Here is a 112,474-nt window from a genome sequence, read left to right as displayed (position 1 = left end):
GGATCTGACAATCGGTGGAATTTACCGTTCCGGTTAGCTTCCGGTGGGCACAATTACTCTCGCAGACCCCGTGCGAGCACGGGGAAGGATGGTTTCGGCAGAGACCGGCGACGGTCACTGATGCAGAAGGGCGCCCGTAGTGTTCACCAGCGTTTTGATGATCGAGAAGCCCCTCACTTCCGAGGACGTCGAGTTCGTCACCACCCTGCACGGGGAGGAGCAGATCTCCTTCGTCGTGCTCATGCAGCCGCGCGGTGACCAGGCCGATGTGCTGTTGCGGGCCATCGACGACCTGGCAATGGGTGAACTGAAGGAAGCCGCCCGGGAGGGTGATGAGCCGGAGGGCAAGAACGCCAGGCAGTCCGCCGAACTGGCGCTCGAAGTGTCACTTGAGGCCCTGCGGCAGGCAGGCTCCGAAGCGGTCGGACAGGTGATCGAGGAGCACCCGCTGGACAAGCTGAAGTCCGTGGTCGACGACGCGGAGGCGGATGAGGTCATCGTGCTGACCGCGCCGCACTACGTGGAGGAGTTCTTCCACCGGGACTGGGCGTCCAGGGCCCGGCACAAGGTCGGCGTACCGGTGCTCAAGCTCTTCGCGCACAGCGAATAGGCTGTGCGGGACTCGTTTCAACTTTTGGGGAGACACACGCATGGCACCCGGTATTCCTGCCGCCATGGAACGGCCGCACTTCATCGGCATCGGCGGCGCCGGGATGTCGGGCATCGCGAAGATCCTCACCCAGCGCGGCGCGAAAGTTGCGGGCAGTGACTCCAAGGAGTCGGGAACGGTCGAGGCGCTGCGGGCGCTGGGGGCGACCGTCCACATCGGGCACGCCGCCGGACACCTGGCGGACGACGCCTCGTGCGTGGTCGTCTCCAGCGCCATCCGCCCCGACAACCCGGAGCTGGTGCGCGCCGCCGAGCTGTCGATCCCCGTCGTGCACCGCTCCGACGCGCTCGCCTCCCTGATGGGGGGCCTGCGTGCGATCGCGGTGGCCGGTACGCATGGCAAGACGACCACCACATCGATGCTGGCCGTCGCCCTGTCCGAGCTGAACCTCGACCCCTCGTACGCCATCGGCGGCGACCTCGCGGGCCCCGGCACCAACGCCGCGCACGGCGAGGGCCAGATCTTCGTCGCCGAGGCGGACGAGAGCGACCGCAGCTTCCAGAAGTACGACCCCGAGGTCGCGATCGTCCTCAATGTCGAGCTGGACCACCACGCGAACTACGCCTCGATGGACGAGATCTACGAATCCTTCGAGAGGTTCGCCGGCAAGATCGTCCCGGACGGCACCCTGGTGATCGCCGCCGACCAGCCCGGCGCCGTCGAGCTGACCAAGCGGGTGCGCGCCCTCTCGTCGGTGAAGGTCGTCACCTACGGCGAGTCCGAGACCGCCGACGTACGTGTCCACAAGGTCACCCCGCGCGGCCTGACCAGCGAGGTCACGGTCATCCTGAACGGGAAGTACCTCACGTTCACGGTCTCCGTGCCCGGCCGCCACTACGCCCACAATGCGGTCGCGGCCCTCGCCGCCGGCGTCGCCCTCGGTATCCCGGCCCACAACCTGGCCTCGGCCCTCGGCAAGTACACCGGGGTCAAGCGCCGCCTCCAGCTCAAGGGCGAGGCGGCAGGGGTGCAGGTCATCGACTCGTACGCACACCACCCCACCGAGATGGCCGCGGACCTCGAAGCGATGCGCGGCGCCGCGTCCGACGCCCGCCTCCTGGTCGTCTTCCAGCCCCACCTCTTCTCCCGCACCCAGGAGCTCGGCGCCGAGATGGGCCAGGCCCTCGTGCTGGCCGACGCCTCCGTGGTCCTGGACATCTACCCGGCCCGTGAGGACCCGATCCCCGGCATCACCAGCGACCTGATCATCGGCGCCGCGAGGTCCGCGGGCGCCGATGTCACCGCCGTCCACGACAAGGCGGCGGTACCCGAGGTCATCGCGGGAATGGCGAAGCCCGGCGACCTCGTTCTCACCATGGGGGCGGGCGACGTCACGGACCTCGGCCCGCAGATCCTGGACCACCTGTCGAGCTGAGGGAGCGACGTGTCGTACGACATCGAGAAGCCGGACGAGCAGTGGCGGGCGGAGCTGAGCCCCGCCGAGTACACGGTCCTGCGCCAGGCCGGCACCGAACCCGCCTTCGTCGGCGAGTACACCGACACCAAGACCACGGGCGTCTACTCCTGCCGCGCCTGTGACGCAGAGCTGTTCCGCTCCGACACCAAGTTCGAGTCGCACTGCGGCTGGCCGTCCTTCTACGACCCGAAGGACACGGACGCGGTCGAACTGATCCAGGACCGCACCCACGGCATGGTCCGCACCGAAGTCCGCTGCGCCCGGTGCGGATCGCACCTCGGCCATGTCTTCGAGGGCGAGGGCTACCCGACCCCGACGGACCAGCGGTACTGCATCAATTCGATCTCACTGCGCCTGACGCCCGACAAGGGCTGACGGGCAGGCCCGGGGACGAGGGCTGACGCCGGACGTCAGCCCTCGTCCCCGTTCTCGTTCTCGGGGCTCTCCGGCCGCAGCAGCGGGTGGGCGACACCGGGGAAGACCCGGGCCCGCACGACCGGCTCCGCGGACCCGCCCTGGACCACCGTCTCGGCGACACCCCACGGCCGGCCGGGCAGCATCACGGTCAGGATGTACGAGGACGCGCAGCCCATGCAGTCGTAACGGTCCGCCCAGGTTTCCACGTCCGTGACGCTGCCGGGGTAGCGCGCCACGTGCCGGTGCAGCGCGTGGCAGCGCTCGCACCTCTCGCCGGGCTCGCACGTACCACCGCAGGGGCACGGAACGTCGAGCGAGTCGGCGGGACGCCAGCGCTGGGTGAGGACGGCCTCACGCGTGGCGCCCATGTCCTTCATCGCCTTCAGATTGCGGGCGGCGACGTTGTACGACTCGCCGGTCGCGGCCATCCGGTCCCGGATGACGTCCTTGCGTCCGCGGTTCGTCGTCATGGCTTCCTCATCTGTTCCTCCGGCGGTTCACGCAGCCCGTCAGGAGGCCCACGAGATCGTACGGTCTACGGTACCGGTCGCTCCGAGGAAGCCGTGACGTATGTCCGGCCGGGTCCGGAAGCTCAGGACGGGCCGCAACCTCACCGCCACCCTTCAGTGCGCCCGGGTGTGCCTCAGCTCGTGCTGGAATTGCTGGAACGGCACGCTGTCCGGGAAAGCCCATTCATCGCCCTGCTGCACACGAGCGATTGGAATTCTTTCCGGTCACGCCACTATGAACTGATGCGCCCTCTCGCTACCCTCCGCGCATGATTTCCACGGTTGTCTGGGGTACTGGAAACGTCGGCCGCGCGGCGATCCGTGCCGTCGATGCCCATCCGGCGCTGACGCTCACTGCCGTGCTCGTCCACAACCCCGACAAGGTCGGCCGCGACGCGGGCGACCTCGGAGGGCTCGACCGCGGTCTGGGGGTTGCCGCGACCGACGACATCGACAGTGTGCTGGCCTCCGGTCCCCAGGCGGTGGTGTACGCGGCGTCCGGCGACATCCGCCCCGACGAGGCCCTCACCGACATCATCAGGGCCATCCGAGGCGGAGCCGTAGTCGTCACCCCTGCGGTGTACGCGCTCTACGACCAGCTGGGCGCCCCGCCGGTGTTGCGGGATCCGGTGCTGGCCGCCATCGCTGAGGGTGGCGGCTCGCTGTTCGTCTCCGGTGTCGACCCCGGCTGGGGTAACGACGTGCTGCCGCTGCTGATCAGCGGACTCGGAACCACCGTGGACGTGATCCGCTGTCAGGAGATCTTCGACTACTCCACCTACGACCAGGAGGACTCGGTCCGGTATTTGGTCGGCATGGGACAGCCGATGGACTATGAGCCGCTGATGCTCGCGCCGACGGTCCCCACGATGGTCTGGGGCGGCCAAGTGCGGCTGATGGCCAGAGCCCTCGGTGTCGAACTCGACGACATCTGCGAGACGTTGGACCGGCGCCCTCTTGAGACCATGGTGAGTACCAGGACGATGGGCGAGTTCGAGGCGGGCACCCAGGGCGCTGTCCGGTTCGAGGTGCAAGGCATCGTCGAGGGCGAACCCCGCATCATCATCGAGCACATCACGCGCATCCATCCGTCCTGCGCACCGGACTGGCCGACGCCGCCCGACGGCGACGGCGCACATCGGGTGGTCATCGAGGGCCGCCCGCGCATCGAGGTCACGGTCGAGGCCACCGACGAGGGCGAGAACCGGTCCGCGGGCGGGAATGCCACCGCAGTCGGCAGGCTCGTGAGCGCCATCGACTGGCTTGTGGGCGCGGAACCCGGACTTTACGACGCGCTCGACGTCCCACTGCGCCCCGCGGTCGGCAGACTCGGAAGGAGACAACGATGAACATCGATATCCCCGAAGGCAAGGATGCGATCGAGTACGTGTGGGGGGAGATGATCCCCGGGATCGGGATCGCCGCCGCGAATTTCTCGATGTCGGTGTATGCCCACACGACCCTCGGACTACGTGAGTTCGAGGCCGCGCGGTTGCGGATCGCACAGATCAACGGGTGCATCTTCTGCCTTGACTGGCGGACCGAACGGGACGGAGCGAAGGTCGAGGAGGAGTTCGCCGACGCGGTGGCCCGGTGGCGCACCACTGACGCCTTCGACGACCGGACCCGGTTGGCCGCCGAGTACGCCGAGCGGTACGCCCTGGACCACCACGGCCTCGATGACGAGTTCTGGACTCGGATGACCGCGCACTACAGCCAGCCCGAGATCGTGGAGCTGAGCATGAGCATCGGCTCGTGGCTGGCGTTCGGCCGGCTCAACCATGTGCTGGGCCTCGACACCGTGTGCGCGCTGCCCGGGCACTGAAGTGGTCCGGGGCCGCTCGGTGAGCCCGCCCGGCCCCGGGCTTCGATCTCACCATTACAGGTCGGCGGCGATGATCTCTTCGATGTTCCGTTCGGCGAGCGCGGTGATGGTGACGAACGGGTTGACACTGGTGTTGCCGGGGATCAGCGAGCCGTCGATGACGTACAGGCCGGAGTAGCCGTGGAGGCGGCCGTAGTTGTCGGTGGCCTTGTTCAGCACCGCGCCTCCGAGCGGGTGGTACGTGAGGTGATCGCCCCAGATCTTGTAGGTGCCGAAGAGGTCGGTGCGGTAGATCGTCCCCTCCGCCTTGTTGATCTTGTCGAAGATCGTCTTGGCCGCGTCGATGGACGGCTGCTTCCAGGAGGTCTGCCAGCTCAGATCGACCTTGCTCGTCGCGGCGTTCCAGGAGAACTCGGCTCGGTTCGGGTTCTTGGTGATCGACAGATAGAACGAGGCGTACGTCTCGATCCCGGTGGGCAGCGGCGCGACCTCGGCGAACGCACCACCAGCAGCCCAGTTGTCGATGCCGCCCGTGGGTATGGACGCCTGGACCTTGCCGGTCGGGTCCCACAGGTGGTTGGCGCGGCCGCACATGACGTTGCCGTTGTCGCCCCAGCCCTTGCCGATCTCGTCGTTCAGGCGGGGCAGCGCTCCGGTGGCCTTCAGCGTGACCAGCAGCTTGCTGGTGCCGACGCTGCCTGCCGCGAAGAACACCTTGTCTGCGGTCACGGACTTGGTGGCCGTGGTGTCCCCGTTGGTGTCGATCTGGTCGATGACGACGGTGTAGCCGCCACCGGCCGCCGGGGCGACCGAGGTGACTTTGTGCAGTGGAGAGATGGTGACCTTGCCGGTGGCCCTGATCTGGGCGATGTAGGTCTTCGGCAGCGACTTCTTACCGTAGTTGTTGCCGTAGAGGATCTCGCCGTCCAGCGCCGATCTGGGGACGGTACCGGCCGCCTCCTGCTTCATGTAGTCCCAGTCGTACACGGTGGGAACGAAAACGAACGGGAAGCCGGAACGCTGGGCTTGCTTACGGCCGACCCGGGCGTACTGGTAGCACTCGGCGGTCTCGAACCAGGCCGGGTCGATGGTGTTGACCCCGAGCCCGGCGTTGGCACGCGGGTAGTAGATGCCGTACATGTCGTCGGCGTTCACCGACGGGAGGATGGCGCCGAAGTTCTCGCGCTTGGGAGTGACCGCCATGCCGCCGTTGACCAACGAACCGCCTCCGACACCGCGCCCCTGATAGACCGTGATGCCGCCGAATTCCTCGGCGTCCAGGATCCCGGTGTAGCGGGAGATGTCCTTGTCGATGGGGAAGCCGAGGAAGTTGCTGAGGGGCTGTTTGGTTTTGGTGCGGAGCCAGTAGGACCGGTTGTCCGGCTGGGTCGTGTTGGCGAAGATCTTGCCGTCCGGGCCGGGCGTGTCCCAGGCCATGCCCATCTCGATCATGTGTACGTCGACGCCGGCCTGGGCGAGACGCAGGGCGGCGACGGAGCCCCCGTATCCGGTGCCGATCACCAGGGCCGGGACATGGGTCCCGGAGTCGATCGGAGCCGCAGTGGAGACAGCTTTCGCCTGAGCCGGGGCGGCGTGGCCGATGAGAGCCACGGCTCCCAGAATAGAACTGGTTCCTGCGATGAACCTTCGACGCGAGACACTCTTGGATCCAGCATCATGCATGGTGGTGTCGCTCATGTGGCGTCCTTCACTCTCGACAGAGTGAAGCAGGTTCTACTGTCGATTGCGCGCAAAGTCACTAGATACTTATAGGTAACTTCTGCCTGATCACGGACTCCGGGCAGCACGGTCCGGCACAGCTGACGCCCGCGGGTTGCCCGAGGACTCGCGACCTCTTGATGTCCTGAGCTCGGCTACGACCGCCGCACCCGTGCCGTCAGCCTGCTGCCGAGCCGTCTGCCGAAGCCGCCCGGCCGGTTCCATGCCCGGAACGCCTCCGCCGTGCGGCTGCTGCCCGTACGCTCGGCGGCCTCCTCCACCGCCGCCACCTCGGCGGCGGACAGGCCGCGCACCACAGGCCGCAGCACCTCCTCCAGCAGCGCCGCCCGCGTCTCGCTCCAGGCGCGGCCCGCGTGCGGGTGGGAGCTCCAGACGGTGAAGCAGTCGGCCACATAAGCGGGTTCGGAGCGCAGCCGGGCCAGGACCATGTCATGGCGGGCGGCCCTGCCGTAAGTCGCGATGAGGTCCGCGTCGTCGCTGTGGACGAACGCGTACAGCTCCGCCTCGGGCCGGTCCGGAGCGAGCAGCTGCCCGGCCAGGGCGCCGAACGCCTGGTCGCGTACGCCCGGCTCCACCGGTTCGGCCCCGGCGCACAGCTTCCGGGCCCGCTCCGTCCAGCCGGGTTCCGCCGCCCCCGACCGCACGTCCCGCGCGAACTCCAGGAGCAGCAGGGCACCGCGCACCCGCGCGCCGATCTCCTGCGGGAAGCCGCGCAACAGGTCATGGGCGAGTTCGGGGGCCTCCTCGTCGTCGGCGGGGGCACCGAGCGCCGCCGCGACGAGAGCGGACCACGTACCGGCCGTACGGTGCGCGTCGGAGGTGGTCCCGCCCAGCAGCTGCCGGGCCTCGCCCGCCGTGGGTGTGTCCTCGCCCCACACAAGGCCCACCGCGGTCCGCAGCACCAGCGGTTCGGTGAAAGGTGACATTCCACCGGCGCGGAGCACCGTGTGCAGCACCTTCACCCGGTCGCCGCCGCCCGCCCCGGCGTCCGGCGCCGCCGCGCACATCCGCAGATGCGGCAGCGCCTGTGCCCCGGTGAACGGCAGGGCGACACCGGTCAGCAGCCGCTCCGTCCCCGCCGGATCGTGCGGGGCGATCCGGTCCAGCTCGCCCAGCAGCGCCGTACGGACATCGAACTGTTCGTCCAGGAGGTCGAGCAGCACCGGCGCGCAGTCGGCCGCCCCTTCGTCCAGCAGGGACCGGGCCATCCGGTGTACGACATCGGGGAGCAGGTCCGTACAGTCCACGTCGAGCAGCCGCGCGATCCGCAGCAGCTGCACGGTGCGCGCCACACTGCGGCCGGGCGCGGTGGACGCACCGGTTGCGAGTTCGGTACGGAGGTCGTCGCCCAGGGCCACGACGAGTGCGGCGGCGGCACGCTCCCCGGCCGGTTCGGCGAAGGCCGAGCGCGCGGGCGGTTCGAGTGTGACATTGCCACCGCGTACCGCCTCCGTCACCAGCAGTGCGGCGAGCGATGCGGCCGTGGCGGCGGGGGACCGACCGTCGAGAGCGGTCAACAGCCGAGCCACACAGGACAGTTCGTGGCTCGTACGGTCGATGCCGGGAGCGGTCAGCGCCTCGGTCAGGCGCTGCGTCCGCTCCTCGTCCAGCGCGTACGGCCGCTCGGCGGCCCAGTCGGCTGCCGCGGCACGCTCGACGGGGCCGAGCGCGACGCCCGCGCAGAGTGCCGTGACGGCGAGCGGTCCGGCGGCGAAGGGCTCGCCGGGCAGCTCCGCCGCCGCCCGGAACAGCTCCGGAGACCGACTCCGCCAGATCCGGGCGCAGGTCTCGGCCCAGGCGTCGTCCACCGGACGCTCAGGGCGCGCCCCGGTGCAGGCGTGCACCCGGAGCCCGAGCCCGTTGCCGGAGCCGTTCGGTTCCGGTGCGTCCTGCGGCAGCACTCCGACGACCTGATGCGGGGACTGCGCCGGACGGCGGGTGTACGTCGTGAAGGTCAGGCGCTGCGCGCTCTCCGGCGGGAGCACGGCCCCGGCCAGAGCGATCCACCGGGCCACATCGGCGCTCTGCCGCTCCACGAGAACCACTCGCGCCGACGACGGTTCCTCGCTCGCCCGGCGCAGATCGGCGAAGACCGCCGCCAGCCAGGGGCTCCGGGACACCGCGAAGTCTTTCAGCGCCTCCGGCCCGAAGGCGGCGGAGGCGGGCAGGGAGGCTATTCGGCCGGGCGTGCCGCCGTCCGGTGCGGTGGAGGCCCAGTTCGGCGACCGCCAGGCCGTGACCGGCAGCGCGTCGCCCGGCAGTCGGGTACCGGCCGGGAGATGCACCGCGTGCGCGTGGAAGCGACCCGCGCCGGGGCCGCCGAGCGCCACCGTACGGCTCAGCAGATGGCTGCCGTCGGACAGCGCGCTGAAGCTGAACGCCTCGGGAAAGGACCGGAGTTCAGCGGTCGTGGGGTGGTACGGGGCCCCGGCCGGCGGCTCGTAGCCGAGGAGTTGCTCGGCCTCGGCCAGCACCGGCGTGGGTACACCGGCGCTGACCGCTGTGAACCGTGCGCCGCCCCCGTCGTCCCCCGCAGAGGCAGAGGTGTAGTGCAACTGCGCGAGGCTCATGCGTCGGTCCTCTTCGTCCTTGCCGCGAACGTCCCCGTACCGTCAGCACGCCCGCTCCGTCGGCCGTCCGTCGAGGGCAGGGCTGTCCGGGCGCAGCGACGACCCCGGCGGGGAACGGTCCGCAATCGCGGGAGCGACGCTATCAAGGCACGCCGCTCCCGCATGCACCCTGCCGGAAGGTCACCCGGGCAACCCTCGTTGAGGCGTTCAGCCCAGCGGGACGGTTCGCAGCGCCCGTACGCCCGGCGCGGTCGGGGTTCCGACGTTCAGCTGGCCCTTGTCGGCGGAGGATGCCGCCGAGTCCGCACCCACCGGTGTGCTGGTCATCGGCCGGGATGCGGCACAACGCTGCTTCTCCGCCTCGGACATGGGGCCGGTGCGCTGGAGGATGCGGTCCGGTACGGCACGCGAGGGGCCGTCGATGACCGCGTGCAGCCGGTAGTCGTCCTTGCCGCTGAGGAACCAGCCCTCGACCCGCTCCCGGCTCGGCTGCATCTCGACCCAGCTCACTTCACCGGGCTGGATCTTCTCCACGATCTCCCGCCGGTCGCTGCTGAACCACTGCCAGGGCCGCTGCCAGCCCTTCTCGTAGGCGAGGGCGAACTGCGTCGCCATCGGGCGCTCCTTGATCCGCTTCTCGTCCTCCGTGCGGTCGCCGGTGGTGGGCAGCCTGGCGACCTCCGAGAGCGCGAGGTTCGCGTCCACATACGTCTGCGAGATGCTGTCGTGGCTGCGCTCGGCGTAGGTGAGGACCCGGGTGTGCTCCAGCGGATTCCGGGTGCAGTTGATGAAAGCCTCGCCGACCACCCGTGCCTGGTCGTAGTAGCGGAAGGACATACGGGTGTCGGGCCGGAAGGTGCAGGCGTTCTCGCCGTTGCAGGCGGCGGCCGCGTTGTGCAGCGTCTTCTCGCGCTCGTTGCCCTTGTACGCCTCCGAGCGCTCCAGGTTGGTCTTGGGAACGGTCTTGTCGAGCGCGAGCGGCACCTCGACGGCGCGCACCTTGGTGACCATCGGCGAACATGTCACATGGGTACGGGTGTCGGTGACCTTCGAGGTGAAGGTGAGCAGCGGCTCGTTCTCCGTGGCGGTGAACTCGTACGTCCGCTGCGCCCAACGGCCGGGCCCCGCCTTGCCCTTGGTGCGGCCCGGGTCGCCCGCCGTGGTGACCGGCGTGACCGGTCCGCCGGAGCCTTCCACGGTGTACGGCTGCCCGTCCGCCACCTGCTCGGGGGTGCACTCCTTGGAGACCGCCGGACTGTCCTCGTAGCTGACGGTGACCCTGGCCCCGGAACGGACCCCGCGCAGCCGCTGCCGCAGCGTGTTGCCGTCCTTCTGGAGCGCGACCCCGTGAGCATGGTCGGTGCGGCCCGAAGCGGCCGGTGAATAGCGCTGGTTGGAGCCGGTCCAGAAGTCGATGCCGACGGTGGTGGGGCCGTCGTTCGTCATGGCGGGGTCGGCGAAGTCGCCGTTCAGGACCGGAACGGTCTGGGAACCGGCCGCGGCTGCGGCACCCGCCGGAGCGGCTCCCAGCGCGGGGGACAGCACGATCCCGGCGACGCCGACGGCGGCCAGGGTGCGAAGAGGGAGAGTCATGACTTTTTCTGCTCCTGTCGGCGGGGGTCAGTGCTGGGCGGGCGGCAGGGCGTCCTCACGCTCGGGCAGGGCACCCCGCGGTACCAGACCCTCGGCCGGAACCTCCCGCAACTCACCCTGTGCGGAACGGGTGTTGTCGTCGTCGCCCGCCGTGTTCTGGGCGGGCCGCTTACGCCCGCAGATGCTGTCCGGGACGGGGTAGGTCTGGGCCACGAACGTGCTGCTGTTGACCATGGACGGGCTGTCCACCGCGATGCCGATGATCTTCTTGCCCCGGTCGGTGACCAGGCTGCCGACCACTCGCCGCATGGCCGCACTCGCGCCGAACACCAGCATGTCGTAGGGCTTGACGGTGGTCTTGTACGTCGTGGTCTCGGTGTTGTCGACCGTCCAGGACTTGGAGTACGTCGCCTTGAAGGCGGCCTGGAACGCGAGCGAGGCGGTCAGGGTGCCGGAGGCCGTCGCGAGACCGGAGACGGTGGTCTTGTTGGTGTTCGTCGAGGTGGGCCCCTCCTTCATGTTGGGCGTCGTGTTGGCCATGGTCGTCTCGTTGGCGGCGGAGGTGGTGACCAGGCCGGTGGCGGCGACCGTACCCGTGGCGGTGACACTGCCGGAGATCTCGCCGCCGATGTTGTCGGTGCTGGTGGTGCGCAATGTCACCGTACGGTCCACGTTGATCTCGTCCACCGTGCAGTTGACGACCGCGTTGCCCAGCGACTTGACCGCGGTGGCGAACTCCCGGTCCTTCGCCGGGTCGATCTTGAACCTGCAGGAGCTCCGCCTGGCCTTGTTCTTCTCGCAGTACTTCAGTACCTCACTGACCTTCGCCGCCCGGTTGCCAGCGGTGAACGCACGGGCGGTGGGCACCTGTTCCATGCTCCTTGGACCCTCGTCGGCCATTGCGGGGGCGAGCGGGGCGATCAGGCCGAGGGTGATCAGGGGCAGGACCAGCGTGGAGCGGCACAGGGCGCGCTTGGGCATGACGGAGTTCCTTCCGACTGTGACGAGAAGCCACGGGGAGCGGGGGAGCGGGGCCGTTCAGGACCCGAGCAGGGAGCAGAGCTGCGAGACGGGGAAGGCGGACTGGCTGTCGTCGGCCGCTCCCGCCGGCAGCGAAGCGGGGAAGTCCGCACACGTGGACTCGACGGCGGAGGCCGCGTTGTCGGACGGGTCGGGCTTGAACGAGTCGATGGTCCCGGTCATGTCCGAGATCCCGCCCTCCTCGCGCTCGCCCTTGCCGGTCAGCTTCTCCATGCACGAGGCGGAGCCGGGCGGGCACTCCTTGAGCTTCTCGCCGGCCTCCTTGATGTCCTTGTCGGCCTGGCCCGCCGCGGCCTGGTTCTTCTCCTGCGCCTTCTCGATCTCCGCCGCCTCCTTGGCGTTGGACTCGCGGTCCTTGCACGCCTGGTCGTCCGGCTTGCACTCCTCGGCGGGGGCGGCGCCCCGGACGGCGGTGACGGACTGCGCGTACGCGGGAGAGGCGAGCCCGAACACCGGCAGGGCGGTCGACAGGGCGAGGGCGGATGTGAGCACGGCGGCCCGCAGAACGGGGCGGCGACGGTGGGCAGGCAGCAGTGGACGCACGGGGGCTCCAGGGCATCTGTGGGGTGAGAGGGAATGGGCCCAGGGCGGGGCGCGAATCGCCACCAAGATCACTGAGCGCATGGCCGAAGCTACCCAAGTCCGGCCCGAAGACGCCGAGGACACACGGAAGTTACGGGTGCGGTGGCAACCTCACCGTATCGGCGTAGTGGCGCCCGGAGCCCGGGAACCCGACGAGGCGACGGCGACCCGTCCGCCCGCCCGGCCCCGTAACGCTGCCCGAACCCGCCTGCGTTCTGCCCCCTAACCCATACAGCGGCCCGTCGCTCGGGTGGACAGTGCCGTTTTGGCTCGCGTTAACGATCTTGGTCGGTCACTCTGCAGGAGAGCGCGGCGGCTGTGACCCGGTCCGCCGGGCATCGCCGCGGGCATCCCACGCCCGCCGGTCGGTCACGCCCCGGAACCCGCCCCGCGCCTCACCCCACCCCCCGAATCGAAGGACCTCCATGTCCCGTTCCACGCGCCGCTCGCTACGCCTGCGCACCCTGACCGCCATCGCCGTGACGGCCGCCGCGCTGACCGTCGTACCGGCCATCACCCCCGCCGCCGCCAACGAGGGCAACCCGACCGTGCTCGCCTGGGGCGCCGGCCGCACCGGACAGCTCGGCAACGGCACCACCACGGACAGCCTCAGCCCCGCCTCCGTCACCAGCCTCTTCCGGGGCGACGTCGACCAGATCTCGGCCGGCGGCACCTCCTCCGCGGACTCCTTCGCACTCGCCCGCACCGACAACACCGTCAAGTCCTGGGGCAACAACTCCTCGGGCCAGCTCGGCAACGGCGGCCGCACCGACCAGCCGGTCCCCACCACCGTGCCCCGCCTGAGCAACATCAAGGACATCGCGGCGGGCGGCGAGCACGCCCTCGCCCTCGACACCGCCGGCCAGGTCTTCTCCTGGGGCGACAACGCCTACGGTCAGCTCGGCAACAACCGCACCGGCGACAGCCGGGCCGTCCCCGACCGGGTCCAGGGCATGCCCAAGGTCAAACAGATCTCCGCTGGCTGCGACTTCTCCCTGGCGCTGCTGGAGAACGGCAAGGTGTACGCCTGGGGCCGAGGCGTCTACGGCCAGCTCGGCAACGGCAGCCGCGCCGTCAGCTCCGTACCGCGTCAGGTTCAGGGCCTGGAGAACATCACCAAGATCGACGCGGGCTGCCACCACGCACTGGCACTGACCGCCGACAACACCGTCAAGTCCTGGGGCTACAACCTCTACGGCCAGGTCGGCAACTCCTCCACCAAGTCCGCCGTGTCCCCGGTGGACGTCGACTGGCTGGAGGACGTCTCCGACATCGACGCGGGCGCCAACCACAACTACGCGATCACCAGCGACAGCAAGGTCTGGGGCTGGGGCAACAACCAGTACGGCCAGCTCCTGGAGACCGACGAGGCATTCGACAACAACATCTCGCGCGCCAATCACACCGCACCCATCGAGATCCCCCGGCTGGAGGGCGTCCAGCACATCGCGGCCGGCGCGCGCCACGGAGTCGCCGTCACCGCCGACGACGTCGTCACCTGGGGCCACAACGGCGAGGGCCAGCTCGGCAACGGAACCACCGTCTCGCGCTACGACTCCGTGAAGATCCTCAACGAGGGCTCCGCGATCAAGGGCGTGGCCGCGTCGCTGGGCGGCAACACGACGTACGCGTACTGAGCCCCGCTGTACCTCCCCGCATCCCGAACTCACCCCGGAAAGGCCCCGCATGACCAAGCGACGCACGGTGCGCACCACCGCCACCGCGACCCTCACCCTGGCCGCGCTCGCCACGGCCGCCCTGTCCGCGTACGCCGCGCCCAGCGATCCATGGGTACGCGGCTGGGGAACCAACAACCTCGGCCAGCTCGGCAACGGCAGCACCGTCAACCAGCAGACCCCTGCCGACGTCCAGGGCATCGCCCGCGACGACGTACGCGAGCTCTCCGGTGGCGGAGACGCGGACAAGAACGCGTTCGCCGTCGCCCTCCTCAAGGACGGCACGGTGAAGTCCTGGGGTGCCAACCTCACCGGCCAGCTCGGCAACGGCACGACAACCAACCAGAGCTTCCCCGCCACCGTCGCCGGACTCTCGGGCATCAGCGAGGTCGACGCGGGCCTCAACCACGCCCTTGCCGTACGCGGCGGCCGCGTTCTCGCCTGGGGCAGCAACGCCAGTGGCCAGCTCGGCAACGGTGTGACCACCCCCGACGCGAACGGCGTGCAGAAGACCCCGGTCGAGGTGCAGAGCCTCAAGCAGGTCAAGGACGTCGGAGCGGGCTGCGACTTCAGCGCCGCCCTGCGCCAGGACGGCACCGTCTGGACCTGGGGCGCGGGCGCCAACGGCCGCCTCGGCACCGGCGACAACAACAACCGCAACACCCCGCAGAAGGTCAAGGACCTCACCGACGTCGTCTCCATCTCCGTCGGTTGCTACCACGTCCTGGCCCTCACGGCGGACGGCGCCGTCAAGTCCTGGGGGTACAACGGCTTCGGTCAGCTCGGCAACGACTCCCTGACCGACAGCAACGTCCCGGTCGACGTCCTGCAGCTCGAAGGCGTCGCGAAGCTCTCCGCCAACACTTACAACAGCTTCGCCATCCTGGACGACGGCAGCGTCAGCGCCTGGGGCTACAACGTCTCCGGCCAGCTCGGCGACGACACCACCATCAACCGCACCACTCCGGTCCCGATCGACGTCCTGCAAGGCGTCACGGACATCGCGAGCGGGCTGGACTACACCGTCGCCGCCCGCGACGACGGTTCGGTGATCGCCTGGGGCGCCAATGCCAACGCGCAGCTCGGCGACGGCACCGTCAATCCCACCCGAAAGCCGGTGACCGTCCTTCCGGCGGGCAGCGCAATCCTGCGCGTCGCGACGACGGAGCTGGGCAAGTCCAGCTTCGCGTACTGATCCGAGCCGGCGGCTACGTCCTTGCCGCCCGCGCCCGGCGCGCGGCAAGGACCTGCTCAGTGCGCCCCCATCACTCCAATGGCCTATGCGCTGTCGGCTCTTGCAGTCGTTGATCGTCTTCGGATTGTTCAATCCCCCATGGGCTCCGCTCTCTGGGCCCAAGGGTTGCTCTGCGTACAGGAGTTACACGGATGAATCCCAAGACGCTCTCCGCGGTCGCCGCCGTTCTGGCCCTGGCCGGCCTCACTGGTGCGTCCACGGCCAACGCGGTGCCCGGCACGGTCTCCGGCGACGGCGGCAACCGCATCGGCACCCTGCGTGACAACGCCGATGCCCACGTGAAGGAGGGCGGCCTCAGTGCGGCCTGGGTCAAGGAAGCCGAGGAGATCAAGCAGATCGCCCTGTCCGGCAACCGCATCGGTGTTCTCACGGGTGACGGCGTCGCCTGGGTGAAGGAGGGCGGCCTCAGCGCGACCTGGGTCCGGGAGGCCGACGACGTCAAGCAGATCGCCCTGTCCGGCGACCGCATCGGCGTCGTGAAGGACAACGGCGACGCCTACGTCACGGATGGCGGCCTCAGCGCCACGTGGGTCCTGGAGTCCCACAAGGTCAAGGAACTGGAACTGTCCGGCAACCGCATCGGCGTCGTGAAGGGCAACGGCGACGCGTACGTGAAGGAGGGCGGTCTCAGCGCCACGTGGGTCAAGGAGTCCGACAACGTCATCGGTATCGACCTTGCCGGCAACCGCATCGGTGTGCTCACGAGTGACGGCGTCGCCTGGGTGAAGGCGGGCGGTCTCCACGCCACGTGGGTCAAGGAGTCCCACGACGTCATCCAGCTCGAACTGTCGGGCGACCGCATCGGCGTCCTGAAGGACACCGGCGACGCGTACGTGAAGGATGGCGGCCTCAGCGCCACGTGGGTCCACGAGTACACCCACGCCATTCAGATCGCTCTGTCGGGCAACCGTATCGGCGTCCTCAAGGGCGACGGCGACGCACGGGTCAAGGAAGGCGGCCTGAGCGCGACGTGGGTCCTGGAGGCCAACAACGTCATCGAGCTGGCGCTGTCCTGACCGCTGACGCCTGATACCCGCCGCGCCGCGCAACGGAGTTGATCCGTTGCGCGGTGTCGTGCCGGTCAGCGTCCGGTCAGCCGTTCACGGCGTAAGCGACGAAGCCGGTCCAGGCGGCGGGGGAGAGGGCGAGCTGGGGGCCCTGCTCGACCTTGGAGTCCCGGACGTGGACGGTGGTGGGGCAGGTGGCTACCTCTACGCAGGAGTCGCCGTCGCCGCCGCTGTAGGTGGACTTGTACCAGGAGAGGGCGACTTCTACGCAGGAGTCGCCTGAGGGGCTGCTGTAGCTGCTCTTGAACCAGGCCAGGTCTGTGGTGCTCATGCCGCTCCTCGCATCCGCTGCAACAGGCTCACGGAGTATTCGAGAGAGTGAGCCTGTGAACGCATCCTGGCATACCGCATCTGGAGCGTGCTGACGAGCTTTGGGTCGGGCATGAAGTGGCCGCTCTTCTGCCCCTCGGAATAGCCGTACCACTTGTGCTCCGGGGTTTCGAGCAGTTGCATGGGGCCGTCCAATCCCGCGTGGCTGTGCCGCACCACTGGCATTACCTGGATCTCGATGTTCCTTAGCTTCGCCAGGTCGAGCACATGGTCGATGAGTCCCAGGGTGACCTCGCGCCCGCCGGTGCGCCTCAGGAACAGGTGTTCTTCGAGGATGAAGCTGTAGGCGGTGTTCGGCCGCTCCGTGAGTAGACGTTGTCGCTCGGTCCGCGCAATCATCTGTGCTTCGATCTGTTCGTCGCCGAGCGGGGGAAGCTGGTTGACGAACAAGGCCTGCGCGTATGCCTCCGTCTGCAACAGGCCGGGAATCAACCGGCATTCGTACGTGTACAGACTGAGGGCGGACAACTCCAACTGCGCCCACTGCTGGAACCAACTTGCCAACCCAGACCGCCGCGATAAATGCTTGGCCGCGGCCTTGATGACCCCGAACGCATCCAGCACGTCCTCCGCCCGGTCCACGAAAGCCGGCGGCGGAAACCGTCGCCCCTGCTCGATCGAGGCGACCGTCGGCACCGAGTACCGCACCATCGGGGCGAACTGCTCCTGTGTCAGCAGCGCTCGTTTACGGAAGACCTTGACGACCTCCCCGAACGCCTTCAGGCTGTCCGAGGGTTCCGGCTCCCCGTTCGCGCCCGTCGCCCCACCCGTTCCGCCGACGCCGTCCGTCATGTCCGGCCACCTCCCGTGCCCTGCGCCTGTCCTGGTCCGCAACTCGCCCATGGTCACGGACTGTTACGCGTACCGTCTACCCTCTGCACCCGTACGCTGACTCAGCGTACGAGTTGCTGAGCTGGTCCGATGGGGGTTCCGGCCGTCAGGGTGGGCGCATGGAAGCACTCTCCACTCCCCAACCATCGTTCACCGTGTGTGTGTTCGCGCAGCGCTTCAGTTCCACGCCTCGCGGAGCAAGGCTCGCCCGGCATCTCGCACTGCACGTGCTGCACGACTGGGGCATCCCGTACCGCAGTGACGCTTCGGAGACGGCGGCGCTGATCGTCGCCGAGCTGGCCGCGAACGCGACAACGCACGGCAGGGTGCCGGGCCGCGACTTCGAGTTGCGGCTGACGCATGCGCCGGGTGACACGCAGACACTCGGCGTCCTGCGCATCGAGGTCAGCGATACGCGGGGCGAGCGGCGCCCGCCGGGGCCGGGGGAACTTGTACCGCCGCCGCCCGGTTCCGGCAGCGGGTACGGGCTGATTCTGGTCGAGGCGCTGGCCGACCGGTGGACGGTGCTGGACCGCTTACCGCTGGGCAAGACGGTCCGCGCCGAGCTGGACCTGCTGTACTGACCGGCGCGCGCGGACCGTCCGCCGCAGCCGGATCATTCGGGCAGTGCGGACGCCTCACCGAAAGCCGCGAGCAATTGGAGCGGAAACTCGGGATCGGCCTGGCCGATGGTCAGCGCGAGCCACCGGTCGGGAGCGGCCGGCCGCCAGACCTGCATGCTGCCTGCGACGCCGCACAGGAAGGCCAACGGCTCGGGTGCCACGAGCCCGGGGTCGGGACTGTCGAGTCCGGGATGCGGCCACAGGTCGACGGTCTCCGGAGTACCCCAGCGGTCGGTCAGAACCGCAGCCAGCGTCGCAAGATCGCCCTCAAGCGCCTGCTCGGCCGCCTCGACGATCTCCTCACTGCGGTCCTCCCAGAAGTCCTGGCTCTCCCGGAGCACGGCCAGGTGATATCCGGGGCCGCTCCACCGCTCCCCTTCCCCCTGCTGCTCTTCCTGGTCGGGGAACGGCAGAGCGCTGAGACTGTCGATGACGGACAGTTGGTCATTCGTCGAACGCGTCGGACGCCAGCTCTGCACGGTCGCATCCTAAGCCTCGATCCACCGATCAATAGCCGGTCCAGGGCCTGGACATGAAGACGCGGATGCCCTCTGGGCCGGGACGATGAGACTTCCTACGGCTGCACACCCACAGATCGAGGGAACATCCGCGAGATGCGGTCTGACCATGCTGCTCCCGCGGTCCTCCGTCGTGTTCTACGAGCCGAAACTGATGGCGGATGCGGGGTCGGCGCCGGTGGTGCGTCTGGCAGAGCCGGTGCGGCTGCTGCAACTGACCGACCGGGCGATCACCCCTGCCCCGCAACGACCGACAGTTCACCAACCCGCAGCACAAGCCCGCCGAAGCTCACTTGCGACGCCCGTCGCCTGGATCGGGGCTCGGCGATCGCGGTCGACGTGGGCCGGTTCAGTCCGGGACGGCGGCGTCGACCAGGGCGGCGGCTACGGTGCGGGCCGCTGATTCGGCGCTGGGGTTGCGGTCCAGCCAGGCGCTGATTCCGGCGCCGTCGTAGAGGATCACCAGTTGGTGGGCGAGTGACTTCGCGTCCTTGGCGCCTGCCTGCTGGGCGAGGTCGTAGAAGAGCTCGTGCAGCCAGATGCGGTAGTCCCGCGCGGCCTGTTCGACGACACCGCCGGGCGGGGCGTCGGCGCTCGCGCTGATGAACGCGCAGCCGCGGAACCCCGGCTCGGTGAACGACAGCCCCTGTACCTCGAACGCGCCGACCAGGCGCTCCTTCGCGGTGTCGTAACGCGCTTCGAGCTCGTGTCTCATGCGCTCGGCGGTCGCGGCGTGCCGTGCCTGGAGGTAGGCCCGGACCAGGCCGTCCTTGCTGCCGAACGCGCTGTACAGCGTTGCCTTCGCGACTCCGGCGTGCGCGATGACGCGGTCGATCCCGACCGACTGCACACCCTCGGCGTAGAACAGCTCGTTGGCCGCGGCCAGCAGCCGCGCCCGCGCTGCCGCGCTGCGTGCCTGCGGTGAGAGCACCTTCGTAGACATACTCACACGGTAGCAGACAGGTCTGTCTGTCTTCAATTGGCTGCCCGCTGCCCTTGCACATCCAGACAGGTCTGTCTAGATTGGATGTGTTAGCCGGACCCGCCGGTCTGGAGAACAATTCGGAAAGGTGCATCCCATGTCTGTGGAGCACGCGAACCCCGACCTGCACCCCATTACTGCCCTGGTCACCGGGGCCACGTCCGGCATCGGCCGGGCGGTCGCCAAGCGGCTCGCCGCCGACGGAATGTCCGTCGTCGTGGCCGGCCGTAACGCCCGGCGTGGCGCCGAGACCGTCGACGAGATCACCACGGCAGGCGGCCACGCGCGGTTTGTCGAGGCGGACCTTGAGGACCCGGCCGGCATCGACCGGCTCGCCTCCGACGTCGGCGAGATCGACGTCCTGATCAACAACGCCGGGCAAGCCATCTGGGCACCGACCGAGGAGATGAAGGTCTCCGACTACGACGCGATGTTCGCCAGCAACGTCCGCGCACCGTTCTTCCTCGTGGCGGCTTTCGCCCCGGCGATGGCGGCGAAGGGGTCGGGCAGCGTGATCAACATCGGCAGCATGGCCGGCAGTATCGGCATGGCCACGGGCGCCGCGTACGGTGCGACCAAGGCCGCGCTGGCGTCACTGACGCGAGGCTGGACGGCCGAGTACAGCGGCCGCGGCGTCCGCTTCAACACGGTCGCCCCCGGCCCCGTCTACACCCGGCCCGAGGCCCGCGACCTGTTCGACGCAATCGCCGAGACCACCGCGATGAAGCGCGCGGCCCAGCCCGCCGAGATCGCCGAGGTCGTCGCATTCCTCGCCTCGCCGAAGGCCGGCTACGTCACCGGAGCGACCGTCGCCGTCGACGGCGGCCGCACCGCCATCTGAACCTGCCTGCTCTGAGAGGAAAACGCTCATGAGCAACGCTGTGTACGGCCTGAGCGTCGGCGCTGTCGACGCCGAGAAACTCGCCCACTTCTGGACCGAGGCACTCGGGAGGGACGTCACCTCAGGTGCGAGCCCCGAATTCGCCACACTCGACCCGTTCGGGGCACCCCTGGCTGAGCTTCCACCAGGTCCCCGAGCCGAAGTCGGTGAAGAACCGGCTGCACCTCGACCTCATCGGCCCCACCTTCGAGGCTGACCCGCAGCGGCTGGTCGCCCTCGGCGCCTCCCGGATCCGCGTTGTCGCTCAGGGATCCGCTCGCCGGCCGACGTTCGCCGACCCCGAGGGCAACGAGTTCGACCTCATCGCCGGATGAGAACAGAGCCGGCAAGGCAGTGCCTGAAGCGTGCGAGACACCCCAGACTGCCAGAACCCCCACGATTCACACATGAAAGGTCACAGCCATGAACAGGCTGGACGGCAAGGTGGCGCTCGTCACCGGCGGCAGCAGCGGCATCGGACTCGCGACCGCGCAAAGGTTCGTGGAGGAAGGTGCCTACGTGTTCATCACCGGGCGGCGCCGGCCCGAACTGGACAAGGCAAAAGACGAGATCGGCAGAAACGTCATGACCGTCCAGGGCGACGTCACCGTCTCCGCCGACCTCGACCGTCTCTTCCGGACCATCGAGAAGGAGAAGGGGAAAATCGACGTCGTCGTCGCCAACTCGGGCCTGGTCGATCCGCAGGAGTTCGGCCGGATCACCGAAGAGAGCTTCGACCGCACCTTCAACCTCAACGCCCGTGGCACTCTCTTCACCGCCCAGAAAGCACTGCCCCTGATGAACGACGGCGGATCGATCATCCTCGTCGGATCCATCGCCGCCTACACCGGCATCGCCGGGTACACCACCTACAGCGCCACCAAAGCCGCACTGCGCTCCTACGCCCGCACCTGGACCAAGGAGCTGAAGGACCGCGGCATCCGGGTCAACGTCCTCAGCCCAGGCCCGATCGACACCCCGATCATGGACAGCCAAGCAGACTCCAAGGAAGGCGCGGACGCGATCAGGGCAGCCTTCGCATCGGTCATCCCCCTCGGACGCATGGGACGCCCCGAGGAAGCCGCCGCGGCCGCACTCTTCCTCGCATCCGACGAGAGCAGTTTCTGTGCAGGCATGGACCTGAGCGTCGACGGCGGCATGGCTCAAGTCTGAGGCTGGAGCAGACCGGGAAGCTTGGCTCCTCCAGGACTTCAACGGGATCGCCCCGGAACGCAATACCGTGGGCGCCACGTGTTGCGTAAATAGTCCGATTTGCGAGAAGTCGAGAACCGTCCCGACGCAGCTGCGCCCGGCATTGCGCGATTGTTCACGCCCTCGACATGGTCGGGGAGCGGCGGACGACACCCGTCATCCGCCGTCATCCGCGAATTGCTGCTCGGCCCGGGGTGCTACACCGGCCGCCGTGCGCGCCGCGCACGAGGTGTGCGACGCGTCGGTCCCTATACGTCGCGGGCGATGGCGATGAATCGTTCGAGTTCGCCGGGGATGTCGGGGCCGGTGGGCTGGTAGGCGATCTCGGTGATGCCGTCTCGGGCGTAGGCGCTGAGCCTGTCGCGGATGCGGTCGGGGGTTCCGGTGACGGTGGTGGAGGTGATGGCCTGCCAGCTTCCTGCGTTCCAGGCAGCGGCGTCGGCCGCGTTGAGGTCGGTGAGGTGCTGGTCGTGTACGGCCAAGTGGCGTTGGGCGCGAGGATGGGCGGTGATGGCGTCGAGCCAGGCTTGTCCGCCGGGCAGGGTGGTGGGGTCGCCGCCGAATTCGTAGGCGGCGTGGTAGGCCAGAGCGTTGCCGGGTCCGGCGGCGGCGCGGACGCGCAGGGAGTCGAGTGGTTCGTCCTCGCCCAGGACGGTGCCGTGGATACCCAGTGCGGCCCAGGTGAATTCGCGGGCGTGGGCGGTTTCGCCGTTGACGCTGAAGAGGCCGTCAGCGATCTCGCGGGTGACAGCGAGACCTTTGGGGCCGAGCGCGGAGACCAGCACCGGAATGTCGATGGGGCGCTGCGGTGCGTTCGTGCCGGGATGCATCATGCGCATGGGGGCGCCGTCCCATTCCACGGTCTCACCGCGCAGCAGACCGCGTACCGTCCGGACGTAGGTGCTGAGATAGGACCAGGTGGCCGGCGGTGCACCGAGGGCGCGCGTGCCGTTGAAGCCGGTGCCGAAGGCGAGGGTCACTCGGCCGGGTGCGAGGGCGGCGAGGGTGGCGCCGCCGGAGGCGTTGACCATCGGATGGCGCAGTGTCGGGACGAGGACACCGGGGGCGAGGCCGATGCGGTGGGTGCGTTCGGCGGCCAGAGCCAGTATCGCCCACACGTCGGGGCTTTGAGCGGGTGTGTCGTGGAGCCAGGCGCGGTGGTAGCCCAACTGCTCAGCGACGGCGATGTGTTCGGGCGAGTGCAGGGATGTGGCGAACTGACAGGAGATGTCCATCGGTCAGGCTCCTTGGTCAGGAAGGAAATTCCCATCTCCCGGGCTCAAGCCTTCGTGGCTCTGAGCCGGGCGGGTGATGAATCGACACGTGCGGCGCCAGCGGGTGTTGAGCACCATCCGGAAGCGCGCTGCGCCGGAGAGCATCTTTCGGTATGCCTCCTTGCCGGCTCCGCGGGCGATGGCCACGGTCTCGAAGCCCATGGCGTCCACGGCAACCCGTGCGTGGCCGGGGCCCGGCTGACGACACTGTCAGATGCGCCGTTGCGGTATCAGATTTGCGCTCTGCCACCATCAACAAAAAGTTCGATTCCCGTGACGAAGCTGGAGTCGTCCGAGGCCAGGAAAAGCGCCGCCTTGGCAACTTCGTCGGGCTTCCCCATGCGGCCCATCGGAATCGTGGACGCAATCCTCGCGATGGTGTCTTGGGGCTGCATCGCCACAAGTGGCGTTTCGATCGGACCAGGGCTGAGGACGTTGGACCGGATATGGCGATCCTTCAGCTCTACAGTCCATCCTCGAACGAAATTTCTGATGGCAGCCTTGCTCGCGCCGTAGACCGAGAACGCAGGGGTTCCCTTGACGCTCGCAACGGAGCCCGTGAGAATGATAGAGGCACCGTCATTCAATAGCGGTAGGGCCTTTTGTACCGTAAAGAACACCCCCTTCACGTTGATGTCGAAAATTTTGTCGAAATGGTCCTCCGTGACGTCTTCCAGTGAAGCGAACTCACCTAGACCGGCGTTGGCGAAAACGATATCGATCCGCCCCTTCAGCTTGACGGTCTCGTAGAGGCGGTCAAGGTCGGCCAGTTCGGCGACGTCCCCCTGAACGCCGGATACGTTGCCGCCGATTGCCTGCACGCCTTCATCGAGTTCTTTCTGGCGGCGGCCCGTGATGAAGACATAGGCGCCCTCTCTGACGAAGAGCTTTGCTGTGGCCAGCCCGATCCCTGTGGTGCCGCCGGTGATGATCGCCACTTTTCCCTGCAGCTTGCCCATGGTTACTGCTCCCGATAGTGGTATATGGGGATGGTCGGACGGCCCGGGTTCATCCCGGATGACGCAATCATCATTCGGAAGGGTCAGGTCGAGCCAATAGACCCACGCCCAATGGCGAATTAAACCGCCAAACGGCGGTCCTGTGTCCAAGCCAAGGGCTCTGGCAGCGGTTGTTCTGCGAGCCGAAGCGGTCGCCGTGCCCCGGCGCATGGTTGCGACCGCGGGCCCAAGGCCGTGCTCCGTGATGGTTCTCCCGGGTGGTCATGGGGGCGGGATCACCCGGGGCGGGTAGTCAGGGATCTGTGCCACCAGTTCCTTTCCCGTACTCGCCCCTTTGAGGAGCCGTCGTGAAATTCGGGGTCTCGACCTTCATCACCGACCAGGGAATCCGCCCGACCTCGCTCGGAACCGCCCTTGAGGAACGTACGTTCGATTCATTGTTCATCGCCGAGCACAGCCATATCCCGGCGAGCCGCGAGACGCCCTACCCGGGCGGTGGTGAGCTGCCGGAGGTCTACTACCGCACCCTCGACCCCTTCGTGGCCCTGACCGCGATCGGCGTGGTGACCGAGCGGCTGCTGCTGGGCACCGGCATCGCGCTGATCCCGCAGCGCGACCCGATCATCACGGCGAAGGAGGTGGCCTCGCTCGACCTGGTCTCCGGTGGCCGCGTGATCCTCGGTGTCGGCATCGGCTGGAACCGTGAGGAGATGAGGAACCACGGCACCGACCCCTCCACCCGCGGCCGGCTCACCGATGAGCGGCTGCGTGCCATGCGGGAGTTGTGGACCGCGGAGAAGGCCGAGTTCCACGGCGAGTTCGTGGACTTCGATCCGGTCTTCGCGTGGCCCAAGCCCGTGCAGCGCCCCCATCCGCCGATCTACGTCGGCGGCGGCGAGGGCGCGTTCCGGCGGGTGGCGCAGCTCGGAGACGCGTGGCTGGCCAACAGCATGTCGCCGCAGGAGCTCGGTCCGCAGATCGAGCGGCTGCGCGCCCTCGCCGACCGCGAGGTGCCGGTGACGGTGTACGCGGCTCCCGACGATCCCGAGCAGATCGAGGGCTACATCGGTCTGGGGATCGAGCGGCTGCTGTTCTACGTACCGACGATGCCTGAACGGGAGACGCTGGAGCATCTGGACCGACTGGCCGAAGTCGCCGCCCGGTACCGCTGAGGCGCCGGGAATGCGGGACCGGTTTGCGATTCCGTACCGCTGTGACCACCGGGGAGGGGTGCAATGCCCGCTCTGACGAGAGCCGAGGCACGGGAGCGGTTCGCCGCGGCGCGCATCGCCCATCTCGCGACGGCCGACATGGCGGCCCGCCCGCACCTGGTTCCGGTGGTGTTCGCTCTGGACGGCGACACGGTGATGCTGGCCGTGGACCACAAACCGAAGCGGACGACGCGGCTGAAACGCCTGGCCAACATCGCCGCCAACCCGTCGGTCTGTCTGCTCGCCGACCACTACGAGGATGACTGGGACCGCCTGTGGTGGGCCCGGGCCGATGGCGAAGCCCGCGTGCTCGCGCCGGCGGACCGGTCCCCCGAAGCGGCCCGCTGCATCAGCCTGCTCACGGCGAAATACCAGCAGTACGCCGGCCGGCCACCCGGCGGGCCGGTGGTCGAGGTCTCGGTCCTGCGCTGGAGCGGCTGGCGCGCGTCGTGACAGCACGCCGTCAGAGAGTGCGAGCACTTCGGCCTTCGAATCCAGGAGGCGCCCCGGGCCCCTGCGGGCGAGCAGCCGCGCTGTCGCGCGCCTGATGCCAAAAGCGCCCCGGGGCACCACTGCCGGCAGCCCTTCGACACAACGGGCGGGCACGCCTGGACCGCCCGCCCTGGGCTCCTCCCGGCTGTTCAGCCGCGTACGCCGGCCCGTCCGGGCCTCCCTGGGTCGCCCTCCGGGCGGACCGGCCGCCTCTCGCGCGGCACTGCCGTCGCAGATTCGAGGCGGACAGGGTCGACCGCGGCAAGCCAGGCGTCGGCGATCAGCCTGTGGCCGAGGGGACTCGGATGGACCCCGTCCGGGGCCAGCTCCGCTGCCCCTTGCTCCTCTGCGGCGCGGAGCAGGGCGAGGTCCGCACGAACCACCTGGGCTTCGTTGGCCAGCGCGGCGCGAAGGACGGCGTCGGTACGGGGCGACAAGTCCTCGTACCAGGCTTCCTGGTCGGAGGTGACCGGGAGCAGAAATGGGGTGATGACGACCAGTCGTGCGGACAGTTTCCGCGCGGTGTCCGCGAGGAGGCGGTCGAGGCATGCCTCGAACTCGCCGACCGGGCTGATGAGTCCCCGGTCATAGCGCCGCCAGGTGTCATTGATGCCGATCTTGACCGTGACCACGGTGGGCCGGTGGTCGATGACGTCGGTGGTCCAGCGGGATTCGAGGTCGTACACACGATTGCCGTTGAGGCCCTTGTTGATGACAGCGGGGCCGCGTCCGGCGCCCGCCCGCGCGCGCAGAGTCTGCGCGATCTCGTGAACGTATCCGCTGCCGAGCGATGCGGAACGTGTACGGTCGCGGCCCGCGTCGGTGATGGAGTCACCGATGAACAGGAGTGTGTCCTTGTCCTTGATGTGCATGTCTACCGTCCTGGTGTCGGAGTGGGGTGGGATGGGAGCCGCTCGTCAGCAGGTCGCGTACACGCAATCCCATGCCGGTGACAGCGCAGATCACCATGGGATGCGCCAGGGCGAGGTGATCTTGGCGATCACCACGTCGGTGACTGCCGCGCGAGGCTCCCGTCAGACCGCCTTCGTGCGGTCGACTACGCCGGAGGCCCGGGTCGGTGAGCCACCGCGCGCCGCAGCGTCGCGGCCTCGCGCGCCAGCACGGCGGGATCGTCGCCGGGCACGAACTCCAAGAGCGCTTCGAGCCCCTCGCGCCGCCCCTTCAGCAGGTCGAAGACCCCGGCCCACAGGTCCTCACGGTCTGCCAGCCGCAGTCGGCGATTGCCCGGCCACCACGAGAAGACATGCACCGCGCTGACCCGGTCGCCGAGCTCGGCAAGCCCCGCCACCGCCTCCTCGTCGGGAGCGTCGAGCGGCGGCTGCCAGTAAGTGCGGAGATTGTCCGCGCCCACCTCGTCCAGCAGCCGAAGGGTCGAGGCGACGGTGTCGCTGAGGGTCATCGAATGGAATTCCAGCGCGAGCTCCAACCCGTGGTCCGCGGCGATCCTGGCCGCCTCCCGCAGGCAGGCCACGATCCCGCGCCGCTCCTGCGGAGTGGCGGCCCACGACCCGACTCCGCCCGCCCAGACCCGCACCCGCGGCGCCCCGAGGAGCACCGCGGCACGGGCGACCGCCGGAAATTCGGCCAGTTCGCCCGGGGTGGCGCGGAAGTACGAGCCGTACGAGCAGCAGGCGAGCCCGTACCTGTCGGAAGCGTCACGGGCCGCGCGGACAGTGCCGGGCTCCTCCGGAGGCGCATGCACGTCCGCTCCCCACTCGACCACCTCCAGGCCCGCGTCCGCGGCGCAGCGTGCGACCTCGGCGGCAGCCAGCCGCCGGAAGGTGACCGAGCACAGACCCAGCCTGGTCACGGTGCCACCCGACCCGGTCGGCGGGCGGCTCGGAACGCGGTACGCCGCACCACCCCTCTTCTCCTCGCGGTCACGACATCCCCTTCCTGTGGTCGCCTTGCGGCAGGTCTTCTGTGGCCCTTCTCGGGGCCGTACGGTGGCGGTCGACGGGCCGGGGCGGGCCTTCTGGTCGGGCGAGGCCCGGAAGGAGGCCCCGGAGACTGTCCTGGGAGGCGAACTGCCCGCGCGGTTGTGTGGGCACGGCCACCGAGCGGTGGCCGAGTCCGATCAGGCGCTGGGCGCCGACCCGGGTCCCATGGCAACAATCAGGGCCTGGCCAGGGAAACTCCCTGCGGCCGGCACTCGGGCCTGCCACGGATCCGCAGACCCGGCCGGTCCGCTCCGCGCGGGATGACGGCGAAGAGGTCCGGCCGGGGCGGACGGGCGGACCATCTCACCGGCGCCTCGTCACCAGCGGCCGCTCACGATGCGTCCGGACCCACGTCCGCAGTCGTGAGGGGATGGCGGAGGGCGGGCAGAGTCGAGTACTCGTCGGCACCGATGTCCCGCGTGCTGCCGCGCGAGTCGCCGTCGATGTCATCGTCCACGGCCGGGCTGCCCAGCGTGGCCGCGCCGATCGCCGGGCTTCCCGCCGACAGCCGGAGGACACCGTCCGGTCCCTGACTGAGCCGGGGGTCGGCCCGGGTGTAACCACCGGAAGGGATATTGCCGTTGGCGGCCGCACCCCACACCATGTTGCTCTGCCAGGTGAAGCCGGTGGTGGCTCCCATCTCGACCAGGCTGCCGGAGTTGCCGACCAGCAGGTTGTCGGCGACGACCACGTCCCGGGGCTCGTACTCGCGGGTCTCGCCCGAGAGCGTACCGGCGTTGTTGAGCAGGGAGTTGTGCACGATCACCGCGCGGTCGCACGCGTCGTTCCCCCGCCTTTCATCCGCCGTCTCGCCGGAATTGTGGTCACGGGTGGTGCCACTGCCGATCACCAGGGCCCGGGACGACAGTCCGCTGAGGTAGTTGTTGACGATCAGGTGATCATTGCCGTACAGGCGCACCCCGTCGGTGCCGCCGATCACGTAGTTGCCCTCCACCGTGGAGCGGTTGCCGTGGCGCAGCACGATTCCGCCACGGCTGTCGCGGATGGTGTTGTAACGGACGGTGTTGTCCGAGGACTTCACCGAGATGGCCTCGGGGTCGCCGTCGCACCGCTCGAACAGGTTGTACTCCACGACCGCGTGGGCGCTGGACAGTGCCCGGCCGCTGACGCCGAGCCGGATCGGCTCACCGCCGTTGGACCCGGTGAAGCTGTGGTCGGAGAAGTGGTTCCTGGAGATGTGGAGGTTCTGGGCCATGTCGGTCGAGCCGGGGCCGTCGACGACGATGAAGATGCCGGCGGTGGTCTTGTCGTGGAAACGGTTCCGGTCGATCTTCGAGTCGTTCGCCCGTACGACGACCCAGTACAGGCCGTCGATGTCCGCGAGCTGGAAGTCGTTGCGGGTCAGCCGGATCGCCGAGCAGTTCTCCGGGATCTCCATCGTGGCGCTCTGCCGGAAGGCGAAGCCGCTGATGGTGATGTTGCTCGAATTGCTGAAGACGAAGCTGCGTTCGCCGCGCAGCACGGCACCGCCGCGGGTTTTCGAGACGATGGTGATCTGCGCGGCGCCGGTGCCGTTCTTGCCGGAGACGTTGATCGCGCCCCCCGACGGCACGGTGTAGGTACCGTCGGCCACGACGATCCGGTCGCCGGGTGCGGCGCCGTTGATCGCGCTCTGGAGTTCGGCCAGGGAGCCGACCGGTATGTCGGCCGCCGATGCGCTCCCCGACAGCGAGGTGGTGAGGGGCACGGCGGCGAGTGCTGCCACCGCGGTGCTTCTGAGGAACGTGCGTCGTTGCATGATGCCTCCTGTTAGCGACAAGAACGTACCGGGCCGATCCGTACAGCCCCCGCGGCTGGACGTGCCGGGTGACCGGCGGTGGGGACAGCCGGAGGCGAACCGGACCGGCTGTCCCTCTCGGGCGCGTGCTCAGCGGGAGTGGGGGCCGACATCGGCCGGGGTCAGCGGCCGGCGCCTGGGTGGCCTGCTCGAGTACTCGTCCGCGCCCACGTCCCGGGCCCGGCCGCGCGGGTGCCCGTCGATGTCGTGGGTGACGGGCGGCCGTCTGAGCGTGCCCGCGTCGATCGCCGGGCTGTCCGGGGCCGGCCGGGCGACGCCGTCCGGGCCCGTCACCAGCTTCGGGTCGATACGGGTGTAGCCACCGACCGGGATGTTGCCGTCGGCGGCAGCGCCCCACAGGATGTTGCCCGACCAGGTGAACCGAACGGTGTTCGCCATCGCGACCAGCTCGCCCGAGTCCGCGACGAGCAGATTGTCGGCGACGGTCACGTCCCGCGGCTCGTGCGGACGCTGACTCTCCCCGGAGAGCGTGTTCTGGTTGTTCACAAGGGTGTTGTACGCGATGACGACCCGGTCGGGTGCGTCGTTGCCGCGGCGCTCCTCGGGCGTTTCGCCGGGCAGGTGGTCGCGGGCCGAACCGCTACCGATCACCAGGGCCCGCCCGGACAGGTCGGCGAGGTAGTTGTTGACGATCAGGTGGTCGTTGCCGTAGATCCGCAGACCTTCCGTGCCGGCGATGAGATGGTTGCCCTCCACCCGGTTGCGGTTGCCGTGCCGCAGGACGATCCCGCCGAGGCTGTCGCGGATGGTGTTGTACCGGATGACGTTGTCCGAGCTCTTGACGGAAATCGCCTCCGGGTCACCGTTGGCGCGCTCGAACAGGTTGTACTCCACGACGGCGTGGGCGCTGGACAGCGCCCGGGGGCTGACGCCGAGCCGGATCGGCTCACCGCCGTTGGACCCGGCGAAGCTGTGGTCGGAGAAGTAGTTCCGGTACACGTGGACGCGCTGGGCCATCTCCTCCGTGCCCGCGCCCTCGACACCGAGGTAGATGCCGAGCGTGCTCTTGCCGTGGAAGTGGTTGTGGTCAACCGAGCTGTCGTCCGCACGCACCATCACCCAGTGCACGCCCTCGATGTCAGCGAGCTGGAAATCGTTGCGGGTGAGCCGGATGTGCGAGCAGGTCTCGGGGACCTCCAAGGTGCTGCTCTGACGGAAGGAGAAGCCGCTGACGGTGATGTGGCTGGACTGGTCGAAGACGAAGCTGTGGGCGCCGTCGAAGACGACGCCGCCGCGGGACTGGGCGACGACGGTCACGGGCGCGCGCTCGGTGCCCTGCTTGTTCCGGATGGTGACGGGCCTGTCCGACGGGACGGTGTATCTGCCGTCGGCGACGACGATCCGGTCACCGGGTCGTGCATGGTCGATCGCGGCCTGGAGCTCGTCCAGCGAGCCGACGGCGGCCGGGGCCGCCGACGCGCTTGCGGTCAGGAGACCGCCGGTGGGCACGGCGACCAGCGCCGCCCCTGCCGCGGTACCCATGAGAAACGTGCGGCGTTGCATGATGCCTCCGTGAGTGTGGTGATGGATCGGGGGGCCGGGACCTGTCTCAGCCGTCGGCCCGGTCGGCCGGAGTGACCAGGTACAGCTCGATGACGGGCACGGGGGTGTCGGGGCGCTGGACGGGGACCTGGAGCGTGAGCGTTCCGGCGGGCTGCCCGCCCATCTCGGTGTTGAGCGCGGGCCGGTCCGGGTCGATATGGACCTGGGTGATCTCGGACGCGTCGTTCAGCAACTGGGCGTAGCGCACCCGGCCGGCGAGTCCCGGCAGGTGCAGATGGCGCAACGGCCAGGCGAACAGGTGGACGTAGAGCCGGTCGCCGCGCTGGGTGTACCGGCACTCGGTGGGGGCGGTGTACGGGGACGGGCCGCAGCCGTGGACCGACCGCTCGTGCTGCTCCATCCACCTGCCGATCTCCCCGAGGACGGCGACGGCGCGCGGGTCGAGGTCGCCGCGGCCGGTGGGGCCGACATTGAGCAGCAGGTTGCCGCCCTTGGACACCCCGTCGACAAGCATGCGGATCAGCAGGTCGGCGCTCTTGTAGTCGAGGTTGTCGCGGTCGTAGCCCCAGCTTCCGTTCAGTGTCTGGCACGCCTCCCACAGCACAGGCCGCCCGTCCTTGGTCATGGGGGCGGAGGGCTGGTACTGCTCGGGGGTGACGAAGTCGCCGGGAAGGCCGGTCCTGTCATTGACGAGGACGTGCGGCTGGAGTTCGCGGATCGTCTCCAGAAGCTTCGGGGAATCCCAGTCGTCCGGGCCCTTGCCGCCCCACCAACTGCGGCCCGCGTACGAGAAGTCGAAGAACAGGTAGTCGACGCGTCCGAAGGACGTGAGCAGTTCACGGACCTGACCGTGCAGATAGCGCTGGTAGTCGCGGATGTCGCGGTCGGCGGTCGCGGCCTTGAACTCCTCGTCGTCACGCTGCGGATGGGTGCCGTCCACGGGAAAGGACGGGTGGTGCCAGTCGATCAGGGAGTAGTAGAGGCCGACCTTGAGCCCTTCGGCGCGGCACGCCTCGACGAACGGCCCGACGAGGTCGCGGCCGTGCGGGGTGTTGGTGACCTTGTAGTCGGTGAGGGCGCTGTCCCACAGACAGAAGCCGTCGTGGTGCTTGGTGGTCAGGACGACGTACCGCATGCCCGCCGCTCTGGCCTCCTTGGCCCACTGGACCGGGTCGTAGCGGTCGGGATCGAAGTGGTCGAAGTAGACCCGGTATTGCTCGTCGGTGAGCTTCTCCCGGTTCTTGACCCACTCGTGCCGTGCGGCGAGGGAGTACAGGCCCCAGTGGACGAACATGCCGAACCGGTCATTGGTGAACCAGGTCGTCTCCGGGGTCACTGCAGGATTCGGGGGCGTGGCGGGCGCGGACGGGTACGCCGATGGGGTGTCAGTGCTCGGGGTCATGGGGGCATCGCTCCTTGTCGTCGGCGTCCGGTGGTGTGTTCGGCGCTCCGGTTGGCGCGACCGGAGGGCTGGTTGTGCGGTGTGGTTCGAGATAGGGCGGGCGCGGGCGGGATTCAGACCGGCTGACGGACGTCCTCGCGCAGCCGGCCGGCGGGGCGACACGTGCCAGGTGGGCGGTTTCGTCGCCACGCGTAGGCCCGCAGGCCGGGCACCGCTCGGGCGGGCGGGCGAGCGCGTCGCGGGGCGCGCCTGACGGGCGGACGGCTCGCGGTGTCAGCCCTTCAGGGCGCCGGAGGTCAGACCGTGGACGAAGGAGCGCTGGAAGAACAGGAAGACGATCACGGAGGGAAGCAGGGCCAGCAGAGAGGCGGCCATCACCACTCCGGGGGTGACGGCGGGGTCGATCCGCAGGGTTCGCAGCGCCAGGGGGAGTGTGTAGGAGGAGGAGTCGGTGGAGACGAGGAGGGGCAGCAGGTACTGGTCCCAGATCATGGTGAAACCGAAGACTCCGATGACCCCGAGCGCGGGCTTGCACATCGGCAGGATGATCTGGGCGAAGATGCGCAGGTCGCCCGCACCGTCGATACGGGCGGCCTCTTCGAGTTCCCGGGGCACGTCCTTCATGAACTCGGTCATCACCAGGATGGAGAATCCCCAGGCTCCCAACGGGACGATCATTCCGGCCAGGGTGCCGATGAGGTTGAAGTGGACGACCGGCAGATCGGCGAGGATCAAGGACAGCGGGAGGGCCAGGATCTCCTCGGGCAGCATCAGCGTGGCCAGGATGGCGACGAGCACCAGCGTCATCCCGGGGAAGACCTTCCTGGCCAGCGCGTATCCGGCCAGGACGGAGACGGCCACCTGGAGGAGCAGTCCGAAGCCGACCACGAAGAACGAGTTCAGCAGGTACGCGAGCACGCCCTGGTCGAAGGCGATCCTGAAGTTGTCCAGAGTGGCGCCCGAGGGGATGATGCTCAGCTGTGTCGGGTCCTTGACATGGCCGAAGGCGCTGACCAGCAGGGCCAGCAGGGGCCCGGCGAAGACGATCAGGACCAGCAGGTAGGTGACGGCCTTCAGGATCCGCCCGCCCGGGCTCCTGCTCTCGGTCAGGCCCAGCGCGGTCTCGTTCGGGGCATTCATTTGCTCTCCCTCCGTCGCAACAGGTGGACGACGACTGTCAGGATCAGCGTCGCGACAAACAGCAGGACGGCTCCCGCCGCGCCGACGCCGAGTCGGTTCTGCTCCAGCCCGAGCTTGTAGATCAGGGTCATCACGACCTCGGTGGAGCCGTCGGGCCCGCCGTTGGTGAGCAGGAACACCTCGGTGAACACGCGCAGTCCGCGGATCGCGGCGAGGATGAACAGGATCGAGAACACCGACCGCAGTCCGGGCACCGTCACATGCCACACCCGCTGCAGCCTGGAGGCACCGTCGACCTTCGCGGCCTCGTACAGACCGCGGTCCACACTCGTGAGCCCGGCGAGGAAGATCATCATGTCGTACGGGGCGCCCCGCCAGATGCCGGTGAGCATGATGGAGGCCATCGACGTGTCGGGGTCGTTGATGAATCCCGAGGGGCCGAGCCCCACCAGGCCGAGGATGGAGTTGAGCATGCCGTCCTCGGTCGGGTGGTACATGATCCGCCAGAGTTCGGCGACGACCGCGATGGGCACCACGACCGGCAGGAACGCCGCGGAACGCACGAATCCCAGTCGGCGGCCCTGTCCTTCCATCAGCAGCGCGAGTACGAGGCCGAGAGCCATCGAGCCGGCTGTCTGCCCGGCGGCGAGGACGACGGTGTGCCACGCGGCCTCGCGGAAGCCGTCGGATTGGAGAACCGTGGAGTAGTTCTCGGTGCCGACCCACTTGTTCCCGAGATACGGCTGGACGTCCTGGAAGGACATGGTCAGCGCGTTGGCCATGGGGATGAACTTGAAGTACAGGAAGAGGAGCAGTGCCGGGGCCAGAAACAGCCAAGGCGTCCACCATCGGCCCGCCCGGCGGTTGCGGCCGCGGCGGTCGGCGGCGGCCCCGCCGGGCGGGCGGCCCGTTGGCCGGGCGCCGGGGCCGGCCGCCGCGGGGGCGGCCGGTTTCGCCTGGTCGAGACTCATGACGCGGCGATTCCCTGTTCCTTGAGGATGTCGGCGAGCTGCTTGTCGAGCTCGCCCAGCTTGGTCTCGACGTTCAGGCCGCAGTCGGCCATCAGCGCGTTGACGGTATCCGCGGTGGTCTGTCGCACCGGGGTCCAGTTCGGGATGGACGGCGCGTACCGTCCGGAGGTCTGGTACGCCTTGGCGTACGTCGCCCAGCGGGGGTCGGGGCGGACCTTGGAGATGTCCACCGTCTTGTTGACGGGCAGTTGCACGGTGAAGCCGGTGTCGCCCTGCATCCCGGTCTTCTGGCCCTCGGCGGAGATGGCGAAGTCGGCGAAGGCGTCCTGGCCCGCCCGGTTCTCGGAGCCCGCCATCAGGTAGATGGAGCCACCCTCGGCAAGCACGGTGGCGTCCTTCGGACCCTTGGGCATCGGCACGACCTCGTACTTGTCCTTGCCGAGGGTCTCATCGAAGCGAGGCATGAGGTACGGGCCGACGACGAACATGCCGGTCCGGCCCGCCTCGAACGTCTCATTCGTGGGCGGGGTCTCCATGGTGACGGCACCGGGCTGGATGACCTTGTCCTTGCAGCCGAGGCCGCGGAACCACTGCACGGCCTCGACCGATTGCTTCGTGGTCATCGCGGGCTTGTACGTGCCGTCTCCGGCCTCGGTGATGAAGTCTCCGCCCGCGGCCCAGAGGAAGTTGGAGAAGTACCAGGAGGCGTATCCGCGCTTGGTGGACAGGGGAGCGGCGAGGCCGAAGGTGTTCTTCTTGCCGTCACCGTCGGGGTCCCTGGTGGTGAAGGCTTCGGCCATCGCGGCAAAGTCGTCCCAGTTCTGCGGGACCTGGAGCTTCAGTTTCTCCCGCCAGTCCTTGCGGATGAGCAGTGCGGACGCCTGCGCCGAGTACGGCAGGCCGAACTGCTTGCCGTCCACGCTCTTGCCGGAGTCCAGCGCCTGGCCGACGGCCTGCTTACTGCTCTTGACCTTGTCCAGGTCGATCTCCCGGAGCAGGCCTTGGCTGTGCATGGCACCGAGCTGCGTCACATCGTTCATGACGATGTCGGGGAGGTTCTTCTGCGCGGCCCGCTGCTGCAACTTGGTCTCGAAGTCGTCGAAGATGGCCGTGACCTTGACTTTGTAGCCCGTGGCCTTCTCGAAGGCGGCAGCGACTCTGAGCGTGCCCTGCTCTCCCGGTCCGCCCGGTGTCGTCCTGGTCCACAGTTCGAGCGGTGCCTTGGAGTTCTGCTTGGCGTCCACTCCCGCAGGCCCGGATGTACAGCTGGTGAGGACCAGTGCCGAAGCGAGGAAACCCGCACCGACCCACCGCGATCTCTGCATGACAACTCCCGTTTCCCGCATCACAGTTGGCCTGGAAAGCGCTTACTGGGGACGCTAACGGGGACCGAATCGTCGGTCAATAGTCCGATGAATACAAAAATCTTGCGATGGCTCGCGAGATCTGCGCAGATGCGTCTCCGTGCGCCGCCCCCGCAGTTCGGCGCCCCCGCGAGGGGTGCGGTGTCCCGCAGTATTACCTGAAAGAACGGCAGTTCAGTCACGCAAGGCGCCGAACGCCCAACATTGTGCACGATCGTGACAGTCGCCGGGACAGCGAACGCCAGGCGGTTAAGCTTCACTTGAGGGTTTTTCAGTCATCCGATGTATCGTGTTGCAGTGCGTTGTCGGGGCGCTGAACAAGTCACGCCAATCTTCGACATCCGGCCAGACATTTCCCCACACGCCCGACCAGGGGTCGCGAGTCGATTCACCGACGGCCCGTCAGTGGAAGAGCTGAGGAGTGCAACCGATATGAACGAGCCGGCACCCAGACCGACAGCGCTGCTGGTCATGGAGGAAGAACGCAGGGCAGACGTCTATCCCCGCGAGGTTCTGGCCGAAATCGACCGGCTCGTGCACCGGCAGGGGCCGCCTCTCACACGACAGCAGCTCGACGAGGATCCCGACGTGCTGGGACGGATCGACGTCCTGCTCACGGGCTGGGGCGCACCCGTCCTCGATGCCGCCTTCTTGTCGCATGCCCCTCAGCTGCAGGCCGTCCTCGTCGCGGCGGGCTCGGTGCGGCACCTGACCACGCCCGCTTTCTGGGCACGCGGTATTCCGATCGTCTCCGCGGCCGCGGCCAACGCCATTCCGGTGGCGGAGTTCACTCTCGCCCAGGTCCTCCTCGGACTGAAGCAGGTACACCGCATCACCCGGGAGGTGGCGAGCAGCCGTCGCTTTCCTCACAATCCCAAGGTCCCGGGTGCCTACCGGTCACGCGTGGGCTTGATGGGGCTCGGGCACATCGGTCGTCTCGTTGCGGCCCACCTCAGCCGCTTCGACATCGAGATCCTCGCCACGGACCCCATCGCCTCCGCAGACACCGCCCGGCGGACGGGCGTCCGGCTCGTCGGCATTGAGGAGCTCTTTGCCACCTGCCACGTCGTCAGTCTTCACGCACCACTCCTGCCTGAGACCCACGGCACGATCGGGGCACGGCTGTTGAACTCCCTGGGGCCGGGCGCGACGCTGATCAACACCGCGCGTGGCGCGCTCATCGACGAGCGAGCCGCAGTGGAGGTCCTGCGTGCCAGACCCGACCTCACCGCTGTACTCGATGTCACGCACCCGGAGCCTCCGGCCCGTGACTCGCCACTCTTCACCCTTCCCAACGTTGTCCTGACACCCCACCTCGGCGGTGCCCTCGGGGCCGAACGTCACCGTCTCGGACAGCTTGTGCTCGACGAACTCCGCCGCTTCATAGGGGACCAGCCTCTTCAGTACGCCATCGACCCCACCCGCGCCGCGTCCCTGGCCTGACGCCGCAGAAGTCGCAGCGGCACCTGCGGGCCCGGAGGGTTCGGACAGGTGCAGATGGTGAGCCAACGAACCTCACAGCGCGGCAATTTGCGCCACTGTCGGGGTGCTCACCGGCAACCGTGCGCCGGGTCGGAGCCAGCGTCGAGCACGCCTTTGCCCGCATGAAGAACTACAAGATCCTCCGCGACTGCCGACAACGGGGCGACGGCCTCCATCACGCGGTTCAGGCTGTCGCCCACATGCACAACTTCGCCCCGACCGCGTGGCCAGAACCACCGAATCCGGCCCTGACCTTTCGGAACACAACCTTCTGCAACACGCCTTATTCGGCACTGCCCTGGGCGGATTCGCCGCTCCGCGTCAGCCACAGGCCGATCCCGGAGCCGACCGCGACGACCGCGCCGGCCACCCGGGCCAGGATCGACGTGGTGCCGGTGAGGTCACTGAAGTCGGTGAAGCAGACGGCTGCGGCGAGAGCGGCTACGAACAGAGTCCAGAGCATGGCTTTCATGGGCGACGTCTCCTGTGCGGGGAAGTGACCGGCCGTCCTCGTGCGGGGCGGCCTCGCTTACGTGATCAACTCTCCTCGCAGCCCCGGCCGTGCGCAGCGGAGCTGTCTCCCGAATCGACGGTGCAGCCTGCACCACCCCGGACCGGCGCTACTGAAGCACCGAGGCGCTTCAGTCGTCAGCCGCCCGGGCACGGCGGCTTATACGGAAGCTGCCGAATATGCCGTTTCCACTGCTGATGGCTCAGGGCACCGGCGCTGCTCTCACAGATTCGCCGGATCGCGGCGTCGACGTTCAGATTCCACAGGCCGGCGACGCCGTCGTCGGTCGTGGCGGCGAGGGTGTGTCCGTCGGGGCTGAACGCCACCCAGGCGGAGGTACCGGGGGGCATCAAGGGCTGGCCGACGCGGACGAGCGTGTAGGAATCGCTCACTCTCCACAGGCCGACGGCACCGTTGCTGCTGTCGCCGCCGGCGGCGAGAGTGCGCCCGTCGGGGCTGAACGCCAATGTCTGAACGAATTTCGCGGCTTTCGCGCCGATGCCGCCCGAGGACGTGGGATGGCTTGGGTCGGTCACGTTCCACAGGCTGATCCTTCCGGATTCTCCGTCGCCGGCAGCGGCGAGGGTGTGTCCGTCGGGGCTGAACACCACTGAGAAGACCGCGCCGTCGGGTCCGGTCAGGGGTTGCCCGAGGCGGGTGGGGTGGCCCGGGCCGGTTGTGTTCCACAGGCTGACGGTCCCGCCGCTGTCGCCGGCGGCCAGAGTCCGCCCGTCAGGGCTGAACGCTACCGAGTCGACGGGCTGGGCAGGCCCGTTCAGGGGACGGCCCAGGGGAGTGGGGTGGTCCGGGTCGGCCGTGTTCCACAGGCTGACGGTGCCGTTCTGGTTGCCGGCGGCCAGGGTGTGCCCGTCAGGGCTGAACGCCACCGATGCGACGTTGCCGCCGGCTCCGGCCACCAGAGTCGGCGGCAGGCTCCATAGATCGACGGCGCCGTCGGCGTTGCCCGCGGCCAGGGTGTGCCCGTCGGGGCTGAACGCCACCGAAAACACGCTGCTGGTGGGGCCGGTCAGGGGCCGGCCCAGAGGTGCGGTTCGAGTCGGGTCGGTCACGTTCAACAGGCGGACGGTGTTGTCGGCGCTGCCGGCGGCCAGGGTGTGTCCGTCGGGGCTGAACGCCACGGATATGACAGAGCTGATGTCGATGCTCACCGGCCTGCCCAGCGAGGCCGGGCGGCTCGGGCTGGTCACATCCCACAGGTCGACGATGCCATTGCCGGCGGGGCCCCCGCTGTGGTCGCCGCTGTGGCCGGCGACGGCGAGTGTGTGCCCGTCCGGGCTGAACGCCACTGACAGGACCGAGTCGACGGAGCGCTCTACGGGCAGGGGCCGACCCAGCGACACCGGGTCGCTCGGGTCCGTGACGTCCCACAGTCGGACGGTGTTCTCATAGACGGTCCCGGTGGCCAGGGTGTGCCCGTCCGGGCTGTACGCCACCGTGTAGACGGAGCCGGCCGAGCCGGGCAGTCTGGTGGCCAGCGGCGTGTTCTCCGTACTCACCAGTCTCGAGGCCGCGTCCTGGGTCGGCCCCATGCGGTAGGCGACAAGGGCGAGCTGGGCGGAGAGGGAGGGGTCGGTGGGCCATGCGTACGCCCGAATCCAGCCCACCGCCCGACCGATCCGATTGCTTACGCCACTGGCGTAGGTTCGGGGCAGCACGCCGCCCTGCCCGACGGCAACCCAGGAGAGTGCACCGTCGTGACCGAACAGTCCCGCACATCGCCCGTACCGCGAGCGTCCGAGGTCCAACTGTCCGCAGGTCCCGTGGAGTACCAGGACACCGGCGGCGACGGCCCCGTCGTCGTCCTGCTGCACGGCGTGGCCATGGACGGATCACTCTGGCGGCATGTCGTTGCCGATCTGCGCTCCGACTACCGATGTGTTGTACCGACCTTGCCGCTCGGCGGCCACCGCCGGCCCATGAAGCCGGACGCCGACCTGTCGGTCCTCGGTGTGGCCCGGCTGGTCGCGGAGTTTCTCGATGCGCTCGAACTCGCCGATGTCACCCTCGTCATGAGCGACTGGGGCGGGGCGCAGGCCCTCGTCGCGGACGGGCGGGAGCAGAGGATCGGGAGGCTCGTCATCACCTCCTGCGAGGCGTTCGACAACTTTCCGCCGGGGCTGCCCGGGAGCAATCTCCGCACCTCCGCGAAACTGCCCGGCGGGCTGAAGCTGGCCTTCTCCTTGTTGAAGGCGAAGCCGATGCGACGGCTGCCCATGACCTGGGGGTGGATGAGCAAGCGCCCGGTGCCGCACGAGGTGATGGACGCGTGGTTCCAGCCGTTGTGGACGTCCAAGGAGATCCGGCGGGATCTGCGGAAGTACGTCCTCGGAGTGCCGCCGAGGAGCGAACTCCTGCGGTGGGCCGAGAAGTTGCGCACCTTCGACCGTCCGGCGCTGGTGGCCTGGGCGGCCGAGGACAAGGTCATGCCGCCGGAGCACGGGCGCAGGCTCGCCGAGATGCTGCCCAAGGGTGAACTCGTGGAGATCGCCGACAGCTACACCCTCATTCCCGAGGACCAGCCGCAACAACTCGCCCGGCATATCAGGGACTTCTTGCACAACTCCTGAAACGCAGCACTCCGATCCCGGCCCTCCCCGCACGCTCCCGCCCGGCCGGGGAAGTGCAGGCCGGGCGGGAGCGTGACCGGTCAGGAGCGGGTGGCGGCCTCCCGGGTCGAGACGGTGACGTGCTGGACGCGCATCGGGTGACCGGGCTCGGTGGCGGGGCCGACGGTGGCGCCGCCGGCGGTCGGGCGCGGCCGGAGTACCACGTACCGTTCCTGAGGGCGGGGACGACCTCCAGTGAACCCTTGCTGTCCAGCCGTACGTTGTCGGTGGAGTCCGTCATGGTCTCGATCTCCCCGGTGCCCCACGTGGGGGCAGGGCAGCGGACTACGGCCTCAAGAAGCCCGCCTCGGCGGCTGCCGCGAAGGCGGCCGACAGCGGCGCGCAGCGCCCGCAGGTGCCCGCCCATCTGCGGGAGATCGCCGCGCAGTGGGAGGCATGGAGTGCGATCCAGGCGAAGAGCACGGGTGGCTCCCACCCCGTCGAGGACCAGGTGAACCCGCCCAGCTGAACCGGATCACCTGGTACGCGTCCACCGGATGGACCAAGCCGTACCCGGGCGACAGCCGCGTCCTGGCACCCAATGAGGTGCCGGGCCGCGACAACCCGCCGCAGGAGCTCGGCGACTGATCGCCGGCGCATTTCCAGGGGCCGGTCGCCTGTTCGGCGCGGCCGGCCCTTCGGTGGTGGGCGAGCGCATGAGGCCGCGCAGTGAGCCCGTTTTCCCACCTCGCGGCTGGTCGTCGCGTTCGCGGCTGACCGTCGTGATCAGGCGAGGAGGTTACGGGTCAGTGCTGCGAGCCGTGTTCGTGCCGTCGAGTCATAGGCCTGCTCGTGGGCCGGGCTCTCGGTGAACTGCTCGAAGTACTTGCCGGTCACGGTCTCCAGGGCCGGGTCGGTGATCAGCCGGACGGTCGGCCGAACCCCCTCGTCGATGCCGACGTCGGGAGTGAGTCCGGACTCGCGCACTCCCGGGGTGTCCATCAGGTGTGCTGGGTGCAGCGCGTTGACGGTGACCCTGCTGTCCACGAGTTCGGCGGCGAGGTCGAACGTCGACATGATCATTGCCAGTTTGCTCCGGCAGTAGGCATCAACACCTCCGTAGCCGCGCTCCAGCATGACGTCGTCGAAATCGATGGGTGCCTGCCCGATCGAGGCGACGTTGACCACTCGCGCGGGCGAGGAGGCGGTCAGCAGCGGCAGCAGTTCGCGGGTCAGAAGGCAGGGCGCCAAGTAGTTCACGGCGAAGCGCAGTTCGTGGCCCTGATGGCTCACTTCGCGCCTGGTGCGGTCGGTGCCGAAGCCTATGGCGACATTGTTGACCAGGACGTCGAGCCGGGACTCGGCATCGAGGATGCGGGCGGCCATGGCCAGGACCTGGTCGAGGTCGGCCAGGTCGGCGAGGTAGGTGCGCACCGGCACATCCGGCGCGGTCGCGCGCACTTCTGCGGCGACCTGGTCCAGCCGCCCACGGTCGCGGCCATGCAGCAGCAGTGTCGCGCCCTTGCCGGCGAGGTCGAGTGCGACATGGCGGCCCAGCCCCTGGGTGGAGCCGGTGATCAGGACCGTCTTGTTGCGCGCTGAAGGAGTCTCTGTATCCATTGCTTGAGTTATATCAAAGCATTGACAACATGGCCAGGCTTGCCAACTGTTCGTGGCTGCATGCTCGCCGCCATGGGAACGACCGCGGACGAGCGCCTCGAAGCCGGCGTACCCATGGCACCTGAAGATGCTGGAGACCCGGATCACCGACGTCGGCCGCGAAACGGTACGCCTGGCTGACGAACAGGCCGTGCGCATCGAACGCCGCCTTGCCGACCGGATCAGCCACCCGGGCATCACCCGGACGCTGTCCTTCTACGCCAGCCATCAGGTGCGGTACGAGACGGGGATGTTTCTCTACCGGGTCGAGGACGGGCGGGCGCGTTTCCTGGGGCCGTACGCAAAGGTCTGAAGCGCAGCTGCGCAAGGGGCTGACAGCGGAGCTGCGGGAAGGCATGAAGCGGAGCTGCGGGAAGGCATGAAGCGGAGCGGCGGGAAGGCATGAAGCGGAGCTGCGGGCGCGCTTAAGAAAACCTCGATGGACCTGTGGCGCGGGGTGCGGCAGATTTCTCCGTGACGGCAGAGGATGGTGCGCGGCAGCCGATCGACGCGTGCTGCCATGCCGTCCCTCTTTTCTTCCCCGGGCCGCAGGCTTCCTCAAGGCTGCCCCCGGCCCGGGGTACTCAACGCCGTACCAGCGCAGGGAGCCGCAGCCGTGAAGGCACTCGTGAAGCAGAAGGCCGAGCCGGGACTCTGGCTGATGGACGTTCCCGAGCCGGAGATCGGCCCCTCGGACGTACTGATCAAGGTGCTCCGCACCGGCATCTGCGGCACCGATCTGCACATCCGGAACTACGACGGCTGGGCCCAGCAGGCCGTGAAGACCCCGCTCGTCCTCGGCCACGAGTTCGTCGGCGAGGTCGCGGAGACCGGCGCCGATGTCGTCGACATCAACATCGGCGACCTGGTCAGCGGCGAGGGCCACCTGGTCTGCGGGAAGTGCCGCAACTGCCTGGCGGGCCGCCGCCACCTGTGCCGCTCCACTCTCGGGCTCGGCGTCGGCCGGGACGGGGCGTTCGCCGAGTACGTCGCCCTGCCCGCGTCCAACGTCTGGGTGCACCGGGTCCCCGTCGACCTCGACGTCGCCGCGATCTTCGACCCGTTCGGCAACGCCGTGCACACCGCGCTGTCGTTCCCGCTGGTCGGCGAGGACGTACTGATCACCGGCGCCGGACCGATCGGCATCATGGCCGCCGCCGTCGCCAAGCATGCGGGCGCCCGCAACGTCGTCATCACCGACGTCAGCGAGGCCCGGCTCGAACTGGCCAGGAAGGTCGGCGTCAGCCTCGCCCTCAACGTCGGCGAGCAGACCATCGCCGACGGTCAGCAGAAGCTCGGCCTGCGCGAGGGCTTCGACATCGGCCTGGAAATGTCCGGCCGGCCCGAGGCGATGCGCGACATGATCGCGAACATGACGCACGGCGGCCGGATCGCCATGCTCGGACTGCCGTCCGAGGAGTTCGCCGTCGACTGGTCCCGCATCGTCACCTCGATGATCACCATCAAGGGCATCTACGGCCGCGAGATGTACGAGACCTGGTACGCCATGTCCGTACTGCTGGAGGGCGGCCTCGACCTCGCCCCCGTGATCACCGGCCGGTACGGCTACCGAGACTTCGAAGCGGCCTTCGACGACGCGGCGAGCGGCCGCGGCGGCAAGGTCATCCTCGACTGGACCTCCTGACCCGACGCCCTCGTAGACAGCTGGGAGACACCCCTCATGTTCGACTCCGTACGCGACGACATGCGCACCACCCTCGACGAGATCCAGGCCGCCGGACTGCACAAGCCCGAGCGCGTGATCGGCACCCCGCAGTCCGCGACCGTCGCCGTCACCGCGGGCGGCCGCCCCGGTGAGGTGCTCAACTTCTGCGCCAACAACTACCTGGGTCTCGCCGACCACCCCGATGTGATCGCCGCCGCCCACGAGGCGCTGGACCGCTGGGGCTACGGCATGGCCTCGGTCCGTTTCATCTGCGGCACCCAGGAGGTCCACAAGGAGCTGGAGCAGCGGCTCTCCACGTTCCTCGGCCAGGAGGACACGATCCTCTACTCCTCCTGCTTCGACGCCAACGGCGGTGTCTTCGAGACCGTCCTCGGTCCGGAGGACGCGGTCATCTCCGACGCCCTCAACCACGCCTCCATCATCGACGGCATCCGCCTCTCCAAGGCCAAGCGCTTCCGCTACGCCAACCGCGACATGGCCGACCTGGAGACGCAGCTGAAGGAGGCGTCCGGGGCCCGGCGCCGGCTCGTCGTCACCGACGGTGTCTTCTCCATGGACGGGTACGTCGCCCCGCTGCGCGAGATCTGCGACCTGGCCGAGCGCTACGACGCCATGGTCATGGTCGACGACTCGCACGCCGTCGGCTTCGTCGGCCCCGGCGGCCGCGGCACGCCCGAGCTGCACGACGTGATGGACCGCGTCGACATCATCACCGGCACCCTCGGCAAGGCGCTCGGCGGTGCGTCCGGCGGCTATGTCGCGGCCCGCGCCGAGATCGTCGCGCTGCTGCGCCAGCGCTCCCGCCCGTACCTCTTCTCCAACTCGCTCGCCCCGGTCATCGCGGCGGCCTCGCTCAAGGTCCTGGACCTGCTGGAGGCCGCGGGCGACCTGCGCGAGCAGCTCAATGCCAACACCGCGCTCTTCCGTACCCGGATGACCGAGGAAGGCTTCGACGTCCTGCCCGGCGACCACGCCATCGCCCCCGTCATGATCGGGGACGCGGCGAAGGCAGGCCGGATGGCGGAGCTGCTCCTGGAGCGCGGTGTGTACGTGATCGGGTTCTCGTACCCGGTCGTCCCGCAGGGCGCGGCCCGTATCCGCGTCCAGCTCTCCGCCGCGCACTCCACGGCGGATGTGAACCGCGCCGTGGACGCGTTCGTCGACGCGCGGGCGGCGCTGGGGGAGTAGCGGCTGGGACGGGGGCGTCGTCCGGGGCTCTGTACGGCCCCGCATGTCAGCGCCGCCCGACAGCCTCACCCGGGCGGCAGGGTTTCCCCCGTGACCTGGGACAATGGGACACATGATTGATGCACGGCGGTTGCGCATTCTCCGTGCGGTGGCGGACCACCGCACGGTGACTGCCGCAGCCGCCGCGCTGTATCTCACGCCCTCCGCGGTCTCCCAGCAGCTCGCCGCGCTGGAGCAGGAGACCGGGCACCGGCTGGTCGATCGCAGCGCGCGCGGCGTCCGGCTCACCGCCGCAGGGGAGATCCTGCTGACCCACACCAACGCGGTGCTGGCCCAGCTGGAGCGGGCCGAGGCGGAGCTCGCCGCATACAGCGCGGGGGACGCCGGTACGGTCACGGTCGCCGCGTTCGCCACCGGCATCGGCCTGGTCCTCGCCCCCGCGATAGCCGAACTGACGCTCACCGCGCCAGGCATCCGGGTCCGCGTCCAGGACGCCGAGGGCGATGCGAGTGTGCCGATGGTGCTGGACCGGCAGGTCGATGTGGCGGTCGCCGTCGAGTACCGGGGCGCGCCGGGTGAGGACGACCGGCGGCTGACCCGGGTGCCGCTGTACTCGGAGCCGTTCGACGCCGTGTTGCCGGTCGGGCATCGGCTGGCCTGCCAGGAACAGGTGGCGATCGCCGACCTGGAGAAGGACCCGTGGATCGGTCCGTACCCCGGCAACCCGTGCCATGACGTGGTGGTCCTGGCCTGCGAATTCGCCGGGTTCCAGCCGAGGCTGGAGCACTCCTCGGACGACTTCCGCGCGGTGGTCGCGCTGGCCGGCGCGGGTGCCGGGGTGGCGCTGGTGCCGAGGTCGGCGTTGCGGGGGATGGATCTCGCGGGGGTGGTGGTCCGGCCGGTGGAGGGCAGCGCGCCGACCCGCCGGGTCTTCGCCGCGGTGCGGCACGGCGCGGAGGGGCATCCGCTGATCGCGCCGGTGCTGGACGCGCTGGCGGGGGCGGCGGGCGGTGTGGCGGGTCGAAGTCACGTCTGACGGACAGGGGGACGGCATGAGAAGCATGTGCTTCATCTCCGTCAGGACCACGCCTCGCTCGGCCTTCACCAGGAGCCCGGGTCCGAACCCGTGGTGACCGGTGCCTCGTTCCAGGGCATCGGGTTCACCGGCGGTGAGGGCCGGCTCCTGCGAGCGGACCGGTCACAATCGTGACGCCTCGTGACAGACGGGCCATCGACCTGCCCCGCCCCCGGGAAATCCGTGCATGGGACAACGACCGGAGCCCCCCGACGGCGAACCGACAAGTGCTCATGAATGATCAACGCTAGTGTTGAGACTCGCAGTTGGTATCGGGGGAGGCATCACGCGTGGGTGACGGCAAGGACAGCGGCAAGGTCCTGGACATCAAGACGGCGGATATCAAGTCGACGGCGCCGGTCTTCCACACGCAGGGCAAGAACCTGAGCACGGCGCTCACTACGCTCGTCACCACCCTGGACGGGCTGGGCGCGCCATGGGGCGATGACGAGCAGGGCAAGAAGTTCGGTGACGCCTACCGCCCCCAGCAGAAGGCCATCGAGAGGGCCGCCGGCACCCTTGTTCTCGGTTTGGTCAGCATTCACGAGGCGATGGCCGATATGTCGGACGGGCACGTGGACAACGACGAGCTGATCGCCGGAATGTTCAAGAAGGCGCGGCCGGCGGACGGCGAAGGCCACGACAAGGGTGCCAAGTGAGCATTGAGGACGAGGCCAAAGACCTTCTGCTCAAGGTGGGCCTGTGGTGGCCGGATGCCAACTCCGGCACGTTGCGCAGCGTTGCCGACGCGTGGCGGACCTTCGCGGACTCGGTGGACGATGTCCGTACGCCGGTCAACAACGCGGCCTCCTCGCTGATCAGCAACAACACAGGTGAGGCGATCGAGGCGTTTTCGACGTTCTGGGAACGCTACGCCAAGGACAACGACGCGGGCTGGCTCAGCGACCTCGCAACGTCGTCGCGGGAAATGGCGAAGGCACTGGACAAGTTCGCCGACGCTATCGATGACGCCATCAACAAGCTATGGACACAGATAGGCATTGATGCCGCGGTCATAGTGGGCGGCATCGCGCTGGCCTTCTTCACCGCCGGACTTGCTGCGGGTGCCGCCGCTCTGGCCACCGAGGCGCTGATCGAATTCGGCGTCACCATGGGTGTCGCCGTCTCCACCACCGTCGCCGAGATCGCCGCCGGCGCACTGGTCGCGGCGGCCTTCGGCAGCATGGAGTCGGTGACCATCGACCTCGCGGTCGCCCAACCCCTGAAGATCGCCACCGGCATGCAGACGGGCTTCAGCCTGGATGAGATCAACGCCGCGGCCAAGGACGGCATGATCTACGGCGGGGTGTTCGGTGCCGCCGGCGGTGCGGCGAAAGCCGGTGTGGAGGGAGGCCTGTTCTTCAGGACGGACGGCGTGCCGCTGATGCTGCGGCCCCCGGCGCTCCGCCCCGACCTGGTGGAAATCGGGCCGGCGGCCCGGCCGTGCAAGAGCACTCCGTGCGTGGGAGAGCCGATCGACGTGGCGACCGGTGCCATGCTGATGACGCAGACCGACCTGACGCTCCCGGCGGGACTCCCGCTGGTCTTCGAGCGCACTCATCTGTCTTCGTACCGTGGCGGAGTCTGCTTCGGCCCCACCTGGGTCTCCACGCTGGACGAGTGCCTGCAGATCGACGGGGAGGGGGTGGTGTTCGCCGCCTCCGACGGGATGCGTCTGGTCTACCCCGTTCCGCAGCCGGGCGGGCCCGTACTGCCCGTCAAGGGCGCCCGCTGGCCGCTCGAATGGGACGGCAAGCCCGACGGCGTCATGACCATCACCGACCCGGCGTCCGGAGTCGTCCGCACCTTCAGCACCCCCTTGCCCTCGGGCACGCACGGTGTCTTCCACCTTCCCCTGGAAAGCTGGCACGACCGCAACGGCGCGCAGATCGACGTCGAGCGCACGGCCGACGGCATCCCCACCGCGCTTCGCCACTCCGGCGGCTACTACCTCGCCGTCGACACCGAAGGGCCGCGCATCACCGCCCTGCGCCTGCTCGACCAGGCACCTTCGCGGTACGAGCCGGTGCGGCCCGATGGCGCGGGTGCCGGCACGGTCGTGATGCGGTACGGCTACGACGCGGCGGGCAACCTCACCGAGGTCGTCAACTCCAGCGGTGAACCGCTGTGTTTCACGTACGACGCCGAGGGACGGGTCACCTCCTGGACCGACCGCAACGGCACCTCGTTCACCTACTTCTACGACGCCGGCGGCCGCGTCGAGCGGACCGAGGGCAGCGAGGGCTTCCTCTCCGGGGCCCTCGCCTACGACGACGAGGCGCGCACCACCACGTACACCGACTCCCTCGGCCGGCGGTCCACGCACCGGTACAACTCCGCAGGCATGGTTGTCGAGGAGACCGATCCACTCGGCCACACCACCCGCACACAGTGGGCAGAAAGGGGCGACAAGCCCCTCTCGGTCACCGACCCGCTGGGCCGTACGACGCGTTACACGTACGACGAGGCCGGCAACCTCACGGCGGTGACGCTGCCGGACCAGTCCGCCGCCCGAGCCACATACAACGCGCTCGGCCGGCCGGTCGCGGTCGTGGAACCCGGCGGTTCGACCTGGCTGCACACCTACGACAAGCTGGGCAACCTGCTCACCACGACCGACCCTCTCGGCACCGAAACGCGCTGCGCCTACGACGAGTCGGGTCACCTGTCCACCGTCACCGACGCCCTGGGCCACACCCGAAGGGTCACGTCCAACGCGGCCGGGCTGCCTGTCGCGGTCACCGACGAGCTCGGACACACCACGGTCGCGCGTCGCGACCCCTTCGGCCGCGTCGTCGAAGTCGTCGACCAGCTCGGCCGGACCACCCGCACGGGCTGGACCACCGAAGGCAAGCCGACGTGGCGCGCGTACCCGGACGGCACGCGCGAATCCTGGACCTGGGACGGTGAGGGCAACCTGCTCACCCACACCGATCCCGCGGGCAACGCCACCCATCGCACCGCGGCACACTTCGACGTCCCCGCCACCCGCACGGGCCCGGACGGCACGGCGTACGCCTTCACCTACGACACCGAACTCCGGCTGACCGCGGTTACCAACCCGCAGGGACTGACCTGGTCGTACACGTACGACGAGGCAGGGCGGCTGGTCACGGAGACCGACTTCAACGGCCGGGCACTGACCTACACACACGACGCGGCGGGCCGCCTGACATCCCGCACGAACGGCGCCGGCGAAACGCTGCGCTTCGCCAGGGACCTGCTCGGTCGCGTCGTCGAGCAGCGCACCGACGCGGGCGACGCCACCACCTACACCTACGGTGCGTCGGGCGATCTGATCCACACGGCCAACGTGGACGTGGACGTCTCCATCGCGCGGGACGCGCTGGGCCGTACGCTCACGGAAACCGTCAACGGCCGCACGACCGCCTACGCGTACGACGTCCTCGGCCGTGTCATACAGCGAACCACCCCGTCCGGGCTGAACTCGCACTGGACCTACGACCCGACAGGCCGGCCCGCCCGGCTCAGCACCGACGCCGGCTCGCTGGCCTTCACGTACGACGCGGCGGGCCGCGAGACCGAGCGCCGCCTCGGCGACAGCGTCATGCTCACCCAGAACTGGGACGCCGCCCACCGCCTCACCGAACAGACCCTCTCGGGCCGCGTGAACGAGGCCGACCGTCTTCTCCAGCACCGCACCTACGCCTACCGCGAGGACGGCTACCTCACCGAGATCCGCGAACTCACCTCGGGCACCCGCCGGTTCGACCTCGACAGCACCGGCCGTGTCACGGGCGTCCGAGCCCACGGCTGGACCGAGACGTACGCCTACGACACGGCGGGCAACCTCACCCAGGCCACGGCCCCCGCCCACGAAAGCGCCGGCGACCGCGAATTCACCGGAACCCTCATCCGCAGCGCCGGCCGCACGGCGTACGAACACGACGCCCAGGGCCGCCTGATCCGCAAGACCCGCAAGCTCCTCAACGGGCAGCGGCTCCTCTGGACGTACGCCTGGAACGCGGAAGACCGCCTGACCGAGGCGGTGACACCGGACGGCGACCGCTGGCGGTACGCGTACGACCCACTGGGCCGCCGAATATCCAAGCACCGGCTGACAGAGGACGGCTCGACCGCCGACCGCACGGAATTCACCTGGGACGACATACGTCTGGCCGAACAGACGACGTCCGACGGCCAGGTCACCACCTGGGACTACGCCCCCGGTACCCACCGCCCGCTCACCCAGACCGACCACAGGCCGCTGCCCCGGGAACAAGGCGCGTCACTGCTGGCCAAACTGGCCCAGGACACAGCCACCGACTTCAGCACCCGTTTCTACGCCGTCATCACGGACACTCTCGGCACACCGGCCGAACTGGTCTCGCCCGACGGGGAACTCGCCTGGCAACGCCGCACCACCCTGTGGGGCACGAGCCATCCGACTGCGACGGACATCACGTCCGCGGACTGCCCACTCCGTTTTCCCGGCCAGTACGCCGACTCTGAAACCGGCCTGAACTACAACTACTTCCGCTACTACGACCCCGAAACAGCCCGGTACATCAGCCCGGACCCGCTGGGTCTGGAACCGGCAGTCAATCACCACGCCTATGTCTTGAACGCGCTGGGTTGGATAGACCCGCTCGGCCTGGCGCCCAAGTGTGGGATAGATCTTTCGCATGCGACTCCCTTCAGCGGGCGTTTCCCCAAGTCCGCCGATCCGGGCGAAGTCCTGGTGCGCCGCAAGGAGGACGGGAGCGTGACTGCCTACGCTGTGTACGACGAGGATGGACTCCCGCTGAAGCGCGTCGATGTGGACCCTGACTCCAAGCCGCACGGCGGGGTGCCGGCACCTCATGTACTCGAAACACACAAGAACGAAAACCCCAAGACAGGGCAAGTATTCCTTACCTGGGATAAAATGCCGAGACCTGCCAGGCCTGACGAACTGCCACAATGAGGGATGCCGGATGGACCCCATGAAAGATCCTCTGATCAAGGCGTGGGTGGAAGCCTCGGGTGGCGACGCCGATTACCTGGACTTCCTTTCCCAGTCCGCTGGGCCGGCCGAATGGATCGCCCTGTCGCGTGTCTTCCTTCCGCGGTTCGTCGAGGTGGAGGGATGTGTCCTCTGGGACCGCTCGTACGACCCCGGCAACTTTCGCCTGTGGCACAATGAATTGAATGGGGATGTCGCTTCCATCGAGGCAACCCTGAATCAATTCAGACTATGGCTGTACGTTGATATCGACGATGACGCTGAATCCCAAGCCAATGCCCTCGCCCTGGCTCAAGAGATCGCCGACGCTTGGCGTCTGTCCCTCGAGCGAGCATTTCCGCAAAGCGTATTTGACGTTCAGGCAACTGACACGGTGGATGGCCCAGTCGTGAGCTTCACAAGCCGGCCCAGCGCGAGCTGTTGATCCGAAACGCCTCTGGTCCGGGTCGTCGAAGGTGCCAGGGCTGTTGCAAAGTCTTTTGATCTCGGATGAGTGCAGGTCAGGCGAGGCCGATGAGGTCCAGCGGTCGGCAGAAGCTGTCGTAGGACATTTCGCGGAGGCCGGCGGCGATGTTCGTGTGGCCGGAGGCTCGCAGCGTGTTGATGGCGAAGCTTCGGAAGGTGGCCATGTTGTCCGGGCCGTGCCCGGTGTGGACCTTGGAGGCGTCCTCGGTGAAGGTCGTATCGCGGACGAAACGGAGCCGGTTCTCGATGACCCACTGCGAACGGACGATCTTCGCGAGCCGTTACGGGGAAGCTTCGCGGCTGGTCAGATCCGTGATGACGTAGACGGTCTCGCGGCTGCGCTTGCCGGTATTGCGCTGGGTACGGTGCCGGACGATCTTCGCGACCTGGACCGCGTGGGGGAAGTCGATGTCAAGATCGGTGATGGTCAGGGCCTGCACGACGCGGGTTTCCAGGCGCCCGTGAGCGGTGGTGCGGTCGTAGAACTTCGCGCTCGCCTTCCCCCAGGGCAGAGCTGCAAGTTGGCGGTGCAGGTTCTTCTGGTTGCGCTTCACGGTAAAGGCGTAGTGCGCCTTCTTCTCCTCGACGAGGAATCGGGCGTGATCACGCTGGCAGTGCAGGGCGTCCGCGGTGACCGTGACGCCGGCCAGGTCGTAGGGCGCCAACAGGGCGTCGAAACACGTGATTTCGTTTGTCTTGCTGGGAACACGGAGCTGGGTGACAGTCAGGCCGGCACCGGTGATCGGGGCGAGCAGGTGAGCGGCTGGGATCTCGCCGTGGCGCGAACCGCGGGCACTCTTGCCGTCCACCGCCAGGGTCCCGGCCCCGCCCGGGTCATGCCCGAGCAGATCGGCCAGGCCGCCGGGGCAGGCGGCGTTCAGGACTCGGCGGATGGTCGCCGTACTCGGCGCGATGCGCACCTGGAAGACAGTCGTGGTGCGGGCGCCGAGCCGGGCGAGGGTGTCCTGCGGAGCCCTCGATGACCACTGGCCGATCGCGGCTGAGCAGGCCACCAACAGCACGCTCACGAACGGGTGACGCTTCCCGCGCCGATGCCGGGGATCGGCCAAGGTCTCCAGCCGCAGGGCCAGTGGTCCGATCAACCGGTGCTGACGGGTGGGCGACTTGATCAGGCAGGCGGTGGCAGACTGACGGCACATCGAAGCTCCGGACGGTGCAGGCGACTGGACAGGTCACCCGCATCAACCGGAGCTTCGTTGCGCACGGACCGGGCCCACCAGATATCGTCACACCGCCGTGACCTGCACGTTCACGCACTCACCGGAACTTTGCAATCGCCCTGTCGAAGGTGCCGCGAATGATTTCACAGACTGATTCAAGGCGTACGGGGCGGCCACGTGGTCAGCACCGCCAGGTCGGAAAAGGCTCACTGACGGTCAACCGCATTCTGGAACCGGCCGCCCCGCGCCCCCGGCAGCAGTGTGCCCGCCGCCGCGGCCACCGTCACGGCCAGTGCCAGCACCCCGTACTGCACCGGCGGCAGATACGGCACCGAACCGGTAATCGACACCGCGAACGCCACCAGCGGGATTGCCGCGACCAGTGTGCCGATCGCCAGGCCCGCCACCGTCACCAGGCCCGTCTCCAGGACCAGCATCCGCCTCACCTGGCGGCGGCCCGCGCCGACCATCCGCAGCAGGCGGAATTCCGGGCGGCGGCCCACCGTGATCAGGGACAGCGTGCTGATCACCGCGAGCAGGGCGAAGCCGCCGATCACACCGACACCGATGATGATCATGGCGTTGTCCTGGTCCGACGACGGCGGGGCGATCCGTACGTCGTCCGCCGTCGCGGTACGGACCTGCGCACCCGTGTACGGGGAGAGGGCGCGCCGTACCGCTGAGGCCGAAGCCGACCCGCCGTCCGCCGAGCGGATCAGGATCTGCTGGTCGCGCGGTGCCGAGACATGCCCGGCCAGAGCCTCGCGCGGCAGCATGAACTCTCCGATCCCCAGGGCCCGTTCGTAGAGCGCCACCACTCGGAGCCTGACCTTCGTACCGTCACCGAGGCGGAGCTTCACCGTGTCGCCGGTGCCGACGTCGAGGTCGGCGGCGCGGTCCTTGCCGACCGCGACCGTGCCCTTGCCGGTGAGGTCCGCCAGATCACCCGCCGTGACGTGCGGATCGAGCGTGCCAGGCAGCTGGTCCGCCGTCACACCCAGCACGGGGAGCCGGTCCAGCGTCGGATCACCGATGTCGCGATGGGCGAGGACGACGCTGGAGCGCAGCACACCGGTCGCCGCCTTCACCCCAGGAGCCTTGCGCACCGCCTGCGCCGCATCGGCCGGCAGTCCGGCGGCCGGACCCGTGACCACAAGGTCCGCCCGGAGCGCGGCGGCGGCCTGCCGGTCGGCGGCCCGCTCCAGCGTCGAGCCGGCCGCCAGCTGTACGCAGACGAACGCGACGACCAGCACGATCGGGGTGATCGCCGCACCGAGGCGCCGATTGTGCGCGGCGGCGGACTTGGCGGCCAGGAACCCGGAGACCCCGCCCGCACGCCGTACCGGTGCACCGAGCACCCGCATCGCCACCCGGGCGATCCACGGACCGAGCAGCGCCACCGCGATGATCAGCGAGGTCGCCGCACCCGAGGCGGCCACCGCGGCGGCCTGCCCGCCCTGCGCCGTTGCCGCGCCCGCCGAACTCACACCCGCGATGGCCAGCACCACTCCGGCGACCGTACGCAGCCGGCCGGGCTCGCTCGGCTCGGGCGCACGGGCGGCGACCAGCGCCGCGGCGGGTCGCAGCCGGGTGATGGACCTGGCCGCGAGCATCGACACCGGACGGGCTGCCGACGCGACGAACACCGCGGCCGTGGCGCCCGCGGCGAACGGCAGCCACACCGGCACGGGCAGCGGCAGCGGGTCCGTGGTCAGCAGCGACCGCATCAGCAGCCCCAGCGGTACGGCCCCGATCCCGCCCAGCACCGCGGCGGCGCCGGCCACCCGGCTCACCTCGCGGCCGACTGCCGACCTGAGCTGCCGGGGCGTCGCCCCGACCGCGCGCAGCAGCGCCAGTTCGCCGGAGCGCTGGTGGACCGCCTGGGAGAGGGTGGTGGCAATCACCAGGAACGCCACCATGAGGACCGTTCCCGCGATGGAGGCGAGCAGTGGGAGCAGATCGCCCCGTGCGCCGAGCGCGTCGACGTACTCGGCCTGCCCGCGCTCCGAGCCGGTGAGGACCCGGACCTCGCGGTTGCCGTGTGTGCGGTCGGGCAGTGCGGCGTCCAGGGACGCCCGCAGCTCGTCGGCCGAGACGCCCTTCTCGGCGATGACGCCGATGGCGTCGACCGTTGCGGGGTGTCCGGCCAGGGCGGTCAGCCGCTGCTCGGTGAAGAAGACGGCGGGGGAGGCGCCCCGGTGACCGGTGTCGGCGACACCGCTGATGATGTAGGGACGGTGCGGCCCGTCGACCTGCAATGTCACATGGTCACCGGACTTGCTCCCGGTTGCGGCCGCCAGCGCGCTGTCGATGACCACCTCGGTGGACGTCCTCGGCGCGTGTCCATCCGTCAGCCGGTACGGAGTGAGCGCGGCGGACGCCCAGGAGCGGCCGACAGCCGAAGGCCCGCCGGCCCCGGTACCCCCGGCTCCGGCACCACCGCTCCCGCCGCCCACAGCCACCGGGACCGAATCGTCCGCGACGGCCTTCGCGACCCCGTCGGCGGCGGCTGCCTTCGCCACCGCGGAGCGGTCGAGGCGGACCCGTTCCGACAGATACGTCTCCGCGGTCTGCGGCTCGCTGCCCCACGGCTTCGCCGTGTACGTCACCTTCTGGTCGGCCACCACCACCGCGTCCGTCCCGGCATGACGCTCCACCGGCGGCTGCGCCAGCAGCAGCGAACCGAGGACGAAAGCGAACGCGCCGACCAGAGCGGCCGCGGCCGTCGTCGCCGCGAACACCGCGGCCCAGGTCCGGCGATGAGTCTTCAGCGAACGCCGGGCGAGGAACGCCGACGCCCGCCGCATCCCGGACCGCACATCCGCGTGAGGCCTCCGCGTGTCCGTGTTCGTACCCATGTCCGTACTCGTGCTCATTGCAGCCGTCCGCCGTCCATCGTCAGCACGGTGTCAGCCCAGCTCGCCGCCACCGGATCATGGGTGACCATGACGACCGTACGGCCGTCGATCCGTACCGCGTCCCGCAACAGACCGAGCACCAGCGTCGCCGACTCCGGGTCCAGGGACGCCGTCGGCTCGTCCGCGAAGATCACATCGGGTTCGGTCACCAGCGCCCGCGCCACCGCGACCCGCTGCTGCTGGCCGCCCGAGAGCGTCGCGGGGCCATGCCCGCCGCGGCCCGCCAGGCCGACCCGGGCCAGCAGTTCCCGGCCGCGGGTCAGTACCCGCTCGTCCGCCGGATCGGCGCCCGCCAGCACCAGCGGCAGCACGACGTTCTCCTCGATGTTCAACGAGGGCACCAGATTCAGGGCGTGCGACTGGAAGACGAAACCGATCCGGTCCCGGCGCAACCGGGTCAGCGCGGCCTCGGACAGCGAGCCGAGATCGGTGCCCCCGACCCGTACCGTCCCCGCCGTCGGACGGTCCAGGCCCGCCGCGCACTGCAGGAACGTGCTCTTCCCCGACCCCGAGGGGCCCACCACCGCGGTGAAGCTCCCGGCCGGGACCGTGCAGCTCACCGCGTCGAGCGTGATCGCCTCCCGGCCGCCGCCACGCCGTCCGTAGCGTCGGCTCACCGACTCCAGACTCAGCGCGCTCGCCCGCACCGCTGTGATCGTGTCCACCGTCGACTCCACCGTTCCTTCTCCGCTTCGTGCTTTCTGACCTGCATAAACGCTATGAGGAAAGGGGTGCTCGGGCGAGGGTGTGCGCTCCCGGACAGGGGGTGCAGCCAGCTCCACCATGGTCAGGGTGAGGCCCCCACTCCGGTGGCGGGTGAACCCCCGTAACGTGATGCGTCATGAGCACCACTCCCGCCCCGCTGACGGTCGCCATCCGGCGTTCGTGGGATGCGTCGCACTACCTCTTCATCGGCATTCCGATCGCGCTGCTCGCGTATGTGGGCGCGTTCATGGTGGTGGCGGTCCTGTTGTTCGCCGCCGCGATCATCGGGCTGCCCGCCCTGCCCGAGGCCGCCAAAGTGCTGAGCCGGTTCGCGGAGTTCGAGCGCCGCAGGGCCGCCGCGCGGCTCGGTGTTCCGTTCACGCCGACGCCGTATCTCCCGTTGGACGGCGGTGAACTCTCCGAGCGGGTCCGGCGCGTCCTCACCGACCCGACGATCTGGCGCGACGCCCTCTGGCTGCCGGTCCAGGCGCTCATGGGCAACGCCCTCGGCTACCTCACGATGGTGCTGTGGCCGGTCGGGCTCCTCGTCGACGGGGCCGTGCTCTCCGTCGTACACCTGCTGGACCGGCGGACCGTCGACGAGTACGGGACGCCGCTGCCCGTGCGCCAGGGGTGGGTGCTGCGCTGGCATCCCGTACTCGCGGATCTGTCGGCGAGCTGGACCCGGTCCCTGCTCACCCGATCGCCGTCCACCGAACTCGCCGACCGGATCGCCCAGCTGACCGAGAGCCGGGCCGGGGCGGTCGAGGCGCACGGCGCCGAACTGCGCCGCATCGAACGGGATCTGCACGACGGCGCCCAGGCCAGGATCGTCGCCCTGTCGATGCGCATCGGCCTCGCCAAACAGCTCCTCGACCGTGACCCGGCCGCCGCGCGCATCCGCCTCGACGAGGCACAGGACGGCGCGGAGGAGGCCCTCGCGGAACTGCGGCACGTGGTGCGCGGCATCCATCCGCCCGTGCTGACTGACCGTGGACTGGCAGGAGCCGTACGGGCGTTGGCCGCCGATGTCAGCGTGCCCGTCGCTGCGGAGCTCGACGGTGTGGAGGACGGGCGACGGCTGCCGGCCGCGATCGAGGCCGCCGCCTACTTCGTCATCGCCGAGGCCCTCACCAACATCAGCAAACACAGCGGCGCGACAGCCGCGACGGTACGGATCGACCGCACCCCCGGAACCCTGCGGGTGGTCATCGGCGACGATGGTCATGGCGGCGCGGACGAACGCGCCGGCAGCGGGCTGGTCGGAATCAGGCGGCGGATCGCCGCCCTCGACGGCACCACCCGCATCAACAGCCCCACCGGGGGGCCGACGAACATCGAAGTGGAGCTGCTGTGCGGATCGTGATCGCCGAGGACAACGCGTTGCTGAGGGAGGGGCTGATCCTGCTGCTCACCAGCTCGGGCCACGAGGTGGTGGCCGACGCGGCGACCGGGCCGGAGATCCTGCCCGCCCTGCTGGAACACCGCCCGGACGCCGCCGTGCTCGACGTGCGGCTCCCGCCCACCTTCCGCGACGAGGGACTGCGCGCCGCACTCGCCGCCCGCGCGGAGATGCCCGAACTGCCGATCCTGGTCCTCTCGCAGTACGTCGAGGAGACGTACGCCGCCGAGCTGCTCGCCCAGGGCGCCCAGGGCATCGGCTACCTGCTGAAGGACCGGGTGGGCCGGGTCGACCAGTTCCTCCAGGCGCTCGACCGGGTGGCGGGCGGCGGCACGGCGCTCGACCCCGAGGTCGTGACCCAGCTGCTGACCCGCAAGTCGTCGGCCGAACCCCTGCAGAGCCTCACTCCGCGCGAGCGCGAAGTCCTGGAACTGATGGCACAGGGCAAGGCGAACGGCACCATCGCCTCCGAACTGGTGGTGACGGAACGGGCCGTGAGCAAGCACATCGGCTCGATCTTCGCCAAGCTCGGCCTGGAACCGGACGACGGCACGGTGCACCGGCGGGTGCTTGCGGTGCTCGCGTATCTGGAGGGCAAGGGCAAGGGCAAGGGCAAGGGCACGCGCTGACGCGCGCTGTGCCTGGTTGACGGGGGTACTGTCGGGCCGGGCCGGTTGCGCACGGTCTTGCCCGGGCCGTTCGTCCAGCCGTGTCGGTTGTGCAGCGTGCACGACCGGCGGGGCAGTTCATTCAGCCGTGTCGGTCGTGCATACGGGCCACGGCCCACTTCGCCTCCTGGACCAGTTCGCCGAGGCCTGCCTTCACCTGCCACTTGGCCCGCTTCATCAGGACCTTCGCCGCGGTCAGCGATTCGTGGGCGAGATCGGTCCGCCCCTCCCGGGCGGCCGCAATGCTGATGCGCAGCTGTTCCTCCACGACGATGTGGCCCACGCCGCCCGGTCAGCCGCGCCCCGACGCCAGGCGTGCCGCTTCGGCGTGCTCGGCGCGGTCCAGGCCGAAGCCGAAAGGGAACGCCGCCAGTTCGACGAGGTCCGGACGGGTACGCAACCGGTGAAGGGCACGATCGGTCATGTGCCCAACGTAACGGTGACCACTGACATTGATACTCGTACGTGGGTTCGGGTGGTCATGGCTCTGCCACTGACCGACGCCCTGCTGGGCTGTCTTCGAGGTGTACCGACCGGCTGCAACTCCCGCGGACGGAAGCGCCGCAGGTCAGGGCCGCGTGGGCTGGAGCAGATCCCAGCGATTGCCGTACAGGTCCTCGAAGACCGCCACCGATCCGTATTCCTCGTGCCGCGGTTCCTCCAGGAACCGCACCCCGGCGGCCAGCATCCGGGCGTGGTCGCCCGCGAAGTCCTCGGTGTGCAGGAAGAAGCCGACCCGGCCGCCCGTCTGTGCACCGATGCTCGCCCGCTGCGCCTCGTCCTTGGCGCGGGCCAGGAGCAGCCCGGTCCCCTCCGTGCCGCGCGGCCGCACGACCACCCAGCGCGAGCCGTCGCCCCGGTCGGTGTCCTCCACCAGCTCGAATCCGAGGGCGTCGGTGTAGAAGGAGACGGCTTCGGCATAGTCGCGGACGACCAGGGTGACCAGGGCGATGTGCGGCATGGGATTCCTCGGACGGGGGCGGGCAACGGTGTGACGAGCCAGTTGCTCGTTATACGTAACACTACCTGCCTCTGCGAGAACCGCGTGGACCGCACCACCGTGACATCCGTCAGGCACGCGGCGGGACAATGCCCCGCATGGACATCAGCGACCTCAGCGACCCCACCGAGCCGACGGCCCGCATGACCATCAGCGACTTCAGCGACCCCACCGAGCCGACGGCCCGCATGACCATCAGCGACTTCACCGAGCTGACGGCCCGCGCCCTGCGCCTCGCCGTCCCCGGCCACCGCCGCATCCTCGGCATCGCGGGACCACCCGGAGCCGGGAAGTCCACCCTGGCCGCACAGCTCGTCGACGCTCTCGACGGACTCGCCGTCCTCGTACCCATGGACGGCTTCCACCTCGCCCAGGCCGAGTTGGAACGGCTCGGCCGCGCCGGACGCAAGGGCGCACCCGACACCTTCGACGCCGCGGGTTACGCGGCCCTGCTCCGACGCCTGAGCCACCCGGAACCGGAAACCACCGTGTACGCCCCCGCCTTCGACCGCGCCCTGGAGGAGCCGATCGCCGGGGCCGTCCCCGTACCCCCGGACATCCCGCTGGTCGTCACCGAGGGCAATTACCTTCTGCACGACGAAGGGGCCTGGGCGCCTGTACGCGGGCTGCTGGACGAGGCGTGGTTCCTGGAACTCGAACCGGCCCTGCGGGTACGCCGGCTCGTCGACCGGCACATGCGGTTCGGCAAGCCCCGGCCGTACGCGGAACAATGGGTGGCCGGGTCCGACGAACCCAACGCACGCCTGGTCGAGAGGGGCCGCCCCCGCGCCGGCCTCGTCGTACGGCTGCACCCGCAGACCTGACCCCCGCTCGCGTGGACCGGCGCGCACGGGCAGGATGCTGTATGCCGTGTCGTGTCGCCAGGAGGTCCCGCATGTCCAGCCCGAACCAGCCCGTACCGTTCACCGCCGACGACTACCGGGCCCGGATGGCGCGTGCCGCCGAGGCCGCCGCCGAGGCCGGGCTCGCGGGAGTGCTGGTCGCCCCCGGACCCGATCTCGTCCACCTCACCGGCTACCAGCCCGTGAACACCGAACGTCTCACCGTCCTCGTCCTCACGGCCGGCCAGGACCCGGTCCTCGTCGTCCCGACCCTGGAGGCCCCGGACGCCGAGAAGGCCGTCGGTGCACCGGCCATCACCCTGCGGGACTGGACCGACGGCAAGGACCCGTACGCCGTCACCGCCCCGCTGCTCCACGGCCGGGGCCGGTTCGCGATCAGCGACAACGCCTGGGCGATGCATCTGCTCGGGCTGCAGCGGACGCTCCCGGACACCTCGTACGTCTCCCTCACCGAAGCCCTTCCGATGCTGCGTGCGGTGAAGGACGCCGCTGAGCTGGAGCGGATCGCGGCCGCCGGGGCCGCCGCAGACGCCACGTACGAGGAGATCCTGAAGGTCCGCTTCTCCGGCCGCAGGGAGACCGACGTCGCCGCCGATCTCGCCGCACTGCTCAAGCAGTTCGGGCACTCGCAGGTCGACTTCACCGTCGTCGGCTCCGGCCCGAACGGCGCCAACCCGCACCACGAGGCGGGCGACCGCACCATCGAGCAGGGCGACATGGTCGTACTCGACTTCGGCGGCCTCAAGCACGGCTACGGCTCCGACACCTCCCGCACGGTCCATGTCGGCGAACCCACCGCCGAGGAGCAGCGGGTCCACGACATCGTGCGGGAGGCCCAGGAGGCGGGCTGCAACGCGGTCCGGCCCGGCGTCGCCTGTCAGGAGATCGACCGGGCGGCCCGCGCCGTCATCACCGAGTTCGGCTACGGCGAGCGCTTCATCCACCGCACCGGTCACGGCATCGGCGTCACCACCCACGAACCGCCGTACATGATCGAGGGCGAGGAGCAGTCACTGGTGCCCGGGATGTGCTTCTCCGTGGAGCCGGGCATCTATCTGCCGGGCCGGTTCGGTGTCCGGATCGAGGACATCGTGACCGTGACTCAGGACGGCGGCCGACGCCTCAACAGCACCGCGCGCGAACTGGCGATCGTCGAGTAGTCGGACGCGTACGAGTTGGAGCGCACCCGAAGGCAAGGGATTCACCGCGCGCCCCCGCAGATCAGTCGTCGGCCAGCACCACGCACGACTCCGGCGGCAGATGCAGCAGCCCGTCGCTGCCCGGGGCCTCCACCGGCTCCCACGCGGCCACCACCCTGCCGCCGCCTCCCCGGCGCCGGCCGCTGCCCAGCGGGATCGTGGCCGGCTTCTCGTCGAGGTTGACCGCGATCCGCAGATCGCCCCTCCGGTACGCCAGCCAGCGCGCCTGTTCGTCGTGGGCGGTGCGCACCGACGCCAGATCCGGGTCGGACAGGTCGGGCAGGGCGCGACGCAGCGTGATCAGCTCGCGGTACCAGGCGTGCAGACGGGCGTGCGGCTCCTGTGCCGGTTCGTTCCAGTCCAGGCAGGAGCGGTTCCGGGTGGCCGGGTCCTGCGGGTCCGGAATGGCGTCCGCCGCCCAGCCGTGCGCCGCGAACTCCCGCCGTCTGCCGCTGCGGACCGCCTCGGCGAGCGCCGGATCGGTGTGGTCGGTGAAGAACTGCCAGGGGGTGCGGGCGCCCCACTCCTCGCCCATGAACAGCATCGGGGTGAAGGGACCGGTCAGCATGAGGGCCGCGGCGCAGGCCAGCAGGCCGGGGGAGAGTGTGGCGGAGAGCCGGTCGCCCAGGGCACGGTTGCCGATCTGGTCATGGGTCTGGGCGTAGCCGACGAAGCGGTGGGCCGGGGTGCGGGCGATGTCGACGGGGCGGCCGTGGGAACGGCCGCGGAAGCTGGAGTACGTACCGTTGTGGAAGAACGTGCTCGTCACGGTCTTGGCGACGGCGGCCAGCGGGGCGGCGGCGAAGTCCGCGTAGTAGCCCTGCGACTCACCGGTGAGCGCGGTGTGCAGGGCGTGGTGGAAGTCGTCGTTCCACTGGGCGTGCAGGCCGATGCCGCCCGATTCGCGCGGTGTCGTCGTCCGAGGGTCGCAGAGGTCGGACTCGGCGATCAGCGAGAGCGGACGGCCGAGTTCGCCGGCGAGTGCGTCGGTCGCCGTGGACAGCTCCTCCAGGAAGGTCAGCGCCCGCGTGTCGGCCAGGGCATGGACCGCGTCCAGCCGCAGCCCGTCGAGCCGGTAGTCGCGCAGCCAGGCGAGCGCGCTGCCCAGCAGATACGCCCGCACCTCGTCCGAACCGGGGGCGTCGAGGTTGACCGCCGCGCCCCACGGCGTGTGGTGGGTCTCCGTGAAGTAGGGGCCGAAGGCCGGGAGGTGATTGCCGGACGGGCCGAGGTGGTTGTGGACGACGTCCAGGACGACCGCGAGCCCGAGACCGTGCGCCGTATCGACAAAACGCTTAAGCCCCTCCGGGCCGCCGTACGGCTCGTGCACGGCCCAGAGCGACACCCCCTCGTACCCCCACCCGTGGGTGCCGGGAAAGGGGCAGACCGGCATCAGCGACACATGGGTGATGCCCAGTTCGGCGAGATGGCCGAGCCGGGCCGCCGCGGCGTCGAAGGTGCCCTCGTCGGTGTACGTACCGATGTGCAGCTCGTAAAGGACGGCGCCCGGGAGCCCCCGGCCCGCCCATTCGTTGCGCCAGGTGTACGCCGAGTGGTCGACGACGGCGCTCTCGCCGTCCGGCCCGTCCGGCTGGCGGCGCGCGCGCGGATCGGGCAGCACGGGCCCGTCGGCCCCGCCTGCCTCACCGCTCCCGCCGCTCTCGCCTCCGTTCAGCACAAAGCCGTAGCGGTCCCCGTCCGAGGCCTCCGCCTCGGCCGTCCACCACCCGGCCCGTACGGGATCACGCCCCATTGCCCGCAGCGCACCCGCCAGCCGCAGTTCGACCGAGTCCGCATCCGGTGCCCATACCTCGAACAGCATGCAACGCTCCTCGTCTCCTCGCCCCCGTGCCCCATGGTCGGCATCAGCCGCGACGACTGACTCGCGACACTGGATCGAGCCCGTTACTGGCGATTAAGGTCTGGTTCTGATCATTGCCCCGCCAGGGTCTGCTCAATACGCACTCGTCAATACGCACTCCCTTCAATACGCACTCCCTCTTACGGCTGTGGAGGCCGAGATGAATGTGCCGTCGTTCCCGCCCGGTTTCCTCTGGGGAGCCTCCGCCTCCGCTTTCCAGACCGAAGGGGCGTCCGATACCGACGGCAAGGGCCCCTCCGGCTGGGACGCCTTCGCCGCACAGCCCGGCCGGATCAAGGACGGCACCGACACCACCCGCGGGACCGGATTCCACCAGCACTACCGCGAGGACGTCGCCCTCCTGGCCGGCCTCGGCGCCGACGCCTTCCGGTTCTCCGTCAGCTGGCCGCGCGTGGTGCCCGGCGGCAGCGGAGCGGTCAACCCGCAGGGGCTCGACTTCTACGACCGCCTCGTCGACGAACTCTGCGCCCACGGCATCACCCCGGCCCCCACCCTCTACCACTGGGACACCCCGCTGCCGCTGGACGAGGAGGGCGGCTGGCTCAACCGGGACACGGCCTACCGCTTCGCCGAGTACGCGGGCATCGTCGCCGAGCGCCTCGCCGACCGCGTACCGATGTGGATCACCATCAACGAACCGGCCGAAGTGACGATGCTCGGCTACGCCCTCGGCGAGCACGCACCGGGCCGCACCCTCCTCTTCGATGCCCTGCCCGCCGCCCACCACCAGCTCCTCGCCCACGGCCTGGCCGTGCGCGCCCTGCGCGGCGCGGGAGCGGACAACATCGGCATCGCCGTCTCCCACACCCCCGTCTGGACCGCCGGGGACCGTGACGAGGACCGCATGGGCGCGCAGCTGTACGACACGATCACCAACTGGCTGTTCGCCGACCCGATTCTCACCGGCCGCTACCCCGACGAGAACTTCGCCGCACTGATGCCGGGCCCGGTCGAGGACGACCTGTCGACCATCTCCGCCCCGCTCGACTGGTACGGCGTCAACTACTACAGCCCCACCCTTGTCGGCGCCCCCGACGCACAAGCCCTGGAATCTTTCTCCGGCTTCGAGATGCCCGCCGAACTCCCCTTCGGCATCCGCGAGATAGAGGGCTACGAGAAGACCGACTTCGGCTGGCCCGTCGTCCCCGACGGACTGCGCGAAACCCTCGTCCAGCTCCACAGCCGCTTCGGCGACCGGCTCCCGCCGCTCTACATCACCGAGAACGGCTGCGCCGTCGACGAACCGGCCCGGGACACCCGCCGGATCGCCTACCTCGAAGGACACCTGAGGGCCCTGCGGACGGCCATCGACGCGGGCGTCGACGTCCGCGGCTACTTCACCTGGTCGCTCACCGACAACGTCGAATGGACCGAGGGCGCCAGCAAGCGGTTCGGCCTGGTCCACATCGACTACGAGACGCTGCGCCGGACGCCCAAGGACTCGTACGCCTGGTACAGGGATCTGATCCGTACACAGAAGTCCCGCACATAGAAGTCTCCTACACAGAAGGCCCCTGCACAGAAGTCTCCTACACAGAACACAGGCAGCTCAGCTCACTGACCTGATCCGCCACACCAGCACCCCGCCCACCACCGTCACCACGGTCGACGCCAGATACAGCCCGGCATAGCCGCCCGCGTACGCAACGATCGGCGCGGCCAGTGCCGGGCCCAGGACCTGGGGTGCGGAGTTGGCGATATTGATGACCCCCAGGTCCTTCGCCCGGTCGACGGCCGCCGGAAGGACCTGGGTGATCAGCGCCTGGTCGACCGCCACATAGATGCCGTAGCCGAGCCCGAGCACCACCGCGGCTGCCATCGCCGCCGGCCAGGTGTGCCAGAACGTCAGCAGCAGCGAACCCGCCGCCATCACCAGCGAACACACGCTGACCATCATCTTCCGCTTGCCCAGCCGGTCCGAGACGATCCCGCCCGCCACCGCCGTCACGACCACACCACCGGTGTAGAGCAGCGTCAGATACAGCACGCCCATGTCCGGATCCGGGTAATGCACCGCGTCCTTGAGGAAATACAGCAGATAGAGCGTGCCGATCGCATTCCCCAGCTGGACCAGGAAACGGGTGAGCCACGCCCATCCGAAATCGGGATGCAGCCGCGGACTCACCCAGAAGTCCCTCAGCCGGAGCACCGGCCCCCGCACCCCGGGCACGACCGGGTCGCGGGTCATCAGGACGAACGGCAGTGCACACAGCACCACGAGTCCCGCAAGCACCAGATAGCCCGAACCTGTCCCGGTAACCGCCACCGACACCAGCAGCACCCCGAAGACCAGCCCCAGCGTCTGCGGTATGCCGATGAACCCCGACACCGCCGCCCGCTGCCGCACCGGCACCTGGTCGGGAACCACCGCGTTGGTGCCGGCCAGCATCGCGTTCAGCCCCAGCTGCGCCAGACACCAGCCGAGCGCCACCCCGACCACCGTTGTCTGCGCCGCCGTCACCACCAGACCCACCGCGCCGACCAGCGCACCTCCCAGGATCCACGGATGCCTGCGGCCGAACCGTCCGCCCGTACGGTCCGACAGCGCACCCGCGACCGGGTTGGCGACCACCGCCACCAGCGCCCCGGCCGCGGTTGCCCAGCCGAGCGCGACCTCCTTGCCGGACGAGGTCAGATCGTCGATCTGCTCCGCGAGCAGCACCTGGATCGGGGTGAGAAAAGCCATGTACAGGCCCAGGTTGGCCAGTACCAGACCACTGATCCAGCCACCGCCGACGCGGCGCTGCGGTTCCGCACGGGGATCGTCCAGGATCATCGGCCGCTCGCCATCAGCTCGTCAGGGTCCGGCACGGTGCCCCGGAGGTGCCCGGATCTTACGAACGGCCGCCTGTGTGATCAATACTTCGCGCCATGGTTGCTTCATGGTGGTCCCGGGCCCGACTGGGGATCTTTGTGCACTGGACGCCCGCCTCCGTACCGGGCTGGGCCCCGCCGTACGTCCTCGCGGACGAGCTGCCCCTGGCGGGCCGCCGCTCGCCGCTCGGCTGGACGTCGTACGCGGAGTGGTACGAGAACGCGCTCCGCTTTCCCGACAGCCCCGTCTCCGCCCACCACCGCGCGACCTACGGCACCCGCCCGTACACCGCCTTCGGGGGCGACTTCAACGACGCCCTGGGCTCCTGGGACCCCGCCGCCTGGGCCCGCAGCTTCCGCGCCGCGGGCGCCCGCTACGCCGTCCTCGTCACCAAACACCACGACGGCTTCTGTCTCTGGCCCTCCGAGGTCGAGAACCCGCACCGCACCAGCTGGCACACCACACGTGACATTGTCGGTGAATTCGCCGAAGCCGTACGGGCCGAGGGGCTCTGCTTCGGCGTCTACTACTCCGGCGGTCTCGACTGGACCTTCGACGACCGCCCCATCGGCACCGGCGCGGACACCGTTTCGGCCGTCCCGCGCGGCGGCTACCCCGCGTACGCGGGCGCCCAGATGCGCGAACTGATCCGCCGCTACCGCCCCGACATCCTCTGGAACGACATCGCCTGGCCCGGCTCCCGCACCGAGGTGCAGCGGCTCGTCGAGTACTACCGCTTCACCGTCCCGCACGGCGTCGTCAACGACCGGCTGTTCCCGTACGCACCGATGTGGCGCGCACTGCAACTCCCGGGCGCCAAGGCCCTGTACGACCGCTGGGAGCGCCGCACGATCGTCCAGGGCGAGGGCTTCGTCCCGCGCAGACCCCCGTACTACGACTTCCGCACGCCCGAATTCGCCCGCTACACCGGCCCCGACCCGTACGAGATCACCCGCGGCATCGACCACAGTTTCGGCTACAACCGCAACTCCCCGCCCGAGGCGTTCCTCAGCCGGGACGTGCTGGACTCGCTGGTACGGGAGACGGCGTCCGCGGGCGGCAATCTGCTGCTCAATGTGGGGCCGCGCGGCGAGGATGCGACGATCCCCGCCGAGCAGCAGCTCCGCCTGGACTGGCTGACGGAACTCACCGCTGAACTCACACCAGATGGATGCGTTCCTGGCTGATGCGATGGCCGGCCCGGGCGAACGCGGCCGCCATCGGTGTATTGCCCCGGTCGGTGGCGCCCGCGATGAACCCGGCGCCCTCGGCCGCCGGGAAATGCGTGCATTCGGCGAGCAGGTCGTACCCGTATCCGTGCCCGCGCTGCTCGGGTACGACCCCGATGAAACCGATGCACGGGCCGGACGGGTTGTGGGCGGGTACATGGATGCCGGCCAGTTCGCCGTCGGGGGTGTACGCCGGCTGCCACCAGGAGCGTGGCGAGGGGCACCAGTGGAAGAAGTCGAGTTCCTCCTGCGCCGCCTGCTCAAGACCGCCGGGGCCAAGGCATTAAGGGCCAGGGGGGACCCTCCCGCGTTGTCGTCAGTCACCATGGCTCCTTCCCCCAGGCTCTCGGCTGCGCTCAAGCAGGGGGGACCCCATCTGCCTCAGTCCTCCGCCTTGCAGCTGCACGCACCCAGCGCCGCTCCTTCTCCCACCCCCCCCATTTGCCGGTCGGTCTAATCCCAGGCCATGTCGAAGGAGCGCTCGAAGTTCACATACCCGAGACGCTCGAAGGACTTGGCCATCGGGACGTTGCCGAGGTCGGTCGCGGCCCGGATCCGTTCCACGCCGTCCTGCGCGGCCAGCACCCTGGTCCCCTCGGCGAGGATGTCGTCGATGTAGCCGTGGCCGCGCATGGCGGGGAGCACGCCGATGTAGGCAATGATCGGGTTGTAGTTGTTGCGCGCCGGGATCACGAACCCGACCGGCTCACCGTCGGGGAGTTCGGCGATGCGCCACCACTCCCGCGGTGTCGTGTACTTCGCCAGCTCCTCGTCGTAGTGCTTCTCGGCCGCCTCGCGGACGCTGAGCCCGGACGCCAGGTCCTCCTGGCTGTGCGCGTCGAGGGTGCCCTCCGTCACCGGTGTCATCAGCGCGAGGAGATCCTTCCGCCCGTCGACCGGGCGGAACCGCAGTCGGCCGCTGTCGGCGGGGACCGGCGTACCCGCGCGCCACTCCAAGCGCAGCCGCTCGACCAGCATCCGCGCACCGGAGCGTTCCATGACCCGTATCCGGGCCTCGACGACATCACGGGCCGCAGGGTCCTCGCGCCAGTCGGCCGGTACAAAGCGTCCGTACTCGGGCCGTGGGGCACCGGCGGGCACGACCGCTGCCGTCGCCGCCTCCAGCAGTCGCAGGCCCGCCTCGCCGCGTTCGGGCTCGGGCAGCGTGTCGTCGAGGTCGAAGAAGTCGAGGAGCAGGGGTTCGCCACCGTCCCGGCTCCACCAGGCGATCCGCGCCACCACGCGCTCGCCGCGCAGCGCCACCCACATCCACTCGGGACGGCGACGCCCGCTCTCCAGGTCCTCGGCGAGCTCGTGATCGAGTACGTACGACAGCCGGCAAAAGAGCCCGAGCTCCTGCGGACCGGCGAGCGGACGGATGGTCAATTCCTGTGGTGCATAAGTCACAAAGTCTCCTTGACATGCGCAATGGGCCCTCCCGCGATCGACGGGCGGCCTGCGGCGGGAGAGACTAGCAACGTCTTTTTGGCGCTGCCCGGACATTCCGGAGCAGGTGTTCCGCGCAGGTCAGGAGGGCGGAAAGCGGGGTTGTTCTGGACACTCCGGGGCGGTCGGCCCGACAATTGGTTCCGTGACGTCCCCCTTCGAGTTCCACACGTATCCCGCGCGGCTGTCCGATGCCCAGCGCGACCGTGTTCTCGGCGTACTCAGAGACGGCGCGGCACAGGGCAGGCTGTCCCACGACACCTTCATGCGGCGCATGGAACTGGCCCTCACCGCCCGGCGCTCGGAGGAGCTGGAGGCGCTCACCGCCGACCTGGAGAGCGAAGGCCGCTGGTCACGGCGGATACTCCGGGTCGTGAGCGGAGTGTCCGGCTTCCCCGGCCGGGTGCGCCGGGTCTGGCAGACCGAACGGCTCCCGAAGCTCCTGCTCCCCACTCCCAGCCCGTACCCCCTGCTGATCGGCCGCGATCCGGGCAACGGGCTGCGGCTCAACCACGAGACCGTCTCCCGGCTCCACGCGGAACTCACCGTGCAGGGCGGCCGCTGGCTGCTGCGCGACCTCGGCTCGACCAACGGCACCTGTGTCAACGGACAGCGGGTCATCGGTACGGTCCCGGTCCGCGACGGGGACCAGGTGAGCTTCGGGAGGATGAGCTTCCGGCTCTCCGCGCCGGTCCTCGGCCCCCCTGCCCGTTAGCCGGCCGAAGGCCCGGCGACGATCTGCTCGGAGTCTCCTGGCCGTTCAACCCCCGGTCGCCCACGGACTGAGCCCCGGCCCGACCGGGCCCCCCGTCGTCACCCGGCCCACCGTCACCCGGCCCGCCGTCACCCGGACGGTCGTACGCCGACTGCGCGACGCCCCCGTCGGTGATCCCCTGGTGAGGAACCGCGCCGCACACCGGCGCCCTGACGCCCCGGGGGTACCGATGCAGGCCGACGCGCCCGAGGGCATACCCGCACCGGACCTCCGCCGCCGGGCCGGCCGGAGGGCGCGCGGATCCCGCCCCGGCACCGGCCCCAGCCTGCTCGCACCCGGCGCCGCACACGACCCGTACCGGCTCTACCGCATCCTGCGCGAGGAATACCCGCTCAGCTACGACGCGCCCCTGGGCGCCTGGCTGGTCAGCCGGTACGCGGATGTGACCACGGCCCTCAGCGACCCCCGGTTCACCGGGTTCCCGCACGACGAGGCGCCCCGCGGTGGCCCCGCACCCCTCGGACTCTGCCACGGCAGCACCCAATGCACGCCCCGCAGACAGCGCAGAGCCGCGACCGGATCAGTGCCACGTCACATGGCCGAGCGGATCGAGCGGACCGCCTACGTGCTGGCGCACCGTATCGCAGGCCGCCAACAGGCCGACCTCGTCCAGGAGTTCTGCCGCTGGCTGCCCGCCGGTTCCGCAGCCGAAGCGGGCACCCGCCCGTACGCGACGCGACCGCCCCGCACCGGACCAGAAGGCACCGCCACCACACCCTGCACCCGGCACACCGGCCTCCGCGAGACCGCGCTCGCCTCCTTCCTCGCCAACCTGCTGGACGCCCCCGGCCTCCTGGCCGCCCTGCGCATCGAACCCGCCCTGGCCGTCCGGGCCTGGACGGAGTCGCTGCGCCGCGACCCGCCCGTCCAGATCGTGCTGCGCCGCACCGTCACCGAGGTCGCCCTCAGCGGCGGCAGGCTGCCCGCCGGAGCGCCCGTCGCCTGCCTGATCGGCTCGGCGGGCCGCGATCCGGCACGGTTCTCCGCACCCGACCTCTTCGACCCCTTCCGCTGCGACCAGGGCCGGTCCCTCACCGGACCGGCGGGCTGCCCGGCCGTCGTGCTCGGCCGACTGGAGGCCCAGCAGGGCCTTGGCGCCCTGCTCGACGCGATGCCCCGGCTCCGCTGGGCGGACGGATTCCGCCCGGCCGGCACCGGGCTGCTCACGCGCGGTCCGCGGGCCCTTCTCGTCCGGCCCGGCTGAGCAGCGCCACCGGCCGTTTCGCGAAGAGCTCGGCGAGCGCGACCGTGGCCCCGGTGAACTTCCGGCCGGGCGCCAGCACATCGGTCCACGGCCCGTCGTCCGGCAGCGTCAGCTCCGTCCCGCGCCAGCCGCCCGACTCCGCCAGCCGCAACGACAGCCTGGTCACCGCGGTGACCACCTCGCCCGAGCGGCAGAAGGCCAGACAGTGCGCGGCCGCCGGGCCATGGGCGCTCAGCGGGGCGTACGCACCCGACTCGCCGAACACCTCCGGCCGTTCGCGCCGCAGCCGCAATGCCGCCGCGGTGAGCTCCCCCTTCTCGCTCAACGCCCCGTCCTCGGACGGGGGGCGGAACGGCCGCCGGTTGTCCGGGTCGACCAGCGCCACGTACTCCCGTTCCGTGCCCTGATACAGATCCGGCACACCCGGCATCGTCAGCTGCACCAGTGCCGCGCCCAGCACATTGGCCCGTACGTAAGGGGCGAGCGTGCCCGCGAACCGCTCCAGAGCCTCGCGCACCGGACCGTTGTCCGCGGCCGGTCCCGCAGCGACGAAGTCCGTCACCGCCCGCTCGTACGCCGGATCGGGCTCGGTCCAGCTGGTGAAAAGTCCCGACTCGCGGACCGCTTTCAGCAGCGCGGGCTCCAGCCGGCCCGCCATCTCCCGGACCGGCAGCCTCGCGCAGCCGAAGGCCGTCTGCCAGGCATGCCAGGCGAGCTGCGCATCGGGAGCGGTCGCGGGAGTCACCTGCCCCAGCTCCGCCAGCAGCCGGGACCACTGCTCCGGACACTCGGTCAGCACCGCGACCCGGGCCCGTACATCGGCGCTCCGCTTGGTGTCGTGGGTGGTCAGCGCCGTGCCCGTGGCCGGCCAGTCGCGCGCCAGCCGGGCACAGAACGCATGGAACTCCTCCGGCGTCACCGCCGGCTGCCCGGGATCGCCGCCCACCTCGTTCGCCGAGATCAGCGGTACGTACCGGTAGAACGCCGTGTCCTCGACCGACTTGGCGCGCAACGCCGAAGCGGTCTGGGCGAACCGGGCGCAGAACGCCGCCTGGTCGGGCCCCTCGCCCAGCCGCCCCAGCGCCAGCTCCCGCACGACCTCGACGGCCGACGCCTCTTCCGGAACGGAGAACACCGCCTTCGCGTCCCGTACGGCCGCATCCGTGAGCGTCGCCTCCGCCGTCGCCGTGCGGGGCCCGCCGGCCGTCGCATACGGCCGGTACACGGGTACGCGTACGAGAAGTTCACGCACGGCGGTGTGCAGTGTCCACGGCGCGTGGTCGCGCAACGCGGGGTCCCCGGCGCAGATCCGTACGGCGAGCCGGGTCAGCAGCCCGGTCTCGGCGGCCAGCTCATGCGTCACCACCCGGTACGCGGCCCGCCGGACGGTCGACGTCCAGTCACCGCCGCGGTCCCCGGCGGGCTGCGCGTACTCCCGGTAGCGGCCGACCAGCTCCGCGGCGCCCATCGGATCGACGAAGAGGCCGTCGATCCGGTGCAGCGCGTCGTACCCGGTCGTCCCCGCGACGGCCCAGCCCGCGGGCAGCGGCTCGGTGCGGCCGAGGATCTTCTCCACCACCGTCCACCGTCCGTCGGTCGCAGCCGAGAGCCGCTCCAGATAGGCCGCAGGGTCGGCGAGCCCGTCGGGGTGGTCGATGCGCAGCCCGTCGATCACACCGTCCCGGACCAGTTCGAGGATCTTGCTGTGGGTGGCGGCGAAGACCTCGGGGTCCTCCACCCGCACCCCGATGAGATCCGAGATGGTGAAGAACCGCCGGTAGTTCAGCTCGGTACGGGCCAGCCGCCACCAGCCGAGCCGGTAGTGCTGGGCGTCCAGCAGTTCCGGCAGAGGCAGGCGGGCGGTGCCGGTCCGGAGCGGGAACTCCTGCTCGCCGTAGCGCAGCACCTCTCCGTCGACCCGGAACCTGCCGATCTCGTCGCCGATCCGTCCGGCCAGCACCGGCAGCAGCACCTTGCCGCCGCCCGCCGCCCAGTCGATGTCGAACCAGCGGGCGTACGGGGAGCCGGAGCCCTCGCGCAGCACCTCCCGCAGCGCGTGGTTGTGGCGGGGGACGGCGGCCATGTGGTTCGGCACGATGTCCACGACCAGCCCGAGCCCGTGCTCACGCGCCGTGCGGGCCAGCTCCCGCAGCCCCTCCTCACCGCCGAGCTCGGCGCGTACCCGGCCGTGATCGACGATGTCGTAGCCGTGTCTGGAGCCGGGCACGGCTTCCAGGACCGGGGACAGATGCAGATGGGAGACGCCGAGCGTGGCGAGATACGGCACGGCGTGTCCGGCGGCCGAGAACGGGAAGTCCGGCTGGAGCTGGAGCCGGTAGGTGGCGGTGGGCGTCATGCGCCGTTACGTACCCAGCCTGCGGGCTCTTGTGTCACGGAACGCCGCAAAGGGCTCGACCGGCGGTGTCGTCGATTCAACGGCCGGGCCGGCGGCCGGCACCTACGCGGGCCGCTGCAGCACCGCCATGCTCCGCCCGACCAGCGTCACCCGTTCGCCCGCCGACACCTTCGGCCCCGAGCCGGGAAGAACCCCGGCCGGACGGGCCGTGTCGACCACCACCAGCCACTGCCGGCCGTGATTCACCGGAACGGAAAACTCCAGCGTCTCGGCGCTCGCGTTGAACATCAGCAGGAACGAGTCGTCGGAGATCCGTTCGCCGCGCGGCCCCGGCTCCGAGATCGCATGGCCGTTGAGGAAGACCGTCAGTGCCTTGGCGTGCGCGGCCTGCCAGTCCCGTTGCTTCATCTCACCGCCCTCGGGCGTGAACCACGCGATGTCCGAGAGCTCGTCGTGCGTCCCCTCGACCGGACGGCCGTGGAAGAACCGGCGGCGCCGGAAGACCGGATGGTCGCGGCGGAGCCAGACCATCGCCCGGGTGAACTCCAGCAGACTGCTCCCGAGACCGTCTCCGTCCGCCGGATCCGCCTCGTCCGCGTCGTCCGTCGCGGCCTCGGCCGGGTCGGGCCAGTGCACCCACGACAACTCGCTGTCCTGGCAGTAGGCGTTGTTGTTGCCCCACTGCGTGCGCGCGAACTCGTCGCCGTGGCTCAGCATCGGCACGCCCTGCGACAGCATCAGCGTGGCGATGAAATTCCGCATCTGCCGTTCGCGCAGCTCCAGAATCTCCGGCTGGTCCGTCTCGCCCTCCGCGCCGCAGTTCCAGGACCGGTTGTGGCTCTCGCCGTCCCGGTTGCCCTCGCCGTTCGCCTCGTTGTGCTTGTCGTTGTACGAGACCAGGTCGTGCAGGGTGAATCCGTCGTGGCAGGTGGTGAAGTTGATCGAGGCGAGCGGCCGCCGTCCGTCGTCCTGGTACAGGTCCGAGGACCCCGTCAGCCGCCCGGCGAACTCGGCGAGGGTCCTCGGCTCGCCCCGCCACAGGTCCCGCACGGTGTCCCGGTACTTGCCGTTCCACTCGGTCCACAGCGGCGGGAAGTTCCCCACCTGGTAGCCGCCCTCACCCACGTCCCACGGTTCGGCGATCAGCTTCACCTGGCTGACCACCGGGTCCTGCTGCACCAGGTCGAAGAACGACGACAGCCGGTCCACCTCGTGGAACTGCCGGGCCAGGGTGGCCGCCAGATCGAAGCGGAAGCCGTCCACATGCATGTCCGTGACCCAGTACCGCAATGAGTCCATGATCAGCTGCAGTACGTGCGGCGACCGCATCAGCAGGGAGTTCCCGGTCCCCGTGGTGTCCATGTAGTACCGCTGGTCGTCCGCGAGCCGGTAGTACGAGGCATTGTCCAGGCCCCGGAAGGAAAGCGTCGGGCCCAGGTGGTTTCCCTCCGCGGTGTGGTTGTAGACCACGTCGAGGATCACCTCGATGCCGGCCTGATGCAGCGCCCGTACGGCCTGCTTGAACTCCAGCACCTGCTCTCCGCGGTCCCCCCAGGAGGCGTACGCGTTGTGCGGGGCGAAGAAACCGATGGTGTTGTAACCCCAGTAATTGGCCAGCCCCGCGTCCACCAGCCGGTGGTCCTGGACGAACTGGTGAACCGGCATCAATTCGATCGCCGTGACGCCCAGTTCCGTCAGATGGGCGATCACCTCCGGATGGGCCAGCCCCGCGTAGGTGCCGCGCAGCTCCTTCGGCAGCCCCGGATGGAGCATCGTCAGACCCTTCACATGGGCCTCGTAGATCACCGTGCGGTGGTAGTCCGTACGGGGCCGCCGGTCGTCGCCCCAGTCGAAGTACGGGTTGACCACGACCGAGGTCATGGTGTGCGGCGCCGAGTCGAGATCGTTGCGCGCGTCGGGCCGGCCGAACGGATAGCCGTACACCGCCTCGCCCCACTGGATCTGCCCGGCGACGGCCCTGGCGTACGGGTCGAGCAGCAGTTTGGCCGAATTGCAGCGGGCGCCGCGCTCCGGTTCGTACGGCCCGTGGACCCTAAATCCGTACCGCTGACCGGGCATCACCCCGGGCAGATAGGCATGGCGGACAAAGGCATCGGTCTCCCTGAGCTCCACCGCCGTCTCGGAACCGTCGTCGTGCAGCAGGCACAACTCGATTCGGTTGGCGGCCTCGGAGAAGACCGCGAAGTTGGTCCCGGCGCCGTCGTACGTGGCACCGAGGGGATACGCCTGTCCCGGCCAGACCTGCATAGGTTGACTCTTCCACTTCTGATCCGGGTGCCTGGGGCTTGCGGGCTGCTTGAGCCAGATCTTCCCCGAAAGAGGTGCGGCTACCTAGGACGTCGCGCGGTCCGGTCAACATCGGGCCTCTCCGTGTCGCCCGGAACCGGAATCCGGGGACCTGAGCCGGTCGCAGCCCCGGCACGAGGCCCCGGACGGGGTGCTTAATCACTATGAATCCGCTCACTACGGCAAATCTTGCCATCGGGAACGTGCCTGTGACATAGGGGAGTTGAGGAAGCAGCCTGTGCATCCGGCTGCACCGGCTCCCGCTCGCGGAGTACCCTTCCTTGATCGTTGGTGGGGGAGTGGAAGGCGGTGCGCGGGTGAGCTCGGGAGGGTTCGAGCTGCCCCCAGGTGACACAGGTCACGAGGGGGAATCCACCGATGCCCCGCCCGGGGCGGTCTCACTTGCGCAGCCCATGGAGATCGGCGCGGAACTGGACTGGGGAGCGGATGCCTGGAGCGAGGTGCGCACGCGCGCCCAGCGGGCCGGGCGTGCCTATATCTGGCTGAATCTCGTGGAGCAGCGGCTGCGCGCCGTGGTCGCCGCGGTGCTCCGGCCCATCTACGAGCCGGTCCACGGCGAGGACTGGGTGGTGGCCGCCGCCGGACCCGCCGGGCAGGAGTGGGTGCAGCGCGCCGTCGCCGTACGCGAGGTCTCCCGCCGCAAGGGCTATCTGCTGGACCCGGCCGACGACAACGTTCTCAGCTTCCTCACGCTGCCGCAGCTGCGTGAGCTGATGGTCCAGCACTGGCCGTGCTTCGAGCCGTACTTCGACGACCGGCGCGAGGTCGAGCTGGCGCTCGACGAGCTGGAGGTCGCCCGCAATGTGGTCTCTCGCAACCGCGCCCTGAACGAGGCGGTCCTCGCCCAGGCCGAGCGCGCCTCGGCCCGGCTCCTGGAGATCCTGGGCAGCGGTGCCGCGGTCCCGTCGGCCGACCGGCTCCCGGTCGACGCCGTCGAGGAGCTGGTCGGCGACCGGTACGCGGATGTGGTCTCCGTCCACTCCGACCGGGTGCGGCTGCAGCGCCAGCTGCCCGCCGAGAATCTCTTCGGCGGTTCGCGCCGTCTCGACGCGATCGGCATAGGACTCAATCTGCTGGTGCAGAACTTCTCCGGCCGCAGGCTGATCCGGCTCGCCGAGTCGGGCTGCCGGGTCCGGCTGCTCTTCATCAACCCGGCGAGCAGCGCGGTCAAGCGCCGGGAGCGGGAGCTGGGTCTCAAGAAGGGCGAGCTGAGCCGGTCGGTGGAGATGAACATCCTCCATATGCGCCGGGTCCGCTCCAAGCTCCGCGATCCGGGCGCCTTCGAGATCCATGTCTTCGACGAGACGCCGCGCTTCACGGCCTATCTGGTGGACGGCGACGGGACGGACGCGGTCGGGGTCGTCCAGCCGTATCTGCGGCGCGCACGCGGCATGGAGGCGCCCGTGCTGGTGCTGCGGGGCGGTGGGCGCGCGGTGGTCCGGGCGGGGCAGGACAGCGAGCACGGGCTGTTCGAGACGTACCGAGAGGAATTCGAGTCCGTGTGGACGGACTCCCGGCCCGTCTCCTGAGGGGCTGTTCCTGGGGGCCTGTTCCTGAGGGGCTGTCCGTCCGTTGTCAGTGGTGCATGCGAGGGTGGTCATCACCTGGGGGAGAGCACCACGAAGGAGGTACGGGATGAGCTGGCACCGGGAGGCGCTGGTCGGCTTCGACCTGGAGACGACGGGCACGGAACCGCTGGAGGCCCGGATCGTGACAGCCGCGGTCGTCGGAGTCGGCGGCAGGGACGGGGAGCCGGTGCGGCAGCGCACCTGGCTGGCGGATCCGGGCATCCGGATTCCGGCACAGGCCTCGGCGATCCACGGCATCAGCAGCGAGCGGGCGGCGGCGGAGGGCCGGCCGGTGCGCGAGGTGGCCGACGAGATCGCCGAGACACTCACCGGCTACTGGCGCCAGGGGGTGCCGATCGTCGCGTACAACGCGGCCTTCGACCTGACGCTGCTGACGGCCGAGCTGCGGCGGCACGGGCTGCCGTCGCTGAGCGACCGGCTCGACGGGGCCGGGATCGGGCCGGTCATCGACCCGTACACCATCGACAGGGCCGTCGACCGCTACCGCAAGGGCAAGCGCACCCTCGAAGCGGTCTGCGTCGAGTACGGCGTGGTGCACGGCGGAGCCCATGACGCGGGGGCGGACGCGCTGGCCGCGGTCCGGGTGGCGTACGCGATAGCCGAGCGGCACGGCTCGGTGGCCGGGCTGACCGCCGCCGAGCTGCATGAGCGCCAGGTGGAGTGGTATGCGCAATGGGCGGCCGACTTCCAGCAGTTCCTGCGCCGCAAGGGCACGGCTGACGCGGTGATCGACGGCCACTGGCCCCTGCGGGAGCCGGCCCGGGTGACCGGCTGAAAATTCAAGCCCGTCCGCCGCACGGATCTGCGACGGTGTCGGGCGAAAATCAAGCCCGTCCGGCGATCGAGGACATCTTTGAGCCCGTCCGGCGCTTGAGGACGAAACGGTCACCGGACGACCCCGGTCACCCGCGCCCCGGACCCGGTCATCCGCGTCCTAGAACGGATACCACCGCACCGCCGCGTCACCGTCGCGCAGCGACGCCACCCGGCGGCGGAACTCCGCGAGCGCCTTCGGATTGGTCGGCGCGTGCTGGGAGACCCACGCACAGCTGGCCGTCTCCCGTGCCCCGCGCAGCACCGCGCAGCCGTCCCATGCGCGGACGTCCCAGCCGTACGCGGCGGTGAAGGCGTCGTATGCCTCGGCCGCCAGCCCGTACCGGTCCCGGGACAGTGCGAGTACCACCAGATCGTGCTCGCGCAGATCCGCGGAAAAGGTCTCCAGATCGACCAGCACCGGCCCGCCCGGACCGACATGGACATTGCGGGGGAGGGCGTCGCCATGGATCGGCCCGGGCGGCAGATGGGGGACCAGCGCGGCCGCGGCCGCCGCGAAGCCGTCGCGGCGCTCACGCAGATAGCCGGCGTCGGCCGGGTCGATCGCATCGCCCGCGAGCCGCAGCCAGCGCTCGACCCCACCCAGCAGCTCACGGCGCGGCAGGGTGAATCCGTCCGGGGCGGGCAGTGCGTGGACCAGGGTGAGCAGGTGCGCCAGATCCTGCGGTTCGGCAGGGCGCACGGCGTCGGGCAGCCGGTGCCAGAGCGTCACCGGGTGGCCCTCCACCAGCCGCGCCCCGGGCTCGGCGGCCCGTACGGCGGGGACACCGGAGGCGGCCAGCCATTGAGCGACGGCCACCTCGCGCTCGGCCCGGTCCCGCAGCTCCGGGTTCTGCACGGCGTCCCGGCCGACCTTGACCACCAGGTCGTCCACGGCGAACACCGCGTTCTCACCCAGCGCGAGCAGCTCCGCGCCGTCGGACAGTCCGGCAGCGGTCAGCACCTCGCGCGCACGCATCTCGTTCATGGCTCCGATTTTCGCATCTGTGCAGGTTGGCTTGACGAACCGACGGCCCGTCAGCACGATGACGAGGGCCACCTGAGCGGCCAGAACGGTATGAAACCGATGGAATGACGCAAGGGGGCGAATTCATGACATTGGCGAGTGCAACCGTACGATCCGGAAGGCACGGTCCGCCCGGCAGTCCGCACGACAAGCAGACCCGACCGATCAACCGGAACGCTGGCACGTGGTTCCTGGTACTGCCCGCGCTGATCCCGATCCTGATCCTCAGCGTCGGCCCGCTCCTCTACGGCATCGCGCTGGCCTTCACCGATGCCCAGTCCGGCCGCACCCGCTCCACCCAGTGGGTCGGCGGGCTGAATTTCCAGGACCTGCTCCACGATGCCCTCTTCTGGGACTCGTTCCGGATCGGTCTGCTGTGGGCGGTCGGCGTCACCGTCCCGCAGTTCGTACTGGCGCTCGGCCTCGCCCTGCTGCTCAATCAGAATCTGCGGATGCGCTGGCTGGCGCGGGCGCTGGCGATCATTCCGTGGGCGATGCCCGAGGTGGTCGTCGGCATCATGTGGCGGCTCGTCTACAACCCGGACGCGGGCGTCCTCAACGAGACGATCCGCGATCTCGGCCTCGGCGACGGCCGGGACTGGCTCACCGGACTCGCCACCGCCCTGCCCGCCGTGATCGTCGTGGGCGTCTGGGCCGGCATGCCCCAGACAACCGTCGCCCTCCTGGCCGGACTGCAGAACACCCCGCACGAACTCCACGAGGCGGCCGCCCTGGACGGAGCAGGTGCCTGGCGCCGCTTCCGTACCGTCACCTGGCCGGTGCTCAGACCGATCGCGCTCTCCATCACCGCGCTCAACTTCATCTGGAACTTCAACTCCTTCGCCCTGGTCTACGTACTGACCAACGGCGGACCCGGCGGCCGCACCCGGCTGCCGATGCTCTTCGCGTACGAAGAGGCCTTCCGCTACGGACAGTTCGGCTACGCCGCGGCGATGGGCTGTGTGATGGTCGCGGTGATTTCCGTGATCCTCGCGGTGTATCTCGTCGGCCGGCTCAGGGGAGGCGAGGACCGGTGAGCCTGCGCAGCAGCAGATCCGCGCGCGCCGGACAGTACGTCGCACTGCTCGGCTATCTCGTCTTCCTGGCGTTCCCGTTCCTGTGGCTGATCTCCACCGCCTTCAAACCGGCGCGCGAGCTGGGTTCCCTGCACCCGACCTGGATCCCCGAGCATCCGACGCTGGACAACTTCCGCAAGGCATTCGACGAACAGCCGCTGCTCCAGGCCGCCGCCAATTCGCTGATCGCCGCGCTCTGTGCCGCCGTCGTCGCGGTCCTCATCGCCACGCCCATGGCCTATGTCATGGCCCGCCACCGCTCCAGGCTCTCGACGGCCACCACCGGATGGGTCGTGGTCAGCCAGGCGTTCCCATTCGTCCTGCTGATCATTCCGCTCTTCCTGGTCCTGAAGAACCTCCATCTGATCAACACCCTGTGGGGGCTGATCATGGTGTATGTCGTCTGGGCGCTGCCCTTCGCGCTGTGGATGCTGGTGGGATACGTACGGGCCGTGCCCGCCGAGCTCGAAGAGGCCGCCTCGGTCGACGGTGCGGGCCGGCTGCGGACGCTCGTCTCGGTCACCGCCCCGCTGCTGGCCCCCGGCATCGTCGCGACCGCACTCTTCGCGTTCATCACCGCATGGAACGAGTTCTTCTTCGCGCTCGTCCTGCTCAAGACACCGGAGAAGCAGACCTTGCCGGTCGTACTGACCCACTTCATCGGCGCGGAGGGTGCGGCCGATCTCGGGCCGCTCGCCGCCGCCGCGTTCCTCGCGACCCTTCCCTCGCTGGTCATCTTCGCGATCATCCAGCGGCGGATCGCGGGCTCCATGCTGGCCGGGGCGGTGAAGAGCTGATGCGCGCATCCGTACGGACGGCGGCCGCCGCCGTGGCCACCGCGCTGACCATGCTGCTCACCGGCTGCGCGGCGACGGGCGACGGCAGGGACGACAACGGGCGGACCGAGATCAGCTTCCAGTCGCTGGCCTGGCAGAAGGAGTCAGTCGACGCCAACAAGCAGCTGGTGAAGGAGTGGAACGAAACCCACCCCGGCATACATGTCAACTACGTCCAGGGCAGCTGGGACACCGTCCACGACCAGCTGCTCACCTCCTTCGAGGGCGACGAGGCTCCGGACGTCATCCATGACGCCTCCGACGACCTCGCCGACTTCGCGTACGGCGGCTACCTCGCCGATCTGCGGACGCTTCTCCCCGACCGGCTGACCGCCGACATCCCGCAGCAGAGCTGGCAGACGACCACCTTCGGCGACGGCGTCTACGGAGTGCCGTTCCTCCAGGAGCCCCGCGTCCTGATCGCCAACACCAGGATCCTCAAGGAATCGGGGGTCCGTATCCCGACCCCCGACAGCCCCTGGAGCTGGACCGAGTTCCGGCAGATCACCAAGGAGCTGACGGGCAAGGGGAGATACGGCGTCGCCTGGCCGCTGAAGGAACCCGTCTCCGTCACCCTCAACCTCGGGCTCTCCGCCGGCGGCCGGCTCTTCCACCCCGGCGCCGACGGCAAGGTGACCATCCGGGCGGGCGAGGGCGACCAGATCGTCCCCGGCACCATTCACGACCAGGTCAACACCGACCACAGCGCCGCCCGCACCGCGCTCGGCATGGGCGGCTCCGACACCCTCCCCGGGTTCTTCGGCGGCAAGTACGCGATGGTTCCGCTCGGCTTCTCGTACCGTCAGCAGGTCGTCGAGCAGGCCCCCGAGGGCTTCGAGTGGACAGTCCTGCCCGCCCCGGCCGGCAGCGGGGGCCTCGCCCAGGGGGTGAGTCCGCAGACCCTGTCCGTCTCGGAGGCCAGCCCGCACAAGAAGGAGGCCGCGCAGTTCATCGACTTCCTGCTCCGGCCGCAGAACATGGTGCGTCTCGCCAAGGGCGACTGGATGCTCCCGACCGGCACCGCGGCCCTCGCGGACCCGGCCCTGCACACCGACAAGGACGGCTGGTCGACCGGTGTCGCGGTCGCGAAGGAGCTCCGGCCGGCGCCCGCCCAGTCGGTCCGCGGCTACCCGGAATGGAAGGACAAGGTTGCCACCCCCGCCCTCCAGGAGTACTACAGCGGGGCGATCGGCGAGAAGGAGCTGAGGAAACGTCTGGTGGACGACGGGAACCGGGTGCTGGCCCGGTATCAGCGCTGAGGCACCCCGAAACCACCTGCACGAGACGTCTCGTCCAGGGGGCAGTCAGGAGGGGCTCGCCGCCGGAACCCCGATGGTCGCCGTGCCACAGGCCGTCGACCGGTTCGGCGGGAAGCCCGGCCTCATCGAGGCCGGGCTTCCCGCCTGACGGGCGGGGGCGAAACCAACGGGGGCGGAATCAAGCCGTCTCCTCGTCCGCCCGGGCACGCCGGCGGGGTTCGCCTTCCCCTTCGCGAAGTGCGCCGGTCGTCGTTGCGGGAGCGGCAAGCCCCGTACGTGTGACGGATGTTGCGGCGACGGTGCCCGACTTGGGTACAGCTGGCCGGTTTCTTATTACGAAACCTTGTTGAGTAAGTCACAGCCGTATGAAGGTCTTGATCTGGGCGCGTCAATGGGCGAGGGTTTCGAGCCAACCCCCGGAGATTTTCCGGCCGGGGGTCAATCCCCCCACAAAGAATGACGAGGAGACCCCTCTTCATGGCGATTCACAAGCGCGCACGTCGGATCAAGCTGACCGCGGCGATAACCGCAGTGGCCGCAGCGGCCGGAGTCACCCTGCTGGGCACCTCCCTGGCCGGCGCCGCACCCGCTCCCGCGACGGGCACCGTCTACGGTGCCGACGCGGCGACCGCCGTCTCGGGCAGCTACATCGTGATGCTGGACCAGAAGGCCGACAAGACGAAGCTTGCCAAGGAGTACGGCGGCAAGCTCAAGCGGAACTACAACTCCGCCATCAACGGCTTCTCCGCCAGCGGCCTTTCGCTGACTGAGGCCAAGCGCCTCGCGGCCGACCCGGCCGTCTCCAAGGTCGTCCAGAACAAGAAGTTCCACATCGACGCCACCCAGGACAACCCGCCGTCCTGGGGGCTGGACCGGATCGACCAGACCGAGACGGCCGGCGACAACGCGTACACCTACCCGGACAGCGCGGGCGAGGGCGTCACCGCGTACGTCATCGACACCGGTGTCCGTACCACGCACAGCGAGTTCGAGGGCCGGGCCAGCTCGGGCTACGACGCCGTCGACAACGACGACAGCGCCGACGACGGCAACGGTCACGGCACCCACGTGGCGGGCACCATCGCCGGTAAGACCTACGGGGTCGCCAAGAAGGCGAAGATCGTCGCCGTCCGGGTCCTCGACGACTCCGGCTCGGGCACCACCGAGCAGGTCGTCGCGGGCATCGACTGGGTGACCGCCAACCACGAGGGCCCCTCGGTCGCCAACATGAGCCTCGGCGGCGGCGTGGACGAGGCGCTCGACTCCGCGGTCCAGAAGGCCATCGCCTCCGGAGTCACCTTCGCGGTGGCCGCCGGAAACGACTCCGCCGACGCGAGCGAGAGCTCCCCGGCCCGCGTCCCGGAGGCCATCACGGTCGCCTCGTCCACGGTGGACGACGAGCAGTCGTCGTTCTCCAACTACGGCTCGATCGTGGACATCTACGCTCCCGGATCGGACATCACCTCGTCCTGGAACGACAGCGACGACGGCTCCAACACCATCTCCGGTACGTCCATGGCGACCCCGCACGTCGTCGGTGCCGCCGCCGTCTACCTCTCCGGACACCCGGACGCCACCCCGGCGGAGGTCGCCACGGCGCTGACCGACGGGGCCACCCCCGACGCGATCTCCAACGCGACCGAGGGCACGCCGAACAAGCTGCTGAAGGTCGTTGAGTAACCGACCCCCGCAGCCGTGACCGGGCAGCAGAAGCCCGGCACAACGCAATCGGCGGCCGCCGCGCCCTCCCCCACGGGGCGCGGCGGCCGCACTGCGTGGACGGATCGTCCTATGGTGTGCCCATGACGATGTACGCGGCGCTGTTGTGCGGGATCAAAACACCGTGGTCAAGCTGATGGAGATGACGGCGCCCACGGAGACCACACACGACGGAGCCCGCACGTGAGCGAACCGTCCCCCGGCGTGGCCGCAGCGGTGGAGGGCGAGCTCCGCCTCTTCGACCCGGTGGTACGCGCCTCCGCCGAACTCCTCGCCCAGGTGCTGCACCCCGAGTACCGCGAGATCGACTCCGCAGGCCGGGTCTGGGACCGTGACACGCTCATCGCCTCGCTCACCGCCGAGGACGCCCCGCGCCCCGGCCCGCTCACTGCGTCCCGGATGCGCGGAGTCCAGCTGGACGACGAATTCGTCCACCTCACCTACGACACCGAGACGAAAGGGCACCTCGCCCACCGCAGTTCGCTGTGGCGGCTCACCGACGCGGGCTGGGTGCTCTACTTCCACCAGGCCACGCCGTTCGCCTTCGCCGCGGACGGCGGGCTCGACGCCGACGGCTGAGCCCGTTCAGCGACGGGTGACGCGCTGCGCCCGCGCCGTCCACCGGCCGTCCGTACGGGAGATCCGCACCGGATGTCCGAAGCAGTCGCTGACCTGATCGGTGGTCAGCACCTCGTCGGCCGGACCCGATGCCACACACCGTCCGCCCCGCAGCAGCATCGCATGCGTGGTGGAGGCGGGCAGCTCCTCCAGATGGTGCGTGACCAGGACCGTCGCCAGCTCCGGATGCTCCTCGCGCAGCGTGTCCAGACTGTCGAGCAACTGCTCACGGGCGGCAAGATCAAGACCCGTGGCCGGCTCGTCGAGCAGCAGCAGCCGCGGTTGCGGCATCAGGGCGCGGGCGATGAGCGTACGGCCCCGCTCACCCTGCGAGAGCGCGGGCCAGCGCGATTCGGTCTTGCCGCCCATGCCGAGCATCTTCAGCAGCCGTTCCGCCTGCGCTCGCTGCTCCTGGCTCGCGGGCCAGCGCGGCACCGGCTCGACCGAGTTGGTCAGACCGGTCAGCACCACCTCATGCACCGACAGCGGCGAACGCAGCGGATGGCGCGGATTGACATGCCCGAGCAGCGACCGCAGCTCCCGCAGATCGACCCGGCCGAGGGTGCGCCCCAGCACCTCGACCGAGCCCCTGGTGGGGTGGTTGACCGCGCCGAGCAGCCCCAGCAGCGTGCTCTTCCCGGCCCCGTTCGCACCGAGCAGGGCCCAGTGCTCACCGCTGCGCACGGTCAGGGAGACCGAGTCGAGCAGGACATTGCCGTCCCGTACGAGCGAGACACCGTCGGCCCGGATCACCGGGACGGCGGCAGGGGAACCGGAGGTACCGGCCGGCGCGGGAACAGTGGCGGTGGTACGTGTGCTCACGTGCGGGTACTCCTTCATACGGGTGCGAGCGCTTCCAGGCGGCTCACGTCCTGGGCGGACAGCCGGATCTCCCGAGCCCCCAGGTTCTCCGTCAGATGGACGGGCGAACCGGTGCCCGGAGTCGGGCACAGCACGGGGGAGCGGTGCAGCAGCCAGGCGAGGGCGATCTGCCCGCGGGTGGCACCGTGCCGATCGGCGACACCGGTCAGCGCCGCGGCCGCCTCGCCGGTCAGAGCGCCATTGGCCAGCGGGAACCAGGGCAGAAATGCCAGGCCGTGGGCCTCGCACACCGTCAGTACCGCGTCCGACGAACGGTCGAGGAGATTGAAGCGGTTCTGCACCGACGCGATCCCGGTCAGGGAGAGAGCCTGCTCCAGCTGATCGGCGGTGAGGGTGTCCAGACCGATGTACCGGATCTTACCCTCCTGCCTCAGCGCATCCAGAGTGCCCAGCTGGTCGGCCATGGGTACGTCCGGGTCCAGCCGGTGCAGCTGGTAGAGGTCGATCCGGTCCGTCCGCAGCCGCCGCAGACTGGCCTCGCACATCGCCCGCAGCTGCTCGGGACGGCCCGCGATGTGCCAGGCGCTGTCGCTGGTGCGCACCACACCGCCCTTGGTCGCGATCACCAGATCCTCGCGATACGGGTGGAGGGCCTCGGCCACCAGTTCCTCGGCCAGCCCGGGGCCGTAGTTGTCGGCGGTGTCGATGAGCGTGACACCCCGTTCGACGGCCGCCCGCAGCACGGCCACGGCATCCTGCCGCTCCCCGCGCGGCCCCCAGTATCCGGGGCCGGTGAGCTGGGCGGTGCCGTAACCGAGACGGCGTACGGGCAGTTCGCCGCCGAGCAGGAACACATCATCGAGGGGGTGTGACGTGGAAGACATAACGGGAACAGTAGAGGCAATCGGCGCCACGATTACTCGCCCTATGCTGAGGAGTTGCCGGCCCTTCGGGAAATCGGCGTTCTCACCTGTGAGGCTGCGGAACGGGAGCCGGGATGCGCTACATCATCGTCGGGGCGGGCGCCGTCGGCGGCGCCATCGGGGGACGGCTGTCCGAGGCCGGCCACGATGTCGTACTCGTCGCACGAGGCGCGCAGTACGAGGCGCTGCGCACCGGCGGGCTGCGGCTCGTCACACCCGACGGGCCCCGCACCCACCCGCTCCCCGTCGTCGACCGGCCCGAGGCGCTCGACCTGACCGCGGACGACGTACTCGTACTCGCCGTGAAGACGCAGGACAGCACGGCCGCCCTCGACGCCTGGAGCGTCCGGCCCGTCGCGGGCGGCTCCACGGCGAGCGAGCGGCTGCCGCTGATCTGCGCGCAGAACGGGGTGGAGAGCGAACGCCTCGCACTGCGCCGCTTCCGGCACGTGTACGGCATGTGCGTCTGGCTGCCCGCCACCTTCGTCGAACCCGGCGAGGTCTCCGCCTCCGGAACGCCGCTGACCGGCATCCTGCATCTGGGCTGCTACCCCACCGGGACCGACGAGACGGTCCGGCTGATCGCCGCCGACCTGGAGAAGTCGAAGATGCTCGCCCCGGTCGTGCCGGACGTGATGCGCTGGAAGTACGGCAAGCTGCTCTCCAACCTCGCCAACGCGATCGAGGCCGTCACCGGCCCGCTCACCGAACAGGACGCGTTCGATCTGTTCAAGCGGGCACTCGCGGAGGGCCAGGCCGTGCTCGCGGCCGCCGGGATCGATCCGGTCGGCCAGGAGGAACAGGCCGAGACCCGGGCCGGCAGGATCCGCTTCGAGCCGTTCGACGGGTCCCCGCGCGGCGCCGGTTCGTCCTGGCAGAGCCTCAGCCGGGGTACGGGCACGATCGAGGCCGACTACCTCAACGGCGAGATCGTGCTCCTCGGCCGCCTGCACGGCGTACCCACACCGGTCAACGACGTACTGCGGCGCACCGCGAACACCTTCGCGCTTCAGCGCCGGGAGCCCGGCTCGATGTCCGTGGCCGAACTGGCCGCACTCGTCGACGCCGCCGCCTGAAGCGGCCGGACCGTCCGTCGTCGCCTTTTTTCAATACTGCGGCGGGGATCTGTCCTAGCGTGGGGCGCATGAAGAACGAGCACGCTCATATGACCGAATGCGCTGCCGAGGCGGCCCGTATCGCCCGCTCCATCAGCACCGAACAGCTCGACCTGCCCACCACACCTTGCGGCGAATGGGACCTGCGCGGACTCATCAACCACTGGGTGCTCTACACCTCCTACGGCCTGGAGCACCGCGCCCTGCGCAAGGACCTCCCCGACGAGCTCACCACCCGCGACTTCACCGCCGACGCCGACTGGGCGCAGAAGTACGCGGCGCAGCTGGACCGTGCCGTCGCCGCCTGGTCGGACCCGGCGGTCTGGGAGGGCGAGATCGACCTCGGGGGTTCGACCTCCCCGGCCTCCGAGATCGCCGAGATGCTCATCGAGGAGACGGCCCTGCATACCTGGGACGTGGCCCGCGCCGTTGGAGAGGAGCTCCGGCTCTCCGACGAGGCGGCCGCCTATGTCCTCGATGTCGTCGACAAAACCGCCGCGCTCTACCGGCAGTACGACGGCTTTGCCGACGAGGTGACGTTGCCCGCATCGGCTTCGGTGCTCGAACGGGTGCTGGCCCACAGCGGACGCGACCCGCACTGGACCGCGGCCTGAAAGTGGCCCAGTTGATCGGACGGTGAATGGCCCGGGTCGGTACGCCAATACCTGGCTAGGCTCGACGCATGACCACTCACCGCACCCCGGACACGGGCAGGACCGCTGTCGACTTCTACTTCGACCCGGCCTGCCCGTTCGCCTGGATCACCTCCCGCTGGATGCTGGAGGTGGAGCAGCAGCGCGACATCGAGCTCCGCTTCCACGTCATGAGCCTCTACCTGCACAACATCGGCAATGAACTCCCCGACTGGTACCGGGAACTGGTCGACAAGTCGATCGGCCCGGTGCGGGTCGCGGTCGCGGCGGCCGCCGCCCACGGTGATGCCGTGCTCCGCGATCTCTACACCGCGATGGGCAGCCGCATCCACCGGCAGAAGAACGAGGACTTCGACGAGGTGATCGCCCAGTCCCTCGCCCAGCTCGGGCTGCCCGCCGCGCTCGGTGCCGCCGCGCACTCGCAGACGTACGACGAGGCACTGCGGCTCAGCCACGACGCCGGCAAGGATCCGGAGGCGGACGCCTATGTCGGGACGCCCACGATCCATGTCGACGGCTCGGTCTGGTTCGGGCCGGTTCTGCGGGCCGTACCGCGTGGCGAGGACGCGGCGCGGATCTTCGACAGCTTCCGGGTACTTGCCGGGACTCCGGACCTCTTCGAACTCAAGCGGACCCGCACGGGCAGCCTGGATGTGGGCTGAGGAACGCAGGCCTCCACACGTCGAGCTCTACGCGCTGAGCGACGCCGGCCGTGCGAGCGGGACGCGGGCCTCGTCGTACCGGGTCAGCAGCAGCCGCGCCAACTCCGGTGACGCGCCCAGGACATCGGCCAGCACGTCCGCCCCGGCCGCGCCCGCGGCGATACGGTCCGGGAGCCGGCCGGGTGCGATGACGTAAGGGGCCACCGCCACCCGCCGGACACCCTCGGCCCGCAGGGCCCGTACCGCGTCCTCGGTGCGAGGGAGGGATGCGGAGGCGAACGCAGGCCGCACGGCGCACCAACCGGTGTGCCGCAGCTCCCGCGCGATTTCAGCGATCACTGCGATCGCCTCCGGGTCTGTGGAGCCCGCCGAGGCCAGGACGAGCCCGGTCGAGCCGCGGTCACCGGGACGGATTCCGGCTTCGTACAGCCGCCGTTCCAGCGCCGAGTTCAGCAGGGGTGACGGGCCGAGCACCTCGGCCTGCCGGATGCGCAGCCGAGGCAGTCCGGTCCGGGCCTCGTGCAGCACCGAGGGGATGTCGGACTTGGCGTGGAAGGCCCGGGTGAGCAGCAGGGGGAGCGCGATGACGTCCCCCGCACCCTGGGCCGCCAGCCGTTCCAGCACCCGCGGTACCGAGGGCGCGTTGAAGTCCAGGAAACCGGTCTCCACGCGCAGCCCCGGCCGCAGCGACCGTACCCGCGCGGTCAGCGCGTGCACGGTCGCCGCGTGCCGCGGGTCGCGGCTGCCGTGGGCGATGACGAGGAGGACCGGGGCGGACATGGCGTGGCTCAGTTCTTGACGAGGAGACCGCGGCTGCGCAGCACCCACCGCTCCAGCGGACTGAAGATCAGCAGGTCGATCGCGATGCCGACGAACAGGATCAGGATGATGGCGAGGAAGATGCCGGGCATGTCCGCGTTGTTGCGGCCGTTCTCCAGCAACTGGCCGAGCCCCAGCCCGAGATCGGGGGAGGACGCGATGATCTCGGCGGCCATCAGCGAGCGCCAGGAGAACGCCCAGCCCTGCTTGAGGCCGGCCAGATAGCCGGGCAATGCGGCCGGGAGCACGATGTGCCAGGTCCCGCGCAGCCCGGTCGCGCCGAGCGTACGACCCGCCCTGAGGAACAGCGGCGGCACCTGGTCGACGCCGGAGACCAGCCCGTTGGCGACCGAGGGGACGGCGCCCAGCAGGATCACGGCGTACATCATCTTGTCGTTCAGCCCGAGCCAGATCACGGCCGGTGCCACCCAGGCGACCGACGGCAGGGACTGCAGCCCGGACAGGATCGGGCCTATCGCGGCCCGTACGAACTTCACCCGGGCGACCAGCAGACCCAGCGGCGTACCGATGGCCACGGCCAGCAGAAAGCCGAGCAGACCGCGCGAGATGCTGGTCCAGACGACCTCCAGGAGCGTCCCCTGCAGCCACATGTCGGACGCGCTGTGCCACACCGCGGCCGGTGAGGGCAGCTTGTAGTCGTCGGTGACCTGGGCCTCGACGAGCAGCTGCCAGACGATGATCACCAGCGCCACCGCGAGTACCGGCGGCAGCACCTTGCTCAGCAGCACCTCGCGCACCGGGGTGCGGCGCACCTGCACGGCGTCCAGCGCGTCGAGCCCGGCCTCCAGACCGGCCAGATCGTCGGGCTTCGTGTCAGTGCTGGCCATGACGGCGGATCTCCCCACGCAGTTGTTCGGTGATCTCGACGGACAGCTCCGCGACCGCGGTGTCCTCGATACGGCGCGGCTGCTCGATCTCGACCGTCCACTCGCGGGCGATCCGGCCGGGGCGGGACGACAGCAGGACGACCCGCTCGGCGAGCCGCACCGCTTCGCGCACATTGTGTGTGACGAAGAGGACCGAGACGTTCGTCTCGCGCCAGATCCGGGTCAGCTCGTCGTGCAGCACATCCCGGGTAATGGCGTCGAGAGCGGCGAACGGCTCGTCCATCAGCAGCAGTTGACTGTCCTGGGCGAGGGCCCGGGCCATTGCCACCCGCTGTCGCATACCGCCCGAGAGTTCATGCACACGCTTCTGGTACGCCCCGCCCAGACGTACGAGTTCGAGCAGCCGTTCCGCTTCCGTGCGGCGCTCCGACTTGGGTACGCCGCGCAGCCGCAGCGCGAGTTCGATGTTCTTGCCCGCGGTCAGCCACGGGAACAGGGCATGCTCCTGGAACATCAGGGCCGGCCGCCCGCCGGGGGTCTCGATGGACCCCGCGGTCGGGCGGTCGAGTCCGGCCACCAGGTTGAGCAGCGTCGACTTTCCGCACCCGGAGGCTCCCAGGAGGGTGACGAACTCGCCCGGTGCGACATCGAGCGTGATGTCGTCCAGGACGAGCTGCTGCCCCTGCGGTCCGCCGAAGGACTTGGAGACATGTGCGATACGGGCGGCGTGCCCGACCGCTGTACGGTCCTCGGCCTTGGTGAGGGTGGTCGCCATGGTCGTCACCTCCTGGGAATCCTGGGTTCGGGTGCGGGGCCGGTCGCTTACTTGACGCCGAGACCGGCGTCGGCGACCTCGGGCTTGCCCGCGGCCTTCAGGACCTTGTTCAGCGGCTTCAGGTCGTAGATGCCGTTCAGGTCCGGCTTCTCCAGCAGACCGGCCTTCACCGCGTGCTCGGCCTGCGCGTCCAGCGTGGCGGCCAGCGGGTCATCGGTGATCTGGATCGACTTCCACGCCGGGTCGAGGATCTCGGCGGGCAGCGCCTTGCCGGTCAGCTTCTCGAGCGCGGCGTTGGCGGAGGCCTTCGCCTTGTCCGGGTTGGCGTTGATCCACGCGTTGGTCTTCACCGAGCCGCGCAGCACCGCCTCGACGACGTCCGGGTGCTCGCTGAGGAACTTCTGCGACACGATGATGTTCGTGATCACGAACTTCTTGTCCGGCCACAGATTCGACTCGTTGAGCAGCTCCTTGGCGCCCTCGGCGACCAGCTTCGACGCGGTGGGCTCGGGGACCCAGGCGCCGTCGATGGAACCGGACTTGTAGGCGTCCGGGGTCACCTTGTTGTCCGTACGGACCACGGAGACGTCGCCCTTGCCGCTCTGGGCGTCGACCTTCCAGCCCTTCTCGGAGATCCAGTTGAGGAAGGCCACGTCCTGCGTGTTGCCGAGCTGCGGGGTGGCGATCTTCTTGCCCTTGAGGTCGTCCAGGGTCTTGATCTTCTTCGGGTTGACGACCAGCTTCACCCCACCGGAGGCGGAACCGCCGATGATCCGCAGGCTCTTGCCCTTGGACTTGGTGAAGCCGTTGATGGAGGGCGACGGGCCGATGAAGCCGATGTCGATCGAGTCGGCGTTGAGCGCCTCGATCTCGGAAGGACCCGCGTTGAACTGCGAGGTCTTGAGCCGGGTGCCGCCCAGTTCCTTCTGGAAGAGCCCCTCCTGGTCGCCGACCAGCGCGGTGGCGTGCGTGAGGTTGGGGAAGTAGCCGATCCGCACGGTGTCCGTGGAGAGCTTCTTCGCGTCGGCGGCGACGTCCGACTTCTTGGAGCCGTCGTCCTTCGACTCGGAGCCGTAGCCGCAGGCGGTGAGTGCGACGGCGAGCAGCGGCAGGGCGGCGGCAGCGGCGATGCTGCGGCGGAGCGTGGTACGGGGGGCAGGCACGGGAGGCTTTCCTCTCGTTGGCCCGGTGCTCGCATCCCTCGGATCTACGGGGACGCGGCCGGGAAGTCGGCAGGTCTTCGTCTGAACTGGCTGTGCAGGCGGTGCGGTTGGTGCAAGCGGGCGCGCAGGCAGTGCGCGTACGTCATCGCGCACATCGCGCAACCCCGCCCTGGCCGCTGCCGAGGGTGCCGCTGCCGACGCGGCCGCCCTCCTTCGCGAACGTGGAGTAGATGTCGATACTCATCAGAAGTCCCATTCGGCGTCGTCGGTGGCCGCGGCCTCGGGCTCGGTCGCGGCGGCGAACGAGGCACCCGCCATGCCGGCCGTCAGCGTGGTGCCGTCCGCCGGGTCGATCAGGAGGAAGGAGCCGGTGCGCCGGGAGTCCGCGTAGGCGTCGAGCGCCAGCGGTTCGGCGGTACGGACGACGACCCGGCCGATGTCGTTGGCGACGAGCCGGCCGGGTGCCGGGTGCTGGGAGAGGTCGTCCAGCGTCAGCCGGGACGGGATGTCCTTGACGATCGCCTTGACCGTGCGGGTGGTGTGCTTGAGCAGCACCCGCTGGCCGACGGCGAGCGGCTGATCCGCGACGTGGCAGACGGTCGCCTCGACGTCCTGAGTGACGGCCGGTGCGTCGTCGGCCGGTGCGATCAGGTCACCGCGCGAGACGTCGATGTCGTCGGCCAGCCGGATCGTCACCGACTGGGGTGCCCAGGCGATGTCCACGCTCTCCCCGAGCGCGTCGATCGCGGCGATCGTCGACGTACGGCCGGACGGAAGGACGGTGACGGTCTCGCCGACGCGGAAGGCACCGGCGGCGATCTGGCCCGCGTAGCCCCGGTAGTCGGGGTGTTCGGCGGTCTGCGGCCGGATCACGTACTGGACGGGGAAGCGGGCGTGGCAGGCGGTGAGGTCATGGCTGACCGGCACCGTCTCCAGGTGCTCCAGGACCGTCGGGCCGCCGTACCAGTCCATGTGCGCGGACGGCTCCACGACGTTGTCACCGGCCAGCGCGGAGATCGGGATCGCGGTGATCTCCGGGACGCCGAGGGACGCGGCGTACGCGGTGAACTCCTCGGCGATGGCGGCGAACACGGGCTCCGCGTAGTCGACCAGGTCCATCTTGTTGACGGCGAGGACCACGTGCGGCACCCGCAGCAGCGCGGCGACGGCGGCGTGCCGGCGGGTCTGCTCGACGACACCGTTGCGGGCGTCGACCAGGACGACGGCCAGCTCGGCCGTCGAGGCGCCCGTCACCATGTTCCGGGTGTACTGCACATGCCCCGGGGTGTCGGCCAGGATGAACCGGCGGCGCGGCGTCGCGAAGTAGCGGTAGGCGACATCGATGGTGATGCCTTGCTCGCGCTCGGCCCGCAGCCCGTCCGTCAGCAGCGCCAGGTCGGGCGCCTCCTGGCCCCGGCTGCGCGAGGCGTGCTCGACGGCCTCCAGCTGGTCGGTGAGGATCGACTTGGAGTCGTGCAGAAGACGTCCCACGAGGGTGGACTTGCCGTCGTCGACGGACCCCGCGGTGGCGAACCGCAGCAGGGTGGTGGTCGACAACTGCTCTGTGTGCTGGGTGAGTGTGGTCATCTTAGAAGTACCCCTCGCGCTTACGGTCTTCCATCGCGGCCTCGGACATCTTGTCGTCGGCACGCGTCGCGCCCCGCTCGGTGAGCCGGGAGGCGGCGATCTCGGTGATGACGGCGTCCAGCGTCGTCGCATCCGAGTCGACGGCGCCGGTGCACGACATGTCGCCGACCGTGCGGTAGCGCACCTGCCGGGTCTCGACCTGCTCGCCCTCCTTGGGGCCGCCCCAGTCGCCCGCGGTCAGCCACATGCCGGAGCGGTTGAAGACCTCGCGCTCATGGGCGAAGTAGATCTCCGGAAGCTCGATGCCCTCACGCGCGATGTACTGCCAGACGTCCAGCTCGGTCCAGTTGGAGATCGGGAAGACCCGGACGTGCTCACCGGGGGCATGCCGGCCGTTGTACAGCTGCCACAGCTCGGGGCGCTGGCGGCGCGGGTCCCACTGGGAGAACTCGTCGCGCAGCGAGAAGACCCGCTCCTTGGCGCGCGCCTTCTCCTCGTCACGGCGCCCGCCGCCGAACACGGCGTCGAAGCGGTGCTGCTGGATCGCCTCGGTCAGCGGTACGGTCTGCAGCGGGTTTCGGGTGCCGTCCGGGCGCTCGCGGAGCTTCCCGGCGTCGATGTACTCCTGTACGGAGGCGACATGGAGCCGCAGCCCGTGCTCGGCGACGGTGCGGTCGCGGTACTCCAGGACCTCGGGGAAGTTGTGCCCGGTGTCGACGTGCAGCAGCGTGAACGGCACCGGCGCGGGCGCGAACGCCTTGAGCGCCAGATGCAGCATCACGATGGAGTCCTTGCCGCCGGAGAAGAGGATCACCGGCCGCTCGAACTCGCCCGCCACCTCGCGGAAGATGTGTACGGCCTCGGACTCGAGGGAGTCCAGGTGGCTGAGTGCGTACGGATTGCCGGTGCCTTCCGACACAGTCGCGACGGTCGTCACGCTGCACCCCTCTCGCTCAGCAGCGCATACAGCTCCGCCGCGGACTCCTGCACGGTCTGCTGGTGCGACTCGATCCGCAGATCCGGCGACTCGGGCGCCTCGTAAGGGTCGTCGACCCCGGTGAGCCCGCTGATCTCGCCGGCCGCCTGCTTGGCGTAAAGACCCTTCACATCGCGTACGGAGCACACCTCGACCGGAGTCGCGACATGCACCTCCAGATACGCGGTGCCTTCGGCCTGGTGCCGCTTGCGTACCGCGTCCCGGCTGTCCGCGTACGGGGCGATGACCGGGACCAGCACCTTCACGCCGTTGGCCGCCAGCAGCTCGGCGACGAAGCCGATCCGCTGGACGTTGGTGTGGCGGTCCTCGCGGGAGAAGCCGAGACCCGCGGAGAGGAACTCCCGGATCTCGTCGCCGTCGAGCACTTCCACGCGGTGGCCCTCGCCGCGCAGCCGCCCGGCGAGTTCGTACGCGATGGTGGTCTTGCCCGCGCTCGGCAGACCGGTCAGCCAGATGGTGGCTCCCGTCTCCGTCACGCTCATCGAAGTCTCCTGATCAGTCGTCATCAGTCGTGCAGCCCGCACTCGGTCTTGCCCCGGCCGGCCCAGCGTCCGGCGCGTGCGTCCTCGCCCTCCAGCACCCGGCGGGTGCAGGGCGCGCAGCCCACGGAGGCATAACCGTCCATCAGTAGCGGGTTGGTGAGAACGCCGTGCTCCGCCACGTACGCATCCACGTCGTCCTGCGTCCAGCGGGCGATCGGCGAGATCTTCACCTTCTGCCGCTTCTCGTCCCAGCCGACGACCGGGGTGTTCGCCCGGGTGGGGGACTCGTCGCGGCGCAGCCCGGTCGCCCAGGCCGCGTACGAAGTCAGGCCCTCCTCAAGGGGCTTGACCTTGCGCAGCTTGCAGCACAGGTCGGGGTCGCGGTCGTGCAGTTCCGGTCCGTACTCGGCGTCCTGCTCGGCCACGGACCGGCGCGGGGTCAGCGTGATGACGTTGACGTCCATCACGGCCTCGACCGCGTCGCGGGTGCCGATCGTCTCGGGGAAGTGGTAGCCGGTGTCGAGGAAGACCACGTCCACACCCGGGAAGGCGCGGGAGGCGAGGTGCGCCACGACCGCGTCCTCCATCGAGGAGGTGACGCAGAACCGCTTGCCGAAGGTGTCGGCGGCCCACTGGAGGATCTCCGGTGCGGAGGCGTTCTCCAGCTCCCGGCCCGCGCGCTCGGCCAGCTCCCTGAGCTCATGCGAGGTGACTTCTTCGGTCTGCAGAGTGTCCGTCATATCCCGTCCCCATCACCGTCGTTGCGCTGCAGCCCCCGGGCCAGCAGACCCAGGAACTTCAGCTGGAACGCGCGGTTGCAGGAGGCACATTCCCAGGCCCCGTGCCCGGTCTCATTGGGCCGGAGGTCCTCGTCGCCGCAGTACGGGCAGTGGAACGGCGCGGCTCGCTCGCTCACGACAGGGCCTCCTCGGAGGCGCGGGACGCCCAGGTGGCGAACCGCTCGCCGTCCTCGCGCTCCGCCTGGAAGCGCCCCAGCACCCGCTCGACGTAGTCGGGCAGTTCGGCCGAAGTGACCTTCAGGCCACGGACCTTGCGCCCGAAGCCGGCGTCCAGGCCGAGTGCGCCGCCCAGGTGCACCTGGAAGCCCTCGACCTGATTGCCGTCCTTGTCCAGCATCAGCTGGCCCTTGAGACCGATGTCCGCGACCTGGATTCGAGCGCAGGCATTGGGGCAGCCGTTGATGTTGATGGTGATCGGCTCGTCGAACTCCGGGATGCGCCGCTCCAGTTCGTCGATCAGCGAGGCGCCGCGCGCCTTCGTCTCGACGATGGCGAGCTTGCAGAACTCGATGCCGGTGCAGGCCATCGTTCCGCGCCGGAACGGCGACGGCGTGACCCGCAGATCGAGTGCCTCCAGGCCTGCGACGAGCGACTCGACCCGGTCCTCCGTGACATCGAGCACGATCATTTTCTGCTCGGCGGTGGTACGGAGCCGGCCCGAGCCGTGCGCGTCGGCAAGCTCGGCGATCTTCGTGAGAGTTGCGCCGTCCACGCGTCCCACGCGCGGGGCGAAGCCGACGTAGAAGCGGCCGTCCTTCTGCTTGTGCACGCCGAGGTGGTCGCGCCAGGTCCCCTTCGGCTGCTCGGGCGCCGGACCGTCGACCAGCTTCCGCTGGAGGTACTCGTCCTCAAGGATCTGCCGGAACTTCTCCGCGCCCCAGTCGGCGACCAGGAACTTCAGCCGGGCGCGGGTGCGCAGCCGGCGGTAGCCGTAGTCGCGGAAGATGCCGATGACGCCGCCGTAGACGTCGGGCACTTCATCGAGCGGCACCCAGGCGCCGAGCCGCACGCCCAGCTTGGGATTGGTGGAGAGTCCGCCACCGACCCAGAGGTCGAAGCCGGGGCCGTGCTCGGGGTGGTCGACGCCGACGAACGCGATGTCGTTGATCTCGTGCGCGACATCGAGCTGCGGGGAGCCGGAGATGGCGGACTTGAACTTGCGGGGCAGGTTGGAGAAGTCGGGGTTGCCGATGAACCGCCGCTGGATCTCGTCGATGGCGGACGAGCCGTCGATGATCTCGTTCTCCGCGATGCCGGCCACCGGGGAGCCGAGGATCACGCGGGGCGTGTCACCGCAGGCCTCGGTGGTGGAGAGGCCGACGGCCTCCAGCTTCTCCCAGATCGCCGGTACGTCCTCGATCCGGATCCAGTGGTACTGGACGTTCTGCCGGTCGGTGAGGTCCGCGGTGCCGCGCGCGTACTCCTGCGAGATCTCGCCGATGACCCGCAGCTGCCCGGTGGTCAGCCGGCCGCCGTCGATCCGGACCCGCAGCATGAAGTACTTGTCGTCCAGCTCCTCCGGCTCCAGGATCGCGGTCTTGCCGCCGTCGATCCCGGGCTTGCGCTGGGTGTACAGGCCCCACCAGCGCATGCGTCCACGGAGGTCGTTGGGGTCGATCGAGTCGAAACCGCGCTTGGAATAGATCGTCTCAATGCGTGTCCGCACATTGAGACCGTCGTCGTCCTTCTTGAACTGCTCATTGCCGTTGAGCGGAGTGTGGTGCCCCACGGCCCACTGGCCCTCGCCACGGTGGCGTCCGGCCTTGCGGCGGGGCGTGGTGGTCGCAGGCTGTTCCGGGGTAGCGGCCATGACAGTACGTCCTTCGGGACTGCAGGAGGGCGGCTCTGAACTGCACACTCGCGCTGAGGCGCGGCGGTGCGCAGGGTTTGCAGAGAAAAGGGGATCGCGGCGGTGCTGGGACTCTCAGCTCGCCGGACAGATGGCGCTGGACACGCGGCCGAGGTCGACGTGGCGTCGACTCACCAAGGCAATTCCAGTTCCAGACATGACGGAAGCGTGTCACGCGAATCTCGGACCAGTCCACCACTATCCATGATGCGGACGGGAGTGTCCCGAGATGCGAGACGGTGTGGTGCCCGTCACTCGGCCCGCCCGGGCCGGTCCGTCCGTAATGGCCGCAATCACCCCACCTGTCGCCGGAAGTTGCCGTCCGCGCGCTACCGCGCCGCCCCCGGCCACGGCCCCGGCGTCGCCACCTCGGGCTCCAGCTCCACCTTCGTGTCGAAGAGCTTGAAGCCGCGCCGCAGATAGTTGTCCATGGCGTGCGGGCCGTCCTTGGAGCAGGTGTGCAGCCACACCCGCTTCGTCGGCGTCCGCTCCGGCCGGCGTTCCGCAAGGTCCCAGGCGCGGGCGACGCCGTGCGAGAGGAGATGCCCGCCGATCCGGCGCCCCCGGAAGGCCGGTATCAGCCCGAAGTACATGATCTCGACCACGCCGTCGTCCTGCGGGTCCAGTTCGATGTATCCCGCCGGGGTGCCGTTCTCGTACGCCACCCAGGTCTCCGCCCCGGGCCGGTCCAGGGCCTCCTGCCACTGCGCGTACGTCATCGTGAGCCGGTCCGTCCACCGGATGTCGCCGCCGACCGCCGTGTACAGGAACCGGCTGAACTCCGGCAGCGGGACCTCGGACCGCACGATCCGCACGTCGCCCTCCGGGACCGCGGCGGGGCGCAGATCGTCGGGGGAGGTCTGTTCCAGGGACCAGATGGTCACCTCGGCGGTGGTGGCAGCGGTGCGCTCGGGGTTGCTCATGGCTGCCAGGGAACCATGCCGCGCGGCCGGAGCCCAAGCCGGTCCCGCGGCTCGGACAGCGGGAGGGCCGGCCGGCGGCGAGAGGGCTGCCCTAGGAGCCCTTACGCGCCCTGACCACCACCGGAGCCGTCGAGCGCGGCAGCAGATCGGCCGGATGGTCCGGGTGGATCACCTCCACCTCGACCCCCTCGCCGAAGCGGTACGGGCGGTGCGCAAGCACCTCCGCGAGATGGCGGCGTATCCGCGAGATCTCCGCCCGCACCGTCACCGTCCGGGTCGCGTCGCCGAAGATGTCCTCCGCCAGCTCTGACGCCGTACGCCCCTCGCGGTGCAACGCCAGGGCGTACAGCAGCTCCGCGTGGCGCGGCGAGAGCCGCTGCGTCCAGGCGCCCACTGCGCCCACCACGTTGACCGTCAGTCCGCGCGGCCGGCTCAGATCCAGCACCACCCGTCGTGGCGGCCCGTCCGAAGGCCCGTCCGTGACCTGCACCAGCCACCCGCCGGGCAGCGGCTCGACCTGGCACATGCCGAGCGACGGCAGCCACACCCGGCCCGGCTGCAAGGACTTGGGCAGCGGCAGCCGGTCGACCGGCGGCATCCCGGTGACCGCGGCGAGCCAGCCGTGGGTGTCCACCGCCAGGGCCCGGCCGCCCAGCCGGCACAGCAGCGGCGCCGCCACCGAACGCAGCCGGTCGATCGCCTGCAGATGCCGGTTCCTGATCTCGCTCTCGGCCAGCCTGGCGACCGAACCGACCAGAGCGAGCGAGGTCGGATGAAACGTGGACGCCGGACCGCTGATGTCGACGATGCCGATCAGCCGGCTGTCCCGCGGATCACGGACCGGGGCCGCCGCGCAGGTCCAGTTGTGCAGACTGCGCACGAAGTGCTCCGACGAATGGACCTGGACCGGTGTACGCGAGACGAGCGCCGTACCGATCGCGTTCGTCCCCGTGCTCGCCTCCGCCCAGGCCGCGCCCTCCGCCAGACAGATGCCGTCGGCCCGGCGCAGCACTCCCGTATTGCCCTGGCGCCACAGCACCCGGCCCTCCACATCGGTGACCACCACGATCTGCTGGGCGGCATCCGCCAGGGAGACCAGGCCCTCGCTCAGCAGCGGCATCACCTCGCCCAGCGTCGAACTCCGGCGCCGGTGCTCGATCTCGTCCATCTCCAGCAGCACACTCTCGGTGGACTGATCCGGATCGATACCGCTGCGCAGCACCCGGTCCCACGAGGCGCCGATCTCCGGCCGCGGGGCAACCGGTGCACGCTCGCCCACGAGCTTGGCCTCCCTGGCCCGGTGGATCATGCGTACGGCCTGGACGGACCGCGGCACAGCCGATCGCGTCACCTCGGCAGCGCTTGTCTCCACTCTCATTCCCCCCAGATGCCAGGGCCGGCTCACGGCCCCCGGGCCCATCCTGCCCGCTGCGAGGGGCCCGGCATTGCGCACTCGACACAATGGTTGCAACCCTTTGCAACTCTGGCGAGAGAGTGCGCATCCGTACGAGAGTGACGGAACACCGTACGGCGGCGCCTGTGCCCCGCCGTTCGGTCTGCAGAGCATGGAGGGTGGTGCCGTGTCGGCGCAGCACCACCCTCCGTTGCTGTACGTCCGCGGCTAACGCTCGACGGGCCGCGCCCGTTCCACGACCGATGCCAGATCGAGACTGTGCGGCAGCGTCCCGAACGCCGTGCCCCAGTCCCCGCCCAGCCGTGACGCACAGAACGCGTCGGCGACCTCCGGCGGCGCCCAGCGCACCAGCAGCGAACCCTGCAGCACCAGAGCCATCCGCTCGACCAGCCGGCGGGCCCGTGCCTCGATCCCGTTCAGATCGGCGAGCTCCGTAAGCATGCCCTTGATCGCCCCGTCCAGCCGGTGATCGGCGCCGCGCGCCCTGCCGACCTCCTGGAGGAACGCGTTCAGCGCCAGCGGCTCGCGCTGCAGCGCCCGCAGCACATCCAGCGCCTGTACGTTCCCCGAGCCCTCCCAGATCGAGTTGAGCGGCGCCTCGCGCAGCAGCCGCGGCATCCCGGACTCCTCGACGTAACCGTTGCCGCCGAGACACTCCAGCGCCTCACCCACCATCGGCGTGCACCGCTTCGTCACCCAGTACTTCGCCGTGGGCACCGCGATCCGCAGGAAGGCCCGCTCGCTCTCCGTATCGGCGTCGTACGCCGCCGCCAGCCGCAGTGCCAGTACCGTCGCGGCCTCCGACTCCAGCGCCAGATCGGCCAGCACATTGCGCATCAGCGGCTTCTCGATCAGCACCCCGCCGAACACGCTGCGGTACGTGCAGTGGTGGATCGCCTGCGCCACCGCCTGCCGCATCAGCGCCGCCGAACCGACCACACAGTCCAGCCGGGTGGCCGCCACCATCTCGATGATGGTGCGCACCCCGTGCCCCCCGTCGCCGACCCGGCGCGCCCACGTCCCGTCGAACTCGACCTCGCTCGACGCATTGGACCGGTTGCCCAGTTTGTCCTTAAGCCGCTGGATCGCAAAGGTGTTGCGCGTGCCGTCGGGCAGCACCCGGGGCAGCAGAAAACACGTCAGGCCGCCGGGCGCCTGCGCCAGCACCAGGAAGCCGTCGGACATCGGCGCCGAACAGAACCACTTGTGGCCGGTGAGCAGATACTCGCCCTGTGCCGCCAGCGGCTCGGCCCGCGTCGTATTGGACCGTACGTCCGTGCCGCCCTGCTTCTCCGTCATGCCCATCCCGAAGAGCACACCGGATTTCTGCGCCGCGGGCCGCAGCCCCTGCTCGTACACCTTCGAGGTCAGCAGCGGCTCCCACTCGGCGGCCAGTACCGGATCGGTCCGCAGCGCGGGCACCGCCGCGTGCGTCATCGACAGCGGGCAGCCGTGCCCCGCCTCGGCCTGCGTCCACACCAGGAAACCGGCCGCCCGCCGCACATGACCGCCGGGCCTGCCCCAGGCGTCGGTCAGGCCCGCGGCGACCGCATGACCCAGCAGCCGGTGCCAGGCCGGATGGAACTCCACCTCGTCGATGCGATTCCCGTACCGGTCGTGGGAACGCAGCACCGGCGGATTCTCGTTCGCCTGCGCCCCCCACTTCTGCGCCTGCGCGGAGCCCGCGGACCTGCCCAGCTCGCCGAGCTCGCCCCGGGCCTCGGCGAGGAGCTCGGGCGGCATGTGACGTTGCACTGCCTCGGTGAGCGCGAGGTCGGCGGCGAAGACGTCGTAGCCGGTCAGCGGCGGAACCTGGTTGGACACTGTGTGGGTGGTGGCTGCCATGCCGATACGGTAAGGACGTGCAGGCAGCAAATGAAACACCCGAGCGGCCACCGGGTCGGCTCCACCGGGCCCGAGTCCTCTACCGCAACGTATCCAAGCGGAAGATGGTCTGGCAGTTGCTCAAGGACACCGTCAACTCGTGCATGGAGTACCGCATCCTGGGACTCGCAGCCGAGGCGGCGTTCTTCACCCTGCTGTCCCTGCCGCCGCTGCTCCTCGGCCTGATCGGGCTGCTCGGATACGTCGACGAGTGGACCAACACCACCACGGTCGCCTCCATCGAGCGCAACATCCTCAACGCCGCGCAGACGGTGCTCAGCCAGCGGGGTGTGAACGACTTCGCCAAACCGCTCCTGGCGGACGTCACCACCGGCGCCCGGCCCGATGTCATCTCGATCGGCTTCGCGATCGCGCTCTGGTCCGGCTCCCGCGCGGTCAATGTCTTCATCGACACGATCACGGTGATGTACGGCCTCGACGGCCAGCGCGGCATCGTCAAGACGCGGCTGCTCTCCTTCCTGCTGTACGTCGTCGCGCTGCTGCTCGGCGCCGTCGTGCTGCCGCTGCTCGTGGTCGGCCCCGACCGGGTCGTGGAGTTCATCCCCTGGGGCACCGAGGTCATAAGCGTTCTGTACTGGCCGCTGGTGATCCTGCTGTCGATCGCGTTCCTGACGACGCTCTACCACGTGTCCGTACCGGTCCGTTCGCCGTGGATCGAGGACGTGCCGGGTGCGCTGGTGGCGCTCGCGATGTGGGTGCTCGGCAGCTTCCTGCTGCGGATCTACCTCACCAGTACGGTCGAGGGGCCCACGATCTACGGCTCGTTGGCGGCCCCGATCGCCGTCCTGCTGTGGATCGGTATCTCCGCGTTCGCAGTGCTGGTCGGAGCGGCGGTGAACGCTGCCATCGACCGGGTGTGGCCCTCGCTGGCGACGGCCGCGGCGCGCGCGGCCAATGACCGGGTACGGGCGGCTCAGGCCGCCGAGTTCGTCGCGCGGACGAAGGCGGAGAACCAGGACGGGGACTGGGACGATGACGACGACGGTGACAGTCCCTATATGCCGTCCGAGTTCCCGGAGCGCTGGTCGAGGTTCCTGCCGCCGGACGACGTGAAGTCCAGGCTGCAGCCGAGCCGCGACAGGGAGTCGGACAAGTCGAACAACCCGTCCGACCACTGAGGACGCCCGCTGCCCGACGGGATTGGAGTGGGCGGTATGGGCGACAGGTACGAAGAGTGGGAGTCGCGGTTCGACGGTGCGACCGTGTGGACACTGAGTGTGCCGGAAGGGTCGGTCCATCCGGTGTTGCCCGACGGCTGCATGGACCTGCTCTGGATCGGCGGACGGCTGCTCGTCGCCGGCCCCGACACCCATGCCGAGACGCCGGCCGTCGAGACCGGCGGGCAGTACACCGGCATCCGCTTCGCGCCCGGCACGGCCCCCGCGCTGCTCGGCGTACCGGCGCACGAACTGCGCGACCGCCGCGTCGACCTCGCGGACCTGTGGCCGGGCGCGCTGGTCCGTGTACTCAACGAGCGCCTCGCCGAAGCACCCGACCCCGCCGCCGCGCTGGAGACCATCGCCCTGCGGCGGGCGGCAGGCACCGCGCCGCCGGACCCGTTGATGCGGTCCGTCGCCGCACAGCTCCGCGACGGGCGATCCGTCGCGGACACCGCGCAGACGGTCGGTCTGGGTGCCCGACAGCTGCACCGGCTTTCACTCGCGGCCTTCGGCTACGGGCCCAAGACGCTCGCCCGGGTCCTGCGGCTGCAGCGCGCACTCACTCTCGCCCGGTCCGGAACACCGTACGCCGAGGCGGCGGTCGAGGCGGGCTGCACCGACCAGGCCCATCTCGCACGGGAGATGCGCGACCTGGCCGGCACCACCCTGACCGCATACCTGGCGCCGCGGTGAAGGGCCGTCCCCGGTCTCAGCCGTTGGCGGCGAACAACGACACCGCGCAGCCGTCCGGGTCGAGGACCGTCGCGTAACGCTGCCCCCACACCGCGTCCCACGGCTTCAGATGTCCCCGGTATCCGGCGCCGGTCAGGTCGTCGTACACCGCGTCCACCTCCGCCGGGCTGCCGCAGAGGAAGGCGAGTCCGAGGCGTTCCCCGCCGCGCGGCGCGGTCCATTCGGGGTCGAACGAGCGGATGACGTCCTCGGTGTCCCACAGCAGGCGCTGCCCGCCGGGGAGCGTCACTTCGACATGAGGTGCGGATTCCGCATCGGCGGGGATATCGAGACCGAGCCGGCGGTAGAAGGCGAGCGATGCGGCCAGATCCGAGGTGATGATGCCGATCGCGTCCATGCGTGGAGTCATGCTCCGACCGTAGGACGGGCACCGCCACGGGTCTTGTACGAAACGGACATGGGCCGTGATCTTCGAACATCTCCCGGGGCGCGGACCGCGTACGGCGGGACCTGCCGGGACCGCAGCCGCCGACAGGTCCCGCCCGCCGTCACGACGGCGCGGTGCCGGCCGTGCAGTCGGCGGGTGACGTCCCCGGGTCCGTCAGGGCGAGACCGAGCTGGGCGCGCTCGGTGACCCAGCGGCTCGGGCGGTGGCGCGGGTCGCCCGTCGTGCGGTGCAGTGCCCGGTGCAGCTCCAGCATCCGTTCGGCGCCGACCCGGTCGCCCCAGGCCAGCGGGCCGACGGGGTAGCCGAGTCCGGCCGTGACGGCCAGGTCGATATCGGCGGGGGTGGCGATGGAGCGCTCCGCGATCGATGCCGCGACCGAGACGATCGAGGCGAGCAGCCGCTGCGCGACCGAGCCCGCAGTGTCACGTACCACCGAGACCGCGTAAGGCCCGTCGCCGTCCGCCGCCCGGGCCAGCACCGCGCGGGCGGCGCGCGCGGCGGCCGGGTCCGCCGCCGGGGTCACGGCCAGTACCCGGCGCCGGCCGGCCGGAGGCAGCGGGTCCACGCCGAAGGTGCGCCCCGCGGGCAACCGGTGCGCGGCGACCTCGGAGGCCACCGTGGTGCCCCAGACCGGAACCAGTACGAGGGCGTCGGCGGACGGCTCCGTGCCCGTCTCGACGACGGCGCCCGCAGCGGTCAGCGCCTCACGCAGCGCGGCCGCGTCCCGGTCCTGCGGTGCGGCGCCGTGGACGAACACCGGGCGGTCCGCGTCGCCCGTGACCGGCGGTTCCTGGGCCGGGGCGGGCGTCTCGGGGCCGTAGTCGAACCAGCCGCGCCCGGTCTTGCGGCCGTGCAGCCCGGCGGCCACCCGGTTCGGGGTGAGATAGGAGGGGCGGAGCCGGTCCGCGTACCGGAACCCCGTCCAGATCGAGTCGATCACCGCGGCCGTCACATCCAGACCGGTGAGGTCCATCAGCTCGAACGGGCCCATCCGCAGGCCGAGCACATCACGGGCGATCCGGTCGATGTCCGCCGGGTCGCCGACCGTCTCCTCCAGCAGCGCGAGGGCCTCGGTCACCAGGCCGCGGCCGGCGTGATTGACCAGGAAGCCCGGGGTGTCGGCGACCGTGACGGCACGGTGCCCACAGCTCTCGACGAGCGCGGTGAGGGCCGGCACGATCTCCGGGCGGGTGGCCGCGCCCGGCACGATCTCGACGATCCTCATCAGCGGGACCGGGTTGAAGAAGTGCAGCCCGGCCAGGCGCGTCGGGTCCTTCAGCGCCGCGGCGATCCGGGTGACCGACAGGGACGAGGTGTTGGTCGCGAAGACGGCCGTCGCGGGCAGCGCCTGCTCCAGCCGGCCGAAGACCTCGGTCTTGGTGCCGAGGTCCTCCCGCACGGCCTCGATGACCAGCTCGACGTCCGGGCCCTGAACCCAGGGGTCGTCCAGCGGGATCAGCCGCTCCAGGGCGGCGGCGGAGTCCTCGGCGGACATCCGGCCCTTCTGCACGGCCCGTTCGAGCATGGACCGTACGAAGTCCACGGCGGCCGTCACCGCCTCCGTCCGTACGTCGCACAGCTCGACGGTGTGTCCGGCGGTCGCCGCCCACTGGGCGATGCCGCGGCCCATGGCCCCGGCGCCGACGATCCTGATACGCATGGCGATTGCCGTCCTCTCGGGGTGTGACATGTGATTCGTCTCAGCGAAGATAGACGCGGTCCGGGTCCACGTCCTCGCGCAGCAGCCGCAGTTCGGCCGCGGTCGGCGGCGGTACGGTCCCGACCGTGCCGGCGACCGACAGGTCCCAGCCGGTGGCCGCCCGTACCTGTTCGACGGTGACGCCCGGGTGGACGGCGACCAGCCGCAGCTCCTCGCCGATGCCCGCACGGGCCAGGATGCCCAGTTCGGTGATGACCCGGGTGACACCGGCGCCCAGCGGCCGGATGCCTTCGGCCAGCGCCCGGTCGGGGCCGGGGGTGGTGCAGAAGTCGAGGGTCTCGGTGAAGGAGCGCGGATTGTGGCGGCGCATCACGACGAAGACCTCGCGGGAGTTGGCCATCACCTCGATGCCGCCGCCCGAGCCGGGCAGCCGGACCGAGGGGCTGTCCCAGTCGCCGATCACGGACGTGTTGAGGTTGCCCCACCGGTCGATCTGAGCGGCGCCGAGGAACCCCACGTCGATATGGCCGCCCTGGAGGACGCAGCCGAAGAGCGCGGGCATCGAGAGCACCGCCTCGGCACCGGTGATCAGGACGGCGTCGGCGATGGTCTCCGGCAGGTGCGAGGGGTGGGCGCCGCAGACCCCCGACTCGTACACGACCTCGATCTCCGGCGCGACCGTCAGATGCGCCAGCTCGGTGGCGAGCGTCGGCAGGCCGATCCCGGCGAACACGGTCCGGCGCGCGGCCAGTTCGCGGGAGGCGACGACGGAGAGCAGCTCCGACGAGGTGATCGTGTCCGGTGCGGTCGTGGTCATGGCCCGTTCCTTCTCGTGTCCCGTTTCCGTACTCACAGCTGCCGTACTCACAGCCGCCGTCCGTAATTCACCGGCAGGCTCAGCGCCTCGCCGACCGCCAGGCCCGCCCAGAACTCCTCGCCGAGCTTGTCGACGTACTCGGCGTGGTCGGCCGTCCCGCGCACCCATTCGTCCAGCCACTCCTGGAGCCGCCGCGGGTCCTTGCTGATGTGCGACCAGGCCCGGTAGAAGGCGTTGTCCCGGTCGTAGTACCCCTGCGCGAAGGAGGGGTGGGCGCCGCGCGGACAGACGACGACCGCGTCGACCGCATGAGCGGGGACGAGCGTACGGTTCGGGTCCGAGCGGATCACCTCGTCGTCGACGATCTCCTCCACGACGACGACCGCCTTGTCCGCCGCGTACACCGCCTCGGCCTGGATGCCGGTCAGGCCCCACATCTGGGTGTTGCCGCTGCGGTCGGCGCGCTGGGCGTGGATGATCGTCACATCCGGGTTGACGGGCGGTACGACATAGATCAGCTCGGCCTCGCCGTCCGGGCCCGGGTAGGGCGAAGTGACCTTGCGCAGATCGCTGTTGACGGACGGCAGATCGCTGCCGCCGTAGCTGCGCAGCGGGTAGAACGGCAGCCGCTGGGAACCGGCGAGGTAGCGGCAGATCATCCCGTAGTGGCTGTACTCCTCGAAGACGAGCGGCGCCGGGTCGCCGCTCTCGATACGGCGGCGCAGCTCGCCCAGCGAGCCGGCGGAGGAGTTGCCCACGAAGGAGGAGACCAGCCGCGAGACACAGCCCGCGGCGATCATCTGGTCCACCACGATGTCCGCGGTCATCCGGACGACGGTGAGGTCCCGGCGGCCCTGGCGGATGATCTCGTGGCCCGCCGCGGTCGGGACGAGATGGGTGAAGCCTTCGAGGCAGACGGTGCCACCGTCGTGGACGAAGGCGGCGACCGCCGCCTTCATCGACATCGTCTTGTCTTTCCGGTCCGTCGTGGCCACGGTGCTCCTCCGGCTCTGCGTGCGCGCCCTGTGTATGCGCGTCGTCCCACCGTGTCAGTGGCTATTGATTGCTGTCCAATACCAAATTAAGGTCGCATCAAGACGTCTGATTAATGAATTGGATCGATGAATCCGGTCGGTGGAGACCGGCTGGAGACCGGAGGAGCGGGCATGGAGCTGCGTCATCTGTCCGCGTTCGTCGCCGTGGCCGAGGAGCTGCACTTCGGGCGGGCCGCGAAGCGGCTGCAGATGGCCCAGCCGCCGCTGAGCCAGCAGATCCGGCAGCTGGAGAAGGAGCTGGGCGTCCAGCTCTTCGAACGCAACACCCGGTCGGTACGGCTGACCAGCGCGGGGGAGTCCTTCCTCCAGCCGGTACGGACCGTGCTCGACGACCTCGACACCGCGGTGCGGGCCGCGAAGGCGGCCGGCCGCGGCGAGTACGGTCGGGTCACCATCGGCTTCGCGGGTGCCTCCAGCCACGAGACGCTGCCGCTCCTCACCAGGGCCGTGCGCGCCGCCCACCCCGCCATCGAACTGGCCATGAAGGGGCAGACGTACGCCAATGTCGCCCTCGACCGGGTTGCCGACGGCTCGCTCGACCTGGGGTTCGTCCGGCTGCCGGTGACCCAGCCGGGGGTGGCGTACCGGGTGATCGACGAGGAGGAGCTGGTGTGCGCACTGCCCTCCGACCACCGGCTCGCCCGGCTGGAGAGCGTCCCTATCGGGGTCCTGGCGGAGGAGCCCTTCGTCTCCTTCCCCGCCAACACCGGCTCCACGGTGCGCGATGCGCTGGTCGGGGCCTGCGAGGCCGCCGGGTTCAACCCGCGTGTGGTGCAGGAGGCGCCCGACTCGTACACGATCCTGGCGCTGGTCGCCGCGGGCGTCGGTGTGACGCTCACCGTCACCTCCGTACAGCACATCCAGCAGAACGGCCTCGTCTACCGGCCCCTGTCCGGACCGCCCATCCGGCTCCAGGCGGCGCTGGCCTGGCGCGCCGACAACCCCTCCGCCGCTCTGCGGGCGGTGCTCGCGGTGGCGGAGGAAGCCCTGCCCACCCCGGCGGGTCCGGCCGGGGACCGAACCACCGCAAGCCGCCATTGAGACGCGCCACGTCTTGAACCAGGGCGAACTGGATATTGGACCGACTCAGTCACCGGGTGCAAGGGTCGGCGGCACACGCCACTCGCCATCGAAAGGGCGACATACGCCCCTCGCCACCGAAAGGTCACGCCGTGCCCGACCAGCAGCTCGATGTCGTCATCTGTGAACCGCTGCGCACCCCCATCGGCCGTTTCGGCGGAGTGTTCGCACAGCAGACGCCGGCCGCACTCGCCGCGCGCGTCATCGCCGAGGTCGTCGCCCGTACCGGAATCGACCCCGCCGCGGTCGACGAGGTGATCCTCGGGCACGCCTACCCGTCCGCCGAGGCCCCCGCCATCGGCCGGGTCGCCGCCCTCGACGCCGGACTGCCCGAGACCGTCACCGGTTCCCAGATCGACCGCCGCTGCGGCTCCGGCCTCCAGGCCGTCCTCGACGCGGCGATGCAGATCCGGGCCGGCTTCAGCGAGGTCGTCATCGCGGGCGGCGTCGACGTGATGAGCGCCGCCCCGTACTACACACACGAAGGCCGCTGGGGCATCAAGGGCCCCGGCCTCCAGCTCCACGACGCGCTGGCCCGCGGCAGGGTCACCGCGGGCGGCGTCAACCACCCCGTACCGGGCGGCATGATCGAGACCGCCGAGAACCTGCGCCGCGCGTACGGCATCAGCCGCGCCGACCAGGACGCCCTCGCCCTGCGCTCGCAGCAGCGAGCCGGCCGGGCCGCGATGGAGGGACGGTACGAGGCGGAGACCGTCCCCGTCACCGTACGGACCCGCAAGGGCGAGACGCTTGTCACCGCCGACGAGCACCCCCGCCCCGACACCACCGCCGAACAACTCGCCGCGCTGCGCCCGATCATGTCGAAGTCCGACCCCGAGGCGACCGTCACCGCGGGCAACGCCAGCGGTCAGAACGACGCGGCCGCCGCCTGCCTGGTGACCAGCGCGGCCACCGCCGAACGGCTCGGTCTCACCCCGCTGGTCCGGCTGGTCTCCTTCGCCCGCGCCGGGGTGCCCGCCGCGACCATGGGTATCGGCCCCGTCCCGGCGACCCGGGCCGCCCTCGACCGCGCCGGACTCACCCTTGCCGACCTCGACCTGATCGAGCTCAACGAAGCATTCGCCGCCCAAGTACTCGCCTGCACACGCGAGTTGGGCCTGGGCGACACCGACCACGAGCAGCGCATCAACGTCAACGGCTCCGGCGTCTCCCTCGGTCACCCGGTCGGCGCCACGGGCGCCCGTATCCTCGCCACGCTGACCCGCGAGCTGCACCGCCGCGAGGCCCGGTACGGCCTGGAGACCATGTGCATCGGCGGCGGACAGGGCCTCGCCGCGATCTTCGAGCGCATCGCGGCCTGAGTCACACCGTGGTGCAGTGAGACGCACAGCCTCTCACTGCACCAGTAATTCAGTATTGGACCGATATAGGTCCCGGCTGGCACCGTAACCGCCATCACCCCGCCGCCGTCCCCTTCCCCCACGCTTCCCCTCCCTCCACGCTTCCCCATGCGGCAACTGGCGTCTCGGGCGACGCTTTTCTCTTCCCCCTGCCATCCGTTCGATCAATGACGTTCACGGGAGCCACCATGAGTGCGTCCACCGCCAGCGCACGAGAGCGCACCAGAGCCGCCAACCGTGCGGGATTCGGTGCCTTCATCGGTTCGACCATCGAATGGTTCGACTTCTACATCTACGGGACCGCGGCAGCGCTCGTCTTCGACAAGGTGTTCTTCCCCGAACTGGACGGCCCCGTAGGCACCTTGGTCGCCTTCGCGACCTTCTGGGTCGGCTTCCTCGCCCGCCCCATCGGCGGTGTCATATTCGGGCACTACGGCGACCGCCTCGGCCGCAAGAAGACCCTGGTCATCACGCTGCTGATGATGGGCGTCTCGACCACCGCGATCGGTCTGCTGCCGAGCTACGCCTCCATCGGCATCGCCGCCCCGATCCTGCTGGTCTGCATCCGCATGGTGCAGGGCATCGGCCTCGGCGGCGAGTGGGGCGGCTCCGTACTGATTGCCTCCGAGCACGCCCCGAAGGGCAAGTCGGTGCTGTACGGGGCGTTCGCCCAGCAGGGCTCGCCCGTCGGCAACACGCTCTCCACCCTGAGCTTTCTCGCGATCAGCCAGCTGCCGGACTCCGCGTTCGTCTCCTGGGGCTGGCGGGTGCCGTTCCTCTTCTCGGCCGCCCTCGTCATCGTCGGACTCCTCGTCCGGCTGAAGGTCGCCGAGTCCCCGGCGATGGCGAAGCTCATCGAGAAGAAAAAGGTCGTCAAGCTTCCGCTGACCGAGGTCCTGCGCACCCAGCCCATGCTGATCGTCCTCGGCATCGGCGCCTGCACGATCGGTCTGTCGGCGACCTACTTCAAGTCGACGTTCGCCCTGTCCTGGGCCACCTCGTCGCTCAGCTTCGACCGCAGCTCGTTCCTGACGATCATCCTCGTCGCCAACATCACCCAGATCATCGTCCAGCCCTTCGGTGCGCTCATCGCCACCCGTATGAAGAGCTGGTCCCGCGCGGTGACCGTGATGCTGTTGCCCGAACTGATCCTGTTGCCGGTGATGTTCCTGCTGATCCGCACCGAGAACTACGGTCTCGCGATGCTCGGTGTCGCCGTTGCCACCATTCCGCACTGCCTCTACTACGCGGCCCTGGCGGGCATGCTGGCCAGCCGCTTTCCGGCGCACCTCCGCTACACCGGCATCTCCCTCTGCTACCAGCTGTGCGGCACGCTGCTCGGCGGTACGACCCCGATCATCGGCCAGTTCCTGCTGAACCGCACCGGTTCGATCACCGCCGTCATCGCATACGCCACCTTCCAGGTGGTGCTGACCCTGGGCTGCATGCTCCTGCTGCTCAAGCGCCCCAACTACGACGAGCAGGCCGCGGAGCCGGCTGCCATGTCACATACCGCCGCAGTCACCGCCTGACCCCACCCCTGCCCGATGAGATACGAAAGGCCGGCCGCCATGCCGCTGACTGTGAACGGCATCCCGGAGATCCTCGCGCTGAGCGGGCGCGACCTCGGGTACTCCGACTGGAAGGAGATCACCCAGGAACTCATCGACGCGTACGCACACGTCTCCGGGGATCATCAGTGGATCCACACCGACGTCGAGCGCGCCGCATCCGGCCCGTACGGACGGACCATCGCCCACGGGTACATGGTGCTCAGCTGGGGCATCCCGATGTTCGGTGAACTGCTCCGGGTGCAGGGCGTGGGCCGAGCACTCAACTACGGGGTCAACCGCGTCCGTTACCCGGCTCCCGTGTCGGTCGGCAGCAGGGTCCGGCTGCATGCCTCGGTCGCTGGGGTGAAGGAGGTCGCGCGGGGCGGCGTGGAGATGGCCCGGGCATTCACCTTCGAACTCGAAGGGTCCGCGAAGCCGGCATGCGTGGCGGAGTCGCTGACGCACTTCTATCCCTAGTAGGGCTTGGTCATGTGCGGTCCGAGATGGCGTGTCTTCTTGATCGGTCGTGTCGTTGATCGGGTGTGCTGGGTGAGGAGTTGGCTGCGGT

General features: G+C 69.7%; 106 protein-coding genes and 2 pseudogenes (1 of these 108 cut by a window edge). 49 read left to right on the top strand and 59 right to left on the bottom strand.

Annotated features, from left to right (window positions below):
• The 4 genes from ACGFU7_RS31815 to msrB form a co-directional block, all read left to right on the top strand.
• Window positions 1-8: the end of a pyrimidine reductase family protein gene (locus tag ACGFU7_RS31815; protein WP_393700394.1), read on the top strand. It extends 757 nt beyond the left edge of the window; the window shows 8 of its 765 coding nt (coding positions 758-765); its start codon lies beyond the left edge, outside the window; the stop codon is at window positions 6-8.
• 149 nt (window positions 9-157) lie between these two features.
• Complete coding sequence (locus ACGFU7_RS31810; RefSeq protein ID WP_393700392.1) at window positions 158-610, top strand: indole-3-glycerol phosphate synthase; 453 nt, start codon at window positions 158-160, stop codon at window positions 608-610.
• A gap of 40 nt (window positions 611-650) precedes the next feature.
• Entirely contained in the window at window positions 651-2,045 is a 1,395-nt protein-coding gene (gene murC, locus ACGFU7_RS31805) for a UDP-N-acetylmuramate--L-alanine ligase (protein WP_393700391.1), read from the top strand.
• Between the two features lie 9 nt (window positions 2,046-2,054).
• Complete coding sequence (msrB, locus tag ACGFU7_RS31800) at window positions 2,055-2,462, top strand: peptide-methionine (R)-S-oxide reductase MsrB (RefSeq protein WP_393700390.1); 408 nt, start codon at window positions 2,055-2,057, stop codon at window positions 2,460-2,462.
• A 35-nt stretch (window positions 2,463-2,497) separates the two neighbouring features.
• On the opposite strand, the gene ACGFU7_RS31795 is transcribed toward msrB, so the two are convergent.
• Entirely contained in the window at window positions 2,498-2,974 is a 477-nt protein-coding gene (locus tag ACGFU7_RS31795) for a hypothetical protein (RefSeq protein WP_393700389.1), read from the bottom strand.
• A gap of 308 nt (window positions 2,975-3,282) precedes the next feature.
• Between ACGFU7_RS31795 and ACGFU7_RS31790 the strand changes: the two genes are divergently transcribed.
• Both ACGFU7_RS31790 and ACGFU7_RS31785 read left to right on the top strand, forming a co-directional pair.
• Window positions 3,283-4,362, top strand: a complete 1,080-nt coding sequence (locus ACGFU7_RS31790) for a dihydrodipicolinate reductase (RefSeq protein ID WP_393700387.1) — start codon at window positions 3,283-3,285, stop codon at window positions 4,360-4,362.
• Window positions 4,359-4,838, top strand: coding sequence for a carboxymuconolactone decarboxylase family protein (locus ACGFU7_RS31785; protein WP_393700386.1), 480 nt, complete (start codon window positions 4,359-4,361; stop codon window positions 4,836-4,838). Before ACGFU7_RS31790 ends, ACGFU7_RS31785 begins: the two co-directional genes overlap by 4 nt.
• A 54-nt stretch (window positions 4,839-4,892) precedes the next feature.
• On the opposite strand, the gene ACGFU7_RS31780 is transcribed toward ACGFU7_RS31785, so the two are convergent.
• The 5 genes from ACGFU7_RS31780 to ACGFU7_RS31760 form a co-directional block, all read right to left on the bottom strand.
• On the bottom strand, window positions 4,893-6,536 hold the full coding sequence (locus tag ACGFU7_RS31780) for a GMC oxidoreductase (protein ID WP_393700384.1): 1,644 nt from the start codon (window positions 6,534-6,536) through the stop codon (window positions 4,893-4,895).
• Window positions 6,537-6,712: 176 nt separating this feature from the next.
• Window positions 6,713-9,148 (bottom strand): GTPase-associated protein 1-related protein, encoded by a 2,436-nt coding sequence (locus ACGFU7_RS31775; protein ID WP_393700383.1) that lies wholly within the window; start codon window positions 9,146-9,148, stop codon window positions 6,713-6,715.
• 207 nt (window positions 9,149-9,355) lie between these two features.
• On the bottom strand, window positions 9,356-10,741 hold the full coding sequence (locus ACGFU7_RS31770) for a hypothetical protein (protein ID WP_393700381.1): 1,386 nt from the start codon (window positions 10,739-10,741) through the stop codon (window positions 9,356-9,358).
• A gap of 27 nt (window positions 10,742-10,768) precedes the next feature.
• Window positions 10,769-11,722 carry a hypothetical protein gene (locus ACGFU7_RS31765; protein WP_393700380.1) on the bottom strand — a complete coding sequence of 318 codons (954 nt, stop codon included), beginning with the start codon at window positions 11,720-11,722 and terminating at the stop codon, window positions 10,769-10,771.
• A 57-nt stretch (window positions 11,723-11,779) separates the two neighbouring features.
• Window positions 11,780-12,325: a hypothetical protein gene (locus ACGFU7_RS31760; RefSeq protein ID WP_393700378.1), complete on the bottom strand. Its 546-nt coding sequence runs from the start codon at window positions 12,323-12,325 to the stop codon at window positions 11,780-11,782.
• A 464-nt stretch (window positions 12,326-12,789) separates the two neighbouring features.
• Here ACGFU7_RS31760 and ACGFU7_RS31755 point away from each other — a divergent pair, with 464 nt between their 5' ends.
• From ACGFU7_RS31755 to ACGFU7_RS31745, 3 genes are all read left to right on the top strand, one after another.
• Window positions 12,790-14,001, top strand: coding sequence for an RCC1 domain-containing protein (locus ACGFU7_RS31755; RefSeq protein WP_393700376.1), 1,212 nt, complete (start codon window positions 12,790-12,792; stop codon window positions 13,999-14,001).
• A 49-nt stretch (window positions 14,002-14,050) separates the two neighbouring features.
• Window positions 14,051-15,235 (top strand): RCC1 domain-containing protein, encoded by a 1,185-nt coding sequence (locus ACGFU7_RS31750; protein WP_393700375.1) that lies wholly within the window; start codon window positions 14,051-14,053, stop codon window positions 15,233-15,235.
• 191 nt (window positions 15,236-15,426) lie between these two features.
• On the top strand, window positions 15,427-16,311 hold the full coding sequence (locus ACGFU7_RS31745) for a peptidase S1 (RefSeq protein ID WP_393700373.1): 885 nt from the start codon (window positions 15,427-15,429) through the stop codon (window positions 16,309-16,311).
• Window positions 16,312-16,387: 76 nt separating this feature from the next.
• Here ACGFU7_RS31745 and ACGFU7_RS31740 read toward each other — a convergent pair whose 3' ends face one another.
• Window positions 16,388-16,633, bottom strand: a complete 246-nt coding sequence (locus tag ACGFU7_RS31740; protein WP_393700371.1) for a DUF397 domain-containing protein — start codon at window positions 16,631-16,633, stop codon at window positions 16,388-16,390.
• Window positions 16,630-17,484 (bottom strand): Scr1 family TA system antitoxin-like transcriptional regulator, encoded by an 855-nt coding sequence (locus ACGFU7_RS31735; RefSeq protein WP_393700369.1) that lies wholly within the window; start codon window positions 17,482-17,484, stop codon window positions 16,630-16,632. Before ACGFU7_RS31735 ends, ACGFU7_RS31740 begins: the two co-directional genes overlap by 4 nt.
• Window positions 17,485-17,642: 158 nt before the next feature.
• Between ACGFU7_RS31735 and ACGFU7_RS31730 the strand changes: the two genes are divergently transcribed.
• The gene (locus ACGFU7_RS31730) at window positions 17,643-18,107 is read left to right on the top strand and encodes an ATP-binding protein (RefSeq protein WP_393700368.1); all 465 of its coding nucleotides are present in this window, start codon (window positions 17,643-17,645) and stop codon (window positions 18,105-18,107) included.
• 32 nt (window positions 18,108-18,139) lie between these two features.
• Here the strand turns inward: ACGFU7_RS31730 and ACGFU7_RS31725 are convergent, their stop codons facing one another.
• On the bottom strand, window positions 18,140-18,625 hold the full coding sequence (locus ACGFU7_RS31725) for a hypothetical protein (RefSeq protein ID WP_393700366.1): 486 nt from the start codon (window positions 18,623-18,625) through the stop codon (window positions 18,140-18,142).
• Window positions 18,626-19,013: 388 nt separating this feature from the next.
• Window positions 19,014-19,607 (bottom strand): TetR/AcrR family transcriptional regulator, encoded by a 594-nt coding sequence (locus ACGFU7_RS31720; protein WP_393700365.1) that lies wholly within the window; start codon window positions 19,605-19,607, stop codon window positions 19,014-19,016.
• Between the two features lie 136 nt (window positions 19,608-19,743).
• Between ACGFU7_RS31720 and ACGFU7_RS31715 the strand changes: the two genes are divergently transcribed.
• From ACGFU7_RS31715 to ACGFU7_RS31705, 3 genes are all read left to right on the top strand, one after another.
• The gene (locus ACGFU7_RS31715) at window positions 19,744-20,487 is read left to right on the top strand and encodes an SDR family NAD(P)-dependent oxidoreductase (RefSeq protein ID WP_393700363.1); all 744 of its coding nucleotides are present in this window, start codon (window positions 19,744-19,746) and stop codon (window positions 20,485-20,487) included.
• A 125-nt stretch (window positions 20,488-20,612) separates the two neighbouring features.
• Complete coding sequence (locus ACGFU7_RS31710) at window positions 20,613-20,861, top strand: VOC family protein (RefSeq protein WP_393700362.1); 249 nt, start codon at window positions 20,613-20,615, stop codon at window positions 20,859-20,861.
• A gap of 88 nt (window positions 20,862-20,949) precedes the next feature.
• Complete coding sequence (locus ACGFU7_RS31705) at window positions 20,950-21,699, top strand: SDR family NAD(P)-dependent oxidoreductase (RefSeq protein WP_393700361.1); 750 nt, start codon at window positions 20,950-20,952, stop codon at window positions 21,697-21,699.
• A gap of 287 nt (window positions 21,700-21,986) precedes the next feature.
• Here ACGFU7_RS31705 and ACGFU7_RS31700 read toward each other — a convergent pair whose 3' ends face one another.
• The 3 genes from ACGFU7_RS31700 to ACGFU7_RS31690 form a co-directional block, all read right to left on the bottom strand.
• On the bottom strand, window positions 21,987-22,973 hold the full coding sequence (locus tag ACGFU7_RS31700; RefSeq protein WP_393700360.1) for an LLM class flavin-dependent oxidoreductase: 987 nt from the start codon (window positions 22,971-22,973) through the stop codon (window positions 21,987-21,989).
• Window positions 22,974-22,976: 3 nt separating this feature from the next.
• The gene (locus tag ACGFU7_RS31695) at window positions 22,977-23,174 is read right to left on the bottom strand and encodes a hypothetical protein (protein WP_393700358.1); all 198 of its coding nucleotides are present in this window, start codon (window positions 23,172-23,174) and stop codon (window positions 22,977-22,979) included.
• A 68-nt stretch (window positions 23,175-23,242) separates the two neighbouring features.
• Entirely contained in the window at window positions 23,243-23,971 is a 729-nt protein-coding gene (locus ACGFU7_RS31690; RefSeq protein WP_393700357.1) for a glucose 1-dehydrogenase, read from the bottom strand.
• A 347-nt stretch (window positions 23,972-24,318) separates the two neighbouring features.
• On the opposite strand from ACGFU7_RS31690, the gene ACGFU7_RS31685 reads away from it, so the two are divergent.
• Both ACGFU7_RS31685 and ACGFU7_RS31680 read left to right on the top strand, forming a co-directional pair.
• Complete coding sequence (locus ACGFU7_RS31685; protein WP_393700355.1) at window positions 24,319-25,143, top strand: LLM class F420-dependent oxidoreductase; 825 nt, start codon at window positions 24,319-24,321, stop codon at window positions 25,141-25,143.
• A gap of 63 nt (window positions 25,144-25,206) precedes the next feature.
• Window positions 25,207-25,635, top strand: coding sequence for a TIGR03668 family PPOX class F420-dependent oxidoreductase (locus ACGFU7_RS31680; protein WP_393700354.1), 429 nt, complete (start codon window positions 25,207-25,209; stop codon window positions 25,633-25,635).
• Between the two features lie 188 nt (window positions 25,636-25,823).
• On the opposite strand, the gene ACGFU7_RS31675 is transcribed toward ACGFU7_RS31680, so the two are convergent.
• The 8 genes from ACGFU7_RS31675 to ACGFU7_RS31640 all read right to left on the bottom strand — a co-directional run bounded on the left by ACGFU7_RS31675 (window position 25,824) and on the right by ACGFU7_RS31640 (window position 35,795).
• The gene (locus ACGFU7_RS31675) at window positions 25,824-26,546 is read right to left on the bottom strand and encodes an SGNH/GDSL hydrolase family protein (RefSeq protein ID WP_393700353.1); all 723 of its coding nucleotides are present in this window, start codon (window positions 26,544-26,546) and stop codon (window positions 25,824-25,826) included.
• A 185-nt stretch (window positions 26,547-26,731) separates the two neighbouring features.
• On the bottom strand, window positions 26,732-27,505 hold the full coding sequence (locus tag ACGFU7_RS31670) for a sugar phosphate isomerase/epimerase family protein (protein ID WP_393700351.1): 774 nt from the start codon (window positions 27,503-27,505) through the stop codon (window positions 26,732-26,734).
• Between the two features lie 461 nt (window positions 27,506-27,966).
• Window positions 27,967-29,394, bottom strand: a complete 1,428-nt coding sequence (locus tag ACGFU7_RS31665) for a polysaccharide lyase 6 family protein (RefSeq protein ID WP_393700350.1) — start codon at window positions 29,392-29,394, stop codon at window positions 27,967-27,969.
• A 129-nt stretch (window positions 29,395-29,523) separates the two neighbouring features.
• Window positions 29,524-30,957: a chondroitinase-B domain-containing protein gene (locus tag ACGFU7_RS31660; RefSeq protein ID WP_393700348.1), complete on the bottom strand. Its 1,434-nt coding sequence runs from the start codon at window positions 30,955-30,957 to the stop codon at window positions 29,524-29,526.
• Between the two features lie 46 nt (window positions 30,958-31,003).
• Complete coding sequence (locus tag ACGFU7_RS31655) at window positions 31,004-32,359, bottom strand: alpha-L-fucosidase (RefSeq protein ID WP_393700346.1); 1,356 nt, start codon at window positions 32,357-32,359, stop codon at window positions 31,004-31,006.
• Between the two features lie 273 nt (window positions 32,360-32,632).
• The gene (locus tag ACGFU7_RS31650; RefSeq protein WP_393700344.1) at window positions 32,633-33,499 is read right to left on the bottom strand and encodes a carbohydrate ABC transporter permease; all 867 of its coding nucleotides are present in this window, start codon (window positions 33,497-33,499) and stop codon (window positions 32,633-32,635) included.
• Complete coding sequence (locus ACGFU7_RS31645; RefSeq protein ID WP_393700342.1) at window positions 33,496-34,470, bottom strand: carbohydrate ABC transporter permease; 975 nt, start codon at window positions 34,468-34,470, stop codon at window positions 33,496-33,498. The genes ACGFU7_RS31650 and ACGFU7_RS31645 overlap by 4 nt, the downstream gene beginning before the upstream one ends.
• Window positions 34,467-35,795 carry an extracellular solute-binding protein gene (locus ACGFU7_RS31640; protein WP_393700341.1) on the bottom strand — a complete coding sequence of 443 codons (1,329 nt, stop codon included), beginning with the start codon at window positions 35,793-35,795 and terminating at the stop codon, window positions 34,467-34,469. Before ACGFU7_RS31640 ends, ACGFU7_RS31645 begins: the two co-directional genes overlap by 4 nt.
• A 471-nt stretch (window positions 35,796-36,266) precedes the next feature.
• On the opposite strand from ACGFU7_RS31640, the gene ACGFU7_RS31635 reads away from it, so the two are divergent.
• Window positions 36,267-37,277, top strand: coding sequence for a hydroxyacid dehydrogenase (locus ACGFU7_RS31635; RefSeq protein ID WP_393700339.1), 1,011 nt, complete (start codon window positions 36,267-36,269; stop codon window positions 37,275-37,277).
• Window positions 37,278-37,399: 122 nt separating this feature from the next.
• Window positions 37,400-37,531: pseudogene (locus tag ACGFU7_RS31630) on the top strand (IS5/IS1182 family transposase); the annotation flags it as partial.
• 68 nt (window positions 37,532-37,599) lie between these two features.
• On the opposite strand, the gene ACGFU7_RS31625 reads toward ACGFU7_RS31630, so the two are convergent.
• Window positions 37,600-37,788 carry a hypothetical protein gene (locus ACGFU7_RS31625; RefSeq protein WP_393700443.1) on the bottom strand — a complete coding sequence of 63 codons (189 nt, stop codon included), beginning with the start codon at window positions 37,786-37,788 and terminating at the stop codon, window positions 37,600-37,602.
• Between the two features lie 176 nt (window positions 37,789-37,964).
• Window positions 37,965-39,452 carry a WD40 repeat domain-containing protein gene (locus ACGFU7_RS31620; RefSeq protein WP_393700338.1) on the bottom strand — a complete coding sequence of 496 codons (1,488 nt, stop codon included), beginning with the start codon at window positions 39,450-39,452 and terminating at the stop codon, window positions 37,965-37,967.
• Window positions 39,453-39,542: 90 nt separating this feature from the next.
• Here ACGFU7_RS31620 and ACGFU7_RS31615 point away from each other — a divergent pair, with 90 nt between their 5' ends.
• Complete coding sequence (locus tag ACGFU7_RS31615) at window positions 39,543-40,415, top strand: alpha/beta fold hydrolase (RefSeq protein ID WP_393700336.1); 873 nt, start codon at window positions 39,543-39,545, stop codon at window positions 40,413-40,415.
• An 80-nt stretch (window positions 40,416-40,495) separates the two neighbouring features.
• Here the strand turns inward: ACGFU7_RS31615 and ACGFU7_RS31610 are convergent, their stop codons facing one another.
• Both ACGFU7_RS31610 and ACGFU7_RS31605 read right to left on the bottom strand, forming a co-directional pair.
• The gene (locus tag ACGFU7_RS31610; RefSeq protein WP_393700335.1) at window positions 40,496-40,618 is read right to left on the bottom strand and encodes a hypothetical protein; all 123 of its coding nucleotides are present in this window, start codon (window positions 40,616-40,618) and stop codon (window positions 40,496-40,498) included.
• Between the two features lie 562 nt (window positions 40,619-41,180).
• A complete protein-coding gene (locus tag ACGFU7_RS31605; protein WP_393700333.1) occupies window positions 41,181-42,014 on the bottom strand; it encodes an SDR family NAD(P)-dependent oxidoreductase in 834 nt (277 codons plus the stop codon).
• Window positions 42,015-42,141: 127 nt separating this feature from the next.
• On the opposite strand from ACGFU7_RS31605, the gene ACGFU7_RS31600 reads away from it, so the two are divergent.
• The 7 genes from ACGFU7_RS31600 to ACGFU7_RS31570 all read left to right on the top strand — a co-directional run bounded on the left by ACGFU7_RS31600 (window position 42,142) and on the right by ACGFU7_RS31570 (window position 51,393).
• Window positions 42,142-42,366 carry a hypothetical protein gene (locus ACGFU7_RS31600; RefSeq protein WP_393700332.1) on the top strand — a complete coding sequence of 75 codons (225 nt, stop codon included), beginning with the start codon at window positions 42,142-42,144 and terminating at the stop codon, window positions 42,364-42,366.
• Window positions 42,367-42,669: 303 nt separating this feature from the next.
• Window positions 42,670-43,698: an L-threonine 3-dehydrogenase gene (tdh, locus tag ACGFU7_RS31595; protein WP_393700331.1), complete on the top strand. Its 1,029-nt coding sequence runs from the start codon at window positions 42,670-42,672 to the stop codon at window positions 43,696-43,698.
• A gap of 36 nt (window positions 43,699-43,734) precedes the next feature.
• Window positions 43,735-44,928 (top strand): glycine C-acetyltransferase, encoded by a 1,194-nt coding sequence (locus ACGFU7_RS31590; RefSeq protein ID WP_393700329.1) that lies wholly within the window; start codon window positions 43,735-43,737, stop codon window positions 44,926-44,928.
• A gap of 112 nt (window positions 44,929-45,040) precedes the next feature.
• A complete protein-coding gene (locus ACGFU7_RS31585; RefSeq protein WP_393700328.1) occupies window positions 45,041-45,964 on the top strand; it encodes a LysR family transcriptional regulator in 924 nt (307 codons plus the stop codon).
• Window positions 45,965-46,293: 329 nt separating this feature from the next.
• A complete protein-coding gene (locus tag ACGFU7_RS31580) occupies window positions 46,294-46,662 on the top strand; it encodes a hypothetical protein (protein WP_393700327.1) in 369 nt (122 codons plus the stop codon).
• Complete coding sequence (locus ACGFU7_RS31575) at window positions 46,659-50,930, top strand: RHS repeat-associated core domain-containing protein (protein ID WP_393700326.1); 4,272 nt, start codon at window positions 46,659-46,661, stop codon at window positions 50,928-50,930. Before ACGFU7_RS31580 ends, ACGFU7_RS31575 begins: the two co-directional genes overlap by 4 nt.
• 10 nt (window positions 50,931-50,940) lie before the next feature.
• Window positions 50,941-51,393, top strand: a complete 453-nt coding sequence (locus tag ACGFU7_RS31570) for a hypothetical protein (protein ID WP_393700325.1) — start codon at window positions 50,941-50,943, stop codon at window positions 51,391-51,393.
• Between the two features lie 76 nt (window positions 51,394-51,469).
• Here the strand turns inward: ACGFU7_RS31570 and ACGFU7_RS31565 are convergent, their stop codons facing one another.
• From ACGFU7_RS31565 to ACGFU7_RS31550, 4 genes are all read right to left on the bottom strand, one after another.
• Window positions 51,470-51,598, bottom strand: a complete 129-nt coding sequence (locus ACGFU7_RS31565) for a hypothetical protein (protein ID WP_393700323.1) — start codon at window positions 51,596-51,598, stop codon at window positions 51,470-51,472.
• Between the two features lie 117 nt (window positions 51,599-51,715).
• On the bottom strand, window positions 51,716-52,594 hold the full coding sequence (locus ACGFU7_RS31560; RefSeq protein ID WP_393700321.1) for an ISAs1 family transposase: 879 nt from the start codon (window positions 52,592-52,594) through the stop codon (window positions 51,716-51,718).
• 227 nt (window positions 52,595-52,821) lie between these two features.
• Entirely contained in the window at window positions 52,822-55,491 is a 2,670-nt protein-coding gene (locus tag ACGFU7_RS31555; protein ID WP_393700319.1) for an FtsX-like permease family protein, read from the bottom strand.
• Entirely contained in the window at window positions 55,488-56,210 is a 723-nt protein-coding gene (locus ACGFU7_RS31550) for an ABC transporter ATP-binding protein (RefSeq protein ID WP_393700318.1), read from the bottom strand. Before ACGFU7_RS31550 ends, ACGFU7_RS31555 begins: the two co-directional genes overlap by 4 nt.
• A 164-nt stretch (window positions 56,211-56,374) precedes the next feature.
• Here ACGFU7_RS31550 and ACGFU7_RS31545 point away from each other — a divergent pair, with 164 nt between their 5' ends.
• Together ACGFU7_RS31545 and ACGFU7_RS31540 are read left to right on the top strand one after the other, a co-directional pair.
• Complete coding sequence (locus ACGFU7_RS31545) at window positions 56,375-57,604, top strand: sensor histidine kinase (RefSeq protein WP_393700317.1); 1,230 nt, start codon at window positions 56,375-56,377, stop codon at window positions 57,602-57,604.
• A complete protein-coding gene (locus tag ACGFU7_RS31540; protein ID WP_393700316.1) occupies window positions 57,592-58,269 on the top strand; it encodes a LuxR C-terminal-related transcriptional regulator in 678 nt (225 codons plus the stop codon). The genes ACGFU7_RS31545 and ACGFU7_RS31540 overlap by 13 nt, the downstream gene beginning before the upstream one ends.
• Before the next feature lie 121 nt (window positions 58,270-58,390).
• Here ACGFU7_RS31540 and ACGFU7_RS31535 read toward each other — a convergent pair whose 3' ends face one another.
• The 3 genes from ACGFU7_RS31535 to ACGFU7_RS31525 form a co-directional block, all read right to left on the bottom strand.
• Window positions 58,391-58,591: a hypothetical protein gene (locus tag ACGFU7_RS31535; RefSeq protein ID WP_393700314.1), complete on the bottom strand. Its 201-nt coding sequence runs from the start codon at window positions 58,589-58,591 to the stop codon at window positions 58,391-58,393.
• 9 nt (window positions 58,592-58,600) lie between these two features.
• The gene (locus tag ACGFU7_RS31530; protein ID WP_393700313.1) at window positions 58,601-58,732 is read right to left on the bottom strand and encodes a hypothetical protein; all 132 of its coding nucleotides are present in this window, start codon (window positions 58,730-58,732) and stop codon (window positions 58,601-58,603) included.
• 144 nt (window positions 58,733-58,876) lie between these two features.
• On the bottom strand, window positions 58,877-59,269 hold the full coding sequence (locus ACGFU7_RS31525; RefSeq protein ID WP_393700311.1) for a VOC family protein: 393 nt from the start codon (window positions 59,267-59,269) through the stop codon (window positions 58,877-58,879).
• A 227-nt stretch (window positions 59,270-59,496) separates the two neighbouring features.
• Here ACGFU7_RS31525 and ACGFU7_RS31520 point away from each other — a divergent pair, with 227 nt between their 5' ends.
• Window positions 59,497-60,132, top strand: coding sequence for a nucleoside/nucleotide kinase family protein (locus tag ACGFU7_RS31520; protein ID WP_393700437.1), 636 nt, complete (start codon window positions 59,497-59,499; stop codon window positions 60,130-60,132).
• A gap of 71 nt (window positions 60,133-60,203) precedes the next feature.
• Entirely contained in the window at window positions 60,204-61,331 is a 1,128-nt protein-coding gene (locus tag ACGFU7_RS31515; protein ID WP_393700309.1) for an aminopeptidase P family protein, read from the top strand.
• Between the two features lie 61 nt (window positions 61,332-61,392).
• Here the strand turns inward: ACGFU7_RS31515 and treZ are convergent, their stop codons facing one another.
• A complete protein-coding gene (gene treZ, locus ACGFU7_RS31510; RefSeq protein ID WP_393700307.1) occupies window positions 61,393-63,192 on the bottom strand; it encodes a malto-oligosyltrehalose trehalohydrolase in 1,800 nt (599 codons plus the stop codon).
• A 199-nt stretch (window positions 63,193-63,391) separates the two neighbouring features.
• Here treZ and ACGFU7_RS31505 point away from each other — a divergent pair, with 199 nt between their 5' ends.
• On the top strand, window positions 63,392-64,744 hold the full coding sequence (locus ACGFU7_RS31505) for a GH1 family beta-glucosidase (protein ID WP_393700305.1): 1,353 nt from the start codon (window positions 63,392-63,394) through the stop codon (window positions 64,742-64,744).
• 57 nt (window positions 64,745-64,801) lie between these two features.
• On the opposite strand, the gene ACGFU7_RS31500 is transcribed toward ACGFU7_RS31505, so the two are convergent.
• Window positions 64,802-66,028, bottom strand: a complete 1,227-nt coding sequence (locus ACGFU7_RS31500) for an MFS transporter (protein WP_393700303.1) — start codon at window positions 66,026-66,028, stop codon at window positions 64,802-64,804.
• Window positions 66,029-66,123: 95 nt separating this feature from the next.
• On the opposite strand from ACGFU7_RS31500, the gene ACGFU7_RS31495 reads away from it, so the two are divergent.
• The gene (locus ACGFU7_RS31495) at window positions 66,124-67,254 is read left to right on the top strand and encodes an alpha-L-fucosidase (protein ID WP_393700301.1); all 1,131 of its coding nucleotides are present in this window, start codon (window positions 66,124-66,126) and stop codon (window positions 67,252-67,254) included.
• Here ACGFU7_RS31495 and ACGFU7_RS31490 read toward each other — a convergent pair.
• Window positions 67,226-67,573 (bottom strand): annotated as a pseudogene (locus tag ACGFU7_RS31490) (GNAT family N-acetyltransferase); the annotation flags it as partial. The gene ACGFU7_RS31495 and the pseudogene ACGFU7_RS31490 overlap by 29 nt on opposite strands.
• 176 nt (window positions 67,574-67,749) lie before the next feature.
• On the bottom strand, window positions 67,750-68,703 hold the full coding sequence (locus tag ACGFU7_RS31485) for a GNAT family N-acetyltransferase (protein WP_393700300.1): 954 nt from the start codon (window positions 68,701-68,703) through the stop codon (window positions 67,750-67,752).
• 184 nt (window positions 68,704-68,887) lie between these two features.
• On the opposite strand from ACGFU7_RS31485, the gene ACGFU7_RS31480 reads away from it, so the two are divergent.
• Window positions 68,888-69,457, top strand: coding sequence for an FHA domain-containing protein (locus ACGFU7_RS31480; protein WP_393700299.1), 570 nt, complete (start codon window positions 68,888-68,890; stop codon window positions 69,455-69,457).
• Between the two features lie 229 nt (window positions 69,458-69,686).
• The gene (locus ACGFU7_RS31475) at window positions 69,687-70,721 is read left to right on the top strand and encodes a cytochrome P450 (protein ID WP_393700298.1); all 1,035 of its coding nucleotides are present in this window, start codon (window positions 69,687-69,689) and stop codon (window positions 70,719-70,721) included.
• On the opposite strand, the gene treY is transcribed toward ACGFU7_RS31475, so the two are convergent.
• Entirely contained in the window at window positions 70,681-73,077 is a 2,397-nt protein-coding gene (gene treY / locus ACGFU7_RS31470; protein WP_393700297.1) for a malto-oligosyltrehalose synthase, read from the bottom strand. The genes ACGFU7_RS31475 and treY overlap by 41 nt on opposite strands.
• A gap of 102 nt (window positions 73,078-73,179) precedes the next feature.
• Complete coding sequence (gene glgX / locus ACGFU7_RS31465; RefSeq protein WP_393700295.1) at window positions 73,180-75,345, bottom strand: glycogen debranching protein GlgX; 2,166 nt, start codon at window positions 75,343-75,345, stop codon at window positions 73,180-73,182.
• A 356-nt stretch (window positions 75,346-75,701) separates the two neighbouring features.
• Here glgX and ACGFU7_RS31460 point away from each other — a divergent pair, with 356 nt between their 5' ends.
• The gene (locus ACGFU7_RS31460; protein WP_393700293.1) at window positions 75,702-76,934 is read left to right on the top strand and encodes an SAV2148 family HEPN domain-containing protein; all 1,233 of its coding nucleotides are present in this window, start codon (window positions 75,702-75,704) and stop codon (window positions 76,932-76,934) included.
• Between the two features lie 106 nt (window positions 76,935-77,040).
• Window positions 77,041-77,769, top strand: a complete 729-nt coding sequence (locus tag ACGFU7_RS31455; RefSeq protein ID WP_393700292.1) for a 3'-5' exonuclease — start codon at window positions 77,041-77,043, stop codon at window positions 77,767-77,769.
• Between the two features lie 159 nt (window positions 77,770-77,928).
• Here the strand turns inward: ACGFU7_RS31455 and ACGFU7_RS31450 are convergent, their stop codons facing one another.
• Complete coding sequence (locus ACGFU7_RS31450) at window positions 77,929-78,795, bottom strand: phosphotransferase enzyme family protein (RefSeq protein ID WP_393700290.1); 867 nt, start codon at window positions 78,793-78,795, stop codon at window positions 77,929-77,931.
• Between the two features lie 125 nt (window positions 78,796-78,920).
• On the opposite strand from ACGFU7_RS31450, the gene ACGFU7_RS31445 reads away from it, so the two are divergent.
• From ACGFU7_RS31445 to ACGFU7_RS31425, 5 genes are all read left to right on the top strand, one after another.
• Window positions 78,921-79,871, top strand: coding sequence for a carbohydrate ABC transporter permease (locus ACGFU7_RS31445; protein WP_393700288.1), 951 nt, complete (start codon window positions 78,921-78,923; stop codon window positions 79,869-79,871).
• On the top strand, window positions 79,868-80,707 hold the full coding sequence (locus ACGFU7_RS31440) for a carbohydrate ABC transporter permease (RefSeq protein ID WP_393700286.1): 840 nt from the start codon (window positions 79,868-79,870) through the stop codon (window positions 80,705-80,707). The genes ACGFU7_RS31445 and ACGFU7_RS31440 overlap by 4 nt, the downstream gene beginning before the upstream one ends.
• Complete coding sequence (locus ACGFU7_RS31435; protein ID WP_393700284.1) at window positions 80,707-82,005, top strand: ABC transporter substrate-binding protein; 1,299 nt, start codon at window positions 80,707-80,709, stop codon at window positions 82,003-82,005. Before ACGFU7_RS31440 ends, ACGFU7_RS31435 begins: the two co-directional genes overlap by 1 nt.
• A 477-nt stretch (window positions 82,006-82,482) precedes the next feature.
• Window positions 82,483-83,685: a S8 family serine peptidase gene (locus ACGFU7_RS31430; protein WP_393700283.1), complete on the top strand. Its 1,203-nt coding sequence runs from the start codon at window positions 82,483-82,485 to the stop codon at window positions 83,683-83,685.
• A gap of 222 nt (window positions 83,686-83,907) precedes the next feature.
• Window positions 83,908-84,303, top strand: coding sequence for a DUF4440 domain-containing protein (locus ACGFU7_RS31425; protein WP_393700281.1), 396 nt, complete (start codon window positions 83,908-83,910; stop codon window positions 84,301-84,303).
• 6 nt (window positions 84,304-84,309) lie between these two features.
• Here the strand turns inward: ACGFU7_RS31425 and ACGFU7_RS31420 are convergent, their stop codons facing one another.
• The gene (locus tag ACGFU7_RS31420) at window positions 84,310-85,095 is read right to left on the bottom strand and encodes an ABC transporter ATP-binding protein (RefSeq protein WP_393700435.1); all 786 of its coding nucleotides are present in this window, start codon (window positions 85,093-85,095) and stop codon (window positions 84,310-84,312) included.
• Between the two features lie 83 nt (window positions 85,096-85,178).
• Window positions 85,179-86,048 (bottom strand): aldo/keto reductase, encoded by an 870-nt coding sequence (locus tag ACGFU7_RS31415; protein ID WP_393700279.1) that lies wholly within the window; start codon window positions 86,046-86,048, stop codon window positions 85,179-85,181.
• Between the two features lie 113 nt (window positions 86,049-86,161).
• Here ACGFU7_RS31415 and ACGFU7_RS31410 point away from each other — a divergent pair, with 113 nt between their 5' ends.
• The 3 genes from ACGFU7_RS31410 to ACGFU7_RS31400 all read left to right on the top strand — a co-directional run bounded on the left by ACGFU7_RS31410 (window position 86,162) and on the right by ACGFU7_RS31400 (window position 88,517).
• Complete coding sequence (locus ACGFU7_RS31410) at window positions 86,162-87,163, top strand: ketopantoate reductase family protein (protein ID WP_393700278.1); 1,002 nt, start codon at window positions 86,162-86,164, stop codon at window positions 87,161-87,163.
• A 68-nt stretch (window positions 87,164-87,231) separates the two neighbouring features.
• Window positions 87,232-87,816 (top strand): TIGR03086 family metal-binding protein, encoded by a 585-nt coding sequence (locus ACGFU7_RS31405; protein WP_393700277.1) that lies wholly within the window; start codon window positions 87,232-87,234, stop codon window positions 87,814-87,816.
• A 68-nt stretch (window positions 87,817-87,884) separates the two neighbouring features.
• Window positions 87,885-88,517, top strand: coding sequence for a DsbA family protein (locus tag ACGFU7_RS31400; RefSeq protein WP_393700276.1), 633 nt, complete (start codon window positions 87,885-87,887; stop codon window positions 88,515-88,517).
• A 27-nt stretch (window positions 88,518-88,544) separates the two neighbouring features.
• Here ACGFU7_RS31400 and ACGFU7_RS31395 read toward each other — a convergent pair whose 3' ends face one another.
• The 14 genes from ACGFU7_RS31395 to ACGFU7_RS31330 form a co-directional block, all read right to left on the bottom strand.
• Complete coding sequence (locus tag ACGFU7_RS31395; protein ID WP_393700274.1) at window positions 88,545-89,297, bottom strand: sirohydrochlorin chelatase; 753 nt, start codon at window positions 89,295-89,297, stop codon at window positions 88,545-88,547.
• An 8-nt stretch (window positions 89,298-89,305) separates the two neighbouring features.
• Window positions 89,306-90,184, bottom strand: coding sequence for an ABC transporter permease (locus ACGFU7_RS31390; protein ID WP_393700272.1), 879 nt, complete (start codon window positions 90,182-90,184; stop codon window positions 89,306-89,308).
• Complete coding sequence (locus tag ACGFU7_RS31385; RefSeq protein ID WP_393700270.1) at window positions 90,171-90,959, bottom strand: ABC transporter ATP-binding protein; 789 nt, start codon at window positions 90,957-90,959, stop codon at window positions 90,171-90,173. The genes ACGFU7_RS31390 and ACGFU7_RS31385 overlap by 14 nt, the downstream gene beginning before the upstream one ends.
• A 47-nt stretch (window positions 90,960-91,006) precedes the next feature.
• Window positions 91,007-92,122 carry an aliphatic sulfonate ABC transporter substrate-binding protein gene (locus ACGFU7_RS31380; protein ID WP_393700268.1) on the bottom strand — a complete coding sequence of 372 codons (1,116 nt, stop codon included), beginning with the start codon at window positions 92,120-92,122 and terminating at the stop codon, window positions 91,007-91,009.
• A 243-nt stretch (window positions 92,123-92,365) separates the two neighbouring features.
• Window positions 92,366-93,709, bottom strand: coding sequence for a sulfate adenylyltransferase subunit 1 (locus tag ACGFU7_RS31375; RefSeq protein WP_393700266.1), 1,344 nt, complete (start codon window positions 93,707-93,709; stop codon window positions 92,366-92,368).
• A gap of 1 nt (window position 93,710) precedes the next feature.
• Entirely contained in the window at window positions 93,711-94,646 is a 936-nt protein-coding gene (cysD, locus tag ACGFU7_RS31370) for a sulfate adenylyltransferase subunit CysD (protein ID WP_393700264.1), read from the bottom strand.
• Window positions 94,643-95,212 (bottom strand): adenylyl-sulfate kinase, encoded by a 570-nt coding sequence (gene cysC, locus ACGFU7_RS31365; protein WP_078878713.1) that lies wholly within the window; start codon window positions 95,210-95,212, stop codon window positions 94,643-94,645. Before cysC ends, cysD begins: the two co-directional genes overlap by 4 nt.
• Window positions 95,212-95,928 carry a phosphoadenylyl-sulfate reductase gene (locus ACGFU7_RS31360; RefSeq protein WP_393700262.1) on the bottom strand — a complete coding sequence of 239 codons (717 nt, stop codon included), beginning with the start codon at window positions 95,926-95,928 and terminating at the stop codon, window positions 95,212-95,214. Before ACGFU7_RS31360 ends, cysC begins: the two co-directional genes overlap by 1 nt.
• Window positions 95,925-96,104, bottom strand: a complete 180-nt coding sequence (locus tag ACGFU7_RS31355) for a hypothetical protein (protein WP_393700260.1) — start codon at window positions 96,102-96,104, stop codon at window positions 95,925-95,927. The genes ACGFU7_RS31360 and ACGFU7_RS31355 overlap by 4 nt, the downstream gene beginning before the upstream one ends.
• Window positions 96,101-97,798 (bottom strand): nitrite/sulfite reductase, encoded by a 1,698-nt coding sequence (locus ACGFU7_RS31350; RefSeq protein WP_393700258.1) that lies wholly within the window; start codon window positions 97,796-97,798, stop codon window positions 96,101-96,103. Before ACGFU7_RS31350 ends, ACGFU7_RS31355 begins: the two co-directional genes overlap by 4 nt.
• Window positions 97,799-97,912: 114 nt before the next feature.
• Window positions 97,913-97,996, bottom strand: a complete 84-nt coding sequence (locus ACGFU7_RS31345; RefSeq protein ID WP_311203059.1) for a putative leader peptide — start codon at window positions 97,994-97,996, stop codon at window positions 97,913-97,915.
• Between the two features lie 170 nt (window positions 97,997-98,166).
• Window positions 98,167-98,760: a GNAT family N-acetyltransferase gene (locus ACGFU7_RS31340; RefSeq protein ID WP_393700256.1), complete on the bottom strand. Its 594-nt coding sequence runs from the start codon at window positions 98,758-98,760 to the stop codon at window positions 98,167-98,169.
• Between the two features lie 91 nt (window positions 98,761-98,851).
• On the bottom strand, window positions 98,852-100,069 hold the full coding sequence (locus ACGFU7_RS31335) for a GAF domain-containing protein (RefSeq protein ID WP_393700433.1): 1,218 nt from the start codon (window positions 100,067-100,069) through the stop codon (window positions 98,852-98,854).
• A gap of 312 nt (window positions 100,070-100,381) precedes the next feature.
• Window positions 100,382-102,019, bottom strand: coding sequence for an acyl-CoA dehydrogenase family protein (locus ACGFU7_RS31330; RefSeq protein ID WP_393700254.1), 1,638 nt, complete (start codon window positions 102,017-102,019; stop codon window positions 100,382-100,384).
• A gap of 17 nt (window positions 102,020-102,036) precedes the next feature.
• On the opposite strand from ACGFU7_RS31330, the gene ACGFU7_RS31325 reads away from it, so the two are divergent.
• Both ACGFU7_RS31325 and ACGFU7_RS31320 read left to right on the top strand, forming a co-directional pair.
• Window positions 102,037-103,197, top strand: a complete 1,161-nt coding sequence (locus ACGFU7_RS31325; RefSeq protein WP_393700252.1) for a YihY/virulence factor BrkB family protein — start codon at window positions 102,037-102,039, stop codon at window positions 103,195-103,197.
• A 36-nt stretch (window positions 103,198-103,233) separates the two neighbouring features.
• Entirely contained in the window at window positions 103,234-103,932 is a 699-nt protein-coding gene (locus ACGFU7_RS31320; RefSeq protein ID WP_393700251.1) for a DUF6597 domain-containing transcriptional factor, read from the top strand.
• Window positions 103,933-103,948: 16 nt separating this feature from the next.
• On the opposite strand, the gene ACGFU7_RS31315 is transcribed toward ACGFU7_RS31320, so the two are convergent.
• The 4 genes from ACGFU7_RS31315 to ACGFU7_RS31300 form a co-directional block, all read right to left on the bottom strand.
• Complete coding sequence (locus ACGFU7_RS31315) at window positions 103,949-104,341, bottom strand: VOC family protein (protein WP_393700250.1); 393 nt, start codon at window positions 104,339-104,341, stop codon at window positions 103,949-103,951.
• 139 nt (window positions 104,342-104,480) lie between these two features.
• On the bottom strand, window positions 104,481-106,040 hold the full coding sequence (locus ACGFU7_RS31310) for a 3-hydroxyacyl-CoA dehydrogenase (protein ID WP_393700248.1): 1,560 nt from the start codon (window positions 106,038-106,040) through the stop codon (window positions 104,481-104,483).
• Window positions 106,041-106,080: 40 nt separating this feature from the next.
• Window positions 106,081-106,857 carry a CoA-transferase subunit beta gene (locus ACGFU7_RS31305; protein ID WP_393700246.1) on the bottom strand — a complete coding sequence of 259 codons (777 nt, stop codon included), beginning with the start codon at window positions 106,855-106,857 and terminating at the stop codon, window positions 106,081-106,083.
• Window positions 106,858-106,904: 47 nt separating this feature from the next.
• Complete coding sequence (locus ACGFU7_RS31300) at window positions 106,905-107,822, bottom strand: CoA transferase subunit A (RefSeq protein ID WP_393700432.1); 918 nt, start codon at window positions 107,820-107,822, stop codon at window positions 106,905-106,907.
• 201 nt (window positions 107,823-108,023) lie between these two features.
• Here ACGFU7_RS31300 and ACGFU7_RS31295 point away from each other — a divergent pair, with 201 nt between their 5' ends.
• The 4 genes from ACGFU7_RS31295 (at window position 108,024) to ACGFU7_RS31280 (ending at window position 112,383) form a co-directional block, all read left to right on the top strand.
• On the top strand, window positions 108,024-108,953 hold the full coding sequence (locus ACGFU7_RS31295) for a LysR family transcriptional regulator (protein ID WP_393700244.1): 930 nt from the start codon (window positions 108,024-108,026) through the stop codon (window positions 108,951-108,953).
• A gap of 131 nt (window positions 108,954-109,084) precedes the next feature.
• Complete coding sequence (locus ACGFU7_RS31290; protein WP_393700242.1) at window positions 109,085-110,314, top strand: acetyl-CoA C-acetyltransferase; 1,230 nt, start codon at window positions 109,085-109,087, stop codon at window positions 110,312-110,314.
• A gap of 227 nt (window positions 110,315-110,541) precedes the next feature.
• The gene (locus ACGFU7_RS31285) at window positions 110,542-111,885 is read left to right on the top strand and encodes an MFS transporter (RefSeq protein ID WP_393700241.1); all 1,344 of its coding nucleotides are present in this window, start codon (window positions 110,542-110,544) and stop codon (window positions 111,883-111,885) included.
• Between the two features lie 39 nt (window positions 111,886-111,924).
• Window positions 111,925-112,383 carry a MaoC family dehydratase gene (locus tag ACGFU7_RS31280; protein WP_393700239.1) on the top strand — a complete coding sequence of 153 codons (459 nt, stop codon included), beginning with the start codon at window positions 111,925-111,927 and terminating at the stop codon, window positions 112,381-112,383.
• The last annotated feature ends 91 nt before the right edge of the window (window positions 112,384-112,474 follow it).

This window comes from Streptomyces sp. NPDC048473 (genome assembly GCF_043200155.1).
Classification (GTDB): domain Bacteria; phylum Actinomycetota; class Actinomycetes; order Streptomycetales; family Streptomycetaceae; genus Streptomyces.
This window is presented reverse-complemented; position numbering and strand designations above follow the sequence as displayed.

Excerpts from the sequence above, each read along its gene's own strand:
- ACGFU7_RS31345 (WP_311203059.1), bottom strand. The coding sequence starts at position 97,996 with ATGTCTGGAACTGGAATTGCCTTGGTGAGTCGACGCCACGTCGACCTC.
- ACGFU7_RS31400 (WP_393700276.1), top strand. The coding sequence starts at position 87,885 with ATGACCACTCACCGCACCCCGGACACGGGCAGGACCGCTGTCGACTTC.
- ACGFU7_RS31310 (WP_393700248.1), bottom strand. The coding sequence starts at position 106,040 with ATGCGTATCAGGATCGTCGGCGCCGGGGCCATGGGCCGCGGCATCGCC.
- ACGFU7_RS31320 (WP_393700251.1), top strand. The coding sequence starts at position 103,234 with ATGGGCGACAGGTACGAAGAGTGGGAGTCGCGGTTCGACGGTGCGACC.
- ACGFU7_RS31625 (WP_393700443.1), bottom strand. The coding sequence starts at position 37,788 with ATGAAAGCCATGCTCTGGACTCTGTTCGTAGCCGCTCTCGCCGCAGCC.
- treZ (WP_393700307.1), bottom strand. The coding sequence starts at position 63,192 with ATGCTGTTCGAGGTATGGGCACCGGATGCGGACTCGGTCGAACTGCGG.
- ACGFU7_RS31645 (WP_393700342.1), bottom strand. The coding sequence starts at position 34,470 with ATGAGTCTCGACCAGGCGAAACCGGCCGCCCCCGCGGCGGCCGGCCCC.
- ACGFU7_RS31690 (WP_393700357.1), bottom strand. The coding sequence starts at position 23,971 with ATGGGCAAGCTGCAGGGAAAAGTGGCGATCATCACCGGCGGCACCACA.
- ACGFU7_RS31755 (WP_393700376.1), top strand. The coding sequence starts at position 12,790 with ATGTCCCGTTCCACGCGCCGCTCGCTACGCCTGCGCACCCTGACCGCC.
- ACGFU7_RS31810 (WP_393700392.1), top strand. The coding sequence starts at position 158 with ATGATCGAGAAGCCCCTCACTTCCGAGGACGTCGAGTTCGTCACCACC.
- ACGFU7_RS31720 (WP_393700365.1), bottom strand. The coding sequence starts at position 19,607 with ATGTCTACGAAGGTGCTCTCACCGCAGGCACGCAGCGCGGCAGCGCGG.
- ACGFU7_RS31315 (WP_393700250.1), bottom strand. The coding sequence starts at position 104,341 with ATGACTCCACGCATGGACGCGATCGGCATCATCACCTCGGATCTGGCC.
- ACGFU7_RS31285 (WP_393700241.1), top strand. The coding sequence starts at position 110,542 with ATGAGTGCGTCCACCGCCAGCGCACGAGAGCGCACCAGAGCCGCCAAC.
- ACGFU7_RS31475 (WP_393700298.1), top strand. The coding sequence starts at position 69,687 with ATGCAGGCCGACGCGCCCGAGGGCATACCCGCACCGGACCTCCGCCGC.
- ACGFU7_RS31735 (WP_393700369.1), bottom strand. The coding sequence starts at position 17,484 with ATGACGGACGGCGTCGGCGGAACGGGTGGGGCGACGGGCGCGAACGGG.
- ACGFU7_RS31500 (WP_393700303.1), bottom strand. The coding sequence starts at position 66,028 with ATGATCCTGGACGATCCCCGTGCGGAACCGCAGCGCCGCGTCGGCGGT.
- murC (WP_393700391.1), top strand. The coding sequence starts at position 651 with ATGGCACCCGGTATTCCTGCCGCCATGGAACGGCCGCACTTCATCGGC.
- treY (WP_393700297.1), bottom strand. The coding sequence starts at position 73,077 with ATGACGCCCACCGCCACCTACCGGCTCCAGCTCCAGCCGGACTTCCCG.
- ACGFU7_RS31390 (WP_393700272.1), bottom strand. The coding sequence starts at position 90,184 with ATGGCCAGCACTGACACGAAGCCCGACGATCTGGCCGGTCTGGAGGCC.
- ACGFU7_RS31340 (WP_393700256.1), bottom strand. The coding sequence starts at position 98,760 with ATGAGCAACCCCGAGCGCACCGCTGCCACCACCGCCGAGGTGACCATC.
- ACGFU7_RS31765 (WP_393700380.1), bottom strand. The coding sequence starts at position 11,722 with ATGCCCAAGCGCGCCCTGTGCCGCTCCACGCTGGTCCTGCCCCTGATC.
- ACGFU7_RS31545 (WP_393700317.1), top strand. The coding sequence starts at position 56,375 with ATGAGCACCACTCCCGCCCCGCTGACGGTCGCCATCCGGCGTTCGTGG.
- ACGFU7_RS31430 (WP_393700283.1), top strand. The coding sequence starts at position 82,483 with ATGGCGATTCACAAGCGCGCACGTCGGATCAAGCTGACCGCGGCGATA.
- ACGFU7_RS31695 (WP_393700358.1), bottom strand. The coding sequence starts at position 23,174 with ATGGGCTTCGAGACCGTGGCCATCGCCCGCGGAGCCGGCAAGGAGGCA.
- ACGFU7_RS31785 (WP_393700386.1), top strand. The coding sequence starts at position 4,359 with ATGAACATCGATATCCCCGAAGGCAAGGATGCGATCGAGTACGTGTGG.
- ACGFU7_RS31700 (WP_393700360.1), bottom strand. The coding sequence starts at position 22,973 with ATGGACATCTCCTGTCAGTTCGCCACATCCCTGCACTCGCCCGAACAC.
- ACGFU7_RS31590 (WP_393700329.1), top strand. The coding sequence starts at position 43,735 with ATGTTCGACTCCGTACGCGACGACATGCGCACCACCCTCGACGAGATC.
- ACGFU7_RS31445 (WP_393700288.1), top strand. The coding sequence starts at position 78,921 with ATGACATTGGCGAGTGCAACCGTACGATCCGGAAGGCACGGTCCGCCC.
- ACGFU7_RS31780 (WP_393700384.1), bottom strand. The coding sequence starts at position 6,536 with ATGAGCGACACCACCATGCATGATGCTGGATCCAAGAGTGTCTCGCGT.
- ACGFU7_RS31745 (WP_393700373.1), top strand. The coding sequence starts at position 15,427 with ATGAATCCCAAGACGCTCTCCGCGGTCGCCGCCGTTCTGGCCCTGGCC.
- ACGFU7_RS31530 (WP_393700313.1), bottom strand. The coding sequence starts at position 58,732 with ATGACCGATCGTGCCCTTCACCGGTTGCGTACCCGTCCGGACCTCGTC.
- ACGFU7_RS31770 (WP_393700381.1), bottom strand. The coding sequence starts at position 10,741 with ATGACTCTCCCTCTTCGCACCCTGGCCGCCGTCGGCGTCGCCGGGATC.
- ACGFU7_RS31775 (WP_393700383.1), bottom strand. The coding sequence starts at position 9,148 with ATGAGCCTCGCGCAGTTGCACTACACCTCTGCCTCTGCGGGGGACGAC.
- ACGFU7_RS31395 (WP_393700274.1), bottom strand. The coding sequence starts at position 89,297 with ATGTCCGCCCCGGTCCTCCTCGTCATCGCCCACGGCAGCCGCGACCCG.
- ACGFU7_RS31435 (WP_393700284.1), top strand. The coding sequence starts at position 80,707 with ATGCGCGCATCCGTACGGACGGCGGCCGCCGCCGTGGCCACCGCGCTG.
- ACGFU7_RS31525 (WP_393700311.1), bottom strand. The coding sequence starts at position 59,269 with ATGCCGCACATCGCCCTGGTCACCCTGGTCGTCCGCGACTATGCCGAA.
- ACGFU7_RS31560 (WP_393700321.1), bottom strand. The coding sequence starts at position 52,594 with ATGTGCCGTCAGTCTGCCACCGCCTGCCTGATCAAGTCGCCCACCCGT.
- ACGFU7_RS31715 (WP_393700363.1), top strand. The coding sequence starts at position 19,744 with ATGTCTGTGGAGCACGCGAACCCCGACCTGCACCCCATTACTGCCCTG.
- ACGFU7_RS31665 (WP_393700350.1), bottom strand. The coding sequence starts at position 29,394 with ATGCAACGACGCACGTTCCTCAGAAGCACCGCGGTGGCAGCACTCGCC.
- ACGFU7_RS31605 (WP_393700333.1), bottom strand. The coding sequence starts at position 42,014 with ATGGATACAGAGACTCCTTCAGCGCGCAACAAGACGGTCCTGATCACC.
- cysC (WP_078878713.1), bottom strand. The coding sequence starts at position 95,212 with ATGACGACTGATCAGGAGACTTCGATGAGCGTGACGGAGACGGGAGCC.
- ACGFU7_RS31740 (WP_393700371.1), bottom strand. The coding sequence starts at position 16,633 with ATGAGCACCACAGACCTGGCCTGGTTCAAGAGCAGCTACAGCAGCCCC.
- ACGFU7_RS31295 (WP_393700244.1), top strand. The coding sequence starts at position 108,024 with ATGGAGCTGCGTCATCTGTCCGCGTTCGTCGCCGTGGCCGAGGAGCTG.
- ACGFU7_RS31635 (WP_393700339.1), top strand. The coding sequence starts at position 36,267 with ATGAACGAGCCGGCACCCAGACCGACAGCGCTGCTGGTCATGGAGGAA.
- ACGFU7_RS31495 (WP_393700301.1), top strand. The coding sequence starts at position 66,124 with ATGGTTGCTTCATGGTGGTCCCGGGCCCGACTGGGGATCTTTGTGCAC.
- ACGFU7_RS31335 (WP_393700433.1), bottom strand. The coding sequence starts at position 100,069 with ATGATCCACCGGGCCAGGGAGGCCAAGCTCGTGGGCGAGCGTGCACCG.
- ACGFU7_RS31650 (WP_393700344.1), bottom strand. The coding sequence starts at position 33,499 with ATGAATGCCCCGAACGAGACCGCGCTGGGCCTGACCGAGAGCAGGAGC.
- ACGFU7_RS31555 (WP_393700319.1), bottom strand. The coding sequence starts at position 55,491 with ATGAGCACGAGTACGGACATGGGTACGAACACGGACACGCGGAGGCCT.
- ACGFU7_RS31705 (WP_393700361.1), top strand. The coding sequence starts at position 20,950 with ATGAACAGGCTGGACGGCAAGGTGGCGCTCGTCACCGGCGGCAGCAGC.
- ACGFU7_RS31660 (WP_393700348.1), bottom strand. The coding sequence starts at position 30,957 with ATGCAACGCCGCACGTTTCTCATGGGTACCGCGGCAGGGGCGGCGCTG.
- ACGFU7_RS31415 (WP_393700279.1), bottom strand. The coding sequence starts at position 86,048 with ATGTCTTCCACGTCACACCCCCTCGATGATGTGTTCCTGCTCGGCGGC.
- ACGFU7_RS31675 (WP_393700353.1), bottom strand. The coding sequence starts at position 26,546 with ATGCACATCAAGGACAAGGACACACTCCTGTTCATCGGTGACTCCATC.
- ACGFU7_RS31455 (WP_393700292.1), top strand. The coding sequence starts at position 77,041 with ATGAGCTGGCACCGGGAGGCGCTGGTCGGCTTCGACCTGGAGACGACG.
- ACGFU7_RS31410 (WP_393700278.1), top strand. The coding sequence starts at position 86,162 with ATGCGCTACATCATCGTCGGGGCGGGCGCCGTCGGCGGCGCCATCGGG.
- ACGFU7_RS31405 (WP_393700277.1), top strand. The coding sequence starts at position 87,232 with ATGAAGAACGAGCACGCTCATATGACCGAATGCGCTGCCGAGGCGGCC.
- ACGFU7_RS31750 (WP_393700375.1), top strand. The coding sequence starts at position 14,051 with ATGACCAAGCGACGCACGGTGCGCACCACCGCCACCGCGACCCTCACC.
- ACGFU7_RS31730 (WP_393700368.1), top strand. The coding sequence starts at position 17,643 with ATGGAAGCACTCTCCACTCCCCAACCATCGTTCACCGTGTGTGTGTTC.
- ACGFU7_RS31300 (WP_393700432.1), bottom strand. The coding sequence starts at position 107,822 with ATGTCGATGAAGGCGGCGGTCGCCGCCTTCGTCCACGACGGTGGCACC.
- ACGFU7_RS31795 (WP_393700389.1), bottom strand. The coding sequence starts at position 2,974 with ATGACGACGAACCGCGGACGCAAGGACGTCATCCGGGACCGGATGGCC.
- ACGFU7_RS31385 (WP_393700270.1), bottom strand. The coding sequence starts at position 90,959 with ATGGCGACCACCCTCACCAAGGCCGAGGACCGTACAGCGGTCGGGCAC.
- ACGFU7_RS31680 (WP_393700354.1), top strand. The coding sequence starts at position 25,207 with ATGCCCGCTCTGACGAGAGCCGAGGCACGGGAGCGGTTCGCCGCGGCG.
- ACGFU7_RS31330 (WP_393700254.1), bottom strand. The coding sequence starts at position 102,019 with ATGGCAGCCACCACCCACACAGTGTCCAACCAGGTTCCGCCGCTGACC.
- ACGFU7_RS31790 (WP_393700387.1), top strand. The coding sequence starts at position 3,283 with ATGATTTCCACGGTTGTCTGGGGTACTGGAAACGTCGGCCGCGCGGCG.
- ACGFU7_RS31520 (WP_393700437.1), top strand. The coding sequence starts at position 59,497 with ATGACCATCAGCGACTTCACCGAGCTGACGGCCCGCGCCCTGCGCCTC.
- ACGFU7_RS31375 (WP_393700266.1), bottom strand. The coding sequence starts at position 93,709 with ATGACCACACTCACCCAGCACACAGAGCAGTTGTCGACCACCACCCTG.
- ACGFU7_RS31505 (WP_393700305.1), top strand. The coding sequence starts at position 63,392 with ATGAATGTGCCGTCGTTCCCGCCCGGTTTCCTCTGGGGAGCCTCCGCC.
- glgX (WP_393700295.1), bottom strand. The coding sequence starts at position 75,345 with ATGCAGGTCTGGCCGGGACAGGCGTATCCCCTCGGTGCCACGTACGAC.
- ACGFU7_RS31655 (WP_393700346.1), bottom strand. The coding sequence starts at position 32,359 with ATGACCCCGAGCACTGACACCCCATCGGCGTACCCGTCCGCGCCCGCC.
- ACGFU7_RS31570 (WP_393700325.1), top strand. The coding sequence starts at position 50,941 with ATGGACCCCATGAAAGATCCTCTGATCAAGGCGTGGGTGGAAGCCTCG.
- ACGFU7_RS31515 (WP_393700309.1), top strand. The coding sequence starts at position 60,204 with ATGTCCAGCCCGAACCAGCCCGTACCGTTCACCGCCGACGACTACCGG.
- ACGFU7_RS31565 (WP_393700323.1), bottom strand. The coding sequence starts at position 51,598 with ATGGCCACCTTCCGAAGCTTCGCCATCAACACGCTGCGAGCCTCCGGC.
- ACGFU7_RS31280 (WP_393700239.1), top strand. The coding sequence starts at position 111,925 with ATGCCGCTGACTGTGAACGGCATCCCGGAGATCCTCGCGCTGAGCGGG.
- ACGFU7_RS31360 (WP_393700262.1), bottom strand. The coding sequence starts at position 95,928 with ATGACGGACACTCTGCAGACCGAAGAAGTCACCTCGCATGAGCTCAGG.
- ACGFU7_RS31450 (WP_393700290.1), bottom strand. The coding sequence starts at position 78,795 with ATGAACGAGATGCGTGCGCGCGAGGTGCTGACCGCTGCCGGACTGTCC.
- ACGFU7_RS31600 (WP_393700332.1), top strand. The coding sequence starts at position 42,142 with ATGCTGGAGACCCGGATCACCGACGTCGGCCGCGAAACGGTACGCCTG.
- ACGFU7_RS31350 (WP_393700258.1), bottom strand. The coding sequence starts at position 97,798 with ATGGCCGCTACCCCGGAACAGCCTGCGACCACCACGCCCCGCCGCAAG.
- ACGFU7_RS31640 (WP_393700341.1), bottom strand. The coding sequence starts at position 35,795 with ATGCAGAGATCGCGGTGGGTCGGTGCGGGTTTCCTCGCTTCGGCACTG.
- ACGFU7_RS31585 (WP_393700328.1), top strand. The coding sequence starts at position 45,041 with ATGATTGATGCACGGCGGTTGCGCATTCTCCGTGCGGTGGCGGACCAC.
- ACGFU7_RS31305 (WP_393700246.1), bottom strand. The coding sequence starts at position 106,857 with ATGACCACGACCGCACCGGACACGATCACCTCGTCGGAGCTGCTCTCC.